We start from the raw sequence: 115343 nt of genomic DNA, 5'->3' as shown, positions 1-115343 counted from the left end.
CTGTTCGCGCCGAAGGCCCGCTGACCCCAGACCAACCGTCCACGCCCCGCGCGCGGAGCAGATTCACGAGGAACTTCCAGTGGCGAAACGTATCGACGTCTCCGGACTCCACGTCTACTACGGCGACTTCCTGGCCGTGGCGGACGTGTCGATGACCATCGAGCCTCGGTCGGTGACGGCGTTCATCGGATCGTCCGGCTGCGGCAAGTCCACCTTCCTGCGGGCCCTCAACCGGATGCACGAGGTGACCCCGGGCGCCCGCGCCGAGGGCAAGGTCCTCCTGGACGACCTGGACATCTACGGGCCCGGCGTGGACCCGGTCATGGTGCGTACCGAGGTCGGCATGGTCTTCCAGAAGGCCAACCCGTTCCCGACGATGTCCATCTACGACAACGTCATCGCCGGTGCGCGGCTCAACAACAGGCGGATGAGCAAGTCCGAGGCGGACGACCTGGTGGAGGGGTCGCTGCGCGGCGCGAACCTGTGGGAGGAGGTCAAGGACCGGCTGAACAAGCCCGGTGCCGGCCTCTCGGGCGGCCAGCAGCAGCGGCTGTGCATCGCCCGCGCCACGGCGGTGAAGCCCTCGGTACTGCTCATGGACGAGCCCTGCTCGGCTCTGGACCCGATCTCGACCCTGGCGATCGAGGACCTCATCCACGAGCTGAAGGAGGACTACACGATCGTCATCGTCACGCACAACATGCAGCAGGCGGCCCGTGTGTCCGACCGGACGGCCTTCTTCAACCTGTCGGCTCCGGGCAAGCCCGGCGAGCTCATCGAGATGGGCGAGACGAACCAGATGTTCACGCGGCCGGAGAAGAAGGAGACCGAGAACTATATCACCGGCCGCTTCGGCTGATCCGTCACCTGTACCTCCCCGAGGGAGTGGCCGGTGATGGAGTGGCCGCTTCGGCTGATCCGCTACGTCCTCACCTCCCACTACAGAGTGGCCGGTGATGGGGTGGCCGCTTCGGCTGATCCGTCACCCGTACCTCCCCGAGGGAGTGGCCGGTGATGGAGTGGCCGCTTCGGCTGATCCGTCACCCGTACCTCCCCGAGGGAGTGGCCGGTGATCGGGTGACCGCTTCGGCTGATCCGTCTCATCCGTCCGCCCACCGCCCCGACCAGGAACGACCGATGATGAGATGGCCACGGCGGCCAAGAGGAGAGAAGGCGTGACCACTCCGCTGGTGATCGACACCGACACCGCGCAGGACGACTGCGTGGCACTCCTCGTGGGGCTGCTGGACCCGGGGGCCGACCTGCGCGCCATCACCATGGTGGCCGGGAACGTGGGCTTCGGACAGCAGGTGCGCAACGCCTTCCTCACCCTCAGCGTGGCCGGGCGCCTCGGCGAGGTGCCCGTGCACCTGGGCGCCCGCCGCCCGCTCGTCCGGCCGTGGGTGAGCGCGGAGAACGTGCACGGTGACGGATCCGGCGGCCTGTCCATGGACTGCTCGGAGCTGGAGCCCGAGCCGGAGCACGCGGTGGACGCCCTGGTCCGGCTGGCCGCCGAGAGCCCCGGTGAGCTCTCGATCGTGGCGATCGGGCCGCTGACCAACATCGCGATGGCCGTGGCCAAGGACCCGGACTTCGTCCGCAACGTCGGCGCCCTGTACGTTATGGGCGGGTCCAACAACGGCCGCGGCAACATCACCGCCGCCGCGGAGTTCAACTTCTACGTCGATCCGGAGGCCGCGAAGGCCGTGTTCGCGGCAGGCTTCGAGATCACCGTGGTTCCGTGGGACCCGCTGACCCTGGACCACGCGGTGTTCGACCAGGAGCGGCTCGACGTCATCGCCGCCATCGGCACCCCCCTCGCGGACTTCTTCGGCCGCATATGCGCGGCGACGCTGGAGTTCGACCGCAGGGTGGGCATCGACGGCACAACGCATCCGGACTCGCTGACCGCCGCGGTGCTGCTGCACCCGGAACTGGTGCGCCGCTCCGGGCGGTACCACGTGGACGTGGAGACCGCCGGAGAGCTGACCCGCGGATACGCGGCCATGTCCTGGGGCGTCCACGGGTTGGAGGCGAACGCGACGGTGGTCGAGGAGATCGACGCCGACGGGTTCTTCGCCCACCTCGTGGAGGTGCTGTCCCGACGGACGGTCCCCACCCGCGAGGTCAACGGCCTGTAGCTCCCGGCCGTCTCCTCGTGCGAGGGGCCGGTCGGCGGCGCACCGAAGCGGCTCCGCCGGACGTCCGGCGAACCCTGGGGCCCGGCGGGCGGTGGGGCACGGCTTCCGCCCGCCGCTGGTCCTCACGGGGACAGGGGGAGGACCGGTCGGGGGATCCGGGGTCCAGGGGTGTTCGGTGTCCTCAGCCGTTCTTGACGACGATGGTCTCCACCGTGTTCGCGACGTGCTCGAACGCGTCCGCGGCTGTCTCCAGCTCCTCGATGACGTCCTTGAGCTTGAGGACGGTCAGGGCGTCGTACTCCCCGCTGAACAGGCGGGCGAGGAGCTTGCGGTAGATGCGGTCGGCCTGGTTCTCCAGCTGGTTGATCTCGATCCAGTACCGGTTCAGGTCCTCCAGTGCGCGGAGCCGGGGCATCGCCTCGGCGGTCAGCTCGGCGGCGCGCTCCAGCACCTCGATCTGGTCGATGATCCCCTTGGGGAGGCGTTCCAGACCGTAGAGGCCGATCAGGTCGACGGCGGCCTCCATGGAGTCCATGACGTCGTCCAGGTTCGAGGCCAGCCGGTAGATGTCCTCACGGTGAATGGGTGTCGCCGAACTCTTGTTGAGGCGACGCATGATCGCGTGGGTGGCGTCATCACCCGCGTGCTCACAGGCGCGCATCTTCTCGGTGATGGCCTCGCGGTCAGCCCCGTCACTCATCAGCTCCACCAGCAGGCGGGCCGCGATGACCAGGTTGTTCGCCGAGTCGGTGAACATCTCGTAGTAACTGTCATCACGCGGGCGCAAGCGCAGGCGCACGTCGTTCTCCCGATGGTGCGGTGGTGTTCCTTGTGGATGGTAGACGCGTGGGCCGTCTGGTCCGCGCGGCGGGGCAGGACGGTACGGGTCCGGCGCCGTGGGAACGGGCAGACACGGACCTGGTCACCCCTTGTTCATCTCTGTCGGTGCAGCCGTATGGAACGCCCTGGGGGTAGGGGGTCCATCGCAATCCTCTCAATCTCGACAACACCGGGACGGTTCGGGACGCTACCGTGTCACGCTCCTACTGACCAGCGGCGCGCTGAGACAGGAATCACCCAATTGAGTGGAGACCGGCGGACAGTTCCGCCGGTGTTCTTCGATGTCCACCTTCGGGCCATTCGGCCGTAATGACAAGCGCCCCTCCCGTTCACCCGCACGATGGCTCCGCTCCCGTCGGCCCGGCCCGTAGTCTTTCGTCCATGCCTTCCGCTCTGAGCCCGAGCGCCGTGCGGCGCCTGCGCGGGTCCCTGGACGAACAGCTCTCCGCGCTGGGAGAGGCCCCCTTCGAGGGTGGTGACGAGGCCGCCGTCGCCGCCTGCGCCGAGGCGGTGCTGCGCGCCGACGAGCCGCTGCGCACGGCCGTCAAGGCCGCCGTACGGGGCAGTCTGGCGGTACTCGCGGACCGCGCCCCCGGGCACAGCCTGGAGGTGCGCGTGCCACCGTACGGAGCCGTCCAGGCGGTCGAGGGACCGCGTCACACCCGGGGCACCCCTCCGGGCGTCGTGGAGACCGATCCCCTCACCTGGCTCCGGGTGGCCACCGGACGCCTCTCCTGGGAACAGGCCGTCTCCGGGCACCTGGTGCGGGCGAGCGGGGCCCGCTCCGACCTGTCCGGGCGCCTGCCCCTGTGGCCGGTACCTCCCCCGGGTGGTGCCGGGCGGGCCGCCAGGCACTAAGCTGTGGGTGTGTCGTACTCCGACGGCCGGCTTTCCATGGACCTCGATCCGCTCGAACGCGGCCCGCAGGACGCCTGCGGCGTTTTCGGGGTCTGGGCACCCGGCGAAGAAGTCAGCAAGCTCACCTACTTCGGTCTCTACGCCCTGCAGCACCGCGGACAGGAGTCCGCGGGCATCGCGCTGAGCGATGGGGAAAGGATCCTCGTCTACAAGGACATGGGCCTCGTCTCCCAGGTCTTCAACGAGGCGACCCTGGACTCTCTGCGCGGCCACCTCGCGATCGGTCACTGCCGCTACTCCACCACCGGTTCGCCGGTGTGGGAGAACGCCCAGCCGACCTTCTACACGGCGCGTGAGGGGGGTCTGGCGCTCGGCCACAACGGCAACCTGATCAACACCCCGGAACTGGCGGCGATGCTGCCGGACACCCGCCGGGGGGCCACCACGGACACCGAGGTCCTCACGAACCTGTTGGCCGACCGGGCCAGGAACGGCAGTTCGGTGGAGGACGCGGCGGCCGAGATCCTCCCGAAGGTCAGGGGCGCCTTCTCCCTGGTGTTCATGGACGAGAACACCCTGTACGCGGCGCGCGATCCCCAGGGCATCCGTCCGTTCGTACTGGGCCGCATGGGCGAGACCTCCGGCGCGGGCGGCTGGGTGGTCGCCAGCGAGACCGCCGCCCTGGACATCGTGGGCGCCACCATGGTCCGCGAGATCGAGCCCGGCGAGCTCCTCACCATCGACGAGCGCGGGGTCCGGTCACGCCGCTTCGCTCCCGCCAGCCGCAAGGGCTGCCTGTTCGAGTACGTCTACCTCGCCCGCCCCGACACCACCATCGCGGGCCGCAACGTCAACTCCACCCGTGTGGAGACGGGCCGCCGCCTGGCCAGGGAGCACCCGGTGGAGGCCGACCTGGTCATCCCGGTGCCCGAGTCCGGCACACCCGCCGCTGTCGGCTACGCCGAGGCCAGCGGCATCCCCTTCGCCCAGGGCCTGGTGAAGAACTCCTACGTGGGCCGCACCTTCATCCAGCCGAGCCAGACCCTGCGCCAGCTGGGCATCCGGCTCAAGCTCAACCCACTGCGCGAGGTCATCGAGGGCCGCCGCCTGGTGGTCGTGGACGACTCGATCGTGCGCGGCAACACCCAGCGGGCCCTGGTCCGGATGCTGCGCGACGCGGGCGCCGCCGAGGTCCACGTGCGCATCTCCAGCCCGCCCGTGCTGTGGCCCTGCTACTACGGCATCGACTTCGCCACCCGCGCCGAGCTCATCGCCGCGAACCTGACCGTGGAGGAGATCGCCGCGTCGGTGAACGCCGACTCCCTGGCCTATGTGGACCTCGACGAGCTCATCGCCGCGTCGGAGGTGCCCAAGGACAACCTGTGCCGGGCCTGCTTCGACGGCGTGTACCCGATCGAGGTGGACGCCGACTCCCAGGGCAAGTACCTGTTGGAGAAGGCCTGCGGCACGCCCGAGGGCTCGACACTGGCCACCAGCGACAAGTAACCGCCGCCGGACCCGACCCAGCGCGGCGGCTCCGCCGTGCCCCGGGAACCGCACCACCAACGCAACGCAACACAGCACGAGGAGAACTCGCGTGGCAGCCGACAGCACAGGGACGACGGGCGCGTACGCGGCCGCGGGCGTCGACATCGCCGCCGGTGAGCGCGCCGTCGACCTGATGAAGCGCCACGTGGCGCGCACCCGTCGGCCCGAGCAGGTGACCGACGCCAGCGGCTTCGCGGGTCTGTTCCGGCTCGACACGAGCAGGTACGAGGACCCGGTCCTGGCCACCTCCACCGACGGCGTGGGCACCAAGGTCCTTCTCGCCCAGCAGATGGACAAGCACGACACGATCGGCATCGACCTGGTGGCGATGGTCGTCGACGACCTCGTGGTCAGTGGCGCCGAGCCCCTGTTCATGACCGACTACGTTGCCTGTGGCGCGGTGGTCCCCGAGCGCATCGCCGAGATCGTCGGCGGCATCGCGGAGGGCTGCCACCAGGCGGGCTGCGCGCTGATCGGCGGGGAGACCGCCGAGCACCCGGGCTCCATGGAGCCCCACGAGTACGACCTCGCCGGTGCGGGAACGGGCGTGGTGGAGGGCGACGCGATCCTCGGCCAGGACAGGGTCCGCGAGGGCGACGCGGTGATCGCGATGGGCTCCTCGGGGCCGCACTCCAACGGTTACTCGCTCATCCGGCACATCGTGGACCGGGCGGACCTGGACCTGTTCGCGCGCGTTCCCGAACTGGACGGGGTGCTGGGCGAGGTCCTGCTCACACCGACCCGCGTGTACGCCAAGGACTGCGTCGCGCTGACCGGTGCGGTGGGGGTGCACGCCTACGCACACGTCACGGGCGGCGGCCTGGCGGCCAACCTCTCCCGCTCCCTGCCCGACCACCTGGACGCCGAACTGGACCGCGCCACCTGGTCGCCCGCTCCCGTGTTCGGCTACCTCGCCGACCGGGGCGGGGTGGGCCGGGAGGACATGGAGGCCACGTTCAACATGGGTGTGGGCATGGTGGCGATCGTCGCGGCGGAGGACGCCGGACGCGCACTGGAGGTACTGGCCGACCGCGGTGTCCCCGCCTGGCGGCTGGGCACGGTGACCGCCGGTTCCGGGCAGGCGGCCCTGACCGGCGAGTACGCGTGAGAAACGGACGCGAACATAGCCGGTGCGAACCACCAGGGTGGTTCGCACCGGCTATATCCACCTGTCCGCCACGGCTTCCGGGCGGAAAGCCGTAACCGCCACAGGTCAGCGGTTGTTGTCCGAGCGACCTGAAAGCCTCGCCCGACCAGGTACTACCTGTCGGAGTCCGAGTACTTGTCGGCAAGATCCGCGTAACGGTCGACCAGGTCATCCTGAGGATCCTCGTAGGCACCGTCCGGACCCAACGGCCCGGAGGTAGACCCCTCGTCCTCAGCGACACCCAGCTCCGACCGCAGCCGCTCGAGGTCGGTCCCGCCGGAGCTGTACTTGAGCTTCCGGGCGACCTTCTGCTGCTTGGCCTTGGCTCGGCCGCGCCCCATTGGCTCGACCCCCTCAACGATTGGGTTCCGACGAACCCCAGATCACTTACTAACCCGCACTATCGGGCTGACGGCCGTCAAACGCGACTGACGACAGGCGCCAGCTTACGTACACACACAACCGTACCTGGTCGTCCCCCGTCGTGCCTACGCCACCCGGGTGTGACGGATATGGTGCACACACCGGATCGGCGGCCTACCAGGGGATCAGCGCGGTGAGTGCCACGCGCAACGATATGTGCCACGATGCGTTCGTGCTGCCCTACACCGCCTACCTCCGCGTCTACCAGCCGATCCACGCGTTCTCCCCGTGCGACCGCAGCTACTGGGAGGAGTACGCGGCCTCGCCCGACCGGCCGCGGCGGATCAACGCGCTGGCGGCGGAGCACGCCGAGAGCCTGAGGCGGTTGGTCACGACGCCTCCGGTGGTGGCGCCGGCGGAGGAGAGCCGCAACGCCTACCTCCGGCGGGTGAACGAGCGCCTGTACGTCTGCCCGTGGCAGACGAGGCTGCGTTCGTGGCGGGCCTTCACCGAGTTCACCGAAACGACGCCGGTGGCGGTGAGCGGGGCGTTCGTGCCCGGCCCGGAGGCCGAGCGCACCGAGAGCCGCTACCAGGAGTGGCGGGACTCGGGCGCGCTGGTACGGCCGGGCATCCTGTCGAGCAACTGGACCATTCCGGTTCCCTGGTTCGTGCCGTTCCAGTCCCAGGAGCGGTGCCTGGTGCTGTCGTCGAACTCCACCCGGACACTGCTGTACCTGACGCGGACCTCACTGGCCATGCACCGGCTCGAACACACGCTGGCGGTGCTGCGGGAGCACATCGGGCAGCGGGGGGTGTCGGCCTCGACCGAGAACCTGGCGGACTGGCTGTCCCTGACGGCTCACCCCGACTCGCTGCTGGAGCTGGACTACGGGGGCCTGCCGCACCTGCTCAATGACGACCACCTGAGCGAGGACCACTCGGTGGCCGAGGTCTCGGGTGCGGTGGAAGCCCTGGTGACAGGGGAGGTCGAGCGCGTACTGGAGTTGCGGGAGAGGCTCACGCGGCGCTGGAGGTCGGTACGCGCCCTGGAGCACGCCAACTGAGAGTTACGGTATCCCCACTTTTTCGTGGACACACGTATGCCCTCTGTCGTCTCCACATGGCCCGGGCACGCACGCGCCACGCCGGTGTCCAACCTGGTACACCAGGTTTCTCGGCCTCCCCCGGAGATCTTTTCGCACGTGGCAACGGTGCGAGCCCGGACGTCGTCCACGCACGACATCAAGCGTCGTGAAACTGGGCATAACGCCCGATAGGGATCAGCGTAGACTGTAACCAGCCGATCACTGAGTGCACTCTGAGTAACCACGGAACCCTTGCCACGCGGGCGATCCGCACATCACGACCCACCAGCCGAAGCACACGCAGCCCCGCCCCACCGGTCCACCCCACGTCCTTCCGCGCGGCGGCCGACCAGGGCGACGCCCTCCCCTCCCCGGAACGTGACACCGGGTTTCGGTCAGGTCTCCGTAGCACTTCGGGAACTCCGGATCGAGAAAAACGAGGCCGGAGAACGAAGTTTTGACCGAATACGCCACATGCCACTAAACGTGTCGCTAGAATCACTTAGCGTGACGCGGCCACGGGCGGCTTTCTTGGCCTCCCACGTGCAAAGTTGCTTGGAGTGGTCGTACAATCACCTCGGGTGATGCCAATATAGACCTAGAGGGAATATTGGACATCCGGGCCAAGTGCCAGGATTAAGGCTCAAGGATCGGCACACAGATCCAGGAGGAGAGGCCGTACACATGTCAACTCGCACGCCCGAGGCGGAGCCCCTGTTGACCCCCGCCGAGGTTGCCACCATGTTCCGCGTGGATCCCAAGACCGTGACACGCTGGGCCAAGGCGGGCAAGCTGACCTCGATCCGCACCTTGGGCGGACATCGCCGCTACCGCGAGACTGAGGTCCGCGCCCTGCTGGCCGGAATCCCCAGCCAGCGTACGGAGTGATCTCCCGGTCTGTGCCGGTTCCGGGGGGAACGGTCGGACGGGCTCCGGCTGCTGACAAAGCCGAGCAAGGCTGACAATGGTCGAGGGCGGGTCTTCCGACAAGGAGACCCGCCTTCCGTGTGTCCGGACCCGGGGCGGAGGCGGTTCGGCGCGGCCCCGGTCCTCGGCCGAGCAGCCGGCTAGTCGATCCGGTCGTCCATGGCGGTGGTGCGCTTGCGGGCCAGGAAGGTCGCGGTCGCGCCACCGCCGACCGCCACCACCGCGGCGGTGATCAGCGCGGCGAGCGAGCCGCCCGTGGTCGCCAGGCGGCCGTCGCCACCGGACGCCTCCTCGGTCTCCGCGTCGCCCTTGTCCCCGGGGACCGGTGACGTGCTCTCCGCGCGGACGGAGCCGAGGACCCACGAGTCGGCGAAGTCCATCGCGAACCCCTTCTCCTCCTCGGGTTCGCCCACCTGCACCCACACGGTCATCCAGCTGCGGCTCCCCCGGCCCTCCCAGTCGGGGTCCTCGTCCCCGAAGGCCGTCTCTCCGGCCACGAAGCGGACGCTGACGGGCACCTGCAGGGCCACGTCGCCGTCCTCGTCGAACACCTCCAGGAGGTCCCGCGCCAAGACCCCGTCCCCACCCGCCTGCAGCGGCCCCAGGGACGTGCCGAACGCGCTCAGGTCACCGTGCGCGAACGTCGTCCCGGTCTCGCCCCCGTACGCGGCGGTGGCCGTGGTGGTCACGTCGGCGAGGGTGAACTCCACCGCGTTGCCGTCGGCGGAGACCGTCTCGGAGCCGGTCTCGTCGAGGACCAACACGTCGTCCTCGCCCGGGGAGGCGCTGGGGGACGGGGTGGCCTCCAGCGGTTCGCGGAAGGGGGTCTCGGACGGCGCCTCCCCCGCCTCGGGCTCCTCCTGGTCGCCGGGAGCGGCGGTGGTGCTCCCCCCGGCCCCGCTCTCCTCACCACCGCGCACGGGCTCCTTGTCGCCCGGAACGGGTTCTTCCCGGAACGGGGTGGGCTCCTCCTCCGAGGGCCCGGCCTCCGAGGAGGGGATGGCGGAGGGTGAGGGGACGGGGGACGGCGAGGGGACGGAGGACGGTGGGGAGTCGGGAAGCGCAGCGTCCGGCGGTACGTCGATCATCCCGTGGACGGCGAGGTCGGCGGCGCTCATCCGGAAGGTCGCGGTCCGCACGGTGGAGGCGGCGCGCGCACCCGCGTCGTCGACCACGGTGTGGCTCTCGCCGTCGATCTCCAGGTAGTTCGCCATCGGACCGAAGACGTCCCCGGCCGTGGCGCTGCCCTCGGTCGTGCCACCGAAGCCGGTGGCGGTCGAGTAGCCGGTGACGGCGTCGCCGTCGGACACCCAGGCCTGGGCGTTCCCCCAGACGAGCTGGTCAGCGGAGGCCGGGAGCGCGGTCACGGCACCGATCGCGCCGAGTGCGGTGAACAGGGCGCCGACGCTGGCGAGGCGGCGTGCGGTCGACTTGGCGGGAGACACCACAACACTCCTGATGTATCTGGGGGATGTCCGACCCGGGGGTCGGCCCGTGCCCGCCGCGGACGACGAACAGGGTTGCCGGGCCGGCCTGGAAGGGTCGGCCACAGGGTGCGGGGCGGATGCGCACCGGAGTCCTCCCGCCCCGGAAGGGGGCTCCGGTGTACGGCGCGTGGGGGAGCCGCTACGGCGAGCCTAACCCCTGGATCACAAAACGGAAACCATCTCTCGTACGGCGATCGGCAGACATATGTGCACCAACCACCAGACAACGGAGGCAATTGGCAAGAAGTTCCGAGGTTTCCGGCGGAGGTCCGGCAGAAGTTCCAGAGGACCGGGTCCGGAAGGTCAGAAGGCCGGAGGGTCGTGAGGGCCCGGAACAAGCGGGCCCGGAACAACAGGAAGGCCCCGGGGAGCGCGTCCCCGGGGCCGAGCCGGCTCAGCCGACCGCCGAACTGAGGGCTTAGTCCTCGCTGGTCTCCGTGGCGGAGTCATCGGCGTTCTTCCTGCGGCGGGCGAAGTACGCGGCCGCACCACCACCGGTGGCGACCGCGGCACCGGCCGCGATCAGGCCGACCACCGGGCTACCGGTCCGGGCCAGGGACTCCGTGTTCTCCAGCTTCTTGGAGTCGTCCTTCTCGCCGCCCTTGTCCTCGGGGTGGGTCGGGGCGGGCTTGTCGTCGCCCTTGTCGTCGCCACCGCCACCGCCACCGTCACCGTCGCCGGCGTCGATCTCGGCCGTGCCCACGTTGGCCGAGCTCGCGGCCAGTTTCACGTGGTAGAACGGGGCCTCGGCGCCGTCGACGGTGAAGGTCACCGCATAGCCGGTGTACGCGTCCTTCCAGGCGACGCTGTACTCCTCGTGCTCGTCGACGAACTCGTCGGTCCCCTCGTAGGACTCGATGTCGATCCAGACGGTGACCTCCTGGCCGTCGTCGAGGGTGACGATGTCCGGGTAGGAGATGTCGGCGATGTCAGCGCTGCGGGAGACTTCACCGTCCCAGCTCTGAGTCGTCGTGGTCGTCACACCCGAGAGGGTGGCATCGAGGACGATCTCGTCCGAGCCGCTGCTCAGCTCGGTGTTCTCCTCGTTCAGGATGAGGGGCTCGGTCTCCTCCGAGGGGACCGGCCCGGTGGTGGCCTCACCGGACTCGTCGACCTCGGGAACCTCGGTCTCCTCGGGTACCTCCGGAGCCTGGGTCTCCTCGGGGGCCTCGGTGGGAGCCTCGGGGACCTCGGACTCCACGGGGGCCTCGCTGGGAGTCTCAGTCTCTTCGGGCTCCTCGCCAGGGACCTCACTGGGCGCCTCGCTGGGAGCCTCAGTCTCTTCGGGCTCCTCGCTGGGCGCCTCGCTGGGGGCCTCGGACTCCTCGGGGACCTCGTCGGTCTCCTCGCCCTCGGTCTCCCCGTCGAGGTTCTCCTCGATGATCTGCTCCACATCGGAGACGGCGATCTGGACCTTGGCGGTGTCCACGGTGGCCGTGGAGGTGACGCCGTCGGCGTCCACGGTGGCGCGGCTGGTGCCGGAGAAGGTCAGCCAGTCGCCGACGGAACCGGAGTAGCTGTTGCTGGTGGTACCGCTGTAGATCTGAGAGACGCCCTGATAGTCACCAACGTGGGCGTAGGCCCAGCCGTAGTACTCGGTCTCGGCGGCGGCGGGAAGGGCGGTGGCAATGCTGAGCGCACCCAGGGCGGCGAAAGCGGCACTACCCTGCAGAATGCGGCGCGCGGTAACGCGAGTGTTCTTCAAGTCAATCCTCTTCGGATCGCCACAGCCCGAACTCGTCGGGCTGGCCTGGATACGCGTACCACCGCAGGCTGTGGGGAAGCCCGGGGGCGCTGAACGCGGACCAGGGTCGGATGGGGGATGGCAGGGATACACAGAAGCCCTTGACCAGCGGAAACGAGGAGGCGCGGTCGCGGCCATCAGGATGGAGAGGCCAGACGGAACCGGGTCGTACTCATTCCCTATTTCCTGCACAGGAGCCTACATCTAACCGGGGACAAAACTCAACTAATGGCGTAACAAAAGGATCACACCAGATGCCCATGTCGCCCTGGTCGACGTCGCCATTAATTTCGGAAAAATATTTGTGAACCCTGTAAACCCAGCACCGAATCAAGCGTCTTACTAGTAACCGTGTCGCACCGGAATGCACCTGGAATGGCTTCCCGCGCTTTCCGTGTTTCGAGGATCCCCCGGCGTGATCGGCCGTGTGGCCGGCGGCACTCCCCGCTCGCCCGACCGGCCCCGTGCCCCCGGTGTCGGCCGCGGCCCCGGCGCACGCGCCCTTCGCGGGGGCTTCCCGGGGGTACGTTCCGGGCAACGCGAACGGCTAGGTTGTGGGCATGCCCGTCTCCGTACCGCCAGGGCCCCGGAGCCGCGCCACTCGCGCCCTGTCCCTCGCCTCCTCGGTCCTGTTCCTCACCGCCGCCTGCGCGGCTTCGCCCGGGACGCCGTCCGGCTCCGACCCCACCGCGGCACCGCCGCTTCCCGGCCCCGAGGACGGCGCCGGCTCACCCGGCGGCGGCGCCCCAGGCGGAGACGACGGCGGATCCGGCGGCGTCGGCCCCCTCGACACCCGGGTCGTGGTCATCGACCCCGGCCACAACGGCGGCAACGCCTCCGCCGCCGACGAGATCAACGAGATGGTCCCCGCCGGGCCGAACCAGAAGGCCTGTGACACCGTCGGTACCGAGACCGCGAGCGGTTACGCCGAGCACGAGTTCAACTGGTCCCTGTCCGTCCTGGTCCGGGAGAGGCTGGAGGCCGACGGCGCCACCGTCATCCTCACCCGCGAGGACAACGAGGGCGTCGGTCCGTGCATCGACGAGCGCGCGGGCATCGGCAACGAGGCGGAGGCGGACGCCGCCGTGTCCCTCCACGCCGACGGCGGCCCCGAGTCCGGGCGCGGATTCCACGTGATCATGCCGGGCGAGGTCAGCGGTTTCACCGACGACATCGTGGAGCCCTCCCGGCTGCTCGCCGAGGATGTCCACAGTGCGTACCTGGAGGGAAGCGGCGTCCCCCGCGCCGACTACCTCGCCGACGAGGGCATGGACGAACGCACCGACCTGGGCGGGCTGAACATGTCCGACGTGCCCAAGGTGTTCCTGGAAACGGGCAACATGCGCAACACCGAGGACGCCGCGCTCATGGAGGACCCCGAGTGGCGGGAGCGGGCCGCCGACGCCATCGCCCACGGGCTGGCCGTCTACCTCATGCGCCAGTGAGGCGGTGCGGGCGTCCGCACCCGGCCACAAACGGCCGCGGAGTGTGGCGGAGGCCACCCCCGACAGGCATAATGCGTCCATGACGTCCCCTGCTCCCCAACCCCTCCCCGCATTCGACGTGATTCTGCGGGGCTTCCACCGCCGCCAGGTGGAGGATCTTCTCGACCGCGTCAACTTCACCCTGGCCACGCTCACCGGCACCCCGGCCTTCACCGACGCGGCGATACCGGTCGCCGGTCTGCCCCCCGAGCAGAACCCGGCTCCCATCACCGCCCAGGAGTTGCGGGCGGCCACCCTGGACCTGGTCCTGCGCGGGTACGACCGCGACCAGGTCTCGTACGTCCTGTCCGACCTCGTGGAACGGCTCGCCGACGCCGAGTCGCGCACGTCCCGGGGATAACCGACCGGGGAACCTCGGAACTGCACAATGGGGACCATGCCTCTGACACCGGCGGACATCCGCGAAAAGAAGTTCCACACGGTGCGTCTGCGCCCGGGTTACAACGAGGAGGACGTCGACGAACTCCTCGACCGGGTCGAGGCGACGCTCGTCGCCCTGGAGGGCGGGCCGCGCACCGGCCCCCTCATCACGGCCGACGAGGTGCGCAACGCGCGGTTCCGCACCACGAGGCTGAGCCCGGGGTACCGCGAGGACGAGGTCGACGACTTCCTCGACATCGTGGTCGCCGACCTGGCCGGACGCGGGCTCGGGCGCTCCAACGGCCGGCAACAGTCGCCGCCCCTGCCGCCCAGGTCCGCGGGCGGTCCGGGCGGTCCCGGTGGCCGGGGCGCCCTCCCGCGGGCACACGGCCGCCAGCCGGACGAACCACAGCAGCGTCACGCGACGGGGCTGCCCGACCAGCCGTCCCGGCCGCCACGGCGTTCCGGGATGACGCCCGAGGACATCCGGGAGCAGCAGTTCGCCACGACCCGGCTGACCACGGGTTACAACGAGCAGGAGGTCGACGACTTCCTGGACCGCGCCGAGTTCACGCTGGCCATGCTCCAGCAGGGGCGTCCGGATCGGGCGACCCTCACCGCCGCCGAGGTGGAGCGGGTCCAGTTCGCCACCACGCGGGCGCGGCCGGGGTACGACCCGGCACAGGTGGACCGCTTTCTGGACGTGCTCGCCGAGGAGATGCACCAGTACGAGCAGCCGCGCTGACTGTCGCCACGGCCGCCTTGGTCACCCTGTGCGGCTGATGGGGCCAGAGGGTCCTCGGCACCGGGAGCGCTCTGCTGGTGACGGCGCACCGGATCCCGCCTGGTGGACGGGACCGGGTTTCGGACACGCCGTCGCGCGCCAACCCCATCCCCGGGAAAGCGGAAAGTAATATTCGGACACAGAAAGTAGTCATCCCCCGCCGTCCCGCAGACCGCAGCGACCCGAGGGGAGGCAGGATGTCCCATGTGACGCCGCCGGAGGGGCGTGCCACCGCCGGTTCGATCCACGATGCGCCCGGCTGTCCCGCGGCATCCGGCCCGGGAGCGGGCCATCGTCACCTTCCGCCCGGTTACTCCGGGGAACTGTACGCGCTCGACGCCGACGAGGAGGTCGTCCCGGCGCCCGCGCACCCGTGGGAGGCGCCGCTGCTGGCCGTGTGCGTGGGCGTGACCCTGCTGATGGCCGCCGGGCTGGTCCACACGGTGTGGTCCGCGACGGGGTCGTGGGTGTGGGCGGCCGCCGCCCCGGCCGCGGTGACCGCCGCGCACTGGAAGGCGCGGGGGCTGTCGTACGCGCGGCGAAGGGCGGAGTCGGTGAAGATCTCGCCCACCCAGTTCCCCGAGGTGTACCGGACCGTGGTGTCACTGGCCGCCGGCATGGGGCTGTCCCGGACCCCGGAGGTGTACGTGCGGGTGGGAGGCCGGTACCGGGAGGCGGACGCCGCCGGGCACGGGTTGCGCCGGTACCTGGTGCTGTCGGACGAGTTGTTCGGTCCGGACGGCAGGATCCGCGATCCCCGGGCGCTGGCCTTCCTGGTCGCGCACCAGCTGGGGCACGTGGCCGCCGGGCACACCGGCTTCTGGCGAAGGACCGCGGCCCTGGGAGCGGACCTGGTCCCCGGCCTGGGAGCGGCACTGTCGCGGGCCATGGAGTACACGGCCGACAACCACGCCTACGCGCACGTCCCCGAGGGGGCGCACGCCGCGCGGATCACCGCCGGGGGCGGCCACCTGTACACGCGGGTCAACATGGGCGAGATGGCGGACCGGGCGCGCACCGACCGGGGCTTCTCGCTGCTGCTGTACCACCTGCTGGCCCGGCGCCCCGGCAACACCCGCCGGATGGCCGCCCTGCGCGACCGCACCCGGCGCGGCAGGATCTTCCTCTAGCGGCCGGCTCCCAACAGCGATGATCTTGCCCCTACTGGCGGTGTCGACGGTCGAGAACGCCAGTAGGGGCAAGATCATCCGGAGAGGCACGGCTAGTTCCACTGGCGGCGCATGGTCCAGCGGTCGGCCCCGGCGTCGCGGGAGATGTCGACGATGCTGGGCTCACCGGCGTCGGACTCGGCCGAGACGCGGAGCATGCGGACCCGGTTGGCGGAGGTACCGGGCGCCTCGGGGCGCGCGGGCCAGTCGCCGATGATCCTGCGCACCCGGAAGGTGCGGCCGCGCCAGGTGAACCGCACGGGACTCCCGCCCTCGGTGGAGCGGACGTCGATCTGTTCGTTCAGAAGACTCACGCGGGCAGCCTATCGAACTCGTGTTCGAGAAAGTCAAAGGTCACGGAAGGCCGGGTTCCTACGGTTCCGGCGGTCGCGGAACACCCTAGGGGCAGGCGGCGCGGCGGGTGGTGGACCCTCGGCCGGCGTGTCGGCCGGGACCGGGTCAGGTCACGTAGAAGGGGCCGGGACGGTCCTCACGGGCGTACCCGATCCGGTCGAGGATGCGCTGGTGCATGTCCGGCAGTGCGTCCGGGGGGAACCAGCGCACCTCCAGGGACTCGTCGCCGCTGGTGTCGGGGGCACCGCCCACGGGGCGGCAGCGGAAGGCCAGGTCGAGGAACTGCGCCCGGTCGCCGTTGGGGTAGGTGAAGGGAGCCTGGGCGAGCACGCTGACGAGCCGCTCCACCTCGACCTCCACGCCGGTCTCCTCACGGACCTCCCGGACCACGGCCCGGGCGGGTTCCTCCTCCGGCTCCAGGATGCCGCCGGGTGTGGACCAGCGGCCGTCGTCGGCGCGCCGGTGCAGCAGGACCTCTCCCTCCTCCCCGATCACCACCGCCGTCACGCCCACGAGGGGCAGGAGTCCGTGTCCGACGTGGCGGCGCAGTGCGAGGAGGAAGTCAGGAACGGGCATGGGCCCGAGACTAACCGCTGTGCGGCCGACGGGCCGGGAACCCGCTACCGGTTCCGGGCGGCGCGCAGTTCGGCGTACTCCAGGACCAGGTCGGTGGCCTCGGTGCCGTAGCCCCTCGAGTCGGACCCTCGTCCCGGTGAGGACGGGCTGGTCGCGGAAGACGTCGTGGGGCACCATGCTCCGGATCCCACCAGAGGGCCCGGGGAGGGCACAACCGCTTTTCGGAACGTGCCCGGGCACCCTTGTACGATCCGGACACAGTGTGCCGCGTCGGGCAGGACGAGGGGGACCAGGTGACGGTCGGTTCGGGAACGGTGAGTTTCCAGAGGGTTCGCGAGACGAACCTGGGGGTCGTGCTGCGCACGGTCCGCGAACTGTCCCCCTGCTCGCGGTCGGCGGTCGCCTCGGCCACGGGGTTGAACAAGACCACGGTGTCCAGCCTGGTCGCCGACCTCATGGCGCGCGGGCTGGTCCGGGAGACGGGACGCAACTCCCAGCAGCGGGTGGGCCGCCCCGGGGTGCTGCTGGCCCTGGACGACTCCTCGATCGCGGCGGTCGGCCTGGAGGTCAACGTGGACTACCTGTCGGTGGTCGCCGTGGACCTGCTCCAGCGCGAGCTGGTCAGCCGCCACGTCCCCTTCGACGCCCGTTCGGCCGGGGCCGGAGAGTGCGCGCGGCACATCGCGCACACCCTGAGCACGATGGCGGCGGACCCGGGGCTGAGCGGGCGCACCGTGGTGGGTGTGAGCGTGGCCGTCCCGGCGCTGATCGACGACGGGACGGTGACCCACGCGCCCAACCTGGGCTGGCGCGACGTACCGCTGCGCGCACTGCTGTCGGAGCTGCTGGGCGAGGCCGGGATGGAGGGCGTCCCGGTGCGTGTGGACAACGACGCGAACCTGGGCGCGGTGGCCGAGTACAGGGTGGGCTCGTTCGCGGGTACGGCCGACCTGGTGTACCTGACCGGCGAGGTGGGCATCGGCGGCGGACTGCTGGTCGGCGGAGAGCCGCTGCGCGGCTCCAGCGGGTTCGCGGGCGAGGTGGGCCACCTGTCGCTGGCCCCGGACGGGCCGGAGTGCGCGTGCGGGCGGCGGGGGTGCATGGAGGCACTGGCCGGGATCGGGGCGATCCTGCGCGGGGCCGTCCCCGACCGGGTCCCGGACCGCCCGCTCTCGGGCGACGACATCGCCCGGCTGGTGGAGGCGGCGGTGGAGCGCGCCCGCGGCGGCGACGAGACGGCCGTGGGCGCGCTGGAACGGGCGGGCACATGGCTGGGCCGGGGCCTGGCCATGCTCGTCAACGTCACCAACCCGGGCCTGGTGGTGCTGGGCGGCTACTTCGTGCCCATGGGTCCGTGGCTGCTGCCGAACTGCCGGGCGGAGGCGGTGGCGAGCTCCTTCGCCCCGGAGGCGGGCGGCTGCCGGGTGGAGCTGTCGTCCCTGGGGCTGAGCGCGGCGGCCCGGGGCGGGGCCACCGCGATGATCCACTCGCTCGACGCGGGGCTGCTGCCCCTGCCCGAGCCCCGGACCACGGCCGTCCCCACCGCCCCGGACCCCGCCTGAACCCCCCGTCAGCCGCGGGTGAACCCCAGGCTCGCGACGGCCGCGCCCGGCCGGTCGAAGACCAGGTAGAGGTCGCGGACCCCCCGGGCGCCGGTGACGGCCGCACCGACCTCGGTGAAGTCGTAGCCGTCCTTGCCCGCCGGAACGTCGACGACGGCGGCGGTCGGCCCGTCCTCGGGGTCGTCCAGGCGCAGCCGGAGCACGCAGGCGTGCTCGGCGTTCACCTCCAGACGGCATCCGGTGACCCCGTCGCCGAGGTCGACGCCGTGGAAGGCCGCCCACGCGCCCTCCCCGCGTGAGCGCACGGCGTCGCCCCGCTCCGGGGTGAGCGGGCACAGCGAGGTGTCCCGGGCGCCGTCGTAGCCCGCCGCCGACCACGGGGTGAGCGCGTCGCGGGGCGGAATGACCTCGCCGGGCACCTCCAGGGCGGCGGTGGCGCGGATGTCGGTCGCCGAGCGCCCGACGAGCACCTCGCGCGGCGCCTCCTCCACCACGAAGCGGTCCCGTGTGGTGTCCCACAGGGCGAGCCGGTCCACGTCGAACGACACCGTGGCCACGGCGCTGCCCCCCGGCTCCACGCGCACCCGGGCGAACCCGCGCAGCGCCCGCAGCGGGGTCCGCACCCGCGAGGCCAGCTGGCGGGTGTACACCTGCACCACCTCCTCGGCGGGCCGCGTCCCGGTGTTGGCGACCATGACCGTGACGGTGACCCGTCCGCCCTCCACCACGACCGCCGGCGCCGCGTACTCGACCCGCGTGTAACCGAGGCCGTGCCCGAACGGGTAGAGCGGCTCCCCCTCGAAGTACAGGTAGGTGCCGCGCGCGCCGATGATGTCGTAGTCGAGCATCCCGGGCAGGTCGTCGGCGGACCGGTACCAGGTCTGGGTGAGCCGTCCGGCGGGCTCCGCGTCGCCGAACAGCACGTCGGCGAGCGCGTGCCCGTACTCCTGGCCGCCGTGCGCCGACCACAGGATGGCCGGAACGTGTTCGTCGGCCCACGTGATCCCGAACGGGTAGCCGCTGCTGAGCACCAGGACGGTGGCCGGGTTGGCCCCGCGCACGGCGCGCAGCACACGCTCCTGGGCGGCGGGCAGGTCCAGGTCGGTCCGGTCCTCGGTCTCGCGCCCGTTGACCATGGGGTGGTCGCCCAGGACGACCACCGCGGCGTCGGCGGTGGCGGCCACCCGCGCGGCCTCGTCGGCGCCGGTGCCCAGGCCCCGGATCGCGAAGGGCACGGCGTGGTCGGCTCCCTCGGCCAGCACGAGGGTGGTGCCGTCGCCGCCGACGCGGACGTGGCGCCCGGTGTGGATCTGCGCCAGGGCGAACCGCTCCGGCTCCACCTCCTCCAGGCGGAAGGTCTGGCGCACCTCCCAGGTACCGGGACCGGGGGCGGTGCAGACCAGGGTGCCGTCCGGGCCCTCGTCCAGGTACCTGCCCGTCCTCGCCGAACGCAGCACGAGTGCCCCGCCTCCCCAGTCCAGGAGGTCGAACGCGCTTCCCCCGGCGTCGTGGAGCGTGCCCTCCAGCCGCAGCGGCTCTCCCTCTCCCGGTTCGACGACCACGCTCCGGCCGGACGAGCTCAGGTGTACGCGGTCGGCCCCCTCGCAGAACACGGTCTCGACGCGTTCGGCGATCCCGGCCCGCGCGGTGACGGAGTAGGGCAGTGTGCCGCTGTACCAGTCCTCCAGCACGGTGTCGCCGAGCTGGCCGATGACGGCGACCCGGCGCACGCCGCGCAGCGGCAGCGTCCCCTCGTCGCGCAGCAGCACGAGGGAGCGGGTGGCCGCCTCACGGGCCAGCGCCCGGTGCTCGGGGGTGTCGAGGGCTCCCCCGTCCGTGGTGGTCCCGGCCGAGCCGTCACCGGCCAACAGGTCCCCGCCTCCGGTCCCGGGGTCGAACTCGCCCAGGCGGAGGCGGATCGACAGAGCGCGGCGCGCGGCGCGGTCGATGTCGGCCTCGGTGAGCAGTCCCCGCCGCAGCGCCTCGCCCACGTGCCCGAGGGTGGCCTCTGTACGGTCGTCGTCCTGGGTGAAGCTGTCGAGCCCGGCCCGGACGGCGTGCGCGTAGGCGGTGGGCAGGTCGGGGTGGAAGCGCTGCGTCTCGGTGAGGTTGGCGGGGGCGTAGGCGTCGCTGACCACCAGGATGTGGTCGGGTGCGGCTCGGCGCAGCACGTCGTCGATCAGCGGGCTCAGGTGCGCGGGCCGCCCGTTGACCAGGTTGTAGGAGGGCATGACGGCCACGGCCGCCCCGTCGGCCAGGGCGGGCAGGAAGGCCTCCAGCTCGTACTCGCGCAGGACGCGCGGCGGCAGGTCGCTGGAGGTGGTGCAGCGGTCCTCCTCGTTGTTGTAGGCGAGGAAGTGCTTGAGGGTGGGCGCGGTGCGCAGGCGCGGGCCCTCACCCGCCAGCCCGCGGGCGTGGGCGGTGGCCAGGAGGCCGGTCAACCAGGGGTCCTCGGAGTAGCCCTCCTCGTTGCGGCCCCACCGGGGATCGCGCAGCGGGTTGACCACGGGAGCCCAGACGTTGCGTCCGGCGCCCGCGTCCAGCCGGGCGAGTACCTCGTCGGCGGTGGCCCGGCCGACGCGGCGGACCAGGTCCGGGTCCCAGGTACTGGCCAGGCCGACGGCCTGCGGGTAGACGGTGGCCGGTCCGAGCCAGGCCAGTCCGTGCAGGGCCTCGGTCCCGGTGCGGAAGGGCCCGAGGCCGAGGCGTTCGACGGGGGCCTGGTGCTGGTGGAGCAGGCCGATCTTCTCCTCGGTGGTGAGGCTCCCGAGCAGGTCGTCCAGGCGGTGCTCGTCCGGCAGGTCGGGGTTCCGGTAGGGCGGTACCGGCGTCTGGCTGGTCATGGGGGGTGTTCGCCTCTCGTCCGCGGGGGGTATTGTCCTTGAAAATCGAACCGCTTCGACTTCGATACCGGAGGGCCTTGTGTGCTACTTCACAGTGGAGTAATTTGTTTGTCCAAACGGCCAACTAATTCATAGCAAAATGGCCCTTCGTTTCCTACCCCCCTGGGCTGCGGCCTGGCCTACCGAAGGAACGACGCTATGCCTTCCCACCCCCTGCGCCCGGCGATACGCCGGCGCCGCTTCCTCGGCCTGGTGGGTGCCTCCACCACCGCCGCGATCACCGCGGGCGCCCTCTCCGGCTGCGGGCCGGGGTCGGGCGACGGCGGCGGTGGCGGATCCGCCTCCGACGCCAGCTCGCTGGACGACCTGATCCCCACCCGCATCCCGTTCGAGGGGGTCACCCCCGACATCAAGGGACAGCACGGCGCCCCGGACGGGTTCACCGCCTACCCCGAGAACTTCATCCGGGCCATGTCCGAACCTCCCGGCAGGGGCGGGCGGTACACGGCGATGACGCCCCTGTGGGGCCCGATCCCGCCCGGCCTGGGCGACAACTCCTTCTTCGACCACGTCAACGGACGCCTCGGCGCCACGGTCGAGTTCAACTTCCAGGACGGCAACACGGTCATCGACAAGATGAACGCGGTGATCGCCGGACGCGACGTCGCCGACATCACGATGATCCCCGACTGGGTCATCAACCTGATCCCGCAGTTCAACCGGGCCGTCGGCGAGCTCTTCGAGGACCTGACCCCCCACCTGGCCGGTGACGCGGCGCGGGCCTACCCCCTGCTCGCCAACCTGGACAGCGACGCCTGGCGGTGGAACGTCTTCAACCAGCGGCTCCACGGCGTGCCCTGGCCCTCCGAGCCCTTCGGCAACTGGGTCCTGTACCGGCGCGACCTCCTGGAGGAGTACGGCATCGAGCCGCCCGCCAGCCCCGACGACCTCTTCGCGATCGGCGAGGAGGTCAACGACCCCGACAACAACCGCTGGGCGTTCGGCGACTTCAACCTCAGCATGCGCCAGGTCTTCGGCGCGCCCAAGCAGTGGCGCTACGAGGGCGGCGAGCTCATCCACATGTTCGAGACCGACGAGTGGAGGGCCAGCATCGAGTACATGCGCAAGGTGTTCGACGCCGGACTGGTCCACCCCGACATCGTCGCCCACGGCGACAACGCCAAGGAGCTACTCAACTCCGGACAGATCGTCTTCAACCAGGACGGTATCGGTGCCTGGCACGAGGCCTACATGCAGATGCTCGGCGAGAACCCCGACTTCCGCCTGGACCTGATGCCGGTCTTCGGCGACGGCGGCAACGACCCCGTCATGCACCGCAGCGACCCCTCCGGCCAGTCCGTGTTCGTGCGCAAGGGCATGGAGCCGGAACAGGTCGAGGAGATCCTCGGCATCCTCGACTTCTGCGCCGCGCCGTTCGGGACGCAGGAGTACATGGACTACCGCTACGGCGAGGAGGGCGTCCACCACGAGCGCGACGACAACGGCGCCCCCCAGCTCACCGACACGGGCAACGCCGAGGTCAACGACGGCTACTACTTCCTGAGCGGGCGCCCCCAGGCGGTCACCGAGAGCCAGTACCCGGACTTCGTGCGGTGGAAGTGCGACTGGTACAACCACGCCGCGCGGTTCACCGAGGAGGACCCGTTCGCGGGCATCCGCATCCAGCGCCCCGAACGCTTCTCCGCGGCCGAGACCCCCATGACCGACAAGGTGGAGGACATCATCCGGGGCCGCGAGGGCCTCGGGGCACTGGACGAGGCCATCGCCAACTGGCGCCGCGACGGCGGCGACGAGGGCCGGGAGTTCTACATGGAGGTCCTCCAGGAGCACGGACGTGACTGAACGGACCGCGACCCCGAGCAAGACGCCGCCCCCGTCCCCCGCGTCCCGTGGGCGCGGTGGCCGGGGGCGGCCCCCGGTCGTCCCCGATCACCGGGGCGGACGCGCCCCGGTGCGCTCCAGGCCCCCGCTCCCGGCCAGGCTGCGCCGTGACTGGCAGCTGCTGCTGATGACGCTCCCGGCGATCGGGCTGCTGGCGGTGTTCCACTACACGCCGACCCTCGGCAACATCATCGCCTTCCAGAACTACAACCCCTGGGACGGCGTGCTGGGGAGCCCGTGGGTGGGACTGACCCAGTTCGAGCGGCTGTTCACCGACCCCCGCTTCTGGAGCGCGGTCGGCAACACCCTGATGATCGCCGCCGTCCAGCTGGTGTTCTTCTTCCCCATCCCCATCGCCCTGGCCATCCTGCTGGACAGCGTCCTCTCCCCGAGGCTGCGGCTGGTGCTCCAGAGCATCGTGTACATGCCGCACTTCTTCTCGTGGGTCCTGGTCGTCACCCTCTTCCAGCAGATCCTGGGCGGCGCCGGACTGTTCTCGCAGATGCTGCGGCAGAACGGGCACGCGCCGCTGGAGATCATGACCGACCCGGACGCGTTCCTGTTCGTGGTCACCTCCCAGATGATCTGGAAGGACGCCGGGTGGGGGACGATCATCTTCCTCGCGGCGCTGGCGGCCGTGAACCAGAACCTCTACGAGTCCGCCGCCGTGGACGGTGCCGGGCGGTGGCGGCGGATGTGGCACATCACCCTGCCGGGCCTGCGGCCGGTGATCATCCTGCTGCTCATCCTCAAGCTCGGTGACATCCTCAACGTCGGGTTCGAGCAGTTCTACCTGCAGCGGGACGCGTTCGGCTCGAACGTGTCGGAGGTCCTGGACACCTTCATCTACCACCAGACCCTGGTGACGGGGAACTTCAGCGCGGGGGCGGTCGCGGGCCTGGTCAAGGGCGTGGTCGGACTGGTCCTCATCCTGCTGGCCAACAAGCTGGCCCACAAGATGGGCGAACACGGAATCTACCGACGAGCATGAGCACACTGTTCAAGGACCGCCCCGTCTGGGCGGAGCGCCCGAGCCTTCCCGCGTACGCGGCGAAGAGCACCACGCTGGCCGCCATCGCGGTCGTCATCGTCTTCCCCCTCTACGTCGTGATCCTGACCAGCCTGTCCCCCGCCTCGGCGGTGAACAGCGCGGGCGGCCTGGTGCTGATCCCGCAGGGGATCTCCTTCCAGGCCTACGCCGACCTGTTCAGCGGAGGCGTGGTGACCCGGGCCGTCCTGGTCAGCCTGGGGGTCACCGCGGTGGGAACGCTGGTCAGCCTGGTGGCGACCATCCTGGCCGCGTACGGGCTGTCCCAGCCGGGATCGCTGTGGCACCGGCCCCTGCTGTTCGCGGTGCTGCTGACCTTCCTGTTCGCCCCGGGGATGATCCCGCTGTACCTGCTGGTCAGCGACCTCGGGATGATCGACAGCTACTGGTCGCTGATCCTGCCGACGGCGGTGAACGCGTTCAACCTGGTGGTGATGCGGGCGTTCTTCATGAACCTGCCCCAGGAGATCGGCGACAGCGCCCGCGTGGACGGGGCGAACGAGTGGACCATCCTGACCCGGCTGGTCCTGCCCATGTCCAAGGGCGTCACCGCGGTCGTCGGCCTGTTCTACGCGGTGGGCTACTGGAACGCCTTCTTCAACGCCATCCTCTACATCAACGACAACGCCAAGTGGCCGCTGCAACTGGTGCTGCGCCAGTACGTGCAGCAGGGCCAGCAGCTCAGTTCGAGTTCGGTGATCGGCAACGCGGTGCAGGGAGGGACCGCGTCGGCGCCCAACCTGGCCATCCAGATGGCCATCGTGGTGGTGGCGCTGGTACCGGTCACGTTCATCTACCCGCTGGTGCAGAAGCACTTCACCAAGGGCGTCATCATCGGCGCCGTGAAGGGCTGACCGCCTGTTCCCACTGCGCGGAGCCGCCCTCCCGGCCTGTGCCCGGGAGGGCGGCTCCGTGCGTGCGGTCCCAGGGCGCCCGGGGGGCGGGACCGGTCGCGGATCCTGTCCGCAGATGTCCCCGCGGTCTCCGACGGTGACCGCCCGGGCCGCGTGCCCGCCCGTTCAGGACGGGTCCGGCCGGGGGTCCGCACCGTTCGAGCGCAGTGCGCGCGCGAGATCGTCGACCAGGTCCGCGGCGTCCGCGATCCGGTCCCGCCGCCGTCCCCCGGCCACGGCTGCCAGCCGCCGCGACCACATCACGCCCAGGCGGCGAATGTTCTCGTCCGCCCGGTCCGTGAGGTGGAGCCGACTCACGCGGGCGTCCTCGGAATCGGCCTCGCGGCGGACCAGACCCTCCTTCTGGAGTACGCGCAGCGCCGCGCTCAGATTGCTGCGCTGGAGGCCGAGGGCCTCGGCGACGGCCGCGGGCCGGGCCCCGGGGTGGCTGTCCAGGTAGCGCAGCACCGTCACCTGCGTGCCAGTGAGCGGGGTGATGCCGGACTCGTCGCCGCGTTTGAGCTCCCGCGCCAGGTCCTGGACGGCGTGGGCGAGGTCGGCCAGCAGCTCGTCGTGATCGTCGTGATCGTCGTCATGTGGTGTCACCCGCCCAGTGTAACTATGATGAAGCGATAATTATCTTTCAATAATCACTAGGACGAGGCAACGACCCACCATGCACGACACCGCACGGAGCCACCCCCGCGAGGCGCCACCCGACATCGGCGGCACCGGCCGGATCGGTACCGGCCTGCTCCTGGTCCTCGGCCTGCTCTCGGCCGTGGCCCCGCTGGCCATGGACCTGTACCTGCCCGCCTTCCCCGCCATGACGGAGGACCTGTCCGCGAGTTCCACCGCGATCCAGGCGACCCTGACCACCTTCCTCGTCGGACTGACCGCCGGGCACCTGGTCTTCGGCCCGCTGTCGGACCGCTTCGGGCGGCGGTGGCCGCTCATCGCGGGCGCGGTGCTGTGCGTGGTGGCGGGCGCGGTGGCGGCCCTCGCCCCGACCGCCGGAGTGCTGGTCGCGGCCCGGCTGGTCCAGGGAGTGGGCGGCGCCGCCGGGATGGTGATCGGCCGTGCGATCGTCTCCGACCTCGCGCGGGGGAAGACCGCCGCACGCGCCTTCAGCCTCATGATGATCGTGCTCGGCGTGGCCCCGGTCGTGGGGCCCGTGCTCGGCGGGCTCCTGCTGGGTCCGCTGGGTTGGCGGGGACTGCTGGGCATCGTGCTCGCCCTCTCCGTGGCGATGCTGGCCGCGGTGCTCCTGGCCGTACCCGAATCCCGTCCGGTGGCGGCGCGGTCCAAGGCACGGGAGCGGTCGGCGGGGCCCGACCGGTCGGCGACGCGGCACTCGGCGCCCTCCGGGCTGGGTTCCCGCACCTTCCTGGCGTACGCGCTCACCTTCGGCTTCGCGTTCGCGGTGATGATGTCCTACATCTCGGCCTCACCGTTCGTGTACCAGGCCATGATGGGGCTGGACGCGGCGATGTACGGCGCGGCGTTCGGGGCCAACGCCCTGGCTCTGTCGGCCGTGAGCGCCCTGTCGGCCCGTCTGGCGGCCACCCGCTCGGTGCGCGGCCTCCTGGGCGCCGGACTGGTGCTGTCCATGGTCGGCTGTGTCGGCACCGGGCTGCTCGTCGCCACCGGAGCACCCGTCGGGTGGCTGGCGCTGTCCATGCTCGTGTCGGTGGCGAGCATCGGCCTGGTCATGGGCAACGCCACGGCGCTGGCCATGGCGGCCGTCCCCCGCGCGGGCGGCAGTGCGTCGGCGCTGATGGGCGCCCTCCAGTTCGGCCTTGCCGCCGCCGTCACCCCGCTGGTGGGTCTGGGCGGAGAGCACACCGCCGCCCCGATGGCCGTGGTCATGCTGGCCGCGGGTGCCCTCGCGATCGGCGCGTTCCTCCTGGCGGCGCGGCCGTCCGGGGGCGCACGCGGACGTGGCTGAGGGCCGGGAACCGCGCGGTTCCCGGCCCTCGCCCCCGTCAGGGCCTCAGTCGCAGGCCTGACCGTTCAGGGTGAGTCCGGTCGGGTCCGCGGGCTCGCCGTCGACGACGCCGTTGAAGCCGATCCGCACCGAGTCGCCGGGGGCGATCCGGGCGTTCCACCCGGAGTCGGTGACCCGCACGGAGGCGCCGTCCTGCGTGTGGGAGCCGTTCCAGAGGCTGGTGACCTCCTCGCCGGCCGTGAACTCCCAGCCGACCTCCCAGCCGTCCAGGTCCTCCGTGCCGGTGTTGGTGACCGTCACCCCGGCCTGGAATCCGCCGGTCCACGTGTTGTCGACGCCGTACTCGACCCCGCAGTCATCCGGTCCGGGCTCCGGGTCCGGGGAGGGCGAGGGGTCGGGGTCCCCGCTCGGGTCCTCCGTCGGGTCCGGTGACGGGTCGGGGTCGGTCCCGCCCACCAGGTCGCCGTGGACGATGCCGCGCCCGTTGGTACCGACGTAGACCCGGCCGTAGACGTTCGGGTCGCCGGTGACGACCGATCCCGTCCAGCCCCACTGGTGCTGGTCGTCGTTGAGCCGCACCCAGCTCTGGCCCGCGTCGTCGGAGCGGAAGATCCCGCGCACGCCGTCGATCCTCGAACTGGTGTAGACCGCCGGGTAGTCGGCGCCCGGCGCGGGCGCGCCGAAGCCGACCGCGTCGCCCTCGTCCACGGACTTGATCCGCTGGAAGGTGGCTCCGGCGTCCGTGGACCGCCACATGCCGTAGTGGTCCCCGGTGCCCCCGGCGACCCACACGTCACCGGTGTGGCCGGGCACCGCGCCGAAACGGATGTTGCCCTCGGCCGGAAGCCCGTCGAAGCGCGCCGCGAAGGTGGCCCCGCCGTCGGTGCTGGTGTAGAACGTGCCACCGGAGACCGCGTAGAACACGTCCGGGTCCACCCGGTCGGCCTCCACCCGCGCGCCGTCGGGGACGCCGGTGGAGGCGGTCCACGAGGAGCCCGTGGTGGTGGAGACGTGGACGCCGGTGCCGTCGGGGCTCCACACGACGGCCGAGCCGTCGGCGCCCACCGCGACCGTTCCGCCGTCGGTCACCCCGGCGGGCTCCTGCCCGGCCCACCAGCTGTCACCGCCGTCGGTGGACAGGCCGATGGCGGCCTCCTCGTCGCTGCCGCCGACCCGTGCGATGGTCGCGGGCGCCAGCTCGGCGAAGTCCAGGCTGGTCCCGTGGCCCCAGTAGGGCTGCTGGTACATCTGGTCGGGGGCGGTGTCCAGGTCCTGGTGGGTGAAGCCGCCGACGTCGAGCAGCGCCGAGTGCAGGGGAGCGCCCTCGGGAGGACTGATCAGGTCGTTGACGGCCGTCTCCTCCAGGCCCCGCACCTTGACCTCGATGTCGAAGGTGGTGTCGGCGTCCCAGTTGGTGAGGTTGTCGCTGCCGTAGACGGTGGCGCCCGTGCCGTACATGAAGCGGTCGGAGTCGAACGGGTCGATCGCCATCGCCTGCGTCATCCAGCCGAGCTTGGGCTGGGTCTCGGGGGGCGTCCCGCCGCCGCCGAAGTCCAGCCAGGGCGCGGCGGAGATGTCCATCTCGTAGCGCTTGTCGCGTTCGGGGTAGGAGCTGTACTCCCACGCCTGGGTCCAGGTCTCACCGCGGTCGGTACTGCGGTAGATCTGGATGTCGGGCCACCAGGAGATCTGGGTGGCGACCATCAGGGTGTCCGGGTCCTGCCGGTCGATGGTCAGGCCGCCGTAGCCGAAGTAGTTGTCCTCGGAGCTGGAGGGGACGGGGCTGACGTTGGTCCACTCCCCCGTCGCCAGGTCCATGCGCCACACGTCTCCGGAGTCGCCGTCGTAGGGCCCCGGGGTGCTGGTGGTGGCCATGTAGAGCTGGCCGCCCTCGTGGTCCACGACCGAGTGCGCGGGCAGGTGGCCGGTGGGCGCGCCGGGGACGGACTCCCAGGTCCGCCCGCCGTCCTGGCTGCGGTGGACCGGGTCCTCCAGGTCGGCGACGCCGACGTAGACGTCCTGCGTGACCGAACCGTCCCCACCGCTGCGGGGATCGAAGTCCACCCAGGTCACGCCGGTGACGTCGGACATCATGCCCGTCTCGTCACTCGGGTCCTGGACGTAGTCGCCGGGGTTGGGGAACGCCTCCACCTCGGCCCAGGTGGCGCCGTGGTCGGTGCTGCGCCACAGGCCGTGGCCGCCGCGCGCGCCGAAGTAGACGACGCTGTTGTCGTTGGGGTCCACGGCCAGGCGCTCGCCGAGGCCGCGGCCGGGCATGTTGCCGCCGAGCTTGAAGGGCAGCTCGGTGACGTCCCAGGTCTCGCCCCGGTCTTCGGAGCGCAGGATGGCCCCGTTCTCGGGGTCCCAGTCGTTGGTGTAGGTGCCCACGGCCGCGTACACGCGGTCGGGGTCGACGGGGTCGGTGGCGATGCTGACGACGCCCGTGTAGCCCCAGTCGTCCCAGCCGACCCAGTCGAGCAGCGGGATCCAGCGTTCTGTGTCGGGGTTCCAGCGGTAGGCGCCGCCGATGTCGGTGCGGGCGTAGGCGAGTCCGGGCTCGGTCTCGCTGAAGACGATGCCGGGGACGAAGCCGCCACCGTTGATCCGGACGTTGTCCCACTCGTAGGCGCTCTGCGCGGTCGACGGCTCCGCGGGTGCCGCACCGGCCGTGGAGGTGAGCGCGACGGTGGAGGCGGCCAGCGCCGTGGCCGCCGCGAGGGCGAGCGCGGACGCTCCCCACCCACGTCTGGGGCGCCGTTGTCGTTCGGGAGGCATGTGCGGGCTCCTTGGGAAATCGGGGGGGTACGTCCGCCCCGGGAAATCCGGGCTCCCGGGGCGGACGCGAATTCCTCATTAGTCTGAGTAGCCGACTAACGGCGCGGCAAGGGGTGTTGTGCGAGAAATTTCGAAGCGCTTCGACTACTGAACGGTAACCAGTCGGAATCGCAGGAACACCGCCCGGTCCGGCACCAGGGACACCCGCCGCCGGGTTCCGTCGGGCAGACCGACCAGCGTCCGGCGGGGCTCCACCGACCTCAGCCGCGCCGACGCCCGGCCGCCGGACCACTCCAGGTGCTCCACGACGACCCCGCCGCGCGCCCGCAGCCCCTCCACACGGCCGGAGGGCCACTCCCGGGGCAGGGCGGGCAGCAGGTCCAGGCGTCCCTCGCCGGATCCGGCCAGCATCGCCGCCACGACCGCCGGGAATCCGCCGCCGATGTCCACGTTGAACAGGCTGCCCCGGTTGTGGGTGGGTACCAGGGTGGGCCGCCAGTAGCGGGTGGCCAGCAGCGCCAGGATCTCGTGCGCCTCGGCGGCCAGGCCGAGGTTGGCCGCCGCCAGGCCCAGCTGGACCAGGCCGAAGGCCATCTCGTCGGACTCCTGGCCGCGCCACCAGTCCAGGCGGGCGCGTACGGCGGCGACCGCCGCCGCGCGCGGCCGGGGCGAGGCGAACGCGGGGTCGGCCTCGTACCAGAGCGGATAGAGGTGGGAGGCGTGCCGGTGGCCGTGCCGCTCGGTCTGCCCGACCGGTCCGGCCGGGCCCGCCCATTCGGCGAGTTCGCCGTTCTCGGCGATCCGGTAGCCGGGCAGCCGCGCCCCCAGCCGGGTCCAGCGGCGGGCGCCGGGCTCGCCCAGGACGTGGTGCGCCCGCACCAGGTTGCGGACCAGGTCGCGCACGGCGGCCACGTCCATGGTGGCGTTGACGGCGGCCTGCCCGTCGCCGTCGCCCGGGGTGTTCTCGGGTGAGTAGGAGGGGGAGAAGCCCTCGTCGGTGAGGAAGTCCTCATGGAACTCGGCGGCGGCGGTGAGGAAGGGCAGTGCGCGCTCGCGCAGGAACGCGCGGTCGCGGGTGTAGGAGTAGTGGTCCCAGTACAGGCGGGACATCCACGCCGCACCGGCGGTCCAGCAGGTCAGGCACCACTCGGGGCCGAAGTGGTTGTGCCGTCCGGAGGTGGAGGCGTGCGGGGGCAGCAGGGCGCCCCGGCAGCCGTAGAGCCTCCGTGCGTTCTCGGCGAGGTCTCCGGCCATGCCGTCGAGCAGGTCGAACAGGCCGCCCATCAGCTCGGGCGTGCCGGTGGCGTGCAGCGCCGCGACGGCGGAGGGCAGGTTGCCGTCGAAGGTGTACCCCGACCGCCACGGGGGGTCGTACGTGCCGCTCCACACCCCCTGGAGGGTGGGCGGCAGGTCGCCGCAGCTGGAGACGATCGCGTACCGTCCGGCGTCGACCAGCCGGGCGACCAGGCCGGGGGTGGATCCGGCCGCCAGGAGGTCCTCGCCCAGGACGCCGTGGGCGGATCCGGGGCCTCCGTCCAGTTCCAGCCGGAACCGGGACATGAGTTCGCCGTGTACCGCCCGGTGGCGGCCGAGCATTCCGTCGAAGGCGGCCACGGAACCGCTTCCGTCGGAGGGCGTTTCCTGCGCGGGGCCGTCCACCGCCCTCGGGGCGCCCACCCGTACGCGGGCCACGATCCGGAGCCTGCTGACCCCCCGGAGCTCCAGTCCGGCGCCGTCGGCTCGCACCCGCCCTCCCTCCGCGGTGACGGCGCAGGTCACCGTGTACCCGGGCAGGGTGCCGGGCGGACGGTCGGGGAAACCGACCCGCAGGATGAGCAGGCCGGGGCCGGCCCCGGAGTCCACCGCGAGCGGGACCGGCGGGCGCTCCTCCAGGAGGGTGAGCCGCAACCGCCCGTCCAGGCCGGTCGGTGAGGCGATCTCGGCGACCACCGCGTCGTCGGCACGGGAGGCGAAGACCCGGTGCGCGGTCCCGTCCGGCAGGTCCTCGGTGACCAGTCCCGAGTCCAGGTCGCAGGTGCGCGTGACCGGCCCCCCTCGGGGGTCGAGCGGTGCGAAGGAGAGCACGGCGGCCCCCACCAGGGGATCGATCCACCGGGTGTCGGCGTAGCCCGGGTGCTCCTCGGCGGCCGCCTCCACGATCCGCTCGGCCGCGGCCCGGGAGCGGCCCCGGCGCAGGAGCCCTCTCAGCTCGGGCAGGAGGTGCGCGGTCCCGGGTGCGGGCAGCGACTCGGCGACGGGAAGGAAGAGTCTCTCGTGGCTGAGGGTGACTCGGAGCCTGTCGGCCGTCCCGTGCACGAGCGCCCCCTGGCGCCCGTTGCCGGTGACCAGCGCGTCCTCCCAGTCCCCGACGGGGTGACGGGTGCGGACCTGTCGTGCTTCGGGCATGTGCGCTCCTCGCATGGGGGGTGTTGCCGAAAGGGTTTTCGCCCTACTTTGTTGGCGCACACATCAAACTAGAAGGAGTCTCCATGCCCTCTCCGCTCTGGTTCGGCGGCGACTACAACCCGGAGCAGTGGCCGGAGGATGTCCAGGCGGAGGACGTGGAGCTGATGCGCCGCGCCGGGGTCAACCTCGTGACGGTCGGCGTCTTCTCCTGGTCCCTCCTCGAACCGGGGGAGGGCGAGTACCGGTTCGACTGGCTGGACCGTGTGATGGACCGGCTGGGTGAGAACGGGATCGGGGTCGCGCTGGCCACCCCGACCGCCTCTCCTCCGCCGTGGTTCGGCCTCGCCCACCCCGACGCGATGCCGGTGACCGCCGACGGCACCCGGCTCACCCACGGCAGCCGCGACACCTACGACGTGTGCGCTCCGGCCTACCGGAAGGCCTCCGTCCGGATCGCCCGGGCCCTGGCCGAGCGGTACGCCTCCCACCCGGCGCTGCGGATGTGGCACGTGCACAACGAGTACGGGACGTGGTCCCACTCCGAGCACACCGCCCGTGCCTTCCGCGACTGGCTGCGCGGGCGCCACGGCGACCTGGACCGGCTCAACACGGCGTGGACGACGGCGTTCTGGAGCCAGTACTACTCGGAGTGGGAGCAGGTCCAGCCGCCGCGCGCCACCCAGTACCTGCCCAATCCGGCGCACGTGTTGGACTTTCGCCGGTTCCTGTCCGACGCGATGCTCGACCACTTCCTGTCCCAGCGCGACGTGTTGCGCGCCGTGCGCCCGGACGTTCCGGTCACGACCAACCTGGCGTTCGGCGACTGGGTCCCGGTGGACCCGTGGCGGTGGGCCGAGCACGTGGACCTGGTCGCCGTGGACGACTACCCGGACCGCACGGGCGCGGACGGGGCCGAGCAGACCGCCTTCTCGGCCGACCTGGCGCGCTCGTGGGCGGAGCGGGTGCCCGGCCCGGGGCGGCCGTGGGTGCTGATGGAGCAGGCGGCCGGGGTGACCTACACCGGCGAGGCCACCCGGCCCAAGGCCCCGGGCGAGACCGTGCGGCACAGCCTGGCGCACGTGGCCCGGGGCTCACGGGGGGCGATGTTCTTCCAGTGGCGGGCCTCGCGGGGCGGGGCCGAGCAGTGGCACTCGGGGATGGTGCCGCACGCCGGGCCGGACTCGCGGGTGTTCCGCGAGGTGTGCGAACTGGGGCGCCTGCTGCCCCGGGTGTCGGAGGTGCGCGACGCCGACGTGGTCGCCGACGCGGCCCTCACCTGGGACCCGGAGTGCTGGTGGGCGCTGGGCAGCCCGTCGCTGCCCTCGCGGGGCGTGGACTACCTGGAGGCGACGCGCCAGGCGCACCGGGTCCTGTGGCGGTCGGGGCGCACGGTGGACATGGTGCGCCCCGACCGGGACCTGCCCCGGGTGCCGCTGCTGGTGGTGCCCGCGCTGTACCTGCTGTCGGACGGGGCGGCCGAGCGGCTGGCCCGCTACACCGAGGACGGCGGGACCCTGGTGGTGACCTTCCTGAGCGGGGTCGCCGACCCGGACGGGACCGTGCGCACCGGTGGTTACCCGGGTGCGCTGAGGGACCTGCTGGGGGTGCGGGTGGAGGAGGTGTACCCGCTGCCGCACGGTGAGTCGGTGGGCATGGACCTGGGGTCGGTGCGGGAGGAGGTGACGCTGTGGAGCGAGCACGTCCACCTGGCGGGGGCCGAGGCGGTGGCGCACTACGCGGGCGGGCCGCTGGACGGACTCCCGGCGGCGACCCGGCGGCGCCACGGCGCGGGCGAGGCCTGGTACCTGTCGGCGCGGCTGACGGACCGGGGACTGGCCCGGCTGCTGGCGGAGGCGGCGGGGACGGGTCCTTTCCCCGAGCCGGGGCTGGACGTGGTGCGGCGCGTGGACCGGGACGGGGCGTGGGTGTTCGTCACCAACCACGACAACCGGCCGCGGCGGATCGACCCGACGCGGTTCGGGCTGGACTCGGGGGCGCGTGACCTGGTGTCGGGTGCCTCCGCGGAGGGGATGGCCCTGCCCGGAGGCGGGGTCGCGGTCCTGCGCGGCCACCCCGTTGACAATTAGTTGGGGAACTAGACAAACTAATGCGGAGTCCCGCGCCTACCTCAGGAGACACGATCATGAACGACTACCGGCCCGTACCCGCGGACAGGTTCACCTTCGGCCTGTGGACCGTGGGGTGGCGCGGGGTGAACACCTTCGGCGAGCCCGTGCGGCCCCCGCTCGACGGAGCGGACGCGGTGCGCCGCCTGGCCGACCTCGGCGCGTCCGGCGTCACCTTCCACGACGACGACCTCATCCCGCCCGGTAGCTCGGACACCGACCGCGAGGCCATCCTCAAGCGGTTCCGCGCGGCCCTGGAGGAGACCGGCCTCACGGTGCCGATGGCGACCACCAACCTGTTCTCGCACCCGGTGTTCCGCGACGGCGGGTTCACCTCCAACAGCCGCGACGTGCGCCGTTACGCCATCCGCAAGGTCATCCGCAACATCGACCTGGCGGTGTCGATGGGCGCGAGGACGTACGTGTGCTGGGGCGGCCAGGACGGCGCCGAGACCGAGGCGGGCAAGAACGACGCCGCCGCCCTGGACCGGCTGCGCGAGGCCTTCGACATCCTGTGCGGCTACGTGCGCGAGCAGGGCTACGACCTGCGGTTCGCCATCGAGCCCAAGCCCAACGAGCCGCGCGGCGACATCCTGCTGCCCACGGTCGGGCACGCCCTGGCCTTCATCAACGAGCTGGAGCACCCCGAGATGGTCGGGGTCAACCCGGAGGTCGGCCACGAACAGATGGCCGGGCTGAACTTCGCGCACGGCGTCGCCCAGGCGCTGTGGGCGGGCAAGCTCTTCCACATCGACCTCAACGGGCAGCGCGGGATCAAGTACGACCAGGACCTGCGCTTCGGCGCCGGTGACGTCAAGGAGGCGTTCTTCCTGGTCGACCTGCTGGAGAGCGCGGGCTACGACGGCCCCCGCCACTTCGACTTCAAGACGCCCCGGTCCGAGGACATGAGCGGCGTGTGGGAGTCGGCTTCGGCCTGCATGCGCAACTACCTCATCCTGAGGGAGAAGGCGAAGGCCTTCCGCGCCGACCCCGAGGTGGCGGAGGCGCTCGCCGCGTCGCGCGTGCCCGAGCTGTCCGAGTCCACGCTGGGCCGGGGCGAGTCCCTGTCCGACCTGCTGGCCGAGGAGATCGACCTGGCCGAGGTCGGCGAGCGCGGCTACCACTTCGAGCGCCTGGACCAGCTCGCCCTGGACCACCTCTTCGGCGTGCGCTGACGCCGGGTCCCACCACTCCGGGCGGGGCCGGCCGGCGGGCGGTCCCGCACCGTGTCCCGGGCACCTCGCGAGGCCCGGGACACGGTGCGGACCAAGTCCAGGTCAAGGAAGCGGGAGCCGGGCGGGGCGACGTCTGAACACCGGGCCGGTGGGTAGTGGCGGTGATCGCCAGTGCCACTACCGACTCGGAGGCGAACATGGCCGACGACGCCATCACTCTGATCACCCAGGACCACCGCAGGATGGAGGAGCTGTTCGACCGGCTCCAGTCCGAGCCCGACCAGCGGCCGCGCCTGCTGGACGAGATCGAGGCCATGCTCACCGCGCACAGCCGTGCCGAGGAGGACGAGGTCTACCCGGCCACGGCCGAGGCGTCCGGTGAGAGGGCGCAGGTCCAGCACAGCACGGAGGAGCACCACGAGGCCGAGGAGCTGCTGCGGCGGCTGAAGGACTGCGACCCGAACAGCGGGGAGTTCGACGAGCGGTGCCGTGAGTTCGTCGACGCGGTCAAGCACCACGTCGACGAGGAGGAGAGCGAGGTCCTGCCCGCTCTCAGGGACGCCGTCAGCGAGAAGCGCGTGCAGGAGCTGGGCAGGGCCTTCTCCGAGCGGCGCGAGCAGGAGATGCGGCGCTTCGGGGTCGGCCCGGGTCAGATCCCCAAGCAGCGGGAGCTCTACGAGGAGGCCGAGCGGCTGGACATCAGGGACCGCTCCAAGATGGACAAGGACGAGCTCGCCGAGGCCGTGCAGAAGGCCAGGCGCGGCTGACCGGCGGCCCCGGCCCGCGGGCTCCCGCGTCCCCGGGGGCGCGGGCGGCGCAGGTCACGGACGTACGGCGACGGCTTCCGGGACGATGGCCTGGACCTGGCCGGCGGTGCCCGCTCGGTCGCGTTCGGAGACCTCGTCGGTGATGACTTCCCCGTCGGCCGTACCGAACCGCGGGACCGGCGTGTGCACGTGCCCCGCGGGCCTGCCGCGGCCGGTGGTGTCGCGCAGCGGGGCGTTGCGGTAGGCGGTCCCGTCGGACAGGTGGTCACCGCCGCCTCGGTCCGGGCCGCGGTGCCGTCGGGCGCGGGCGCCCCGGTGAGGGGTCCGGCCCCGACCACGCGCCCCGGGAGCCCCCCGGTTTCTGGCGGGTGTGCCCACAGCGGGTTCTCCTCCGCCGTTGCGGAGACGGTGGGGCCGCCGGGCCGGAGCACGGGCTCTGGTCGGCCGCCTCGCCCGTCCTCGGGGTTCGCGGGCACCGGACGTGAAACGGCCCCGTCGGGCAGCTGCCCGACGGGGCCGTCACGTACACCAGAAGGGTGCGGCGGTCGCCTCACGGCGCGGTGCACAACACGGCTCCTGCCGCCCTTGCGGGCGCGGTATTCCGTGAAGGCTTTGAGTGGAGCCCGGGGGACACTTTCTACCGCACCTTCCGGCACCGCGTACAACGGGAGGGGCGGGGCTGGTATTCCGCGGCGGAGGGATCGTTTCGACGGTTTTCCCGCCGCCCCGGAGGAGGCGTCCGCCTCCGTGCGGCCGGGGGTGCCCCTGCGGTTCCCCGGACGGCCCCGCCGCTACCGGGCCGCCAGGGCGCGGAAGTAGTCCCGTACGCCGGTGAGGTCGGTGCCGTCGGCCCGGTGGGCGACGTACTTGTCCGGTCGGACGAGGTACAGGCTGGGTCGGCGCACCCCGTACCGGTTGTGGGCCTCGCTGCGCACGTCCGCCATGGCCCCGTCGACGGGTTCCGCGGGCAGGTGGCCGCGTGTGACGACGTGGACCTGTCCGTACCCGTCCACGGCCTCGCGGCCGGCGGCCGCCCAGGACGCCAGGGCGGCGGGGTCGGCCACGTCGGCGGCGAACAGCACCAGGTGGTGGCCCGGATCCCGGTAGACGTGCCGGAGCGCCCTGGTGCCCGCGCGGGTTTCGAGGTAGGCGTCCCGGACCACCTCTCCGGCCCTGGGGCCGGCGCCGGAGCCGTCGCTCCACGCCGGGGGCCTGGACCCGTCCCACCGCTCGGAGACGAGCGCGCTGTCGCGGTAGTGGACCAGGTGCTCTCCCAGGGTGTTCGACAGGCGGCGCTGGGCGGGGTTGGACCTCCCCAGCAGGCGCAGTGCGTGCTGCCGCGCCCGGCGGAGGACGAGGGTGTGCGCCGTGGCGACACGGGTGGCGGTGGAGGTGGCCTCGACCACGGCCCGGGCCACGGGCCGCCGTTCCCCCTCGAAGCTGTCCAGCAGGGACGGGACGGCGCGGCCGGCGGCCACCAGCGCGAGTTTCCAGCCCAGGTTGTAGGCGTCCTGCATCCCCGTGTTCATGCCCTGGCCCCCGACCGGGCTGTGGCTGTGCGCCGCGTCGCCCGCGAGCAGCACCCGGCCGCGCCTGAACCGGTCGGCGAGCCCCTCACGCACCACGAACGACGAACTCCACCGCAGGTCGCGAAGGCGCGGATCCAGCGGGGTGCGCCGACCGACGTAGGTGGCGTAGTCGTCCAGACCGGGGTCCGCGGGCGGGTTGTCGTCGGGTGTGTTGGCCAGAATGCGCCAGTGGCCGCCGACCATCGGGAAGAGGGCCACGATGCCGCCCGGGCCGAAGAACGCGTGGAAGCGGTCCCTCGCCAGGTCCCAGTCGGCCGACACGTCGCCGAGGATGAAGCCCCGGCGCAGGTCGGCGGTCTCCCAGCCGAAACCCGCCGTGCGGCGCACGGTGCTGTGCGCTCCGTCGCACCCGACCAGCCACCGCGCCGTGTGGTGCTCGACGCGCCCGTCCCCGTGGACGAGTTCCGCGGTGACGCCGTCCCCGTCGTCCTGGTGGGAGGCCAGGCGCGTGCCCCATTCGACGGCCACACCCAGTTCCTCGGCCCGCTCCCGCAGCAGCCCGGCGGTTCGCCACTGCGGGATGCACAGGTCCATCGGGAAGGGGGAGTCCAGGGCCGACAGGTCCAGGTCGGCCAGGGTGGTGGTCCCCTGGTGGAAGGACAGGCGGCGCAGGGGCAGGCCCCGCTCGACGGCGGCCTCGGCCACGCCGATGTCGTCCAGCATCTCCAGTGACCGCGCCACGACCGCCACGGCCCTGCTCTCGCGCGTGTCCGGGGATCCCGCGTCGACGACCCGGGGGATCACTCCGCGCCGGGCCAGCTCGATGGCCAGGACCAGTCCCGTGGGTCCCGCCCCCGCGATGAGGACGTCGTTGTCGGTACTCAAGGCAACCTCCAGGAACGAACGTTCGTTCTCTGAATAGGAGCACGAATGCGCCCCCTACGCAAGAGCGAACGTTCGTTCTCTCAGGTTCGCCGGTGGTGGGACGCTCCCATCAGGGCCCGCAGCCCGTCCCGGAACGCCTCCGGGTCGGCGTCGCCGTAGACCGCGCGCCGGACCACGAAACCGTCGACGAGGGCGATCAGCGCGTCGGCAACCCTCTCCGGCGGAACGTCGGAGGAGAGCCGCCCCTGTTCCTGGTGCCGGGCCACCATGCCGCTGATCAGGACGCGGACCTCGTCCACGACCTCCTGCAGCCGTGCGGCCAGGGAGGGCGACCGCAGGGCCTCCGCCCAGATCTGGACCAGAAGTCCGGCCGATTCCCGTGACGCGGCCAGCGAGGGCCCCTCGCCCCGTAGGACGAGGTCGACGATGTCGTCCAGACCCGGGGGGCGCTCGCCGTCCCGCTCCGCGAACGCCTCCGCGACCTCGGCGAGGGCCTCGGAGGCGATCGCCCCGATGATGGCCTCCTTGCCGCTGAAGTAGCGGTAGACCGCGCCCGCCGACAGTCGGGCCTCCGCCAGGAGATCCTGCATGGAGGTGGCGTGGAAGCCGTTGCGGACGAAGCAGCGCCGCGCCGCGTCCAGAATCTGCCGACGGCGTGCGTCCATGTGCTCCTGCGACATTCGAACCATGGCACCAACGTAGAACGAGCGTTCCTTCCGCGCCAAGGCGAGGCCACTGGCACACGGAGGGAACCCGCTCGGGTCCGCGGGTTCCGAGGCCGGCGTCAGGCCGGGGAGGCGGTGCTCTCCCGGGAGGTCAGCCTCGGCTCCAGCAGGGTGACCCCGGGGTGCGCGGGGCCGTCGATCTTGTCCATGAGCAGGCCGACCGCACGGGCCCCGACCTCCTCGGCCGGCAGGTCCACCGAGGTCAGCGGCGGCCCTCCGGGAGGAACGGGGCCGATGGCGGCCACGGACAGCTCGGGGGGAGTGCGACCGTACTCGGCGAAGGCGTCGAGCAGCGGGCCGACCGAGGGTTCGTTGTGCACGATGAGGCCGGTGAGGCCGGGACGCTCGCGCAGCAGCTCCTCCGCGACGCCGCGCGCGGTGTCGGGTGAGCAGGGGCGCAGGGTGGCGCGGACGCCGCGCTCGGCGGCGGCGAGCTCGAAGCCGGTGACGGTGCGCTCGGCGAAACCGGTGCGCCGCTCGTAGACCGAGGGCGGCTGGCCGACGAGGGCGATGTCGGTGTGGCCGAGGTCGGCGAGGTGGTGCACGCAGGCCGCGCCCGCGGCCGCGAAGTCCAGGTCCACGCAGGTCAGGTCCTCGGTGTCCTCGGGGACGCCGATGAGGACCGAGGGCAGGTCCAGGGCGCGCAGGACGGGCACGCGCGCGTCGTCGGCCTCCACGTCCATGACGATGACGCCGTCCACCATGGCGCCTCCCGCGACCCTGCGCAGGCCGTCGGGCCCCTCGCCCTGGGTGAGCAGGAGGACGTCGTGGTCGTGCGCGCGGGCGGCGGTGACGACGGAGACGGCGAAGCGCATGGCGACGGGGACGTGCACGTCCTCGCGCAGCGGGATGACCAGGGCGATCACGTTGCTGCGGCGGCTGGCCAGGGAGCGCGCGCCCGCGTGCGGCTGGTAGCCGAGGGCCTCGATGCTCTCGCGCACCCGGCGCCTGGTGGACTCGGAGATCGACCGCTTGCCGCTGAGGACGTAGGAGACCGTGCTCGGCGACACACCAGCGTGCCGGGCCACATCGGAGATCCGCACCGTGCCGTCCCGTCCGTCGTCGAACCGATTCGATGAGATGTTACGCACCCCACCACCCCGGCGCAACGCCGCGGGCACCACCAGAGGATACGGCACGGCGTGGTCAGGGCTCCGCTACGGCCTGGTCGTAGAGCTCGCGGAACCGACGGACCCCGCGCTGTCGGCGCGCCGTGAGGGGGACGACCGCCGCGACCATGGCCGCCAGCACACACAGCAGGAACACGGTGAAGAGCGACAGCGGGGACCCGTCGTGGTGAAGCACGGCGTTGGGGAGCTGGACCAGTATGAGGAGGGCGCCGAGCGCCAGCGTGAGCTTCGGGGACCTGGAGGTGTCGCTCTGGTCGGCCAGGATGCGCCCGAGCCGGTTGACCTCGGAGTCGTCGTGCAGGGCGCCCCTCGTGATCTGCCAGTGGGCGGTCCAGACCCGGGCCGGGTCGGCGTCCGGCGGTACGGGCCTGCCCCTGGCCATGCGGCGCACCATCCACGCGCTGAAGAGGCCTCCGGGTGCGCTGAGGACCAGGGCGCCGGCCAGGGCGCCGCCCGCGGTGATGAGGAGGGTCCTGTCGAGTCCCTCGGCCACCAGGGGAGGAACGAACAGCAGGGCGCAGACCAGGACGGCGAAGGCGGCGCTCAGGAGGGCGACGCGCAGGCCGAACCCGCGCGGGTGGTTCTGGGAGTAGACGGTGATCCGTCCCATGGTGGTGCTGAAAAGCCCGCGTCTGAGGGGGATGCGGCGGTTCTCGTCCATGTGCCGAACGTACCCGCCGGTTTCCCGGCGGACTCGGGCACTACGTCCCGAAGCGCCCTACCGGCCGCTCGGGCACCCGGCACCACGCGGTGCTGTGGTGGCCGGGTCGGCCCCACGGCGGCGTCCAGCCGCAGGCCCCCGCGCCCGGACGCCCGCCCGCGTCGCCGCCCGGGTACGGGCAGCCGGGGAACCCGGCTTAGGTCGTGGCTTTTGCCTCGTTTCGGGCTCGTGTCCACCAGCCCGCCTCTCGCTACGCCTCCGCGCTCGTGAAGCACGACCAGGCTGGACTCCGCACACCGTCTTGCGAGGGGTCGCCTGACGACCGCTCACTGACCCGAAAGCCTTCCAAAGACACTTCCTAGCCCTCCGGGTCCTCCAGATCCTCCTCCATCTCCGCCTCCGCCTCCGCCTCCGCCTCCGCCTCCGCCTCCGGGTGGATCGTTCCCGCGCCGCCGTCGATGGTGACCATCTGGCCGTCGCGCAGCAGCTCGGTCACGCCCGGCACGCAGATCACGGCGGGAATGCCGTACTCCCGGGCGACAGTGGGCCCGTGCGCCATGGTCGATCCCGTCTCCACCACCAACCCTCCGGCGGTCATGAACAGGGGCGTCCACCCGGGATCCGTGGTCTGCGCGACCAGGATCTCCCCCGGCTCCAGCGAGGCCCCCGCCGGATCGTGGACCACCCTGGCCCTGCCGGTCGCGGTCCCCGACGAGGCGGGCACACCGGCGAGCACCCCGTCCGCCCCCGCGGGGAGGGCGGGCAGCGCGGTCTCCACGTCGGTGCCGTCGGACAGCAGGAGCGGGGGCACCCGGCGCCGGTGCCGCTCACGCAGGTACTCGGCCCTGCGCTCGGCGACCAGCGCGCGCTGGTCCGTCCCGCCCGCCAGGGCGCGCGCCTCCGCGACCCTGAGGAACATGATGTCGTCGGGCCGGTCCAGCCGCCCCTCCCCGGCCATCTGCTCCCCGACCAGGAGGAGCTGGCGTCGCGTCTCGGCGATCGAGTACAGCCAGGCGAACTTGGGGTACTCCCGCAGCCCTGCCAGGGCGCGTGCCCGCCCGAAGAAGAAGTCCGACAGGCGCGCGCGGACCGGGCGGGTGGCGAGTGCCCGGCGGACGAGTGCCCTCCGCATGTGCTCGGCCTCGGCGGCGGCACGGGCGAACCTGCGGTCCGGCGCCTGTTCGGGGTCGGTCACCCGCAGGTAGTTGGCGATCACCGTGAACAGGGGTGCGGGGTCCTCCGACCAGCGGGGCACGCCGACGTCGATCTCCGCGGCGCCCCGGTGCCCGTACCTCTCCAGGAAACCGCCGAGACCGATGTCGGGGAGCGTTCCCGCGCGGTACCGGTCCGCCAGCTCCTCCGGCGGGGTGTCCCGGAGCAGTTCCCGGTGCTCGCGCGCCCCGGCCGCCAGCCGCCACAGCGCGAGGTCCATCTCCGTGGTGACGTTGTGCGGCATCCCGCCGAGGACGGCGGCGACCTCGCCCGGTTCCGCGATCCCCCTGAGCAGCAGCTCGGGCATCCTGGCGGAGAGGAGGCCGACGTACAGGGGGCCCGTCATCCGGGTCAGGCCCTCCGTCAGCGCGTGGCTCTGGACGTCCGTCGCGTACTCCAGCCGGTCCCGGGCCGTGACCACGTGCTCCGGGGTGCGGGAGGTCCGCTGACGCATCGACTCGCCCGCACGCAGCATGCGGCGCCTGGCGTCGTCGGGGTCGGCGAGCGCGGCCATGCCCTGGGCGAGGAGGAACCGGGTGAGCGGCAGTGCCCGCGCGGCGGTCCGGGCCGCCCCGCGCGGGTCGATCCGCCCGCCCGGGCGCGGTGCGAACCGGGGGTCCTCCAGGAGGTGGCGGACGGCCGCCGAGACCCGGGGGCCGTAGAGGGCCATGGCGTCCGGCAGGGAGTTCCGGATCCAGCGGTTGCGGAGGAAGGGGGTGAGGTCGAGGTAGAACCTGTCGCCCACCGCGGTCATCATCCCGTCTTCCGGATCGCTGCCGACGCCCAGGGCGCGAAACCACGCGGCGGCGGTGGCCTTCAGCGTGGACAGGCCCATCGGGGTGAAGGGGCGGAGCATGCCCTGCATGTGCCCGCCCTCGAGGTAGGCGCGGGGCCCGTCGTCGTGATGGGGAGGCAGGGGGAAGAGGGTGGTGATCGCGCGGGACTGGAGGATCCAGGGGGTCCCGTCGTGGTCGATGGCCCACTCGACGTCCTGCGGCGAACCGAGACGGCCCTGAAGCCGTTCCCCCGCCGCGCGCAGCTCCTCCACCTCCTGCGGGGACAGGCACCCGCCGTCCGGGCCCTGGGAGGTGCCGTCCGCGGCCACGACGTGGTGGTCGGGCCGGACCGTGCCGTCGACCACGGCGGTGCCGAGGCCGGGAACGGCGTCCACGACGGTCTCCCCCCGGGTGCCGGTGACCGGGTTGGCGGTGAACAGCACGCCCGCGGTCCGGGGCTCGACCATGCGCTGCACGACGACGGCCATGTGCGCCGCGTCGTCGTCGATGCCCCGGTCGCGCCGGTAGGCGACGGCGCGGTCGGTCCACAGGGAGTCCCAGCACCGCCGGACGGCCGTGAGGAGGTCGTCGGCGCCCTCGACGTCGAGGTAGGTGTCCTGCTGGCCGGCGAAGGAGGCGTCCGGCAGGTCCTCGGCGGTGGCGCTGGACCGCACGGCCACCCGGCCCCCGCCGAGGGCCTCGTAGGCGGCGGCCACCTCGGCGGTCGGCAGCGTCCCGGAGCGGTGGGCCTCGGTGGTCACGCAGAAACCCGGTGGGACGCGTTCCCCGGCGGCGATCGCCCCGCCCAGCCCGACGGCCTTGCCGCCGACCAGGTCGATCATGCCCTCCGTGATCCGGTCCAGCCCCACCACGAGCACGGCGTCACCTCCGAGTGTCCTGCCGTCCCCCCATGCTCCCCGCCGGAGCGACGGTTTTCCATGAGAAAGGGCGCGTTGTGGAAAACTCCCGCGGCGGATGCGCCGTCCTAAGGCGCACAGACGGACGGCCGGTGGTCGGTACACGTGTCGACGCGGAGAGAGGCCGACGCCAGAGTCCGGCCTGCTCCGTCACCCCCAGGAAAGGAACCGGATGTCCGATCCCTCACCGATGTTCGCCCTCTTCTCCGTCTCCTCCTTCGTCTCCCTGTTCTTCGGGGGCCTCCACCTGTTGTTCGGCGTCATCGTTCTGGCCCTGACCGGAGCGGTGGCCGCCGACCGCAGGGGCCTCGTCGCGACGAGCGGCGTCCTGCTCGTCATCGGCGCGCTCGGCGACCTGACGGTTCAGATCTGGAGCTTCTACACCTCGTACATGGGCGCGGCCTCCCCGGCATCCCCCACGACCGCGCTGCTGCACCTGGTGTTCACGGTCGTGTTCGCCGGAGGCCTGCTCACCCTGGTGCTGGCCGCGGCCAGGCGCGTCGCGGGCCAGGCCGTACCTCTCCCGTCACCCAGTCCCCAGCCCGGCCCGCGCCCCTCCCCGACCCGCTGACACGAGGAGCCCTCCGATGACCTTCCTCTCCGCCCTCGGCATCCTCGGCACGCTCTTCCTCCTCGCGGTGGGGATCGTCGCCCTCGTCCGCGCGAAGGGATCGCCCTCTCCCGGCGCCCTCCGGACCACCGGGGTCCTCATGATCGTGGCTGTACTCGCCCAGGTGGCGAGTACCGTGTCCTACACCGTCGTCAGTCCCATGGGCCTGGACGTCGAAGCGTTCCTCCTGTTCAGCTCCATGACGAACATGCTGGTGGAGTCCGTGTACGGGCTCATGGTCACCGGGGCGCTGATCGCGCTCGTCGTCGCGCTGATGCGATCGAGGTCCGCCGCCACCCGTGCCGCGGGTCCCGCGCCCGGCCATGCTCCCCCGCCTGGTCAGCCGTACGCGTTCGGGCGGGCCCGCCAGGTACCGCCCGGCCACGGTCACCGGGGACACCCCGGTCCGCGCGCCGGGAACGCGTATCCGGGAGGAGCCGGCTCCTACGGCGGTGACGCCGGAGACGGCACCGACTGGAACCCCGGGGACGGCGGTGGCTTCTTCGGCGGCGGCCTCTTCGGCGGTGGGGACTCCGGAGGAGGCGGCGGAGGCGACGGCGGTGGCGGCGGCGCCGGCTGACCGCGCCGCGAAGACCGTGAGTGACCCGAAGGCCTGACCCCGCGCGGGGCCAGGCCGGACGTGTGCAGAGGAGCGAGTAGCGCCAGAACAGCAGCCGCCTCAACCGGGCGCCGGGGGCGAGGGCGGCGGCCATCCGTTCGAGCGAGGGCCCGAACGGCATGTGGTGGATGCTGGAGACCGCGCTCACGAACCCGTACCCCGCCGGGGCCGGGTCCGCCTCCTCCAGGGAGGCCACGCGGTACTCGACCGGCAGCCGCGACGGTGTCCACTCGCGGGCTGTGGAGATGATCCGCGGCTCCGGATCGACGGCGTCGACGGCGATGCCGCGCGAGGCCAGGACCCGGGCGAACCGGCCGCCGCCGCACCCGACGTCGAGCGCTCGGGTGCAGTGCGGGGGCACGTGTTGGAGAAGGTGGCCGTGGTAGTGGCTGTTGTGGTCCCAGGAGACGTCGGGGGAGCCCGGAGGGAGGAGTCGGCTCACGCGCGGAGCCTATCCGGCCTGGCGCTTGGCCTCCAGAGCCTCCATCGCGGTCACCGCGGTGGCCACGGTCTGGTGGACCGGAACCTGTCGGTGCAGGCCGACCAGGCGGACGACCTTGGTGACGCGTTCGTTCAGTGCGGCCAACGCCAGCGACCCGCCCAGCTCACGGACGGTCCTGTAGGCGTTGATGATGACGTTCAGACCGCTCGAGTCCATGAAGTCCAGACCCGCCAGGTCCAGGATCAGCCAAGGACCGTGGTCGTTGATCGCGGACTGGATGTGCTCCTGGAGGTCGGCGGCGGTCGCGATGTCGAGTTCTCCCTCGATCGCGACGATGACGCTGCGGCTCTCCACCCGCGTGCTCAGCCCAAGCCTGTGCACGTTCACTCCTCCCGGCCCCACGTTGAGATGGTGAGGGGTCCCTTCGTCTAACCATACGCAGATCCGCGAACCACGCCCGCCCTTCCCGGCACCACTCCCACAGAACCGGACCAACGAGGGGAGAACGCTGACACGTCCGCGAACCTGGTAAGTCTTTGGACACACACGGTATAAGCGAACCGCCCGTTCGGGAATGGCATACCGGAAGAAATTTTCGCCTCCTGGGCACGAACCCCACCAAGAGCATCCGGTATGACATGTTCACCGTGGGTTATTTCACGACATGGAACGCACCCGGGGCACGTGTTCATCTCGCGTTGACCCCGTCAACGGCAACACGGTTACTATGCGTTCATTCAGCTGAGGGGCGTTCACGCTGGGTGAAGGAGTCCAGTAGCGCGCCCGCGGCCAGAGTCGCCGTGCTCCTTCCCGAGCGCACCTCGTCCTCCATGCGCGGAAGGAGTTCCGCCACCCTCGGGTCGCGCAGGAAGGTGTCCATCAACCGGTCCCGGACCTGGTCCCACATCCAGCTGACCCCCTGACGGCTGCGGCGCTCGGCGAGAGCGCCGTCGCGTTCCAGCACAGCACGGTGCTCCACCACGGTGTCCCACACCCCGTCCAGCCCGTCACCGCTCATCCCGCTGCAGGTCAGCACCGGCGGACGCCAGTCCGGATGGACCGGCTGGAGCAGCCGCAGCGCCCGCGACAGCTCGCGGGCCGCCTTGCGCGCGTCGTCGGCGTGCGGGCCGTCGGCCTTGTTGACCGCGACCACGTCCACCAGTTCCAGCACGCCCTTCTTGATGCCCTGGAGCTGGTCGCCCGTACGGGCCAGCGTGAGGAGGAGGAAGCAGTCCACCATGGCGGCCACCGCGACCTCGGACTGACCGACGCCCACGGTTTCCACGAGCACCACGTCGAACCCGGCCGCCTCCATGAGTAGCATGGTCTCCCGGGTGGCCCGGGCGACCCCGCCCAGGGTCCCCGCCGTGGGCGAGGGGCGGACGAACGCGCCCGGGTCCACGGCCAGGCGCGCCATCCGGGTCTTGTCGCCCAGGATGCTGCCGCCGGTGCGCGTGGAGGAGGGGTCCACGGCGAGTACCGCCACCCGGTGCCCGGCCCCGGTCAGCCTGGTGCCCAGCGCGTCGATGAACGTGGACTTGCCGACGCCGGGGACTCCGGTGATCCCGACCCGGTGGGCCTCGCCGGTGTGCGGCAGGAGCCGGACGAGCAGCTCCTGCGCCGCACGGACGTGGTCCGGGCGGCGGGACTCCACGAGCGTGATCGCGCGCGCCAGCGTGGGACGATGCCCGGCCAGGACCCCCTCGGCGAGGGCGTCCACGTCCACGGGGCGGCGCCGCCCCGAACCACGCGTTCCCCGCGCACCACCCCGGTCGTCCACGCTTCTCCCTCCGGCCCTCGGGCCACGTACGGTCACTCCCTGGTGCGGTGACCGCCACGGTCGGCACCCTCGGCGACGTGCCTGACAGCGATGACCTTGCTCCCAGCGGCGTTCTCGGCGTTCGGGAGTGCCACCAGGAGCAGGATCACCCGGTTTCCGGACACGGACTAGTCCAACCGCTCCTCCAGCTGGTCGAGCAGGTCGACGGCGGCCTCGGCGATGACCGTCCCGGGCGGGAAGATCGCCGACGCGCCCGCCTCCCTCAGCGACGCGAAGTCCGCCTGGGGGATGACCCCGCCGACCACGATCATGATGTCCTCGCGGTCGAGTTCGGCCAACTCCTCACGCAGGGCGGGAACCAGTGTGAGGTGCCCGGCCGCGAGCGAGGACACCCCGACCACGTGCACGTCGGACTCCACCGCCTGGGCGGCGACCTCGGCCGGGGTCTGGAAGAGCGGGCCGACGTCCACGTCGAAGCCCAGGTCGGCGAAGGCGGTCGCGATCACCTTCTGGCCGCGGTCGTGCCCGTCCTGGCCCATCTTCGCGACCAGGATGCGGGGACGGCGGCCCTCCGCCTCGGTGAACTCGTCCACCCGTCGGGCCACGCGCTCCATGAGCCCGGCCGTGTCGGCGCTTTCCGCCGCCTCTTCCCTGTACACACCCTGGATCGTACGGATCTGGCCGGAGTGGCGGGCGAAGACCCTCTCCATGGCGTCGGAGATCTCGCCGACGGTGGCCTTGGCCCGGGCCGCGTCGACCGCCGCCGCCAGAAGGTTGTTGCTCAGGCTCTCGTCCGCCCTCGACTCGCGCCCGGCGGCCTCGGTGAGCGCGTCGAGCGCGGCGCGCACCTCGGCCCCGTCCCGCTCCTCGCGCAGGCGGCGCAGCTTCTCCAGCTGCTGGACGCGCACCCGGGAGTTGTCGACCCTGAGGACCTCGATCTCGTCCTCGGTGTCGGGACGGTACTTGTTGACGCCGATCACCGGCTGGCGGCCGGAGTCGATGCGGGCCTGGGTGCGGGCCGCGGCCTCCTCGATGCGCATCTTGGGCAGTCCCGCGTCGATGGCGGCGGCCATGCCCCCGGCCTTCTCGACCTCCTGGATGTGCGCCCACGCCTTGGCCGCCAGCTCCTGGGTGAGCCGCTCCACGTAGTAGCTGCCTCCCCAGGGATCCACCACCCGGGTGGTGCCGGACTCCTGCTGGAGCAGCAGCTGGGTGTTGCGGGCGATGCGCGCGGAGAAGTCGGTGGGCAGGGCCAGCGCCTCGTCCAGGGCGTTGGTGTGCAGCGACTGGGTGTGGCCCTGGGTGGCGGCCATCGCCTCCACGCAGGTGCGGGCCACGTTGTTGAACACGTCCTGGGCGGTGAGCGACCAGCCCGAGGTCTGGGAGTGGGTGCGCAGGCTCAGCGACTTGTCCCTGGCCGCGCCCAGGTCCTTGACCAGGCGTGCCCACAGCAGGCGGGCGGCGCGGAGCTTGGCGACCTCCATGAAGAAGTTCATGCCGATCGCCCAGAAGAACGACAGGCGCGGCGCGAACGCGTCCACGTCCAGCCCGGAGCGCTGGCCCGCGCGGATGTACTCCACGCCGTCGGCCAGGGTGTAGGCCAGCTCCAGGTCGGCCGTGGCCCCGGCCTCCTGCATGTGGTAACCGGAGATGGAGATGGAGTTGAAGCGCGGCATCCGCTGCGAGGTGTAGGCGAAGATGTCGGAGATGATCCGCATCGACGGCTGCGGCGGGTAGATGTAGGTGTTGCGGACCATGAACTCCTTGAGGATGTCGTTCTGGATGGTCCCGGAGAGCTTCTCCGGAGGCACACCCTGCTCCTCGGCGGCCACGATGTACAGCGCCAGAACCGGCAGCACCGCGCCGTTCATGGTCATGGACACGCTCATCCTGTCCAACGGGATGCCGTCGAACAGCTGGCGCATGTCGTAGATGGAGTCGATGGCCACGCCCGCCATGCCGACGTCGCCCGCCACGCGGGGGTGGTCGGAGTCGTAGCCGCGGTGGGTGGCCAGGTCGAAGGCGACCGACAGCCCCTTCTGCCCGGCGGCCAGGTTGCGCCGGTAGAAGGCGTTGGACTCCTCGGCGGTGGAGAACCCGGCGTACTGGCGGATCGTCCAGGGCTGGTTGACGTACATGGTCGGGTAGGGACCGCGCAGGTAGGGCGGGACGCCCGGCAGCCCGTCCACGAAGTCCAGGCCCTCGCGGTCGGCGGGCGTGTACAGCGGTTTGACGCCGATGCCCTCGGGGGTCTCCCACTCCAGGGCGTCGGCGGCCTTGCCGGTGCCGGCCTCCAGGGCGCTCTGCCAGGCGGCCGAGCCGTGGTCCGGTGCGGTGCCCTCGGAGAACTCTGGGAGTTCCGGGGCGACGGTGGAGAAGTCGGGGATCATGTGCGCGCCCCCTGGGCTGTGGCGGACGGTTCCGGTGGATCGGCGAGCAGGACCTCGACCAGGTCGGCGAGGAGGGCGACGGCGTCGCACCCCCGGTGGGCGAAGGCGTCCACCCCGGCCTCGCGGTAGGCGTCGCCGGGCGCGCCGGCGAGCAGGACCCGGCGGGCTCCCGCGCCCTTGAGCGATCGCGCGACGGCCTCGGCGCTCTCCGCGTACACCGCGTCGGAGGAGCAGATGACGGCGACACGGCTGCCGGAGGCCGCGAAGGCGTCCGTGGCGGCGGCGACGCCGTCGAGCGGGCCGGGGTCCTCGACCGCGATACCGCCCGCCGCGAGCAGGTTGGTCGCGAAGGAGGCGCGGGCGGTGTGCGCGGCGACCGGGCCCAGCGTGGCCAGGAAGGCGGTGGGACGGTGACCGGTGTCGTCCACCCGCGCGTCGCTGCGGTCGCGCAGAGTCTCGTAGTCGTCGGCGTAGCGGCGCACCGGGAAACCGCCGCCGGAGGCCGGCGGGACGGGCGCGGCGGGATCCGCGGGCCGGACCAGCGGGGTCTCGTCCGCGTTGGGGAACTCGCTGACGCCGGTGAGCGGGGCGCGGCGGTGGGCCAGGTCGAGGCGGCGGCGATCCCACACCGCGTCCACCCGCTCGCGCAGCAGGCCGTGCCCGACGGCCTCGGCGGCCCCGCCCGCGGCCTCCACCTCCTGGAAGAGGGCCCAGCCCGCCCGGTACAGGTCGCGGGTGAGCGACTCGACGTAGAAGGAGCCCCCGGCGGGGTCGATGACCTGCGCCAGGTGCGACTCCTCGATGAGGAGGGACTGGGTGTTGCGGGCGATGCGCCGGGCGAAGTCGTCGGACATGCCCAGGGCGGAGTCGAAGGGCGCGGCCGTGACCGCGTCGGCGCCGCCCACGCCGGCGGCGAAGCAGGCCACGGTGGTGCGCAGCATGTTCACGTGCGGATCGCGGCGGGTCATCATCGCCTCGGAGGTGGCGGCGTGCAGGCGCATGGCGCGCTGGCCGGCGGGTACGCCGCTGGCGGCCAGCACCTGGTTCCACATGGCGCGGACGGCACGCAGCTTGGCGATCACCGAGAACTGGTCGGCGTTGGCGGACAGGCGGAACTCGACGCGCCGGGCGGCGTCGGGCAGGTCCAGTCCGGCGGCGTGCAGGGCACGCAGGTAGGCGGTACCGGCGGCGACGGCGAAGCCGGTCTCCTGCCCCTCGGAGCCACCCGCGTTGTGCACGAGGGTGCCGTCGGCCACGACCAGTCCCAGGCCGGGACGCCCCTGGGCGCGGTCCACGGCGAAGCGGACGGGGTCCATGACGTCGGGGCGCTCACCGGCCAGGGCCGCGGTGGTGAGGGGGTCCACGCCCAGGTGGGAGGTGATCCGGCCGTCGGGCACACCGGCGTCGGCGTGGGCGTCGAGCAGCGCGTCGGCGGCGTCCGCGTGGTCGGCGCCGGGGGCCAGGACCACGGGCGCGAGGTCGAGGTGGACGTCGGTGAGGGCCTCACCGAGCGCGGACGCGGGCAGACCGGTGCCGCCGACGGCGATCCACAGGGAGCTGACGCCGTTCATGAGGTCGTTGTGCAGGCGGCGCCGCAGGACGGCCGGGTCGGCGTCGGTGTGGCGGGCGCGGATGTCCCAGCCCTGGGGGACTCCCCCGCCGGGCCGGTAGCCACGGGTGAAGGGGGGCAGTCCGGGGAAGCCGGGGTCGGCGGCCGGGGGATCGGAGGTGTGGAGGGGTTCGATGTCGAACCCGTCGTAGGTGTGCGTGGCGAGTACCGACTCGGGTGCGTCGGCGAGCCGTTCCTCGGGAACGCCGCTCTTGCGCAGCACCCCCGCGACGAGTCCACGCCACCGCTCGTGTGTGGCGGCCGGGAATCCCTCGGCCAGGTTGGGGGCGCCGGATCCGGCGGCTCCGCTCTCAGGGACGTCCATATACCGGATGGTAGAGAACCACGTTCGGTCCCGGGGCCCCGGGGTGTGGTGCGTGGCACGCGGAGCGGCGTGGCCGTACCGCTTCGGAAGCACACAGTGATATGGGACACACCAGCGGCGTGGTGTGGGACCGGCGCGGCCCCGGCGTGCGCGCTCCGTGCCTGTTCACCACGGAGCCGGGCTCGCACGGGGGGGCCGTCGACCCCTTTCGGGGACCGGGTTTCACAAAACGACACCATGTACTTTCTTTCAGTGAGGCGGGACATACCCCGGGTACCCGGCGAGCAGACACAAAGTGAGGAGAGTCGGACACACGGGCCACCTCACGCGCTTCACGACCTGCGGCACCTCCCCCCCTTCGCTCCCCACCAAGGATGAAAAGGACAGAAATGCCCTTCTTCCCCCGTGACAGCCGCCTCCCCATCACTCCGGTGGTTTCCCTCGCGCTCGCGCTCTCCCTGTCCGCCTGCGGCGGCGGGGAGGGACCCGTCCAGGCATCGGCCTCCTCGAAAGAGTCCGCCGAGGACACCGCCGCGGAGGACGGACCCGCGGACCAACTGTCCCAGGAGGAACTCGCGGGGCTCCTCGTCGAGAAGTCCGTCCCCTCCTCCAGGCCCCAGCTGGACGAGTCCGCCCTACCGCCCGAGCCCGAAGGCTCCGCGCCCCTGCCCGAACGGGTGGCCTGGCTCCTGCTGGCGGAGGTGTCCCGCAAGGCCTCCCACGTCGCCCCGGGCAGCGCCGCCATGTGCCCTGAGCGGATGGAGGAGGTCGCCGGGCGGAGCTACACCTGCACCCTCACCTACGGCGGCCTGGACATGCGGTTCCCGGCCCTGGCCGAGGACAGCGGCGGAGGCGTCACCTTCCGGTTCGAGTATCCGGAACTGCCCACCGTGCGCGGAGTCGTCGAGGACACCATCCGCTTCGACCACGGCGTCGAGGCGGTGTACTGCGACATGGACGACATCGTGGCCGTCACGCCGGGAGCGGACCGGGCACCCTACCTCTGCTACGCCGCGGACGGTGGCGGCGCGTCGGCGGAGGACCCCGCGAACACGGCGATCACCCCCTACGAGGTCTATGTGCTCATCGGGGGCACCTGGGCCACCTACCCGTACCTGAGCGAGGAGTAGGGGCCGGGCGAACCGGGAGGAGCGGAGGACGAGGCGCCCTTCACCCCAGCCGCGCCGCAGCGATCAGCTGGCGTCGGCGTCGGGTGAGCCGGCGGCCTCCTCGTCCGTGGGCTCCCCGGACTCCTCCTCGTCCTCCGGGGGCGGCCCGTAGACGAAGCGCTGCCGGTCCTGGACGAGGACGGCGTGCCCGCTCTCGGTGACCGCCTCCACGTACGCGGGTATCTCGTCCTCGACCACGTCCATGGTGACCGCGTCGAACACCAGCTGTCGGTCCCCGCCCGTGCTGGCACGGGAGTCCCCGTAGACGAGGCCGTCGAAGGCGAAGGCCGGGGAGATCGACCCGGCGTCCTCCTCCAGGCCCCACAGGACCTCTCCGGCGGCCAGACCGATCGCGACCACGGGGGCCTCACCACTGGCCTGGGGAAGCAGGAGGGTGCCGGTGGCGGCGTCGTACAGGCTGCCCGCGACCCCGGCCGGTTCGAACGCTCCGGCGACCGGGTTCGCGCCCGGCTCCTCCAGGGTCCACAGCAGGTCCCCGGTCCCGGGATCGTGCGCGGAGAGCGTGGAGGGCGTCTCGGACTGGGCCCAGCGCAGCAGCAGGACCTCCTCGGCCTCCTCCGTTCCGGTCTCCTCGTCCCCGCTGGTCTCCTCATCCTCGCCGGGCTCCTCCGACCCGCTGGACTCCTCCGACCCGCTCTCGGAGCCGGGCAGCGGATAGAAGCCGATCACCTGCGGCGCGGGGACGGGCGCGGAGGTCGGCAGGCCCAGGTCCGCGTCCTCGCCGTCGACCGTCCAGAGCTCCTCGCCCCCGGCGTCGGCGTCGTCCCCGGCGCCGGTGTCGGCGCCGGGACCGGCGGAGTACGCGTGCAGGGTGGGGCCGCCGGAGGCGAGCAGGACCAGTCCGTCCCGGGCGGCCACGGGCACGCCCAGGCCAGGCTCCTCCCCGGCCCCTCCCCCGGTCTCCTCCGGAGCGTCCTCGGCGGTCTCCGCGTCCTCGGACCCCTCCCCGGGCCCGGGACCGGTCGGGGCCTCGAAGTCGTAGGACCACAGCTCCTCGCCCCCGGCGTCCAGCAGCGAGAAGGCGCCGTGGGGCTCCTTCTCGCTCCATCCGCCGGGGTGGCGCACGGCGAGGCCGTCGAGGTAGGTGTCGCCCTTCTCGGCGGGCTCCCACAGCCGCTCGCCACGGGCGTCCAGGACGAACGGGGTTCCGTCGGCGTCCGCCATGAGCAGGACCCGCCCGCCGCCGCGGTCGGTGTCGAACCCGCGGAAGCGCGCCTCGCCCTCCCACAGGGCCTCGCCGGTTGCGGCGTCGTGCAGCAGGTGTCGGTCCTCGCCGCCGGAGCTGATGAGGAAGGCGTCTCCGACGGGGCTGATCCGCACACCGAGGGGATCGTCGAGGATCTCGTGGGCGTTCGCGGTGTCACCGTGCAGATACCGCAGCACCTCGCCCTCGATCCCGGGCGGCGCCTCCCCCTCGAAGGCGGTGGGAACCGGGCTCGGCTCCCCCTCCGGCCGGGGCTCGGGGGGTTCCGGTTCGCCTGTGCACGCGGCGGCCAGCAGCACCGCGAGGCCACAGGTCAGGGCCTGGGGCACCCGTGAGCTGCGCATGGACGGTTTCTCCCCACGAACGATGACGTTTACGGCAAAATCCTAAGCCGCGCCAGGATATGCCGACACCCGAGGACCTTCACTCGTTACAGCTGTGGAACGTCGTGTGCGGGGGATCAGGGTTCCACCTCCACGACCGTGGTGCCCCTCACCTCGGACTCCGCCCCGCCTCCGGTCAGCTCGGCCAGGCGGAGCTCGAAGCCGGGGAGTTCGTCCTCGGGCAGTGCCACCTCGATGCGGACCCGGTCGGCGTAGGCGACGTCGCGCACGGTCAGGGAGGAGTCGCGCAGGTCGCTCTCCAGGCGTCCGCCGAGCACGTAGTCGGCGAACACGTCCACGACGAGGAGCCGGCGGCGTTCCAGGACCCCGGCCTCGTCCACGGCGGCGGACACCGCGCTGCCGTAGGCCCGGATCAGCCCGCCCGCGCCGAGCTTGACCCCGCCGAAGTAGCGGGTGACCACGGCGACGGTGTCGGTGAGCCGCCGGTGCCGCAGCACCTCCAGCATGGGCACCCCGGCGGTCCCGCCGGGCTCGCCGTCGTCGCTGGAACGCTGCACGCCGCCCTGGTCGCCGAGTACGTAGGCGGTGCAGTTGTGGCTGGCGCTCCAGTGCTCCTTGCGGCGTTCGGCGATGAAGGCACGCGCGGCCTCCTCACCGTCCACCCTGGCCAGCGCGCAGATGAAGCGGGATCTCCTGATCTCCAGCTCGTGCTCGCCGCCGCGTCTGATCGTTCGCATGTCGCCTGTTCGGCAGGGGTCGTGGTCGCCCACCAGTGTCCCATCCCGGTGACAGGCGCCGGTCGCCCGGCGCGGACCACCCGAGGGGTCCGCGCGCGGACAATGGGGGCATGGACGACTCCTCGATCGACGCCGCGCAGGCCCTGGCCGACCCCGTGCGCCGCAGGCTGTACGAGTACGTGGCGGCGAGCGGCGAGGTCAGCCGCGTGCAGGCCGCCGACGCGCTCGGCATCCAGCGCACCCTGGCCGCGCACCACCTGGACCGGCTGGCGGACGCGGGGCTGCTGGAGGTGTCCCGGCGCAAGGTGAGCGGCCGGGAGGGGCCGGGTTCGGGCCGTCCGGCCAAGCTGTACCGACGCTCCGGCAGAGAACTGTCCCTGCACCTGCCCCCGAGGGACTACGAGCTGGCCGCGCACGTGCTGGCGGAGGCGGTGGAGCGGCACGGCGCCGAGGAGGCCCTGTACGCGGCCGCACGCGAGGAGGGCCGCCGGATCGGGGCCGAGCACCGGGACGAACCGCTCGCCGAGCTGCTGCGCGCGCGGGGTTACGAGCCCGGGGAGGGGCCGGGGGACGACACCGGGGACGGTGGTGTGCGGCTGCGCAACTGCCCCTTCCACACCCTGGCGCGCACCTTCCCGCCCCTGGCCTGCGGGCTGAACCTGGAACTGCTGCGCGGCGTGCTGGAGGGGCGCGGCGAGGACCGCGGACGGGCCCGGATGGACGCCCGCCCGGACCGCTGCTGTGTGGTGATTTCCAAAAACAATGAACATTGACATAGAAGATCGGGCCGTGGTGTGCTGTGCCACATGAATGCGACCCCCTCCTCCCGCCACCACCTGGCCCAGATCAACGTCGGCGTCCTGAAGGCACCCCTCAGCGCCCCCTCCATGGCGGGGTTCGCCTCCCGGATCGAGCCCGTCAACGCCCTGGCCGACAAGGCACCCGGGTTCGTGTGGCGGCTGGTCGAGGAGGGTGAGGGGGACGCCACCGGCCTGCGGCCCTTCGGCGACGCGCTCCTGATCAACTACTCCGTCTGGGAGGACGTGGAGTCACTGTGGAACTTCACGTACCGGAGCGAGCACCTGGAACTGCTGCGCGACCGCAGGGAGTGGTTCGACCGCGTCAAGGAGGCGCACCTGGCCCTGTGGTGGGTTCCCAGCGGTACGATCCCCACAGTCGAGGAGGCCGGAAGGCGCCTGGATCTGTTGCGCGAGCACGGCCCCACCCCGGGGGCCTTCACCCTCAGGACGTCCTTCCCGCCCCCGGCAGATCACGCTCCGCACGCCTAGTCATCATGTTGACACCTTGGGTAGTCTTGCGGGCGACAGCCGAGAACACACCGGGAGTCCCGTCATGCGCACGACACCACTCGCTGTCGGCCTGGCCCTGACAGCGATCCTCGTCTCCGGATGCGCGCAGTCCGAGCCCGCCTCCAGCGACGGCTCCACCGACCCCGAGGCCACCTCCGGGGCCCAGCCCACCGCCTCCCCCACGGTGACCGCCTCCACCTTCCTGCCGCCCGGCGAGGGCACGGGCGCCATCACCTACGACGAGACCGCCGTGCCCCCGGGCGCCACCTCCGACGTGCAGGTGCGCGAACAGGAGGGCGGGACCTACGTGCAGTTCACCGGCACCGGGCTGGAGCCCGACCGCGAGTTCGGCGCCCACGTGCACACCCGGCCCTGCGGCGAGGAGCCCGGGGACGCGGGCCCCCACTACCAGAACGAGGCCGATCCGGCCGCCACCGAGGACGAGCCGTCCTCCGATCCCGAGTACGCCAACCCCGAGAACGAGGTCTGGCTGGACTTCGTCACCGACGAGAGCGGCAACGCCTACTCCACCGCCACGGTGGACTGGGAGTTCCGTGAGGGCGAGGCCCGCTCCCTGGTGCTGCACGAGCACCACACCAGCACCGAACCCGGCGAGGCGGGCACCGCGGGAGACCGCCTGGCCTGCGTCAGCATCGACTTCTGACGCCGACGGCCCCTCCCCGGGCGCGAGGTCCGCAAGGGTCCGGAGAACGGGCCGGAGCCGCCGCGTCCCCGCTCAGTCGGGGAGGATCCGGCGCAGGAGGAGCCGCTCACCCAGTGCCCAGGCGCCGGAGGCCAGCAGGTACAGGCCTCCGGCCAGCGGCACGAAGGCGGCCACCACCACGGTCACGAACTGCACGTAGCTCAGGAAGCCCGGTTGCGGCTGGTTCGGGTTGACGGCCGCGGCCGCCCGCATGGTGGGCAGCATGAGGTAGCGGCGGTTCGCCCAGGCCACCAGGGCGATCAGGGCGATGACGACGGCGAACACGGGCGCCACGAACGGGCCGTCGGCGCTGGCCGCCATGGTCGCGCCCAACTCGACACCGCCGAAGACATGGTCGAGCAGCGGCTCCTCGACGCCCCCGGCCCCGATGAAGACGCCGTAGAGCGCGACCATGACGGGCATCTGCGCCAGGGAGGGCAGGCAGCCCGCCAGCGGAGAGGTACCCGCCTCGGTGTAGACCCTGCGCTGTTCGGCGACGAGCCTCTCGGGGTTCTTGCCGTGCTCGGCGCTGATCTCGGCCAGTCGGGGGGCCAGGCGCGCGCGGGCCTTCTCCGCGCGGACCTGCATCACACCGAGGGGGACGAGCAGCAGGCGCACGAGCACGGTCAGGACCACGACGGCGAGTCCGGCCGCCAGGCCCGCGGTGAGTGGCGTGAGCAGCGAGGTGAGGGTGGCGAGGGTTGTCGAGAGCAGGGTCATGGCGGCCGCGATCGGCCCGAAGCTGTACAAGGTCGGATGGCCCTTCGTCCGGTACGGGGAGAACAGACGTCGGGCCGCTCGGGAACGCGTCACCGTCAGAGCCGCGGGAGTGCCCGGGGTGGTCGGCGCCCCCGAGGGCTCACCGGCGCGGGGGCGTCGGAGAGCACGCGGGCACGCGCGCGCCGGCGCATGCGGAAGGTTACGGAAGCGGTCAGCGAGCGGCCGGAAGGGCCGCGCCCGGTGCTCTCGGACGGGGCCGTCCGGGCGCGTCGGGGTCACGGAGGGTGGGCACGGGCAGGCGCGCCGACTTGCGGCGCATCGCGTGCGCCGCACCCGTGGCCGTGTCGCCCGCGGGCCACGGGCCCGCGCCGCACAGGACGTACCAGGCGACGGCCGCGCCGACGGTGACCAGCAGCAGGGTCAGGGTGTCGGGGGCCGGGAGGAGCTCGGCCGGGACGACGCCCAGCATGAGGAGCTCGAAGAACGCGAGGAGAAGGCTCATGGCGCCCTCCCTCCTCGCTCGTGGCAGGACCGCATCCTATCCGCCCGGTTCCGTGTCCGACAACGCGCTTCCGGGTCCGGATCGGCACGACCTGGAGAAATCCGCCGACACTCCGCCTGAGCTCCGCTCGGTTCGCGTGATCCTGTAGCTAAATGACACAGAGTAGCCAACTCCGCACTCGCCAGGAGCCGTCGTGCCCGTGCGGGCCCGGCAGAGAAGGGGAACCACGTGCCGATCCGCCCTGCGAACCTCGCCACCATGTCCGCCACCATCGCCGGAGCGATCGCCGGACTGTCGAGCAGAGAAGAGGACCAGGCTCCCCCGGTCCGGGTCACCTTCGAGTCCGGTTACGAGCAGACCCTGGAGAACGGGGGGTGCCGCACCCTCAAGACCGGGCAGGGCGGCGTCACCGGGATCGCCACGGAGAGCAAGGTCAAGTTCGCGCTCTTCGCCGGCACGAGCTGTCAGGGCAGTCGTGCCCTGGCCTCCGGGCACGGCTCGGTGAGCTTCGGCGACCCGGTCCTCGCGGGCGCCATCGTCATCGGCTGACCGCCGCCGAGCCGCCGGAGCCGGACGGCACGGCGCCGGGACGCGGACGTCCAGGACCGGAGCGTCACCGCTCCGCGTGTCCGCGGATCTCGGCGACACCCTCGGGCAGGGCCTCCAGGGTGTCCCCGGGTGAGCACAGCACCGCACCGGCGACCGCGTGGCCGAGAGCCAGCCGCCGCCTCGTGGGCAGGCCGTCCAGCAGCCCGGACAGGAACCCGGCGGCGAACGCGTCACCCGCGCCGACCGCCTCGACCACGTCCACCGGAGGGGACGGCGCGAACACCGCGCCGTCCGCGTCGAAGCAGGTCGCTCCGTGCTCGGCGTCCTTGACCACCAGCACCGGGACCTCGGGCAGCACCGCGCGCACGTCCTCGGCGGCCGGGGTGCCCCACAGCCGTTCGGCTTCGTCCCGGCCCACGAACACCACGTCCGCGCGACGGGCGAGGTCGAGCAGCACCGGCGCGGCGGTCTCCGGCGACCACAGGGCGGGCCGGTGGTTGACGTCGAAGGAGCGCAACGCGCCGCCCCCGGCGCCGTCGCGGTCCAGCAGGTACTCCACGAGCGCGGCGGCCCGCGCGGACAGCGCCGGGGTGATGCCGGACAGGTGGACGGCGCGTGCGCCCCGCGACCACACCCTGTCGGCGTCGGCGGCCGACAGCGCGGACGCGGCCGATCCGGCGCGGTAGTACAGCACCCCCGCGCCGCCCGGAGCGGTGTCCTTGACGTACAGGCCGGTGGGGCGCCCGGGGTCCACCTCCACGCCGCGCACGTCCACACCCCACTCGGCGACGGACTCGGTGACGATCCTGCCGAAGGGGTCGTCGCCGACCCGGCTGACCCAGGCGGCGGTGTGTCCCAGGCGGGCCAGGGCGACCGCGACGTTGGACTCGGCTCCGCCTGTGCCCACGATGAGCTTCGTTCCGGCGTTGAGGGCCTCGGAGGAGGCGAGTACGGCCATGGTCTCGCCGACGCAGACGACGTCGACCCCCTCGGCCGGCCCGCCCACGCCGTCGCTCCGGTGTCCGGTCATCAGCGGTTCCTCCGAACGGATCGGCCGGGCAGGCGGTCGGTGCGCCGACCGTCCCGGACGGTGAAGTCCCCGGACACCAGGACGTGGTGGACGCCCTGGGGGGCGAGGCGTGGCTCGTCGTAGGTGGCGCGTGCGGCCACGGTGTCGGGATCGAAGACCACCAGGTCGGCGACCGCCCCCGTCTGGACGACGCCCCGGTCGGTGAGGCCGAGCCTGCGGGCGGGCCGCGAGGTGAGGTGTCGGACGCACTCCTCCAGGGTGAGCACACCGAGTTCGCGCACGTAGTGGCCGAGGTAGCGGGGGAAGGTGCCCCAACCGCGCGGGTGCGGCTTGGCGCCGACGAGGATACCGTCGCTTCCGGCGGTGTGGGAGCTGTGCCGCATGATGGTGCGGATGTTCTCCTCGTTGCCGACCTGGAGCAGGCAGCCGCCGCGCAGCTCGTCGGCCACGAGCAGGTCCGCGTAGAGGTCGGCGGGCTCCTCGCCGCGCTTCTTGGCGAGGTCGGCGACGGAGGAGCCGACGGCCCAGGACAGGGCGGGGTCGCCGACACCGGTGACGACGATGGCCGACCAGTCCATGGGGACGCCGTGGTTGCCGTCGGTGCCCTCGACCTCGATCTCGCGCAGGATGCGCGCTCGGGTGGGAGCGTCACGCAGGCGTTCCAGGGTGGCGGCGGTACCGCCGGCCTGGGCCCAGCCGGGCAGCGGGGCGCCGAGGTGGGTGGCGCTGGCCCGGTAGGGGTAACTGTCCAGGGTGACGTCGAGCCCGTAGCGGACGGTGGCCTCGTCGATGGCGTCGAGGACCTCGGGGGCGCGGCCCCGGTTCTGGGGGAAGTTGACGTGGCAGTGCGCGAGGTGCAGGGCCACCTGGGCGCGGCGGGCGATCTCCAGGCACTCCCGGTAGGACTCCACCACCCGGGATCCGTAGTTGCGGTGGTGGGGGCAGTAGTAGCCGCCCGCGGCCTGGACGGGGCCGAGCAGGGCGGTGATCTCGTCGTCGGTGGCGTACATGCCGGGGGTGTAGGTCAGCCCGGTGGAGAGGCCGTGCGCTCCGTCGTCCATGCCCTGGGCGACGATCCGGCGCATGCGGTCGAGTTCGCCGGGGGTGGGCGGGCGGTCCTCACCGCCGACGACCGCCATGCGGACGTTTCCCTGGGGGACGAGGCAGGCGACGTTGACCGGGGAGCCCGCGTCGATCCGGTCCAGGTACCCGCCGACGGTGCGCCAGGAGTGGTCGAGGCGGGGGCGGCCGTTCCATCCGGCGAGCTGGGCGCGGAGTTCCTCGACGGTGTCGTCGGTGACGGGGGCGTAGCCGAGGCCGTCCTGGCCCAGGACCTCCAGGGTGACGCCCTGGAGCGTCTTGGCCTCGTGTGCGGGGTCGGCGAGGACGGCCAGGTCCGAGTGGGAGTGCATGTCGATGAAGCCGGGGGCGACCACCAGCCCGTCCACGTCGACGACGGTGCCGGTGGTACGCGCGTTGCCGGGCGGGAGGACGCGGCTGATGCGGCCGTGGCGGAGGACGAGGTCGGCGCGGCGGGAGGGCCCGCCGGTGCCGTCGACCACCCGGCCGCCGGTGAGTACGGTCTCGGACTGCACTGTTCCTCCGATCGAAGTGCCGATCGCCGCCGGTGACGGCGCGCCGCCGCCGGCGTGTCGGTGTGGCCCAAGATACGCTGTCGGAAAGGCAATTGATAACTTTGTTGCCAATAGATGCGCCCGCGACCGCCTCACACAGGCGTGGGCACCGGCGCGTGCACATGCACGCGACACCCTACGAGACCACGCCCCCAGCGAAGGAGTCCACGGATGTCCAAGAAGGCGATCCGCACCGACAACGCCCCCGCCCCGGCCGGAGCGTACAGCCAGGGAGTCGTCGCGGGCGGGTTCCTGTACACCGCGGGCTTCGGTCCGCAGGATCCCGGAACCGGCCGGGTGGCACCGACCGTGGGCGAGCAGACCGCCCAGGTGCTGGCCAACGTCTCCGCCGTGCTCGCCGAGCACGGCCTGACCCTGGACGACGTCGTGAAGGCGACCGTCCACCTGGAGAACCTCAAGGCGGACTTCCCCGAGTTCAACGCCGTGTACGAGGAGTACTTCACGGCCCCCTACCCCGTGCGCACCACCGTGGGATCGGACCTGGCGAACATCCTGGTGGAGATCGACGTGGTGGCCAAGCTCCGCGACTGACGCCCCCGCCCGGGCGGGGGCGGCCGGAAGGCCGACCGTCCCCGCGGGTGCGGTCAGGCGTGCCGGCGGGCGCGGACCACCAGGTCGTGCACGGTGTGGGTCTCCCCGTCCATGGTGGCCGTTCCGGGGCGCGCTTCGTCGACCAGCACGGTCCACTCCCCCTCCGGCAGGGCCGCCACCACCTCGTCGCCCGTGTAGAACATCTCGGGGATCGGCGGGCGCGGCACGCCCTCCTCCAGGTCCCGGGGGTGGTGCGCGACGACCAGGAGCTCGCCCCCGGGCGCGACCGCCGAGGCCAGCGCCGGGAAGAGCCGCGCGCGCTCCCCCGGCCCCAGATGCATGAACTGCGACGTCACCAGGTCGAACTCGCCCTCGGGCGGGGTCCACGCGGTCACGTCCGCCCGCGTCCACGTGATCCGCCCGGCCACGTCCTCGCCGCGTTCGCGTGCGTGGGCCCCGCCCTTCTCCAGCGCCACGGCCGAGATGTCGACCGCGGTCACCCGCCAGCCGCGCTCGGCCAGCCAGATCGCGTCGGCGCCCTCGCCGCCGCCCACGTCCAGCGCCCGGCCGGGCGCCAGGTCCGCGGCCTCGGCCACCAGATGGCGGTTGGGGTTCGCGCTCCAGATCCGCTTCTCCGAGCGGTAGCGCTCGTTCCAGAAGTCCTCGCCCATGTCCTCGAGCGAGGGGTTCGTCGGGTGTTCCCGGGTCATGTCCACCACCTCCGCGCCCCACTCTCCCCGCGGGCCACACGGTGCGCGAGGTCCTTTGCCGTAGTGGCAAGGGCGTGTCCGCGCGCTCCCGGCGGAGGCCCGCCGCTTCTTCCGTCGGCGGCGCACGGTGAGCCGCGCGGAAACCACGGGCAACACGAGACCCGGGAAACGGTCACGGGTCTCAGCTTTTCCCGGGCCCGTTCGCATCCCGCGGCTCCCCTGGTTCCTCCGACGCGCCGAAGTCCTCCAGGCACAGGTCGAGCAGGGCCTGGAGCCGGTTCGTGAGCAGCTCACGGTCCAGGGCGCGCAGCGCCGTCGCCCCCTCGACCAGCCGCACCCGGGTCAGTCCCAGTATCACCGCGGCCATCAGGGACGCGTGCGCCCGTGCGCTGTCCGCGCCCAGGTAGACCGTCAGGGGGTCGATCATCGCGCTGGTGATCCGCCCCTGGTAGACCGCCTGCAGGTCGGGGTCGCCCGCGGAGTCGTCCAGGGCGCGCTGGAGCGCGGTGCCCTCGCCGTGCAGGCGGCTCACCGCGTGCTCGGCCAGGCGCCGCGTGAGGGTGGCGGGATCACCCTCGATCAGCCCGGGGAAGACGCCGTCCTCCCGGAGGAGTTCGGTGAGCAGTCCGCGCTTGGCCCCGAAGTAGCGGTTGATCAGCGCGACGTTGACCCCCGCGTGCGAGGCGATCATCCTCGACGACACCGAGCCGTACCCCTCGTTGGTGAACAGCTCCTTGGCGCTGGCGAGGATGCGGGCCCTCGTGGCCTCCCGACCCCGCGTCGGCCCGGCGCCACCTCCGGTTTCCTCCGGATGGTCCATCTACACACCCCTCGGCGGCTACGATCTGGCTTGCGGTCCTCCAGGTTGGCACCTTCGAAGACCTCGCGCATACCAAAACGTGGGGAGAGATATCGATTTGACAGGTCAACAGCGTTTACTTGCGCTCGGGTGTGACCGCGTTCACGTGGTGCCGGAGGCCCGGAACCGGGGTCCGGTCAGAGGTAGCGGCGAAAGCCCTCGGCGGACCTGTCGAAGCCCAGCGAGGCGTAGAACCGGTGGGCGCCGTCCCTGCTCTCGTGCGGCAGGAGTTCCACCTTGTAGCACCCGACCTGCGTCGCGCGGTCCAGCGCGTCCTCCATCAGGGCCCGGCCGACGCCCCGGCCCCGGGTCAGGGGGTCGACCACGAGGTTGTCCACCACCGCCCAGGGCTTGGCGTCGTGGGTCAGGTTGGCCACCACCAGAAGGCCCAGGGTGCCGATGATCTGCCCGCGCTGCTCGGCGACGAGGATCGTGCGGTCCGGGTCGTTCTCCATCCTCGTCCAGGCGCGCACGGCCGCGGAGGACATGCGGACGTGAGCGCTCTGCGCGTGGGTGGCGTCGCCGAGTTCCCTGAGCAGACGCAGAATCGCACCGAGGTCGGACCTGATGGCCGCGCGGATAATCATGGCTGACGGCATCGTAGCCGACAGCCTGCGACAAGGCGGACGCCGCCCTACAACCGACCACAAAACACCAGGGGGCGGGGACGACGTCCCCACCCCCGGAGAACCGTTCCGCGCGGGGGCCGGCGTACCGGTTCCCCGCCGTCGCGGAGCACGGCACATGGGCGGCGCGGGTCGGGTCAGGCTCTCCCTACGGCTTGCGGATGATCCGCACGCCCTCGTCGCTCTTGGGGGGCTGGTTCGGACCGGACCGCTGGTTCTGCCCGGACTGCTGACCCGAACCGGACTGCTGGTTCTGCCCGGACTCCGGATGCCGGTAGACACCGGTGATGCCCGGGTCGCCCCCGGGAGCCTGCGGGCCCGAGTGGCTCTGCTGCGGACCGGCCTGCCCCTGCCGCGGTCCCTGGGAGCCCTCCGGCGAGGGAGCGTTGAAGCGGGCCCCCTGCGGAGGACGGGGCTCGGCCTGAGCACCCTGCTTGTCCTCCCCGGACGGGGTCCGCCCGGCCTTCGGGGAGTCCTGTCCGTCCTGCTCCTGCTTGGCCACCGGCTTGATGCGCACGGTCGCCTCGTCCGACTCCTGCTGGAGCGGAGGCAGCTTGGTGGTCGCCTCGTCCGACTCCCCCTTGCGCTCCTGCTCCGGCTTGGCCGCCTGAGCGGGCTTGGCCGCCTCGGGGTGGGCCGAGTCCGCTCGACCGGACTCGGGACGTGAGCCCTCGGTGCCGCGCTCCTGGGCCTTCGCCCCGGTCTCCTCCGGCTTTCCGGAAACGGGCCGGGCCGCCTGGGCGGGCTTGTTCTGGGCCGGCTTGCCCTGGTCGGACCTCGCCGGGCCGCCCTGCTTGCCCTCCTGAGCCGGCTCGGAGGCCGATCCCTCGCGGGTGAGGCCGGCTTCCAGCACGCCCGCCTCGTCCTCGGCCGCGACCAGGTCGGCCAGGGTCGAGTGCATGTCCTTGAGACGGCGCAGCGCCTCGGAGTGCGTGGCGGTGAGCGTGGCGAGCCTGCGGTCCGCCGTGTCGTGGATCTTCTTCGCGCGCGCCTCGGCCTCGCTCAGACGGCGCTCGCCCTCCTGCTTGGCCTGGCCTCGGAGCTGGTCGGCCTCCTTCTTGGCGCTGTCGACCAGCTCGTTGGCCTCCGAGCGAGCGGAGGAGATGACCCGCTCCGCGTGCTGCTCGGCGTCCCTGCGGTGCTTGGCGATCTCCTCCTGGGCCTTCTTCTCGATCTCCTTCACCTCGGACTCGACCCTGGAGCGGCGCTCCTTGGCCTCCTCCTCGGCGATCCGCAGGATCTCGGCCATGCGCTCGCTGATCTGTTCGTGCTCAGGCTTGACCTGGGCCTTCTCGCGGGCGATGGCGAGATCGCGCTTGTACTGCTCCAGCTCGTCGTCCAACCGCTGCAGACGCTCGCGGAGGCTCTTGAACTGGTTGTCCATCCGTACGTAGTAATCGTCGACGTGCGCCTTGTCGTAGCCGCCCTTGCGCACCGTCGGAAACCTGTCTTGCTGCAGTCCGCCGCCCGGCAACATATCGCTCATGTGCCTTTCATGTTCCTTACACCGTTTGACTGCGCGTCGCAGAAGGTGAGAGTTGACCCGTACCCATTGTCACAAGGACACCTATCGGGTCCTGTTAGCGACATCCGCCCGATAGTGTCCTTTTTCCGCGCCGGCTCGGCCGCATGGGGATCCGGTCGAGGGCGGAGCGTCACGTCGTGGACACCGTCCAGACGACCAAGGTAGACACGCGCGGCGCGGCCGCGTCAAGATTCCCGACCGGTACACCGCCGTGCGGACCCTGGTCACGTTCTTACTAAGGTATGCGCGATCATCCCCGTACGGGGGCAGAGCGGTCAACTTCCCGCTGATCCGGCCCCTCACGGGGGAGAACGGACACGGCGGCACGAGACGCAGGGAGGACCACGGGATGGGCAGTGCGAAGGAGACGGGGAGCGGGGCCGCGGGGCCGCGTGTGGGCGGCGCCGGCTTCGGGCGGCCGGAGGTCCACCCCACCGCGTGGATCGCGCCCGGCGCGGTCGTGGTCGGCCGGGTGCGCCTGGGCGCCCGGAGCAGCGTCTGGTACGGGTCGGTGCTGCGCGCCGACACCGAGGACGTCGTCGTCGGGGACAGGGTCAACATCCAGGACCAGTGCGGTCTGCACTCCGACCCCGGGGAGCCCGCCGTCCTGCACGACGACGTGAGCCTGGGCCACAAGGCGATGGTGCACGGCGCGGTCGTGGAGGAGGGCGCGCTCATCGGCATCGGCGCGATCGTCCTGGGCGGTGCCCGCGTGGGCCGGGGCGCGCTGGTCGCGGCGGGCTCCCTCGTCCCGCCCGGCAAGACCGTCCCGCCGGACACCCTGTGGGCGGGCGTGCCCGGCAAGGTGATCCGCGAGTTGAACGACGACGACCGGCTCGTGCTGCAGCACACGCCGACCCACTACGCGGCGCTCGCCGTCCAGCACCAGGACGTCGACTGGGAGGAGTAGGGGCGACACCGTGGCCCGAAAGCACCGCACCGGACGCTTCTGGCTAACACGGGTGACTCCTCCTCTGGTCCTCACGGGTCATGCGCGGGTCCCACGCGCACGCGTAGCCTGAGGATCCATGCCGTGTGGGACCGGTTTCGTCGCGCCCGGGACCCACGTCAGCCCCGTCCGGGGCTACCGGCGCACCCTTTCCGCGGCACCGTCGTCGCCGGGAGGTGAGCACACGTGGGACACGGCACGGAACCGCGTCCGTGCAACCAGGCCACCCTCCACGACCACGTCGCGCTGGACGAGATCGAGCTGTACGCCGAGGTGCTCATCGCCGTGGCCGACGCCGACCACCGGCTCACCCCCACCGAGATCGACCGTGTACTCGGGGTCTCGGCCCCGGATGGCGGAGCCGGAAGCGCCGACGCGGTACCGGTCCCCCGGACGGGCGCGGCGGGACCGACCGGGCCTCCTCCGCGCGTCCGGGACCGGAGTCCGGTCACACGGCCGCCCGAGCCGTGCGAGGAGGAGCCCGAGGCGCGCGTGCTCCCCGCCACCGGGCAGCTGTTCCCGGAGACGCGTGTCCTGCCGGAGGCGACACCGTTCACCGACATGCTCCCGCTGCCGTTCGACGGGCCCCTCACGGTGTGGGCCCCGTCCGGCCTCCCCCTCGCCCCCTGGCCGTCCTGACCGGAGGCCTCAGAGGGGGACCACGGCCCGGAGCAGGAAACCGCCGTCCCCGGTGTGCGCCGCCGACAGGGTGCCTCCGCTCATCGAGACGCGCTCGGACAATCCCGCCAGTCCGTTCCCGGAGGACTCCTCCGGGGCCCCGTCCCCGCGCGCCTGGTCGTTGGACACCTCCACCACCAGGACCCGGCCCACCGCGGTGTCCCTGGCCGGCGTGAAGACGATCTGGCACTCGGTGGCGTCACTGTGCCGCAGCACGTTGGTCACGCCCTCCCGGACCACCCACGCGGCCAGCGACGCCCGTTCCGGGGACAGCGCCAGGCCGTCCAGTCCGGTGACGGAGACCCGGGTGCCGTTGGCGGCCAGGACGGAGCCCACCGCGTCCACCTCGCCCGCGAGGTCGACCTCCCGGTAGCCGCTCACCGCCGTGCGCACCTGCTGGAGCGCCTTGCGGGCGAGTTCGTGCACCTCGGTCATCTCCGCGGCGGCCCGGTCCGGCGCGCGTTCGGCCAGCCTGCCCGCCAGCTCGGCCTTGACCGCCAGGGCCGACAGGCTGTGGCCGAGCAGGTCGTGCATGTCCCGGGCGAAGCGCAGGCGCTCCTCGGTGACCGCGAGCTGGGCGCGTGCCGCCTGGCCCCGGACCGCGTCGTTGGTGATGTCCCACAGCCAGAGTGAGGCGAGGGAGCCCGCGGCCAGGATGAGCGACCAGACGATCGCGGTGGTCCACACCGCCAGATAGGCGAGGGGATTGATGTCCATGGGGCTGAACGGAATGAACAGCCAGGGCGCCACCAGCAGCCCCAGGGTGACCGCGGCTCCGATCCTGCGGGGCGCCATGAAGACCCCGAGCCCCCACCAGGCGGCCAGGAAGAACATGGAGGTGAGGGGGTTCTGGAGGGCGGCGGCACCGATGACGGCCAGCACGACCGAACCCCAGTAGAGCCAGGGGTCGGGGTTCCGCCGTCCGTCGATCCTGCTCCGCATGAGCAGCACGAGCGCGACGCTGAGCGGGATCGCGACGGCTTCGGCGACGAGGGGGCGCCACAGGGAGAAGCCCTCCTCGCCCATGGTCGCTTCCATCAGCGGGAGGAGGAGCAGCACGACGAGCAGGAACGATAGCGATCCCAGGATGATGAGCCTGGCGACACGGAGCTTGCGGTCGTTCCGGACGTCCTCGGCCAGCGGTGGCCCGTGCTCTGTCAACGCGGTGTCTCCTCGTGGGCGGGGGACGGTTCCTGACCGGGCCGGTGCGATCGGCCCCCCGGGCCGGCCCCCTCCCGGCCCTCGTGTCCACGCCTGTGGACGGACCCAGTGTGCCGTGCCGGGGAGGCCGTCCGTCCCCGGCCTCCCCGGCGCCCCGGTACCGCCATCCCTCAGGGCTGGCGGGGGTCCCACCTGAAGTACCGGCGCACCAGCAGCCCCAGCACGGCGATCCAGGCGAGCATGATCCCGACGGAGGGCAGGGCCGCGGTCCACAGGCCGAGGTAGCCGGGCTCCTCGGCGTCGGCGTAGCCGCCGAACACGTCGTACCCGCTGTAGGCGGCCTGCGCCATGTCACTGCTCGGTGTGGCCGGGAGCAGCTGCACCACCTGGCGCGCGGTGTCCGGCAGGAGGTCCATCGGCAGGAACACGCCGCTCGCGAACAGCAGGATCATCATCGGCACCATCGCCGCCATCTGCGCGGCCTCGGCGTTGCGCACGGTCGGCGTGATCAGCAGTCCGACCAGCGTCATCGACAGCGCGCTCAGCACCACGGCCACCAACAGCATCAGCGGATCCCGGGGCAGCACGCCGGAGACCGCGAGGATCAGGGCGGCCATCAGCGCGGCGACCAGCACCGAGAACAGCACCACGACCCCGGTGAGGGCACCGAAGATGGCCACCTGGGGTACGCCGCTCACCCTCAACCGCTTGAGCACCAGCGACTCCCGCCGTGCGGTGAACACGTTCGACGCGTGCCCGATGCCCACGATCACACCGATGCTGCCCAGCGTCGCGGCCATCGACAGCGTGCTGCCGCTGACCCCGGGGAAGACGTCCTCGGAGGGCAGGCCCATCGCGATGACCAGCAGGAAGAGCGGCAGGGCCAGGAACATCCAGGCGGTCTTGTACCGCACGAACAGGGTGAACTCGGTCCGGGTCAGGCGCAGGGTCTGCCTCGGCCAGCCGATGGAGGGTCGGGAGCGCCGCGGGGCGGCGGTGGTCGTGCTCATGTGTGCTCCTGGAGTCTGTGGGGAACGGCGGGAGGCCGGGGCGGGGTCGCTCAGTCCGTGACGAGGTCCGAAGCGCCGTCCGCGACCCGGAGGAAGACGTCCTCCAGGGAGGCGCCGCGCACCTGGAGGTGCTTGAGCGTGGTCCCGTGTTCGGCGGCCCAGGCGATGAGTGCCGCGACCGTGTGGTGCGCCCGGTCGGCCACGTCCTCGCCCATGGCCGTGTAGGTGGCCCACAGGGCGTGGTCACGGGTCTCCACGGCCAGTTCGGTGCCGGGCGGTTCGGGCAGGTCGCTGGTACGTACGTTCTCGGGGAGCATGAAGCCCACCCGGTCACCCCAGCCCGCCAGCACGCCGGCCAGGGTGCCCTCGACCCTCACCTCGCCGCGGTGCATGATCGCCAGCCGGTCGGCGAGCCGCTCGGCCTCCTCCAGGTAGTGGGTGGTGAGCAGGATCGCCACCCCGTCCCCCTTCAGCTCGGAGATGACCCGCCACGTCTCGATCCGCGCCTCGGGGTCCATACCGGTGGTGGGCTCGTCCAGGTACAGCACCTCGGGCCGGGTCACCAGGGCCAGGGCCAGGTCCAGGCGGCGCTTCTGCCCCCCGGAGAGCTGGCGGACCGCGACCTCGCGCTTGTCGGCCAGGTTCACCATGTCCAGGACCTCCGCGGTGTCGCGGGGGCCGGCGGCGAGGTCGTGGGCGAGGTCCATGGTCTCTTCGACGCTCAGGTCCTCCAGCAGACCGCTGCCCTGGAGGACGGCGTTGGTGCGCTCACGGACCCCGACGGGCTGGCCGTGGGGGTCGAGGCCGAAGACCCGGACGGTGCCCGAGCTGGGGCGGCGGAAGCCCTCCAGGGTCTCGATGGTGGTGGTCTTGCCCGCGCCGTTGGTGCCGAGGAGGGCGAAGAGCTCGCCGGGGTGGATCTCGAAGGAGACCCCCTTGACCGCCTCGAAGTCGCCGTAGTGCTGTCGGAGGTCGCGGACGACCACCGCCGGGCCGGTGGTGTCCCGGTGACCGGGGCCGGCCGCCGCGGTGTTCGCTGTCGTCGTCATGCGTCCAGACTCCCGTGGGCCGGGGGCCGCCGGACAGACGCCGTTGTCACAGGCTGCCCGTGTGGAACCTCCCGGCGGGCGCACTGACAAATGTCATCCGCGGTGCGCCTCCCGCCCTCCCCCGACGGTGACGGCGGCGACGGCCGCCTCCGCGGCCGCGCGCTGGGCGTCCGACGAGCGCCCGGAGGCGGACACCGGACGGCCTCCGTCCACCGGTGTCGCCGGAGCGGCGCGGAGGCGCCGCCCCGGAACGCGCGAGGGGCCGGGCGCCGACTCGCGGTCGGCGTCCGGCCCCTCGGAGGAGCTCGGGTCGGAGGGCCGGGGCCCTCGGACGTCAGCTCTGGGCGTCGGCGGTCTCGGGCTTCTCCCCGGGAGCCTCCCGGACCGAGCGCAGCAGCAGCTGGGAGACGTCCACGACCTCCAGCGACTCCTTCGCCTCGCCCTGCGACTTCTTCTCGTTGATCGCGTCACCGAGCATGACCTGGCAGAACGGGCAGGCGGTGGAGACGGTGTCGGGGTTGGTGGTCAGCGCCTCGTCCACACGCTCGGTGTTGATGCGCTTGCCGATCCGCTCCTCCATCCACATGCGCGCGCCGCCGGCGCCGCAGCAGAAGCCCCGCTCCTTGTGACGGTGCATCTCCTGCGTCTTGACCCCGGGAACCTGCGCCATGATGTCGCGCGGCGGCGTGTACACCTTGTTGTGGCGGCCCAGGAAGCAGGGGTCGTGGTAGGTGATGTTCTCGTCCACGGAGTTGACCGGCGTGATCCTGCCCTCCTCCACGAGCTTGGCCAGCAGCTGGCTGTGGTGGACGACCTCGTAGGTGCCGCCGAGCTGCGGGTACTCGTTGGCGAGGGTGTTGAAGCAGTGCGGGCAGCTGGCCACGATCTTCGTGACACCGGCCTCGTTCAGCGTCTCCACGTTCTGCTGGGCGAGCATCTGGAAGACGTACTCCATGCCCAGGCGGCGCGCCGGGTCGCCGGTGCAGGCCTCCATGCCGCCCAGGACGGCGAACTTGACGCCCGACATGTCCAGCAGCTCGGCGATGGCCTTGGTGGTCTTCTTGGCGCGGTCCTCCAGGGCACCGGCGCAGCCGACCCAGAACAGGTACTCGGTCTCGGGCGAGAGCTTGTCGTCGACGACCTCGACCTCGACCGGGTTCTCCTGCTCGGCGAGCTCCTGGATCCAGTCCATGCGCCGGTCCTCGGCCATGCCCCACGGGTTGGCCTTGTTCTCCAGGTTCTTCAGGAGCGTGTTGGCCTCGGACGGGAAGTTGGACTCGACCATCACCTGGTAGCGGCGCATGTCGATGATGTGGTCGATGTGCTCGATGTCGACCGGGCACTGCTCGACGCAGGCACCGCAGTTGGTGCAGGCCCACAGCTCGTCGGGGTGGATGACGCCACCCTCCTCCTCGGTGCCGACCAGCGGCCGGTTGAGGAGGGCGAGCACGTCCACGCCCGCGTGGCTCTCGTCGGGCTTCTCGGAGAGGGTCTCCTCGGTGATGCCCTGGAGCATGTACGGGGCCTTCTCGTAGGCGTGCGCCTGCAGGTCGAGGATGACCTTCTTGGGCGAGAGCGGCTTGCCGGTGTTCCAGGCCGGGCACTGGGACTGGCAGCGTCCGCACTCGGTGCAGGTGCTGAAGTCCAGCAGGCCCTTCCAGGTGAAGTCCTCCAGCTTGCCCGCGCCGAACGGGTCCTCGTCGGGGTCGGCCTCCTCGAAGTCGAGGGGCTTGGTCCCGGACTTGTCCATCATCTGCTTGGCGGCGCCCAGGGACGGGGATCCGTCGGCGTTGCGCTTGAAGAAGATGTTGAACGGCGCGAGGAAGCGGTGCCAGCCGATGCCCATGGTGAGCACGCGGGCGATGACGATGAAGAACAGGTAGCTGATGACCAGCTTGAACGCGGCGACCAGGGCGATGGCGGGCTCGGCGATCGCGGGGTCACCGGGCAGGACCGTGCCGAGGGCGGTGGAGATCGGCGTGGCCCAGGCCGGGAAGGGGAAGTCGCCCATGGCGGACTTGAAGCCGCGGATCACGAAGATCGAGATCAGCAGGGCCCACAGGTAGGCCTCGACGTAGTACGCGGTCCAGTGCCGGGAGTTGGTGAACCGGGACTGGCGGCCGATGCGCTTGGGGCCGTTGAGCAGCCGGTAGACCGTCAGTCCGACGATGCCCGCGAGGCTGGCCGCGGCGATGACCTCGATGACCAGGCCGTAGAGGGCCCAGTCGTGGATGATCGGCAAGTGGAAGTGCGGGTCGAAGACCTCGCCCTGGGCCTCCACGACCGTGAAGACCAGCAGCGGGAACGAGACCATCACGAACCAGTGGGCGACGCCGACCCAGGGCCGCTTGAGCATCCGCCCGTGTCCGAGGATCTCGATGAGCGTCATGGTGAGCCGCTGACCGAGCGGTCCCTTGCGCTCCGGCTCCGCCGTACGGCCCACACCCACGGTTCGCACGATCTGGCGGATGCCCAGAGCGAACATGGTGAACGCGACCACGGCGAAGACCGAGGTGATGATGCCCAGTGTCAGGTACAGCATCGTCCGTGGCCTCCCATCCTGCTTCGTCGTCCGGTGCGCCACACACCGGCGGTCCAAGTCTATGTTACTTACGAGTAATAGCGCGGCCGCCACGGGAGGGCTCGACCGCCCCACACGTCCTATGTCTAGCGGACGGCGGTCACCGGACGACGCGACGGGGGTATCGGTGACTTCACCGTTCCTCCTGGCTCCTCCCGATTTCTCCCAATACAAGGTTGCGACACGCGCGGAAGTGGAACGGCCACCGCCCCCCCGGAACCGGGGACGCCGGCCCCGCCGCACCACCCCGGGCACCCCCTCGGACATCCCTGAGAGTCCCTGGTCTCCAGGTCAAGGATCTCCCCCAGTTGTCCCGGGATTCGCCCACACCTCCGCCCAAGAGCGCCCAGGCCGGGAACATCCAGGCCGGGTCAGCCGTTGTCAGGGCGTAGGATTCGACTTGAGTCGGGGCGGCTCAACTGATTTGACAACCGCCACTCGACGAAGCAAACTTACGTCCAAACGACTCAATCTTGACGGAGGAAGCAACCATGGCACGTGCGGTCGGAATCGACCTCGGTACGACGAACTCCTGTGTCGCCGTCCTGGAGGGCGGCGAGCCAACGGTCATCGCCAACGCCGAGGGTTCCCGCACCACCCCGTCCGTCGTCGCCTTCGCCAAGAACGGCGAGGTGCTCGTCGGCGAGGTGGCCAAGCGGCAGGCCGTCACCAACGTCGACCGCACCATCCGCTCGGTCAAGCGCCACATCGGCACCGACTGGTCGGTGGAGATCGACGACAAGACCTTCAACCCCCAGCAGATCAGCGCCTTCGTGCTCCAGAAGCTCAAGCGCGACGCCGAGGCCTACCTGGGCGAGGACGTGACCGACGCGGTCATCACCGTCCCGGCCTACTTCAGCGACTCCCAGCGCCAGGCCACCAAGGAGGCCGGCACCATCGCGGGCCTCAACGTCCTGCGCATCATCAACGAGCCGACCTCGGCCGCGCTGGCCTACCACCTGGAGAAGGAGGGCGAGGCGACGATCCTCGTCTACGACCTCGGTGGCGGCACCTTCGACGTCTCCCTCCTGGAGGTCGGCGACGGCGTCGTGGAGGTCAAGGCGACCAACGGCGACAACCACCTGGGCGGCGACGACTGGGACCAGGCCATCGTCGACTGGCTGGTCGAGCGCTTCAAGAACTCCAACGGCGTGGACCTGTCCAAGGACAAGATGGCCCTCCAGCGCCTGCGCGAGGCCGCGGAGAAGACCAAGATCGAGCTCTCCAGCTCCAGCGAGTCGGCGATCAACCTGCCCTACATCACGGCCTCGGCCGAGGGCCCGCTGCACCTGGACGAGAAGCTCAGCCGCGCCGAGTTCCAGCGCCTGACCTCCGACCTGGTCGAGCGGACCAAGACCCCGTTCCAGCAGGTCATCAAGGACGCCGGGATCCAGCTCAGCGACATCAACCACGTGGTCCTCGTCGGTGGCTCGACCCGTATGCCCGCCATCGTCGAGCTGGTCAAGGAGATGACCGGCGGCAAGGAGCCCAACAAGGGCGTCAACCCGGACGAGGTCGTGGCCATCGGTGCCTCGCTGCAGGCCGGTGTGCTCAAGGGCGAGGTCAAGGACGTCCTGCTGCTGGACGTCACCCCGCTGTCGCTGGGCATCGAGACCAAGGGCGGCGTGTTCACCAAGCTCATCGAGCGCAACACGACCATCCCGACCAAGCGCTCGGAGATCTTCACGACGGCCGAGGACAACCAGCCGTCCGTGCAGATCCAGGTGTACCAGGGCGAGCGCGACATCGCCCAGTACAACAAGAAGCTGGGTGTCTTCGACCTGACCGGCCTGCCCCCGGCGCCGCGCGGCGTCCCGCAGATCGAGGTCGCCTTCGACATCGACGCCAACGGCATCGTCAGCGTCACCGCGAAGGACCTGGGCACCGGCAAGGAGCAGTCCGTCACCATCTCCGGCGGCTCGGCGATGTCCAAGGAGGACATCGACAAGATGGTCCGCGAGGCCGAGCAGTACGCGGAGGAGGACCGCAAGCGCCGCGAGGAGGCCGAGGTCCGCAACAACGCCGAGTCCCTCGTCTACCAGACCGAGAAGGTCATCAAGGACAACGAGGACAAGGTCCCGGCCGACGTGCGCTCCGAGACCGAGTCGGCCATCGCGGAGCTGAAGACCGCGATGGAGGGCACCGACGTGGAGGCCATCCGCTCCGCCAGCGAGAAGGTCGCGCTGGCCAGCCAGAAGATCGGTTCGGCGATCTACAGCCAGGGCGAGCAGGGCGGCGCCGAGGGCGACGCGGGCCAGGGCGCCTCGGACTCCACCGACGACAGCGACGTCGTGGACGCCGAGATCGTCGACGAGGAAAACGACAAGGGCAACCAGTCCTGATCCGAGGTCGAGCCGAGGAAGGAGACACGTCGCAGATGACTCCGTCGGAGAACACGAACGGCACCGGTGACGGCGATGAGCGCCGGGGACCGGTGATCCGCGACAACCGCCGGATCGACCCCGAGACCGGTGAGGTCAGGGATCCCGAGACCGAGGGCGACGACACCGAGGAGATCCCGGAGGTCGCCGAGGAGGAGGTCGTCGAGGCCGACCTGGAGGACGACGCGCCCGAGGTTCCGGACACTCCGGAGTCGGTGGTGACGGACGCGATCAACGCCGATGAGCGGGTCGTCGAACTCACCAACGACCTCAAGCGGGTACAGGCGGAGTACGCCAACTACCGCAAGCGCGTCGACCGCGACCGCGTGACCGTCCGCGAGATGGCCACCGCCCAGGTCGTCAGCGAACTCCTGCCGATCCTGGACGACATCGGACGCGCCCGCGAGCACGACGAGCTCAACGGCGGGTTCAGGGCGGTGGGCGAGGCCCTGGAGGCCACGGTCACCAAGCTGGGCCTGGAGCGGTACGCGGAGCAGGGCGACGAGTTCGACCCCAACCTCCACGAGGCGCTCACCCTGGTCCCGGTTCCGGGCATCTCCACCCAGAACGTGATCGAGGTGTTCCAGCCCGGGTACCGCATCGGTGAGAGGGTCCTCCGTCCGGCCCGCGTGGTCGTCGGGGACCCGGTGGAGGACGGCGGCGAGGCTTCGGCCGAGTCGTCCGGCACCGACGCGGACAGCGGGGAAGACGACAAGTAACGGGTCCGCCCGTGATCCTCCGGCCGCGGGGGGGGGGGGGGGGGGGGGGGCGGGGGGGGGGGGGGGCCCGCCCCCCCCCCCCCGCGCCCCCGCGCCCCCCCCCCCCCCCCCCCCCCCCCCCCCCGCCCCCGCGGCCGGAGACGGACCCCGGACCGACGCGGCCCGGGGTCACGTGGAAGCATCGGACGCAACCGGCACCAGCGGGAGAAGGCACCAGTCGATGAGCACCAAGGACTACCTGGAGAAGGACTACTACAAGGTCCTCGGAGTCTCAAAGACCGCCTCGAAGGACGAGATCAAGCAGTCCTACCGCAAGCTGGCCCGGGAGAACCACCCCGACGCGAACACCGACGACCCGAACGCGGCGGACCGCTTCAAGGAGATCTCCGAGGCGTACAACGTCCTGTCGGACGACAAGCGCCGCAAGGAGTACGACGAGGCGCGCTCGCTGTTCGGCGGGTCCTACCGGCCCGGCGGCGGCACCGGCCCCGGCGGGTTCGACATGGGCGACCTGTTCGGACAGGGGCCCGGTACCGGTGGGGCTCCCGGCGGTGAGCGTCTGAGCGACCTCTTCGGCGGGCTGTTCGGCGGCCGCGGGCGCGGCGGCGCCGGAGCCCGCAGCAGGCGCGGCGCCGACGTCGAGACCGAGACGACACTGACCTTCCGCGAGGCGGCCGAGGGGGCCACGCGCTCCTTCAAGCTGTCCAGCGAAGCACCGTGCCCCACCTGCAGGGGCACCGGGGCCAAGTCGGGGACCGCCCCGCGGATGTGCCCGAAGTGCTCCGGCACCGGGCACGAGAACACCAACCTGGGCGGCTTCTCGCTGTCCGAGCCGTGCAGCGAGTGCAGGGGCCGCGGGCTGGTCGTGGACGATCCCTGCCCCACCTGCAGCGGCAGCGGGCGCGGCAAGAGCACCCGTACCATCCAGACCCGCATCCCCGGCGGCGTGTCCGACGGGCAGCGGATCCGTATCAGGGGCAAGGGGGCGCCGGGTGAGAACGGCGGGCCGGCGGGCGACCTCTACGTCGTCGTCCACGTGAAGGAGCACCCGGTGTTCGGCAGGAGCGGCGACAACGTGACGATCACCGTGCCCGTGACCTTCCCCGAGGCCGCGCTGGGCGCCGAGGTGCGCATCCCGACCCTCCAGGGGTTCCCGGTGACGGTGAAGATCCCGCCGGGCACACAGAACGGACACAAGCTCCGGGTACGCGGCAAGGGCGCGACCCGCAAGGACGGCACCTCGGGTGACATGCTCGTCACGATCGAGGTGGCTGTGCCGAGAACACTCAACGGTGACGCGCGCGAGGCACTGGAGAAGTTCCGCGCCGCGACCTCCGACTACGACCCGCGCGACGGCCTTGAGGCGCGGGCGAAGGGTGTGTGAATGAAGTGAACGACTCCTTCGGCGCTGACGCTCCGGTCTACGTGATCTCGGTGGCCGCCGAGCTGGCGGGGATGCACCCCCAGACCCTGCGGCAGTACGACCGACTGGGGATCGTCTCGCCCGGCCGCGCGTCCGGCCGCGGGCGCCGCTACTCCATGCGCGACGTGCAGACGCTGCGCCAGGTGCAGCGGCTGTCCCAGGAGGAGGGCGTCAACCTCGCCGGGATCAAGCGGATCCTGGAACTGGAACACGAGGTGGAACAGCTGCGCGAGCAGGTGTTCCACCTGGCCAACGAACTTGAGGCGGCGCGGCGGGCCGTGACCCGGCGGGGCCGCCCGGCGCGGCCCGAGGGCGGTGCGGGGGTACGGGGCGAACTGGTGCGCCGCACCCGCGTGACGATCTTCAACACCGCCGATCCGGGAAACACCGACGAGTCCCGCGACGGGCGTCCCAGGGCGGACGGCTCCGGAACGGACGGTCCGGGAATGGGCGGCCCCGGCCGTACCGAGGACGAGCAGGACTGACGGAGCTCCGCCACGGCGGCACGGGGGCGTGGACGGCCACGGATCATCACTCCCCGTGACACTACTTGCGAAAGGGGTCACCGGGCATGAACTACAAACTCACCCAGAAGAGCCAGGAAGCCCTGTCTGTGGCGATCCGGCGGGCCACCACCGACGGAAGCCCTCAGACGGAGCCCGTACACCTGCTGTCGGCGCTGCTGGACCAGGCGGGGGGCATCACCCGGCCCCTGCTCAAGGAGGTCGGCGCCAACCCGGACGCGCTCAGGGACAAGGTCGAGGCGGCCGTCGGGGCGCTGCCCAAGGTGGCGGGCTCCACGGTCAGCTCGCCGAGCTCATCGCGCCAGCTGATCGTCTCCATCAACACGGCGGCGCAGCGCGCCCAGCAGATGGAGGACGAGTACGTCTCCACCGAGCACCTGCTGGTGGGGCTGGCCGCCGACGGCGGTGAGGCGGCCCGGCTGCTCACCGAGGCCGGGGCGGCCCCGGAGGCGCTCCTGGAGGGGTTCGAGCGGGTACGCGGCTCGGGCCGGGTCACCTCCGAGAACCCCGAGGACACCTACCAGGCCCTGGAGAAGTACGGGGTGGACCTCACCGAGCGGGCCCGCGAGGGCAAGGTGGACCCCGTGATCGGCCGCGACGGCGAGATCCGGCGGGTCATCCAGGTACTCAGCCGCCGGACCAAGAACAACCCCGTGCTCATCGGCGAGCCGGGCGTGGGCAAGACCGCGGTCGTGGAGGGCCTGGCCCAGCGGATCGTGGCCGGCGACGTGCCGCAGTCGCTGCTGGGCAAGCGCCTGGTGAGCCTGGACCTGTCCGCGATGGTGGCGGGCGCCAAGTACCGGGGCGAGTTCGAGGAGCGGCTCAAGGCGGTGCTCTCGGAGATCAAGGAGTCCGAGGGCCAGGTCATCACGTTCATCGACGAGCTGCACACCATGGTGGGCGCCGGTGCCGCCGAGGGCGCCATGGACGCGGGCAACATGCTCAAGCCCATGCTGGCGCGCGGCGAGCTGCGCATGGTGGGCGCGACCACGATGGACGAGTACCGGGAGCGGATCGAGAGGGACGCCGCCCTGGAGCGCCGGTTCCAGCAGGTCATGGTGGGCGAGCCGTCGGCCGCGGACACGGTCGCGATCCTGCGCGGGCTCAAGGGGCGCTACGAGGCGCACCACAAGGTGCAGATCGCCGACTCGGCGCTGGTGGCCGCCGCGACCCTGTCCGACCGGTACATCACCGCGCGGTTCCTGCCGGACAAGGCGATCGACCTCATCGACGAGGCTGCCTCCCGGCTGCGCATGGAGATCGACTCCAGCCCGGTGGAGATCGACGAGCTGCAGCGCATCGTCGACCGCCTGAAGATGGAGGAGATGGCGCTCGACAAGGAGTCGGACCCGGCCAGCCGCCAGAGGCTGGAGCGGTTGCGCGCGGACCTGGCCGACCGCCAGGAGCAGCTCACCGGGCTCGTGGCCCGGTGGGAGCAGGAGAAGGCCGGGCTCAACCGGGTCGGTGAGCTCAAGGGGCAGCTGGACGACCTGCGCACGCGGGCGGAGCTGGCCCAGCGCGAGGGCGACTTCGGCGAGGCGTCCCGGCTGATGTACGGGGACATCCCGCAGCTGGAGAAGCAGATCGAGGAGGCTTCCAAGGCCGAGGAGAACGCCGCCGACCAGGGCGGCGACACCATGGTCAAGGACGAGGTGGGCGCCGACGAGGTCGCGGACGTGGTCTCGTCGTGGACCGGCATCCCGGTGGGGCGGCTGATGGAGGGCGAGACCTCCAAGCTGCTGCGCATGGAGGACGAGCTGGGCAGGCGGCTCATCGGCCAGAAGGACGCCGTGGCGGCGGTGTCGGACGCGGTGCGGCGGGCCCGTGCGGGTATCTCCGATCCGGACCGGCCCACGGGTTCGTTCCTCTTCCTGGGTCCCACGGGCGTGGGCAAGACCGAGCTGGCCAAGGCGCTGGCGGAGTTCCTGTTCGACGACGAGCGCGCGATCGTGCGCGTCGACATGAGCGAGTACTCCGAGAAGCACTCGGTGTCGCGCCTGGTCGGTGCGCCCCCCGGCTACGTGGGGTACGAGGAGGGCGGCCAGCTGACCGAGGCGGTGCGCCGCCGCCCGTACACGGTGGTGCTGCTGGACGAGGTGGAGAAGGCGCACCTGGAGGTGTTCGACACCCTGCTGCAGGTGCTGGACGACGGTCGGCTGACCGACGGCCAGGGCCGCCAGGTGGACTTTCGCAACACCATCCTCATCCTCACCTCCAACCTGGGATCGCCGTTCCTGGTGGACCAGTCCCTGGAGGAGTCGGTACGCCGGGACCGCGTGATGGACGTGGTGCGCGCGACGTTCAAGCCGGAGTTCCTCAACCGGCTGGACGACGTGATCATGTTCGACACGCTGTCCACCGAGGACCTGACGCGGATCGTGGACCTGCAGATCGACAAGCTGTCCGGGCGCCTGGCGGACCGGCAGCTGGGTCTGGAGGTGACGCTGGGCGCCCGCGAGTGGCTGGCGCTGACGGGCTACGACCCGAGCTACGGCGCGCGTCCGCTGCGCCGCCTGGTGCAGTCCGCGATCGGCGACCCGCTGGCCCGCGAGCTGCTGGCGGGAGAGCTCTCCGAGGGCGACACCGTGGTGGTGGACGTGGACGACGCCGCGGACAAGCTCCGGGTGACCAAGCGGGAGGCGAGCGCACCGGCGCTCTGACCCGGACACCCCGGAGCCTGGAGCGGACACGGGCGCGAGGGGCCGCCCCCGAGGGTGCGGCCCCTCTCCGTGTTCGGGGCCGGTGTGACGGGAGGGTCCCGGACCCCGGTGGTCTCGCACTGCTCGCGGGGTTCGACGCCTCGGGGTCACGTGTCCGTCGCGACAGACACGAGGAACCACCCGCTCCACATGAGCCATGAGTACAAGATGACGGCGCGGGGAGCGGGCCGGGTCAGGCGCCGAGCAGGCGGGACTCCGCCTCCGGTGACAGACCGACCCGGGGGCGGTCGGGGCGCCGGGGCGCGCCGCCCTCCAGGGTCTTCAGCCACGCCCAGGTGTCGGCGACGGTCTCGGCCACGGGACGGCAGCGCAGCCCGGTGGCGAGCGCCCTGGAGACGTCCCCCTGGTGCAGGGTCTCGTGCGCTTCGCCCGGCGGCAGCCAGATCGGCAGCTCGGTCCACGGCTGGATCCCCGCGTCGAGGATGGTCCGGGGGTCGGTCCAGCGCAGTTCGGCCTCGGAACCGGTGGCCGCCACGCAGGCCTCCAGCAGCTCTCCGGTGGTGGTGTGTCCGGGCGGACTCACCAGGTTGAAGGGGCCGCCCAGCCCCTTCCCGGCCGCGTCGAGGGTCCAGGCGGCCAGGTCGCGCGCGTCCACGTACTGCAACGGCAGGTCGCGCGGGCCGGGCGCCAGGACCGGACCGCCCCGGGCGACGCGCTCCAGCCACCAGGGCAGGCGGCCGATGTTCTCGTACGGGCCGAGGATGAGACCGGCACGCACGAACAGCGCACGGTCGCCGAAGGCGGACCCGGCGGCCAGCTCGCCGCCCCGCTTGGCCCGCGCGTAGTCGGTGCCGTCGTCCTCGGGAGAGGCGTCCACGACCGGTCCGTCCTCGTCCAGCCCCGCCCTGGCGGGGGATGTGTGGACGGACCGGCTGGAGACGTAGGCGTAGTGCCCGACCCGGTCGGCGAGCAGCCGCGCGGTGTCGGCCACCGCCGACGGGGCGCCCGACCAGGTGTCGACGACGGCGTCCCACCGACCCGACGCCAGGGCGCCGAGCCCGCCCTCCTCGGTGCGGTCCCCGTGGAGCACGGTGGCGCCGGGGGGCGGGGCGTGCCTGCCGCGGTGGAAGACGGTGACGTCCCAGTCCCTGGCGAGCGCGTCCTCCACGACGGCTCGTCCCACGAACTCGGTGCCGCCCAGAACCAGGATTCTCATGGCGGGCAGTCTGCCGTCCCGCGGACCGGCGCGCCAGGGTTTCCTGCTCAGGGCAGAACCGCGCGGAGGGCGGGGCGCGCGGCCCTCAGACCACGTCGCGGCGGAGCGTGGTGATCGAGGCCAGCGCGATCGCCACGGCGGCGTAGCCCACCAGGACCAGTGCGGCGCCCCACACCGGGAGCAGGTCCGCGACGCCGAAGCCGTAGTCGATCCCCGTGTCGTAGAGCGCGGAGACCGCGCCGCCGGGCATCCACTTGCCGATGTCCTGGAGCTGGGGGATGACGACCAGGATCGGCTCCAGCATGAACACCCACAGGACGCTGACCACCAGCGCGGCGACCTGGTTGCGGATCAGGGCGCCGAGCCCCACGCCGATCATGGCGTAGACGACGTAGGCGGCCACGGAGCCGACGAGGATGCGCGGCACCTGGTTGTCGACCAGGTTCAGCGCTCCTCCCCCGCTCAGGATGGAGGCGCCCGCGGCGAGGGCGGACGCCCCGACGACGACCAGGCCGAACACCAGGCTGACCAGGGCAGCGGCCACGACCTTGCCGAGGACCACGGGCAGGCGCCGGGGGCTGACCAGGAAGGTGACGTTGATCGTGCGGTGCTGGTACTCCGACGTCACCATCATGATGCCGATGACCATGGCGAACAGGGTTCCGGAGGCCCCCATGGGCCAGACGGACCCGGCGTACTCGGTGCTGTCGCGGCTGAGAGCGCCCTCCATCCCCGAGGCGAAGACCACGATGCCCAGCGACAGGGCCACCCAGGCCAGCGAGGCCAGGAGCAGGATCCACCACAGCCGGGTGGTGAGGACCTTGCGGAGTTCGGACTTGACGAGCGCGATCACTTGGAGTCTCCAACCGGGTGGGAGGCCGTCCCCGCGGAGGTGAGGCGGAGGAAGGCGTCGTGCAGGCTCTCACCGTCGCCGGTGACCTCGCTGAGGGTTCCCTGGTGGACCAGCCGTCCCTTGGCGATGATGACGACGTTGTCGACGGTCTGCTCGACCTCGGCCAGGACGTGGCTGGACACGAGGACCGCCACGCCCTTCTCGTGAGCCTGGCGGCGCAGGAACCTGCGCAGCCACTCGATGCCCTCCGGGTCCAGTCCGTTGGCGGGCTCGTCCAGGATCAGCACCCCGGGGTCGCCCAGGAGCGCCCCGGCCAGGGACAGGCGCTGGCGCATGCCCATCGAGTAGCCGCCGACCCGCTTGTCCCCCGCCTCGGCGATCCCGACCTCGGCGAGCACCTCCTCGGCCCGGGAGCCCGGCAGGCCCGCGGCGTCGCACATGACGCGCAGGTGGTTGCGGCCGCTGCGGCCCGGGTGCAGGTTGGTGGCCTCCAGCACCGCGCCGACCTCGGTCAGCGGATTGGGCAGGCTCGTGTAGGAGCGGCCGTTGACCAGCCCCTCACCGCTGTCCGGCCGGACCAGACCGAGCAGGCACCGCAGGGTGGTGGTCTTACCCGCGCCGTTGGGGCCCAGGAAACCGGTGACCGTGCCCGGCTCCACCGTGAAGGAGACCCGGTCGACCGCCTGGTGGCCGCGGAACGCCTTCGATACGTCCCTTATCTCGATCGCTGACATTGCCTACGCTTTCCTAGGGGAATAACAGGGCGAACCGCCGGACGGGAACGTCCGTTTCCTCGAACGGCCCTTCCGTCTCCGACGCCCGAAAGGAGGCTAACAAGGATGCGGCGGCGCCCCCGGCGCCCGGAGGGCCGGGACCCGACCGTCGGCACACATGACTTTCGTTGGTTGCGGACCGCCGCGTTCAGCGGTTATGCCACCAGTTCGCGCAGGTGCGGGGCCCACCGTTCGGCGGCGCCGCCGAACGGGAAAGGGCCCGTATCGTGACCGGCACATCCTTCGGAACATCGGCACACGTCTTTCGATGTGCCGCCCCGGGGGGAGGTCCGCGGCGAATCCCGTGAAAGGCGTCGGGAAAAGCCACCCGCCCCTCGGAAAATGACCACATGCGGCCAGATCACGTGTCGGTGCCGCAGTCGCGCGCACGACCGTCGGGCAGGGAGCGCCCGACACCGCCACGGCCCGGTTCAGCCCCGCCACCGGCGGCCCCGTGTCCCTCGCCGGTGACGGGTAAGGCCCGGCGAGCACCCTGCCCAGGCGCATGGCCTCCCCGCGCAGCTCCGGACGCATCCAGCCGGCGCCCGACGTGGCCGTGCACCCCTCGTTGAGCACCAGGTAGACGGCCTCCAGGACCGCGTCGAACCATGGCCGGAATCCGGAGCCACAATCCGCACACGAATTATCCTCCTGCACGCGGAGTCCATCTGGGAGAGAACGGTGGTGGGGCCCGCCGACCGCGCGTGGCGCCGGTGCGGCCCGCGGCCTGGTCAGAGCACCGCGGGCCGCACCGGCGCGGGCACGGTCAGCTCCCGTGCGCGTACCCCTCGGCGCGCAGCTCGCGCTCGCGCTCCTTCAGGTGCTCGGGCATCTCGTCGCCGAAGTCCTCGGTGCCGAGGATGCGCCGCAGCACCAGGTTCGTCTCGGTGTCGTGCGGACAGCGCTTGGCCCACTCCACGGCCTCCTCGTGCGAGGACACCTGGAGGACCCAGTACCCGGCGATGAACTCCTTGGCCTCCGGGAAGGGGCCGTCGGTCACGCTCGCCCTGCCGTTGCCGAAGGTGACCCGGGTCGCCTCGGAGGAGGGGGCCAGGCCGTCCCCCGCGAGCAGGACCCCGGCCTCGACCATCGCCTCGTTGTAGGCCGCCATCGCATCGAAGACCTCCGGCCCGGGCTCGTAGCCGGCCGCCTCGGCCTCCGAAGTGGACATGATCGACATCAGGTAGCGCATGACGTGTCTCCTCTCGTACGGTGTTGGAGGCTTCCCTCCCCCGCTCTCACCTACCCGGCGAACGGCCCCGCGCCGGATCGCCACCTCCTTTTCCCGGGTTTTTCCCTCCGGGCCGCCACCACGCCTCCGGAAGAGGCGCTGACCAGCGGACACGTGAACCAGAGAGTCCGGGGGTGACGGGCCGGGCCCGTCACTGGCCGCAAACGGCCAGAGGGACTTCCGGCCGTATCGCGGACCGGGGAGTTCGGTAGAGTTTCGGCACGGTCGAGGAAGAGGGGTGACGGGTGGGGCTTTTCCTGAGTACGGCCTTCGGGTTCCCCACGGTGCTGTTCACCCCGCTGCTGGTCGTCACCGTCGTCTACTGGCTGTTCGTCGTGGCCGGGGCGGCCGACTCCGAGATGCTCGACAGCGTGGACGACTCCGGCGACGCCGTGGGCCTGAGCGCCATGATGGGACGTGCGGGACTCGATCGGGTCCCGGCCACGGTGGCGCTGAGCATGCTGGTCTGCGTCGCCTGGTTCGTGAGCATGATGGGGAGCATCGTGACCAGCTTTCTGGGGACCACCTCCACCCCCCTGCTGATCGCCCTGGGCGCCGTGGTCCTGCTGATCGCGCTCGTGGCCGCGTGGGCGGTCACCAGCGGCCTGGTCATGTCGGTGCAGCGGTTCCTGCCCAGGCGCCGCGGCGACTCCAAGCACGAACTGGTCGGGCGCACCTGCACGATCCGCATCGGCGAGGCGAGCGGGGGCTTCGGCCAGGCCGAGATCACCACCGCGGGCGGCGCGTCGATCTCCATCCCGGTGCGCACCACGGGCGGCGAGGTCCTGCCCGTCGGCAGCACCGCCCTGATCTTCGAGCACAGCACCGAGGACGACCTCTTCCTCGTGACCCACTTCGACGCGGCGCTGGACCCCGGCCAGAGCTGACGCCCCGCGCCCGCCCACGCCCCGCCTCGCCCACGCGCTCCGCGGCGCGGTACCCGGAACCGTTCCCGCGCGTACCGCGTCCCACTTTCCGAGCGCCCCTCCCGCGACGCTCTTCCCCCTCTTACGCACGCCACTCGCAGAAAGAGACCCCCACGTGTTGCTGAGTGCCACCACGAACGGTCAGGAGGCGGCGGACGCGGCCCTCCTGACGGTGGGCGTCGCCATCGCCGTCGGCGTCGTCGTCCTCATCGCCCTCCTCCTGATGATCACCCGGCTCTTCCGCAAGGTCGAACAGGGCAAGGCGCTGATCATCTCCAAGGTCCGCGACGTCCACGTCACCTTCACCGGCTCGATCGTCCTCCCGGTCCTGCACAAGGCCGAGGTCATGGACATCTCGCTCAAGAGCCTGACGCTCGAACGCGGCGGCCGTGACGGACTGACCTGCAAGGACAACATCCGCGCGGACATCAAGGTGTACTTCTACGTCCGGGTCAACGAGACCGCCGAGGACGTCAAGAAGGTCGCCAAGGCGATCGGCACCGAGCGGGCCAGCGACCAGGACACCCTCCAGGAGCTGTTCAACTCCAAGTTCTCCGAGGCGCTCAAGACCGTCGGCAAGCAGTTCGACTTCGAGGAGCTGTTCACCCAGCGCGAGGAGTTCCGTCAGGCGATCATCTCCCTGATCGGCACCGACCTCAACGGCTACGTCCTGGAGGACGTGGCCATCGACGAGCTGGAGCAGACCCCGCTGCACCAGCACGACGCCAACAACATCCTCGACGCGCAGGGCATCTCGAAGATCACGGAGCGCACCGCCAAGGAGCACAAGCGCACCAACGAGTTCGAGAACGACCGCAAGAAGGAACTCGACCGGCAGAACACCGAGACCGCCGAGACCCTCGCCGAGCTGGAGAAGCGCCGCGAGGAGGCCGCCGCCAAGGCCAAGCGCGAGATCGAGATCATCCGCGCCCGCGAGGAGGCCGAGACCGCCCGCGTGCAGGCCGAGGAGCGCCTCAAGGCCGAGACCGCCAACATCCGCACCTCCGAGGCGCTGGGCGTCCAGCACCAGAACCAGCAGCGCGAGGTCGCGGTCGCCGAGAAGAACCGCGAGCGCGTCATCGCCATCGAGAGCGAGCGCATCGAGAAGGACCGCCTCCTGGAGGTCATCGGGCGCGAGCGCGAGACCGAGCTGAGCCGCATCGCCAAGGACAAGGAGGTCGAGGCCGAGAAGCGCGAGGTCGCCGACGTCGTCCGCGAGCGGATCGCCGTCGACCGCACGGTGGCCGAGCAGGAGGAGGCCATCAAGAGGCTGCGCGCGGTCGAGGAGGCCGAGCGCCAGCGCCAGGCCGTCATCATCCACGCCGAGGCCGAGGCCCAGGAGAACCTGGTCAAGGACATCAAGGCCGCCGAGGCCGCCGAGGCCGCCGCCAAGCACCGGGCCGCCGAGGAGCTCACCCTGGCCGAGGCCCGCCAGCAGGCCGCCGAGCTGGACACCCGCGCCAAGATCCGCCTGGCCGAGGGCGTCCAGGCCGAGGCCGCGGCCGCCGGCCTGGCCGAGGTCCAGGTCCGCGAGCAGGACGCCGACGCCATCGAGAAGGTCGGCCGCGCCGAGGCCGCCGTGTCCCGCGAGAAGGCCCAGGCCGAGGCCGAGGCCATCGAGCAGAAGCTGCGCGCCGAGGCCGCCGGCCTCACCGACAAGGCCGAGGCCATGTCCGCCCTGGACCAGGTCAGCCGCGAGCACGAGGAGTACCGCCTGCGTCTGGAGGCCGACAAGGAGGTCCGCCTGGCCGGGATCGACGTGCAGCGCCAGGTCGCCGAGGCCCAGGCCACCGTGCTGGCCACGGGGCTGGAGAGCGCCGACATCAACATCGTCGGCGGCGACGGCGCCTTCTTCGACCGCATGGTCAACTCCATCGGCCTGGGCAAGGCCGTGGACGGCTTCGTCGGCAGCTCCCAGACCGTGCGGGCGATGGGCGGCGGCTGGCTCAACGGCGAGGGCGACTTCGCCGGGGACATGCGCCGGGTGCTGGCGTCGGTGGACACCGACGACGTCAAGAACCTCACCGTCTCCGCGCTGCTGCTCAAGCTCATCGGCGCGGGCGGCCCGCAGGCCGACAAGCTGGACGGCCTGCTCGGCACCGCACGTTCCCTGGGCGTGGACCAGCTGCCCGCGACCGCCCTCGCCCACGCGAAGCAGTGAGGTGGTCCTTCCGTGACCGAGGCCCAGTCCCAGGAGACCGAAGGCACCGGGCCAGGCGCCGATGACGCGCGGTCGCTGGACGCGGGCACCTACGAGGTGCTCCGCGCCCGGCTGCGCGAGCAGACCGGCGAACTGGCCCGGCGGACCGAGGAACTGAACGCGCGCCGCCTGGAGGTGTTCGGCGGCACCGAGCTGTCCCTGCTCGGCACCGAACGCGTCCGTACCGAGCACAACTGTGTCCCCCGGGACATCGTGAGCGTGGGACGCTCCGTCGGAACCGGCGCCGGCGGCGCGATGATCCTGTTCGGTTACAACGTCTTCATCGGCATGCAGCGCGAGACCCACGTCCCCGACGTGTTCTCGCTGCACCGGTACGAGTACGACGGTGAGGGCTTCTCCTTCACCGACGCCCCCGGAGGGGCCGTCCCCGGGCTGCTCTCCGACGAGCGGTTCCAACAGGATTTCGGCCAGCTCTACCGCTACTACCGCGACGCGCACCTGCTCCAGCTGCGCCGGGTCGAGGACCGGCTGCTGGCCGTGTTCCAGACCGGTCCGAACACCGAGGACGTGCGGGTGCTGCGGTGGTCGGTCCCGCCCTCCGGCGAGATCGCCTACCTCGACGCCCGCGGCGAACGCGACCACGTCTTCCCCCCGTCCCACGACTTCACGTGGGTGGAGACCACCCGCGAGGACCACGTGGCGGGCCGCCATCCGCACATCTCGGTCCTCGACGAACTGTTCGTGGAGACGCTCAACGGCGACCTCACCATCAAGGTCGAGAACAACACCGAGGTCGGCGAGGGCGTCTACAGCGAGTCCGTGGACGAGCCGCTGCAGAGCCTGGCCGACGCGTCGGTGCACTACGCGCGGGTGGGCGCGCTCGTCCTGCTGCGCGTGCGGCCCTACAACGAGACCGCGTGGCGGCACCTGGTCTTCAACACGCGCACCAAGGAGGTCGAGCGCCTCGACGGCGTCGGCCAGTCCTGCCAGCGCCTGCCCGACGACCAGGGGCTGATCTTCCCCGGCGGCTACTACCTGGCCACCGGGGCGGCGCGGACGTTCGACACCGACGTCACCGACCTGGAGTTCGAGCGCGTGGTGCGCTCGCCCAACGGCGAGGACGTGCTGTACGTCTTCCACTCCCGCGCGGACGGCCGCAGCCTGCTGCTGCCCTACAACACCATCCGCAAGGAGGTCGCCACCCCGATCGTCTGCCACGGGTACTCGCTGTTCGACGACGGCACCATGACGGTGTTCCGGGACAACGCGGGCGAGCCGACCCGGGTGCACCCGATGCAGGTGTGGCGGACCCCGTACGTGTCGGACGTGTACGCGGCGGCGCAGCCGGTGGGGACCGGTCCCCTGGAGCGGGTCGGCAACGCCGAGCTGGTGCGGGGTGTCTCCGAGTGCCTGTCGGTGGTGCGGATGGCCGAGGACATGCGGCCGTCCACCGAGGTGTTCGAGGCGGTCATCTCCGCCTGCCGCCGGGTCTCCGACCGGTTCCACTGGCTGGGCGACGAGGAGATGGGCGACCTGGCGGCGCCCCTGTCGGAGGCGCGGGCCACCGCCACGCGGGTCCTGGAGGAGTTCGAGACCGTCCAGACCCTGACCCGGCAGGCCGCCGACACCCTGGCGGAGACCGAGAAGAGGGTGGTCGCGCTCATCCGGACGGCCCGCGGGGAGACGCCGCGGTCGGCGGAGGGCTGGGTGGCGCGGCTGACCGGGCTGCGCCGCGCCCAGGGGCAGGCGGCCACGCTGCGCGAGACGCGCTACGTGGACACCGAGCGCCTGGACGACCTGGACGGCAGGCTCTCGGAGGAGATCGCCGCGACCGGCCGCCGCACGGTGGCCTTCCTGGAACAGGACGAGGCCTTCAGCGGGTACCACGAAGAGGTGGACCGGCTCGTCGCGGACGCCGAGGGCATCGAGGCGGTCAGCGCCGCGACGGCCGTCGGCGAGCGCGTCGCCGAACAGACCGAGGGCCTGCAGGTGGTCACCGAGGTCGTCGGGTCCCTGGACATCGGCGACGCCCAGGTCCGCACGCGCATCCTGGAGCGGGTCAGCGAGGTGCTGGCCGGGATCAACCGGGCGCGCGCCACGCTGGAGGCGCGGCGCGGGGAGCTGCTGGCCCTGGAGGGCCGGGCGGAGTTCGCGGCCGAGTTCGCGCTGCTGGGACAGGCGATCACGGGCGCGCTGGCCGCCGCCGACACCCCGGACCGGTGCGACGAGCAGCTGGGACGCGTCATGCTCCAGCTGGAGAACCTGGAGTCGCGGTTCGCCGAGTTCGACGACTTCCTCGGGGAGCTGGCGGACAAGCGCGAGGACGTGTACGAGGCGTTCTCCACGCGCAAGCAGGCACTGGTGGACGAGCGGGCGCGGCGGACCGACCGCCTGGCGTCGTCGGCCGCCCGCGTTCTGGAGGGCGTGCACCGGCGGGTCGCGAAACTGGACACGCTGGAGGACGTCAACACCTACTTCGCGTCGGACGCGATGGTGGCGCGGCTGCGCCGCACCGCGGAGGAGATGCGCGGACTCGGCGACACCGTGCGCGCCGAGGAGCTGGACGGTCAGGTCCTGGCCGCACGGCAGGAGGCGGGGCGGGCCCTGCGGGACCGCGCCGACCTGTTCGAGGGCGGCGCGGGCGGCGAGACGATCCGGCTGGGCCGGCACCGGTTCGCGGTGAACACCCAGCCGATCGACCTGACGCTCACCCCGCACGGCGGAGAGATGTCGGTGGCGATCACCGGCACCGACTTCCGGGCTCCGGTCACCGACGAGGAGTTCGGGCGGACCCGGCACCTGTGGGACCGGACGCTGGTGTCGGAGAGCCCGGAGGTGTACCGCGCCGAGTACCTGGCCGCGTCGATCCTGGCCGCGGCCGAGGAGGGCGCGGACGGACTGTCGCTGGAGCGGCTGCGCGAGGCCGAGGTGCACGCCGAGAACGGTTCGTCGCTGCCGGCCCTCGTACGCGACGCCGCCGCGGCCCGGTACGACGAGGGGTACGAGCGGGGCGTGCACGACCACGACGCCGCGCGGATCCTGTCGGCGCTGCTGCGGCTGCGCACCGGTGCCGGACTGCTGCGGTACCCGGGCGCGGCGCGTGCGGCGGCGCAGCTGTTCTGGGCGTTCGGCGCCACAGGGGAGCGGCGTTCGGCGTGGCGTATCCGGGCGGGTTCGCTGGCCCGGGCCCGCGAGGTGTTCGGGGTGCGCAGGTCGGCGGCGGTCGACGGACTGCGCGCGGAGCTGGCGGCCGGTGTGGACGGCTTCCTGACCGAGACCGGCCTGTGCCGGTACGCCGACCTGGACCTGGTGGGCGAGTACCTGTTCGAGGAGATCGCCTCGGACGCTCCCGGCGAACGGGGGTTCGTGTCCGGCGCGGGCGCCCGCCTGCTGCTGGACCGCTTCCACCGGGCTCTGGGCAGTGCGCGGGAGACCACGCGCAAGGCATTCGAGGAGGACCTGCGCGAGCTCGACGGCGACCTGGCGGCGCGGCACCAGCTGGTGACGGCGTGGCTGGAGGCGTTCGCGTCCACCCAGGAGGAGGTGGCCCCGGGCGACCTGCCCGAGGCCGCCGCGATCGAGCTGGCCACCGTGGACCGGTACGAGTCGTCGGCGTCCGTGCACGAGCGCGTGGACGGGCTGCTGGGCTCGCACCCGCACGTGCGCGAGCGCTCCCTGGAGGTGCGCCTGGACGAGTTCCTGCCGCGCACCCGCCGGTTCCGGCTGGAGGAGGTGCCCGCCTACCGGGACTTCCAGCGGCGCCGCAACGAGCTGGTGGCGGCCGAGCGCGAGCGCCTGCGGCTGGAGGAGTACCGGCCGAAGGTGATGAGCGGGTTCGTCCGCAACAAGCTGCTGGACGAGTCGTACCTGCCCCTGATCGGCGACAACCTGGCCAAGCAGCTGGGGGCGGCCGGGGACGACAAGCGCACCGACCAGAGCGGCCTGCTGCTGCTCATCTCCCCGCCCGGATACGGCAAGACCACGCTCATGGAGTACGTGGCCAGCCGCCTGGGGCTGGTGTTCGTGAAGGTCAACGGGCCCGCGCTGGGGCACGCGGTGACCTCGCTGGACCCGGACGAGGCTCCGGACGCCACCTCCCGCCAGGAGGTCGAGAAGATCTCCTTCGCGCTGGAAGCGGGCAGCAACACGATGCTGTACCTGGACGACATCCAGCACACGAACCCCGAGCTGCTGCAGAAGTTCATCTCGCTGTGCGACGGTCAGCGCCGCATGGAGGGCGTGTGGAACGGGCGGACCCGGACCTACGACCTGCGGGGCAAGCGGTTCGCGGTGTGCATGGCCGGCAACCCCTACACCGAGCAGGGCAAGCGGTTCCGGATCCCGGACATGCTGGCCAACCGCGCCGACGTGTACAACCTGGGCGACGTGCTGTCGGGCAGGGAGGAGCTGTTCGCGCTGAGCTACGTCGAGAACGCGCTCACCTCGAACCCGATCCTGGCGCCGCTGTCCACCCGGGACCGGGAGGACGTGTACCGGTTCGTGCGGATGGCGCGGGGCGACGACTCGGTGGGCGCGGACCAGCTCGGCCACCCGTACTCGGCGGCCGAGGTGGACCGGATCGTGTCGGTGGTGCGCAAGCTGCTGCGGGTGCAGGAGGTGGTGCTGGCCAACAACCAGGCCTACATCGCCTCGGCCGCGCAGTCGGAGGACGCGCGCACCGAGCCGCCGTTCCAGCTCCAGGGCTCGTACCGGAACATGAACCGGCTGGCGGAGAGAATCGTGCCGGTCATGAACGGCGCCGAGGTGGAGGCCGCGATCGACGACCACTACATGGGCGAGGCGCAGACCCTGACGTCGGGCGCGGAGGCGAACCTGCTCAAGCTCGCGGAGCTGCGCGGGGTGATGACGCCCGAGCAGGAGGCCCGCTGGACGGAGGTCAAGGAGGCCTTCCGCCGGGGCCGGGCGCTGGGCGGCGCCGACGACGACCCGATGACCAGGGCCATCGGCGCGGTGGGCCTGCTCGCCGACCGGGTGGGCGAGATCGGCACCGCGATCGGCCGGGGCTCCGGGCGGTAGCCGGACGGATCGGCCGAGGGACGCACGGGCCGCCACCCCTCGCGGGTGGCGGCCCGGCGGCGTTCAGAGGGTTCGTTTCCCCATCAGAGCATGGGACCACGCTTCCCCTATGGTTGGTGAGGCATATTGGAGCCAAGCCCAGGGGGCTGCGCACGAACCGGGGAGACGAGAACATGCTGCTGAGTTTTCGAGTGGAGAACCATCGTTCCCTACGTGACGAGCAGGAACTTCTGCTTACCTCCGTAGAGCAGGGCCAGGAAGGTTTCCCTCCCCCGTCCGAGATATCTCCTCTCAAAGTCACTGGCGTTTTTGGGGCAAACGCCTCAGGCAAGACATCCGTCGTGAAAGCACTCCGATTCATGGCGGACATGGTCATTCAAGGTCCGATCTCACGCGTGCCGAAGCAGCGGAGCCTTTTCTCCTTGGAGGACGACGAGGAGGAGCGCATCCCCAGAGAACCGTTTCAACTTGACACGGATTCTCAGGCAAAAACATCCGGCTATTCGGTGGAACTCCTCCTGGACGCTCATCGATACACCTACGGATTCGTCGTGGACGATACCGAGGTCCTGGAGGAATGGCTCTACCTCTATGCCGATGACGGCACCGATCGCATCGTCTTCGAACGTGAACGACTATCCTTCACCTATGGTTCTGCCGATCCCGACTCTCCTGAGCTCACTGACGTCCTCAGCGTCGAGCCGAACGCGCTGCTGATTTCGGTGCTCGCGAACGCCCATCCCACCACGTTCCATTCCGACGCGGTTTCCGCCCTGGGCAGTGTGCGTCGCTGGTTCCGCTCCTCACTTCAGATCTGGCAGGGAGAAATGGGGCTGGCCGGAAGGCAGAAGCTGCCTTCTAATGATCACGATCTCCTTGGTCGCCTGGCAACACTGGCTCGTGCCGCCGACACTGGGATCAGCGACTACAGCGTTGAACGAAACTTCCTCTCGGGTGAGGAGCGGGCCGAGATCGAAGAGCTGGTGGGGAAGAAACGTGCTCACTCGATGATCCTCGCCCGTGAACGCGGACGGGTTTCCTTCCACCACCAGGGCTCCTCCGGTGAATATCCCTTGGATTTCCTCGACGAGTCGTCAGGAACACGGTCTATACTCTCCTTGGGAATACTCATCATGCGGGTCCTCGAAAGGGGAGGAACCTTGGTCGTAGACGAGATCGACACGAGCCTGCACAGCGTTCTCTCCGGGAGCCTGATTTCACTGTTCAAGGACCGCGACAACAACCCGCTCGGAGCCCAGCTCATCTTCACCAGTCACGACACGAGTCTCCTGGGAAGAGTCCGTGGTCGAGAAGTCCTCTCTGAGGACGAGATCTGGCTTACGGAGAAGAGGAATGATGGTTCCACCTCCCTCTACCCGATGTCCAGCTACGAAAGCTCCGGGGAGGAGAACCGGGACAGACGCTATCTGGTGGGACGCTACGGCGCCGTTCCGTTCGTCGATGAGAGCCTTCTTGTCCAAGCCCTGCGGCCGCGTCTGCCCGAGGGGAAAAACCAGGAGTCCGGGGGGAGTTCTCCTGATGAAGAAGCACCGTAGCCCTGGAACACGTCCAGGCCCCAGGCAGGAGAACCGGAAAGTTCTTGTCCTCTGCGAGGGGGAGACCGAGGAAGCATACTTCAACGGGCTCAAGAAGCACCTCAGAGAACTCCGGCCGAGTCAGCCGGGGCAGGGGCGTCGACCGGATCCGGTGGACGTCGAACGGGCCCATCGCACTGCGGCCCGGCTCATCGTTCGGGAGGCCCTCAGTCGACGGGCCGAGGGGCACTCCGAGATCTGGGCGGTTTTCGACACCGAAGGCCAGAACGTTACAACTCTGCGTCAACAGGTCCGGAACGCTCCCTCTTCGCCCTCCGAGGCCGATGTGCACACCGCGGTCTCCCACCCCGCCTTCGAGGTCTGGCTCCTACTCCACCATCTGGGACATGGAAGACTGAACGGCTGTCACAGTTCCAACGACTCCGAAAAGCTCCTCAAGGAGACCGTGCCCGACTGGGCCAAGGGCAAGCACAGGCGTGGCAAGGCAGGCACCGACTTCTCCGATTTCGAGGACGGGCTGGACCAGGCCTGCGACCGGGCGGAGCGTACCCGGACGGACTGTTACGAGGACTATCCGTGGACCGACGTCCATAGGGTCGTCCACGTGGTCAAGGGACATTTCCGCACCGGGGACCCCTGAACCCCGTCGGTACGGGGTCAGATCCGGACGGGCTCCCTGCCCGGGTCGGTGAGCAGCTTCGGGTCACGGTCCTTCAGGAGCGCGACGAGCGGGGCGGCGGTCCGCGCCTCCTGGACGTCGGCGCCCTCCCCGGACGTCAGGCCGACGATCTGGTGGAAGAGGACGATCCCGTTGGGGGTGTCCATGACGCGGACCTCGACGTCGGGGACGATGACGAGGGAGGTCATGTCGCCGTTGGCGGGCTCGCCGCCGAGCGGGGACGGGGTGATGACCCAGTGGCCGACGTCCAGTTCGCTGCCGGAGAGGAAGCGGTCGGCCAGGGCGTGGAGGACGCGCAGGATCCAGCCGGGGACGGTCTCGTCCCCGTCCTCGCGCGGGATCCGGCAGGTGAACTCGAAGCCCGCGCCGGAGACCCGGGGTTCCTCGCTGGTCTTCTCGCCGAGCTCGGTCAGTCCGAAGGTCACCAGCAGCCAGTGGCCGTCGAGGGGATAGGCGAGTACCCCGTCGAGGCCGTCGCCCTGCTTCCCGTCCGCCGCGAACTGGACCGTCAGCGGCTGCACGTCGGGATACCGCTCCGCCCACTCCTCGTAGATCCGGACGAGTCCGGGCAGCATCTCCAGCATCGCGTCGTCGCTCTCCAGGCCGGCGGCCTTCGTCGGTGGTCGTTCGCCTTCCGAGGATACGAGTGCGTCAGGGGCGCCCGGCCCGGTGACGGCCGGACCGGCGCCCCTCGGAGGGTCCGGCGGAGGGGTTCGGTGGGCTCCGTCCTGATCATCGCGTAACACTCGGAGCCCGGGGCGACATGAGGAAGCGACGACGAGCAGGCGGCACCGCCCGGGGCGGACACCGCCGACACGGTGGTGCGCCGGGAGAGCGCCTTGAGCGCCCTGGCCGCCCTGGCCGCGCTCGATCCGGCCGAACGGGAACTGGTGATGCTCGTGACCTGGGAGGGCCTGGAGTCGCACCCCCTAATGGACTGGCCGAAACCGTTGTGGGTGTGAACCAGGGCGTTCACCGCACTAATACTGCGGTCAGTCTTCTGGTGTGAGTCACCGTGATCTTCGTGCACGGGGACCCGGAGAACGTGCGGGGTACACAGCCACGGGAACGCAGAGCGTGGGCCGGCGGCCCGGCACGGATCTCGGCGAACCCGCGCCGCGGAGAGAACCGGCCGCCCTGACGAACGCAGGATATTCGGTTCGCGACCCGTATTTCCGACTTTCCCAGGGGGTAATCCCGGGTTTTCCCTTCCGTTCGGTACGGGGGCCCGAAAACCGACAGAGGCTTCCCTGTTACGGGGGGTATAACTTTCGAACACACCTCAGAAAAGGTTCAATACAACCTCTGTCGACCTCGTTCGTCACATGTTATTTTCTTTCAGCCCGGGGGATCAGGCACAAACGAACCAACGAAGAGGCACCTATGCCCCATTCGACAGCACCCGACATCGATCTGCCGGAGCTGGACTTCGACAACATGGAGGTCATGAGCGTCCGCGAGGCCGTCGCGGTCCCCGAGACGGGCGCCACCAGCGGCTCCAGCAGCTGTACCTCCACCTCGTGCTGCGGCTCCAGTAGCTGCTGCTCGGGTGGTTCCTGCGGCTGAGCCAATTTGGCTTCATTCCCAGTACCGACGTCCCCCAAACCCCCGATTCGACAATTCACGCCACGGCATCTGTTCAAAGCGTGAACCATTTCGGCGTGCCTGCTCCAAGGCACGTACATCCCCTGAACCCAGCCTCAGAAGAAGGTGCTTGATGGCGATGCAGGACTCCCCCGTGATCGACCTGCCCGACCTGGACTTCGACAGCATGGAGGTCATGAGCGTCCGCGAGGCCGTCGCGGTCCCTGAAACGGGTGCCACCAGCGGCTCCAGCAGCTGCACCTCCACCTCATGCTGCGGCTCCAGCAGCTGCTGCTCCTCGGGGTCGTGCGGCTAGCGGTGCTCCCTCGGGGCTTCCGCCCCGGATCCGAACAGCACCGCCCAGGGCGGCCTCCTCTCCGGTCCGGGGGCCGCCCCCTCAGCTTCACCCCGACGAACCACGAGGGCCGCACGTGCACGCCATCCAAGCCACCGACATCACCAAGGACTACGGGAAGGGGAAGGTGCTCCACGGCATCTCCTACCAGGTGCCCACCGGCCAGATCGCCGCGCTGCTCGGCCCCAACGGAGCGGGCAAGACGACGCTGATCGAGATCCTGGAGGGCCACCGGGGACGCACCTCGGGCCGGCTGTCCGTGCTGGGGCTCGACCCGGGCAGCCGCCGCGACTTCGCCCGGCTCCGCAGGCGCATGAGCGTCGTCCTCCAGCAGACCATGCTGGAACCCGGCATGTCGGTGCGCGACATCCTGCGCCGCCACGCCTCCTACTACCCCGATCCGCTCGGCATCGACGAGGTCCTCGACCAGGTCGACCTCGTGGAGAAGCGCTCCGCCCTGGTCAAGTCCCTCTCCGACGGCATGCGCCGCCGCCTGGACCTCGCCCTGGCCCTCACCGGCCGTCCCGAGCTGCTCTTCCTGGACGAGCCCACCACCGGCCTGGACCCGGTGTCGCGCCGCCGCATCCGCGGCCTCGTCTCCGGGTTGCGCGACAGCGGCACCACCGTGGTCCTGACCTCGCACGACCTCACCGAGGTCCAGGAGCTCGCCGACCGGGTGGACGTCATCCGCGACGGCGAGTTCATCGCGTCGGGCAGCCCCGAGGACCTGGTCCGCGGTTCCTCGGCCTTCACGGTGGTGGAGTTCGCCGACCCCGGCGTCGCCGCCGAACGCCTGCCGGAGGGCGCCGCGCTCGTCAACGGGCGGGTGCGCATCCGGACCGACGACCAGGACGCCGTCGTGCGCGAGGTCCAGGAGTGGGCCACGCGGGAGAGGACCGAGATCAGCGGGCTGACGATCGTTCCGCCCAGCCTCGACGACGCCTACATCGCGATGCTGGAGACGGGAAGGACCGAATGAGCACCACCGAGACCGTGCGCACCGGGCGCCGGCCCAGCAGCTTCCTCCTGCACGTGGACGGGGAACTGAAGGAGTTCTGGCGCTCCCCCATCACCCTGGCGTTCATCGTCCTGATGCCGGTCATGTTCTACGTCGGCTTCGGACTCGCGTTCCGCTCCCAGGCCGAGGCGGTCCGCGTGGTCGGCGAGCACGAGATCACCCAGGCCAACCTGAGCTACGGCGGCATCCTCGGCTTCGCGCTGATGTCGGTGGCCTTCGCCAACGTGGCCATCGGCCTGGCCATCCGCCGCCACCACGGCCTGTTCAAGCGCTTCCGCACCACCCCGGTCAGCCCGGCGACGGTGATGGGCGCCTACCTGGTCAACACCCTGCTCACGGCGGTGATCGTGCTGGCCGTCGTCACCGCGATCGGCCTGCTCGGCATGGGCGTGACCGTCGATCCGGCGCGTGTGCCGCAACTGCTCGTCGCGCTGCTGCTCGGCTTCGTGTGCATGGCTCCGCTCGGCGCGGCCGCGTCGCTGCTGCCGCCCAACGCCGACGCCGCCGTGCCGATGGTCAACGGCATCTTCTTCCCCGCGGCCTTCCTGGCGGGCGGGTTCGTCATCCTGCCGCTGGGCGACACCGTCGGAGCGGTCGTGGACCTGCTGCCCGGCCGTCCCCTGACCGTCCTCATCCAGGGCTCCCTGGCCGAGTCCGGTCCCGTCTGGGACTGGTCGGCGGTGGGGCTGCTGCTCGCCTGGTCCCTGCTGGGCACGGTGGCGGCGCTGCGCTGGTTCCGGTGGGCCTCCGAGCGCGAGCCGCGCGGGTTCGGGTCGGCCAAGCGCAAGGGATCGGGGGGCGAGGGTTGATCCTGCCCCAGTTCGACTGCGTGGAGGGCCCCTACCTGGTCTCCCGCGTGAACCTGTATCCCTACCTGCCGCTGCGCGGCGCGGCCGTGGACACGGACCGCGAACGGGTGCGCGCCCTCGCCGAGGAGGAGGAGCACCGGGAACGGATCCGCGAACGGCTGCTCGACACCCTGCACGCGGCCGCCCCCGGTATCGGGGACGAGGAGCACCGAAGGACGGCGCTGGCCGCCAAGCGCGACGTGTACAACCGGCGACCGCCCCGGGCGTCGCTGGCCGGCCATCCGGTCACGCGGCGGATCGGCGCGCTCGGCGAGTGGGTCCGCAGCTGGGAGCGCACGCGTGCCGCGGCCGAGGACCTCGACGCCGCGCACGGGACCGCCCTGGCCGCCGAGCGCGCCGTGCTCGCGGCGTGGGCACGCGATCCGCTCACCGACCGGGGCACGGCGATGTCCAGTCCGGACCTGCACCGCGCGGTGGCGGCTCGTGCGGCCACCGCCGGACCGCCCGACAAACGGATGCGCAAGGCCGAGCCGTCCCTGGTGCGCTACCACTCGCGCTCCACGGTGAAGGTCAGCCCGTACTCGCTCTACACGGGCGTGTACTTCGACGACCTGGAACAGCCGTCGTCGGCCACCCGCGACGGCGAGCCGCTGAGGTTCACCACCGACGCCGACCTGCGCCGCCTGCTGGTCCGGCAGGCGGGACGCGTGCTGGCCGCCGACCCGGAGGCCCGTCTGGGGATGGAGTGGGTGTTCACCGGCGGGGCCCGCCGCGAGGGCGACCGGCTGCTGGTGCGCCGCCGCCGGTGGGTGCCGCCCGCTCCCGGGCTGCGCGCGGAGGCGTTCGGCGAGGAGGAGGTGCGCATCCCGCTCTCGGGGGCGTGGAAGCACCTGGTGGCGGCGCTCGAACGCCGTGCCGCACGGCCGGTGCGCCTGTCCGAGCTGCGCGACGGCCTGGCCGCCGACCTGGGGCAGGAGTCCTCCGCGGCCCTGGCCGTGCTGGACAGGCTGATCGGGGCGGGCGTGCTGGTGCCGTGGGCGCCTGCCGCCGAGCAGTCCCCGCACTTCGTCCGGCACTGGCACGAGCTGGCCCGGGAGCTTCCGGGCGCGACCGCCGTACGGGTGGCGGCGGCCTTCGAGGCCACCCGGGACGTGCTCGGGGACTTCGCGGAGGCGACGGGCGCGGAACGGGCGCGTTCCGTGCTGTACCTGCAGCGCCTGTGGTCGGCGGCGATGGAACCGGCGGACTCCGGGGCCCGGGGCGACCGCGGGGACGGGAGGGATCCCGAGGGCCGGGAGGCCTCCGAGGACCAGGGTTCCCGGACACCCCAGGAGCCCGCAGAACACCAGGAGCCCGCGGAACCTCGGCCGACACAACAGGGCACCAGTGACACGGCCTCCTCTCCCCTGGTGGAGGACTGCCACGTCTCGCGCGGCGCACCGGTTCCACGCGAGTGGACCCGCACGTGGTCCGCCGACCTGCGCGGGCTCATGCCGCTGCTGTTCGCCCTGGACGACCAGCGGGTGCTGGCGGGTGCGCTGGAGAGCGTGTTCGTGGACCGCTACGGCCGGGGCGGCCGGTGCACCGACCTGGACGAGTTCGCCGGGCACGCCCGCGCGGCCTTCCCCATGACCCAGCGCCTGATGGCGGGCGGGACCGGAGAGGCGGGCGAGGACCTGTCCCGGCTGCTGGCCGCCCGGCGGCGTGCGGTCGACCACCTCAACGACCTGGCCCGGCAGGACGCCGAGGCGGTCGAGGTGGACCCGGCCGTGGTGGACGAGGTCGCCGCGCTCCTGCCCGAGCGGGAGTTCACCGCGCGGCGCTCCTTCGCCGTGTTCGGGCACCCGGACCGGGGAAGGCTCGTCCTCAACCACCTGTACGGCGGGCGTGCGCGCTACTTCAGCCGGTTCCTGTCCGCGCTGCCCGGCGACGTGCGCGATCGGGTGGCGACGCACGTGCGCCGCCTGGGTCCGCCGGACGCGGACACCGTGCACATGCGGTCCGCACTGGGGTTCAACGCCAACCTGTCGCCGCTGCTCGCCCCCGAGGAACTGGCGCTGCGCGACGAGCCGGTCCTGGCCGACGGACCCTCCACCGCCGAACTCCACCTCGTGCACACCCCGCACGGGCTGAGGCTGGTGCGCGGTTCCCGGGAGGTCGATCCGGTCTACACCGGCTTCCTGGTGCCGCACGCGCTGCCCTACGACGAGATGCTCGTGGCGATGCTCGCCGACTCGCCGTTCTTCTCGTTCAGCGACACCGTCATCGACCTGCACGATCGCTGGGAGAGGGGCCGTGCCGACCGCCGGACGCCGGGCGGTACCCCGCGGATCTCCTTCGGCGACGTGCTGCTGTTCCGCCGCCGTTGGGCCCTGGACGCCGACCTGCTGGCCGCCCGCCCCGGGGAGGGGCCGGAGTCGCTGCACCGGCGGGTCAACGTCGAGCGGACCCTGCGGGGCATGCCCGACCAGGTGTTCGTCCGACCGCTCCAGGGCGCGCGGATGGGCCCGATGGAGCGGGCGATGGCGCCCAAACCCCAGCACGTGGACTTCCTGAGCAGGCTGCACACGGCGACCGCCGCGAAGCGGCTGGCCCACCTGGGCCCGGCCCTGTTCGCGGAGGAACTCCTGCCGTGCCCGTCGGAGGGCGGCCTGAGCGGTCCGCGCGGCCGGCACGCCACGGAGGTGTTCCTCGAACTGTCCACCGTGCCCTCCCCCGTCCCTCCGATGCCCGTTCCCCCAGGCGAAGTGAGGCTGGTCCCTTGACCGCCGGAATCCGAGTGACCTACTACGACGACGACAAGGGCGCGCTACTGGGCGAGTGCCTGGTCCCGACGGCCCTGGAGACCGCACGGAGGAAGGGGGTCACCGCCGCCTGGCTCCACCTGCACTGGCGGCTGGGCCCGCACTGCGTGCTCTACGTGGACGGCGGCGCCGAGGCGGTGGACACCGCGCTGCGCGACGCGGACGTCCGCGTACGGGACTTCCTGGACCGCGAGCCGTCCGCGTACACGATCGACCCCGGCCAGTACGCGGACTTCTCCGCGAGGATGGGTCGTATGGAGCTGGTGGAGCCGCCCTACGCGCCGCTGGAACCGGACAACTCGGTCCGATGGTTGGAGGGCGCCCCGGTGGACACGTTCCTGCGCGGGCGCGAGGCGGTCGAGCTCAAGGGCCGGGTGCTGACCGACGGGCTCTCCCGGGTGGCCGACCGGGTGGACGGCCGGATCAGCGGAGGGAGCGCGGCCTCCCACGTGTTCGCGGGGATGGGCGCGATCGCCTCCCAGTACCCCGAGTGGGGGCTGCGTTCCGGCTACCAGGCGTTCCTGTCGCACTGGAAGGAGTACTTCCACTGGTCGGACCCCGACGGGAGGGCGCAGGCGCGGCTCGCCGAGTCCTACCGGACACAGCGGGAGAACCTGGTGGGAGCACTGCGCGCGCTCCACGAGGGCACCACGGAGGACCGGTCCGCGCTGTCCTGGCTGGAGTGGACGCGGCGGTGGCTGCCCGAGGCGGTGGCGCTGGCACGCGAGGAGCACATCCTGCCGTTCCCGCACCCCGACCGGCTGGACACGGCGACCCGCTTCGGCGAGGACACGCGGGTCCGGTGGAGCGGATCGGACGAGCGCTCCTACAGCGACTTCCACCAGGAGTTCCGCAAGCTGGACTTCACCCGGCTGGGCGACGGATACGGGTTCGCGGCGTTCCGTTTCGTCATCAACTGCTTCTTCGACCTGCTGCCGCTGATGGGGGTGTCGCCGATCCAGCGGTACTCGATCGCGTACCTGTTCACCGAGGCCGCCCAGGAGGTGGTGGGCGAGACCTGGGAGGAGACCGTGCGCCGGGTGGTCGACCACCAGAGCGGCGACCCGGAGCTGAAGCCGACCCTGCCGTGGGTGGGCGATGCCTGAACACACCGCCCTGCTCCGACTGAAGAGCGCGGTCCGTGCCCGTTCCCTCGCCGAGGAGGGGGTCGCCCTGAGTATGGGGGCGACCGCCGTCGTGGTGCGGGGTACCCGGGCCGACACCGTGTGGCGCGCCCTGGAGCCCGCGCTGCGCGCCGGGTTCGACCGGCAGGCCCTGACCGAGCGGTTCCCGGCCGGGGGCCGGCCGTTCCTGGAGGGCGTCCTGGACCAACTGGAGGAACACGGGTTCCTGCGGGAGGCGGAGGAGGAGCACGGACTGTCGGAGTCCGAACTGGCCGCCTACCCGCACATGGAGTCGCTGACCGCGCGGCCGTACGCGGCGCTGCGCGCGCTCGCGGAGAGCACCGTCCGGATCCGGTCCTCCTGCCCGCTGCTCGAAGCGGAGGCGCGCCGGGCCCTGGGACGCGCCGGTTTCCGCGAGGTGCGCGCCTACACCGGCCCCGGCCCCGACACGCTGCTGACCACCCGGCTCTCCGTGCCCGGGCGGGAGGAGGCGCTGCACCTGGTCGCCGCCGACCGCGGGGTGTGGGTGTCGGGGCCGCGCAACGCGCCCGGCAGCCCCGAGCTGGTGGAGCGCGTGCGGGCCTGGTTCGAGGGTTCCGGCGCCCCCGGGGCCTCCGGTGCGGACGGGGCCTCCGGTACGGACGGGGCCGAGGAGAGCCCCGGGCTGGCGATCACACGTTCCCTGGTGGCCGCCCAGCTGGCACTGGCCCTGGTCGCGCAGGTGGCCCGGAGCGTGGACGGGACGGAGGCCCCGGGCGATCCGGAGCTCATGGTGACCACGGACGAACTGGTCAGCGAGCCGCACCCGTTCGTCGCCCCGCCCGCCCTGGACCCCCGCGTCGAGGCGCCCCTTCCCACGGGAGCCGCGCCCCCGGAGGAGGTGCCCGACCAGCTGGACGCGGTGGCTCACCTGTGGGACCGGGTGTTCGGCCCGGTCGGCGAGCCCCGGCCGGGCGACCTGGAGCAGCTGCCCGTGGGGTTGGCCCGCGTGGACCGCTCCCCCTTCCTCGGCACGGGTACCACCACCGCGTCGGCCCGGCTGGACGCGCTGATCACCGCGCTGCACGCCGTCGCCTGGCCCGGGAGGGACGGTCGCGGGGTGGGAACCGGTGATCATGGCCGAGACGACGGTCACCGCGGCCTCGGTATCGGGCTGACCCCGTCGGCGGCGGTCGGCGAGGCCGTCGGCGACCTGGTGGTGCGCGCCCACGACCGCTGGCAGGACGTGGACCAGCCGGAGCCGATGTCGGCGCCCGCCCGCAGGCTGTGGGCCGCGCTGACGCTGCGCTTCGGGGTCGGGGCGCGGCTGCGCCGCCAGGAACTGGACGGCACCGGCCTGTGGCGGGTCGCCGTTCTCGGCCCCGGCGATGAGCCCCTGGGTGTCAGCGCCGCCGCCGGGGCCGACGCCGCCGCCCAGGAGGCCCTGCTCCGCGCCGTCGCCCGCGTCCAGTTCGAGCGGAGGCGCCGGGAGGGCGACTCGGCCCGCGACGCGGGCGGGAACGCGGAGCCGCCGGCGGTCACCGCGACGAGGACCGGGGCGGTGACCGCGTCCCTGGCGCGGTGGGCGCACGAAACCGGCCTGGTGCGGGTGTACGCGCCCGGCGGGGCCGACGCCTGGGCGGAGCGCGGTGTGTACACGGCGGTGGCCTCATGGACCTGACCGCACAGAACCGGCAGGACCGGCAGGACCGGCGGGACGGGCGCGAGGGGCGGGACGGGGGCGTCCGTCCCCGGATCCCGTCCCCCGTGGGGGCGACACTGGCCGAGCCCCGCACCCTCCGCGTGGGCGGGGGCGTGCTGCACGTGGCGATGAGCGGCGCGCTCGCGGTCGTCGGCCCGTGGACCCCCGACGCGTCCACGGGCTGTGCGCGGTGCGCCGGGCTCTGGCGCCGGGACGTGGAGGGCGACACCGCCCCCGACCGGCCCGTACCCGGCCTCTTCCCCCTGTGGGCGGACGTCTTCACCGGTCTGGCCGACGCCGCCGCACACGGCCCCGAGGAGCTGCGGCTGGCGCTGGTCGCCCTGGACTGCCGCACCGGCGAGGTCACCCGGCACCGCCTCGTCCCGCACCCGGACTGCTCGCACTGCTTTCCCGGGGGCGCCGGGCTCGCCGTGCCCGGCGGCCTGGACCTGCGGACCCCGAGGCCGGTCGTCGGCGACGCCCTGCGCACACGCTCCATGGACCGCGCCGATCTGCGGGCGCGGCTCCTGGACTTCCGGTTCGGGCCCGCCGCCCACATCTACCGGGACGAGGAGTCACCGCTGTCCCTCGTGACCTGCGAGACCGTCGCTCCCGGCCACACCAGGCGCGAGGGCGGCTACGGGCGCTCCACCCGGTTCTCCGACAGCGAGGTCCCCGCCTTCCTCGAAGGCGTCGAACGCGTCACCGGCGGCCACCGGCACACCGGCGCGCCCACGGTCTCCGGCAGCTACGCCGACCTCGCCGACGAGGCCCTCGACCCCGAACGGCTCGGCCTGCACGAACCCGAGTGGTACGGGCACCCGGCCTTCGACCTGGTCCCCTACTCCCCCGACGTCCCCACCTCCTGGGTCTGGGGCTGGTCCACCCTGGAGCGCCGCCGGATCCTGGTGCCCGAGCACGTCGCGTACTGGCACGCGGGCACCGAGGGCACCCGCTTCCTGTACGAGTCGTCCAACGGCTGCGCGGTCGGCGGGACCCTGGAGGAGGCCGTCCTCTACGGACTGTTCGAGGTGGTGGAGCGCGACGCGTTCCTGCTCGCCTGGTACTCGCGCACACGGCTGCGCGAGATCGCGACGGGCACGGACCCCGACCTCGCCCACCTGACCGACCTGCTGGACGAGCGCGGCCTGCGCCTGCGGCTGCTCGACCTCACCTCCGACCTGGGGATCCCCACGGCGCTGGCGGTGGTCACCGCCCCCGAGGAGGCGGTGCGCTCGGGGCTGGCGCCCGCGCTGAGCCTGGCCACCGGCACCCACCTCGACCCCCGGCGCGCGGTCATGGCGGCGGTGGAGGAGACCGCCACCAACGCGCTCATGTACCCCAAGTGGGTGCGGATGCGCGCGTCGGTCGACGTGGAGCGCTGCCGCCCCATGCTGGAGGACTTCACCCTGGTCAGAACACTGGAGGACCACACCGGGATGCACGGGCTGTGGGAGTCGCGCCGGCACTGGGAGTTCCTGGTGTCCCCCACCGCCACCGTCCCGGTGGAGGGGTTCGCCGCGGGCCGCCCCTCCTCCTTCGCCGGGGCCGACCTCACCGCCCTGCTCCGCGAACGCCTCGACGCCGTGCACGCGCTCGGGCTGGACGTGGTCGTGGTGGACCAGAGCAGCGCCCCGTACACGGACGCCGCCGGGGTCCGCTCGGTGAAGGTGGTCGTCCCCGGAGCCCTGCCGATGACCTTCGGCCACACCCACCGCCGTACCCGCTCCCTGGAGCGGCTGACCCGCGCTTCCACGCTGTTCGAGGGAGGAGTCCCATGGGAACGACACGGCCAGGTCCACCCGGTACCGCACCCCTTCCCGTGACCGGCTCCCGGGCCCGGGTCCTGGCCGAATTCCACGACCAGTCGCACGACAAGGACGTCTCCCCGGTGGAGACCCTGTTCTTCGGGCCGGACCTGTCCAACGGTCTGGCCCGGCCCGTGCCCGGGCAGACGCGCCCGCGCCCGCCCGCCCTGGACCCGCTGCGGGGCACGGACGCCGCCGGACCCCCGCTCGGCGGCCCCTGGTCACGCGCGCAGCGGCTGCTCGCCGCGTGCGTGGAGGCGGTACGGGTGCGCCGGGTCTCGGCCGCCGACCGCTATCCGGTGCACCGCGCCTATCCGTCCCCGCGCGGGCTCTTCGGCGCCGACCTGTTCGTGGTCTCCGGCGGTCCCGTGCCCCGGTGCCTGCGCGTGGATCCGCAGTCGCACGCGCTCCAGCCCCGGGACGGCCTGCCCGCGCCGGAGGCTCTGGAGGACCTAGCCGGCGCACGCCTGGTGGTGGCGGTGGACCACCGCCGCTACCCGCCCGAGTACGGGCGGCTGCGCCCCTCGCTCGCCCTCCTGGAGGGCGGTCACCTGCTGGCGACGCTCGGCCTGGTCCTGGAACGCGCCGGGCTGCGCCCCCGCACGCGCTTCGGCCCCACCGACGCCCCGCTGCCCAGCGGTTTCGCGCCCTGCGGCACCGTCACCCCGGAACCGGACGGAATCCCGGAACCGGACGGGGCCGGTACGGGCACCGCGCCGGAGGTGTCGGCCGAGGCGCTGTCCCGGGTGGCCGCCGCCTCCGCGCCGCCGGGCGCCCCGCTGCGCCGCTGGCTCGACGACCGCACCAGCGGGGTGTCCACCGCCAACCTGGTCACCAGCGCCCACGTCTCCCCCGAGGAGGGCGCGGGTGTCACCGCCGCCCTCGTGGCCGCCCTCGGCGCCGCCCGGGGGGCCCTCCCCGCCCCCGACGCGCTCCGCCTGTACCGGAAGGTCCTCGTGGCGGACCGGGTGGACGACCGCGCCGCCCGCGAGCTCACACCCGACGGCGCCGAACTCCCCTCCCGTCCCGTGGCGCGCACCGGGGAGACCAACTTCTCCTCCTCCCTCGGCTACACGCTCGCCGTGGACTTCCACCCGTGGGCGCGCGCCCACGGCGACCACGCCCAGACCGTCCTGCACACCCTTCTCGGCTGGACCGCCCAGTGGGGCTGCCTCGGCGCCGCCGCCACCGGGCTGTGCGTTCGCCCCATGCGCAACTACCAGGAGGCCGACTGGGCGGCCGTGCTCGGGCTCGGCCCCGACCAGACCCCCGCCTACCAGTTGTGGGTGCGCGCCGAACGCGGTTCCTACATGGACCTTCCCGTCGACGCCTCCCCCTGACCCCCGCCGTCCCGATCCCGCCCCGGACGCGGGCGGGAAGGCCCCCGACGCCAAGGAAGAGTCCCCCCATGACCCGTACCTGGTCGGCCGTGTACGTCCACCTCCACCGCGACCGCGAGCGCATCGACGCCTTCCTGCTGGACCACCTGGCTCCGCGCGCGGAGGAACTGGTGGCGCGGGGCCGCGCCAAGGCGTGGTTCTTCCTGCGCTACTGGGACGGCGGGCCCCACCTGCGGGTGCGCTTCCTGGACGCGGACGCCGACGCCGTCGAAGCGTTCTCCGAGCACATGCGCGCCGCCGCCGCGGAGACCGCCGACGACGCGGTCGCCCTGGACAGCGCGGCCTACTACGCGAACCTGCCGCAGGCCGACCCCGGCCGCTGGCACGGTGACGGCGACGTGGTCGGGGCCGTCTACGAGCCCGAGACCGGGCGTTACGGCGGTCCCGGGGCGCTGGAGGTGTGCGAGGACTTCTTCTGCGTCAGCTCCGCCATCGCGCTCGCCGTCCTGCGCTCCGCGCCGCGGCCGCACCAGCGCCAGGCGGTGGCCGCCGACCTGACGTCGCTGGCCTTCTCCGTGCTCGGGTTCTCCGACGTGGAGGCGGTCCGCCAGGCCCGCGGCTACCACGCCGCCTGGGACTACTCCGCCGAGGTCGCCCGGGGGGACGACCGCGCCCGCGAGGAGGCCGAGCACCTGTTCCACTCCTCGCCCTCACGCTGGCTCCAGCGCCGCACGCAGCTGGAGCGCCTGGTCTCCGCCGACGGCTCCTCCACCCACCACCTGTGGCACCGTGCGCTCGGCGAGACCGTGGCGAAGCTGCGCCGCCTGCACTCGGAGCAGCCGCTCACCAACGACCTCACCCGCATCGTGTGGTCCCTGCTGCACATGCACCACAACCGCATCGGCCTGGACATCGACGACGAGCGACGCATCGCCTGGCTCCTGTCGCTGTCCTATCCGCGGTGGGAGCCCGCCGGGGACTTCTTCGCCCCCGGGGTGGCCTCACCCGACCGTGCCTACGCGGAGGCGAGCAAGTACCGGACGGCGACCATCGGAGGCGAGCACCTGCCCCGCCCGGTACCGCACGAGGAGGGGCTCTCCCCGGCCCCGGGCCCCTCCCGTCCGGGCCTTCCCGTGGTGGACCTGCCCGTTCCCGGTCCGCTGACCTCCCCGGTCGGCGACGTACTGGCCCGTCGGTACAGCGCGCACGGCGAGTACGGCTCCCGCCTGTCCCTGGCGGACCTGTCGTCCCTCCTGGGGCACGCCGCCGGAATCAGCGGCGCCCGCTCCGACGAGCCCGACCGCGACCGGCCGCCGCGCAACCACCCGAGCCCGGGTGCGGCCTACGCCACGCAGGTGTGGATGGTCGCCCGGCACGTGGAGGGCCTGGACCGGGGCACCTACCGCTACCGTGCCGGGGAGCACGCCCTGGTCCGGGCGGACGGCGCCGCGGCCGCCGACCGGCTGGCGGAGCTGTCCCCGTTCCTGCGGACCTCGGCGGACGGCCGGCCGGGAGCCGTGGCGGACACGGTGGGAGCGCTGCTGGTGCTGGTCGGAGACCTGGGAAGGCTGCGCGAGGGGTACGGTCAGCGCGCCCTGCGCCTGCTCCTGCAGGAGGCCGGGCACGTGGCGCAGAACCTGTCCCTGTGCGCGACGGCGCTGGGACTGCGGAGCCTGGTGGTGTCGGGGTTCGCCGACGACGCGGTGAACGCCCGGCTGCATCTGGACGGCGTGGACCGGATGGCTCTGACGCTGCTGCCGGTGGGCTCGGAGCCCGACCCGGCGTAGGTATCCGGAACACGGTCTGTCCGGGGCCGTGATCCCGCCGTGGCGCCCGGGAGGCCGGATCGGCGTCTCCGCCGCTTCGGTTCCCTTGCCTGCCCACCATGGCATCGTGCCCGCAGGACAAGCGGGAAGACAGGACGGCAGCACCCCGGACATGGCTGACCCGGGGACGCGGCGAAGAGGAGGCTTACTGGAGGGGGCCTGCCTTGAGGTCACGAAGGAAGGAGGTCCACTCTGCGGGCGAATACTCGATGTGGCCCAGCTTGCGGTTCTCCGTGTCGCGCACTAGGACTGATTCTCCCTCAGCGACCTCGACACAGCTTCCGTTAGCCGTGCTGTAGCTGCTCTTGTGCCACTCAGGCTTACGCTGTGTTCTCATCGAGCTCTTCCTTGACCTTCCTGATGAAGTCTGCGCTCTGCCTTGGGGGCATCGCTTCCGCCTGGACGGCGCTGAAGACCGCCAGGCAACGTTGCACTTTGCCGGTGTCATCCATCAGAATCTCACCCTGCTGGTATTCGGCCGACGCGACCATGGGTTTGTCCGGGAACGAGTACACCCGGAACGGGCCGGAGGCCCCTGGATGGCAGCCTGGGTTCGATGGTACGACCTGTGCTCTTATTACCCCGCTCCCCGTCAGCGACAGCACCCGTTCTAGCTGGTCAGAGAGAATCTTGCGGCTGCCGATCACCCTCGTCAGAGCGTTCGCTTCCAGCACCATGTAGATCAGCGGTGGATCCTTCTCCAAGATCACCTGTCGTCTCATCCGTGACTTGACCATCTCGTCTAGTTCAGCGGAGGAGATTCCCGGGGAAGTATCCCGGTTGGCAGCCCTCGCGTACTCCTTCGTCTGGATGAGCCCAGGGACCACCTGGCTTTGGTACTCACGCAACTCCGACATCATCTGCTCTAGCTGCTCAACCTCTTCGTAGCATTCCGGCACAGCCGTCGGGGTGTTCGCCGTCTTCCACGCCCGCAGGACAACACCAGAGCTGCCGAGTTCTTGGTCGATTTTTCGCGCGCTCTCTTCCTGCAATCCCCGCGTTCCGCACTCCCAAGCGGAGATCGTGGAGGGAACGACCTGCATCTGCTTAGCTAGCTGACCTTGTGTTATGCCTGCGCCCTTGCGGGTCTTCCGGAGCACAACACCGAGTCGTTCCCATGCTGGATTCAGGGGGCGGTCCATGCACACTCCATGTTCACCAGGGGATCCACCAACGACACTGATCCAACGCGGTATCTCTACCAAGCTCCACCCACACGACCGGATCGTGACCCTTCGGTGATCTCCCTAGCGCGGAGCGTTCGTAAACATTCATGGTGGTGCTCACGGACACACCTTCGTAACAGGCCGTACCCGACCGAATCACTGCCACGGGTTGACGGCTACACCAAAACCGCCGCTAGTTACTCAAAGCGACGATCCGGAAAGGACGGGTGATGACGTGGGAGAAGTGATCGAAGTAGACACGGGCAGGTTCCGTAACAGCGGAGACCAACCGCACGAACGGCTCCCCCGTCGTCTCGGCGACTCGCGCTCGAATGCGCCCCTGACCTTCGATGAGGGCCGCCCTCACCTGGGTGCCGCACTCGTACTCCCTGGAGAGCCGGACCAGGTCGCCGTCATGCGGCGCCGCATCCGCTCGCGCACCAATGGCCGCAGCCCCGAGACTGACGCCGTGGTGCTCCTGGCGAGTGAGTTGTTCACCAACTCTCTGCGTCATTCCCGCAGTGGTGGCCCCGGGGGAGAGGTGACCGTGGCGGTGTTCAAGCTCCCCGGCCGCTATCAGGTACGCGTCACAGACCAGGGACCGCGAGAGAGCGAGGAAGGTGACTCCTTTCCCCACCTCCGCACCTTGGACCCGCTCAGCGAAGGCGGGTTCGGTCTGCGCCTTGTCGCGAACGAAGCCAGCCGCTGGGGCACGATCCACGAGGACGGCCGGACCACGGTGTGGTTCGAGCTCGACCGCGTCCCTCCCACCCTCGACTCGTGAGGCCGTCATGGGGTGGACACCCGCAGACGACCAACCTGCCTACGACGCCGCCCGAGAACTCCAGCACCACGTCGGCCCTCGATGGCTCGTGTTCTGGGGACCTGCGTCGCGAAACTTCTGGGCCTTCCTGCGCGGTGGCCCCCGCCCCCTGATACTGAGCGCCCCCACACCACGGGGCCTCGTGGACAAGATCCAACGACACCGACGATGAACGAGAGAGCGAGCGGATGGTTCTCCTGTGCGGGCACTGCGGCAACCCACGCGAGAGCGGAGCGCCGACCTACCGCTGCGCCTGCATCCCCGCCCACGTGTGGGAAGAGCCCGACCTTGCCCAGTCCGTACGCACCCTGGACCTGTCCGAGGTCATCCGATGCCTGCGCCACCACCCCGACACACGACACCTGTCGCAAGTAGCTCTGGCCACCTTGTGCGGGTTGTCGCAGGCGATGGTCTCGCGCCTGGAGAACGGCGTGAACGTCGCCAGCATCGACCGCGCCGTCGCCGCCTTGGCGGGCCTTGGAGCACCCGGGGTCGCGGACGGGACGCGATGGCGACTGCCCGACGACGGCGAGCCTCTGCCCCCGGCCAAACCTCAGGCCACCCCAGAAGTGCCGTGTGTGGTCATCACCAGCCCCGTCCCCATCTACGTGCAGGTGAAGGACCCACCCGACCCCTCCGCCACAGGAACCAACCGTCACAGCGATGTCGCCTTCGTCGCCGACCCGGACGGTCCGCGCCTGATCGTCAACCGAGGCATCCCCTGGGGTGTGACCAGCGCCCCTGGTGGAGCTACCGCATGGTTCGCCCTCACCGACCGCGAACAGCACATCACGACCGCTCACGAGTTGAAAGCCCGACCATGACTCCTTTCAACATCGGCTTGCCCGTGGTTTTTCTGCATCTTGGCCGCGAAGTTCTCTCCTGACGCGACACCCACGCGAGCGCCCTGTCCACAGACCGGCTCGGCGATGCGGTTGACCGCGCGGAGTCAGCGCCACAGGGCCTCCGCCCCGGCCCTGTGCGAGTCCTGCATCGCCGAGCCCACCAGAGCCTCATCGAGCGCTACGTGCGAGAGGAGAACAGGCACACCTACACAGGTGCATTCAAATACCCCAGCACGAAAGGAATCTGCTTATGACCCCTCAGAAGGCCGCACTTCTCGAATCGCCCGACGGTGAGTCCCGCGCCAACATCGCCCGCCTGGGCGATGCCTTCCCGCTGGACCCGTCCGCGAGCATCTTCGGTGCCAGCGCTGAGCCCCGATCCCAGGTCCGCCCATGGGGTCTGCGCTTCGCAGTGACCCCCCAGGCCCGCGCCGAGGTCTTCGGAACGGCGGATCGCTTCGTGTACGACCCGGTGAAGCAGATGAGTGTGGACCGCCTCACCGGCCAGCCCTGCGGCAAGCGCGGCGGCGGCACCAAGGAGACCACGGGCAACACGGACAACCAGGGTCCGTCGGGCGAGGAAACCTCCACCGACTGATGACTGGTCACGCAGCACGGAAGGCGGTGCTCGTCCTCACCAACACCGAGGATGGCACCGCCGACCCCGTGATTCACCACCTTCAGGAGAGGGAGGTCCCTGTGGTCCGTATGGACCCCGGGGACTTCCCCGCCACCATGAAGATCGAAGCGTCCTTGGGCAGCGAGGCGTGGACTGGCTCGATCCACGACACCTTTCGTGGCGTTGATCTTGCATCGGTGCGCAGCGTCTACTATCGAAGGCCCTCCCAGTTCACCTTGACCGATGGCATGTCCGGCCCCGAACAGCGCTGGGCCTACCGAGAGGCCCGGATGGGTTTCGGCGGAGTGCTGCTCGCGCTGGACCGCCCGTGGATCAACCGACCGGCCGCAATGAGCGCGGCCGAGTACAAACCCGTTCAGCTCACCACAGCTGTCCGATCTGGGCTCGCCGTCCCCCGAACACTCATTACGAACGTGCCCGAGAACGCCGTCGACTGGGCCACGGCTCAGCCCGGACCGGTGATCTACAAACCCCTGGGCGGCGCTTTCCACGTCGAGGAGAGCAAGACACATATCGTCTACGCCAACCAGATCGAGGACCTGGAAACCCTGCGTGACCCATCCCTGTCACTGACAGCACACTGCTTCCAGCAGTGGGTGGACAAGGATCACGAAGCGCGCGTCATCATCGTTGGAAGCGACGTGTTCGCCGTCGCGATCCGCACCGCATCCGAAGCCGCGTACATCGACTGGCGGAGCGACTACGCCTCGCACGAGTACGAAGTCGTGGAACCTCCCCCCGAGGTCCGCGAAGGACTGCGACGCTACATGGACGACTTCGGGTTGACCTATGGCGCCGCTGACTTCGTCATCTCACCTGATGGCACATGGACCTTCTTGGAGGTCAATCCCAACGGCGAATGGGGATGGCTCGCTGAGGACTGTGACCTGCCCATCGGTGAGTCCATCGCCGCGCTCCTGGAGAAAGGATCCCGTTGAACGGATACCGACAGGCGTTGTCGAACCTCGTCGACGAACTACTCAGGGACGGAGAACTCGAAGCAGGAACCCTCCTCGCCGAGGCGTTCCGCACTGTCGACAGGGGTGTGTTCGTCCCCGCGTTCGCGCTACACGATCTGACCGAGCAGGGAGTGCGCTACCGGTTGGTGGACGGCCGCCTGCCCGAACAACGCGACGAATGGGCGAGGCATGTCTACTCCAATGAGACTCTCATCATCGAGGTCAACGGTGAACCCGTGGCCCGGGTCCTCCCGGGGGGAACCGGAACCGGCCGGTGGACGAGTTCGTCCACGATGCCGAGCCTGATGGCGCGTCATCTGCGGGAACTCGACCTGGAGGCGGGCCCACGTGTGCTGGAGATCGGGGTCGGTTCGGGGTACAACTCCGCGATCATGTGTGAGGTTCTGGGCGACCAACACGTGACGAGCATCGACATCTCTCCGCAGCTCGTCCACGACGCGAGCCGGAACCTGGCCTCACAGGGTTACCACCCGAGCGTCGCCGCCCGCGACGGTCATCAGGGATACCCCGACCGGGCTCCGTATGACCGGATCACTTCCACGACGGCGTTCACCCACGTGCCCCCCGGGTGGATCGGGCAGGTCGCCCCCGAAGGGATGATCCTAGTCAACATCGCCGGTGGAACCGGTGGAGCGGTAGTCAAACTCCGTGTAGAAGATGGCGTTGCCGAAGGAAGGTTCTTGCGGCAGTGGGCGGGGTTCATGCCTGCGCGCAGCCACCGACTCCGCGAGCGGGTATCGGTGGACGACACGGGAGACCAGGGCCGGACGAAGCTGGACCCGAAGGGCATGGCCGAGAATCATCGGGTCGAGGCGTTCATCGCGCAGCTCGCC

General features: G+C 71.5%; 97 protein-coding genes and 2 pseudogenes (2 of these 99 only partly in view). 56 read left to right on the top strand and 43 right to left on the bottom strand.

What is annotated here, in order from left to right; all coding sequences use genetic code 11:
* From pstA to FYX01_RS11740, 3 genes are all read left to right on the top strand, one after another.
* Positions 1–24: the final stretch of a phosphate ABC transporter permease PstA gene (pstA, locus tag FYX01_RS11750; RefSeq protein ID WP_150240508.1), read on the top strand. The gene continues 1062 nt to the left of window position 1, outside the view; the window shows 24 of its 1086 coding nt (coding positions 1063–1086); the start codon falls outside the window, past its left edge; its stop codon occupies positions 22–24.
* 55 nt (positions 25–79) lie between these two features.
* Entirely contained in the window at positions 80–859 is a 780-nt protein-coding gene (gene pstB / locus FYX01_RS11745; RefSeq protein ID WP_150240506.1) for a phosphate ABC transporter ATP-binding protein PstB, read from the top strand.
* Between the two features lie 316 nt (positions 860–1175).
* Positions 1176–2141, top strand: a complete 966-nt coding sequence (locus FYX01_RS11740) for a nucleoside hydrolase (RefSeq protein ID WP_150240504.1) — start codon at positions 1176–1178, stop codon at positions 2139–2141.
* 181 nt (positions 2142–2322) lie between these two features.
* Here the strand turns inward: FYX01_RS11740 and FYX01_RS11735 are convergent, their stop codons facing one another.
* On the bottom strand, positions 2323–2940 hold the full coding sequence (locus FYX01_RS11735) for a DUF47 domain-containing protein (protein WP_073704808.1): 618 nt from the start codon (positions 2938–2940) through the stop codon (positions 2323–2325).
* A gap of 422 nt (positions 2941–3362) precedes the next feature.
* Here FYX01_RS11735 and FYX01_RS11730 point away from each other — a divergent pair, with 422 nt between their 5' ends.
* The 3 genes from FYX01_RS11730 (at position 3363) to purM (ending at position 6495) form a co-directional block, all read left to right on the top strand.
* Entirely contained in the window at positions 3363–3839 is a 477-nt protein-coding gene (locus tag FYX01_RS11730) for a sterol carrier family protein (protein ID WP_150240502.1), read from the top strand.
* Positions 3840–3848: 9 nt separating this feature from the next.
* Complete coding sequence (gene purF / locus FYX01_RS11725; protein ID WP_150240500.1) at positions 3849–5345, top strand: amidophosphoribosyltransferase; 1497 nt, start codon at positions 3849–3851, stop codon at positions 5343–5345.
* Between the two features lie 91 nt (positions 5346–5436).
* Positions 5437–6495, top strand: a complete 1059-nt coding sequence (gene purM / locus FYX01_RS11720) for a phosphoribosylformylglycinamidine cyclo-ligase (RefSeq protein ID WP_150240498.1) — start codon at positions 5437–5439, stop codon at positions 6493–6495.
* Between the two features lie 152 nt (positions 6496–6647).
* On the opposite strand, the gene FYX01_RS11715 is transcribed toward purM, so the two are convergent.
* Positions 6648–6875, bottom strand: a complete 228-nt coding sequence (locus FYX01_RS11715) for a DUF3073 domain-containing protein (protein ID WP_150240496.1) — start codon at positions 6873–6875, stop codon at positions 6648–6650.
* A gap of 236 nt (positions 6876–7111) precedes the next feature.
* On the opposite strand from FYX01_RS11715, the gene FYX01_RS11710 reads away from it, so the two are divergent.
* Positions 7112–7963, top strand: a complete 852-nt coding sequence (locus tag FYX01_RS11710; RefSeq protein WP_150240755.1) for a DUF8083 family protein — start codon at positions 7112–7114, stop codon at positions 7961–7963.
* Positions 7964–8668: 705 nt separating this feature from the next.
* On the top strand, positions 8669–8872 hold the full coding sequence (gene bldC, locus FYX01_RS11705; protein WP_013155387.1) for a developmental transcriptional regulator BldC: 204 nt from the start codon (positions 8669–8671) through the stop codon (positions 8870–8872).
* A gap of 179 nt (positions 8873–9051) precedes the next feature.
* Here the strand turns inward: bldC and FYX01_RS11700 are convergent, their stop codons facing one another.
* Together FYX01_RS11700 and FYX01_RS11695 are read right to left on the bottom strand one after the other, a co-directional pair.
* The gene (locus FYX01_RS11700) at positions 9052–10356 is read right to left on the bottom strand and encodes a hypothetical protein (protein ID WP_223830412.1); all 1305 of its coding nucleotides are present in this window, start codon (positions 10354–10356) and stop codon (positions 9052–9054) included.
* Positions 10357–10816: 460 nt separating this feature from the next.
* A complete protein-coding gene (locus FYX01_RS11695) occupies positions 10817–12103 on the bottom strand; it encodes a cell wall protein (RefSeq protein ID WP_150240492.1) in 1287 nt (428 codons plus the stop codon).
* A gap of 599 nt (positions 12104–12702) precedes the next feature.
* Here FYX01_RS11695 and FYX01_RS11690 point away from each other — a divergent pair.
* The 4 genes from FYX01_RS11690 (at position 12703) to FYX01_RS11675 (ending at position 15921) form a co-directional block, all read left to right on the top strand.
* A complete protein-coding gene (locus tag FYX01_RS11690) occupies positions 12703–13587 on the top strand; it encodes an N-acetylmuramoyl-L-alanine amidase (RefSeq protein ID WP_150240491.1) in 885 nt (294 codons plus the stop codon).
* A gap of 79 nt (positions 13588–13666) precedes the next feature.
* Complete coding sequence (locus FYX01_RS11685) at positions 13667–13987, top strand: hypothetical protein (protein WP_150240489.1); 321 nt, start codon at positions 13667–13669, stop codon at positions 13985–13987.
* Positions 13988–14014: 27 nt separating this feature from the next.
* On the top strand, positions 14015–14752 hold the full coding sequence (locus FYX01_RS11680) for a DivIVA domain-containing protein (RefSeq protein ID WP_150240488.1): 738 nt from the start codon (positions 14015–14017) through the stop codon (positions 14750–14752).
* A gap of 236 nt (positions 14753–14988) precedes the next feature.
* Entirely contained in the window at positions 14989–15921 is a 933-nt protein-coding gene (locus FYX01_RS11675) for a M48 family metallopeptidase (protein ID WP_150240486.1), read from the top strand.
* 92 nt (positions 15922–16013) lie between these two features.
* Here the strand turns inward: FYX01_RS11675 and FYX01_RS11670 are convergent, their stop codons facing one another.
* Together FYX01_RS11670 and FYX01_RS11665 are read right to left on the bottom strand one after the other, a co-directional pair.
* Positions 16014–16274, bottom strand: a complete 261-nt coding sequence (locus FYX01_RS11670) for a DUF6504 family protein (RefSeq protein ID WP_150240484.1) — start codon at positions 16272–16274, stop codon at positions 16014–16016.
* Positions 16275–16419: 145 nt separating this feature from the next.
* Entirely contained in the window at positions 16420–16890 is a 471-nt protein-coding gene (locus FYX01_RS11665) for an NUDIX hydrolase (protein ID WP_150240482.1), read from the bottom strand.
* Positions 16891–17183: 293 nt separating this feature from the next.
* Here FYX01_RS11665 and FYX01_RS11660 point away from each other — a divergent pair, with 293 nt between their 5' ends.
* Positions 17184–18452, top strand: coding sequence for an ROK family transcriptional regulator (locus tag FYX01_RS11660; protein WP_150240480.1), 1269 nt, complete (start codon positions 17184–17186; stop codon positions 18450–18452).
* 8 nt (positions 18453–18460) lie between these two features.
* Here FYX01_RS11660 and FYX01_RS11655 read toward each other — a convergent pair whose 3' ends face one another.
* Positions 18461–21295 (bottom strand): glycoside hydrolase family 3 protein, encoded by a 2835-nt coding sequence (locus tag FYX01_RS11655; RefSeq protein ID WP_150240478.1) that lies wholly within the window; start codon positions 21293–21295, stop codon positions 18461–18463.
* A gap of 198 nt (positions 21296–21493) precedes the next feature.
* Between FYX01_RS11655 and FYX01_RS11650 the strand changes: the two genes are divergently transcribed.
* From FYX01_RS11650 to FYX01_RS11640, 3 genes are read left to right on the top strand one after another with little or no spacing between them, the layout of a single operon-like run.
* Positions 21494–23158, top strand: coding sequence for an extracellular solute-binding protein (locus tag FYX01_RS11650; RefSeq protein ID WP_150240476.1), 1665 nt, complete (start codon positions 21494–21496; stop codon positions 23156–23158).
* Entirely contained in the window at positions 23151–24188 is a 1038-nt protein-coding gene (locus FYX01_RS11645; RefSeq protein WP_150240474.1) for an ABC transporter permease, read from the top strand. The genes FYX01_RS11650 and FYX01_RS11645 overlap by 8 nt, the downstream gene beginning before the upstream one ends.
* Entirely contained in the window at positions 24185–25099 is a 915-nt protein-coding gene (locus FYX01_RS11640; protein WP_150240472.1) for a carbohydrate ABC transporter permease, read from the top strand. The genes FYX01_RS11645 and FYX01_RS11640 overlap by 4 nt, the downstream gene beginning before the upstream one ends.
* Before the next feature lie 165 nt (positions 25100–25264).
* Here FYX01_RS11640 and FYX01_RS11635 read toward each other — a convergent pair whose 3' ends face one another.
* Complete coding sequence (locus FYX01_RS11635) at positions 25265–25744, bottom strand: MarR family winged helix-turn-helix transcriptional regulator (RefSeq protein WP_150240469.1); 480 nt, start codon at positions 25742–25744, stop codon at positions 25265–25267.
* Positions 25745–25814: 70 nt separating this feature from the next.
* On the opposite strand from FYX01_RS11635, the gene FYX01_RS11630 reads away from it, so the two are divergent.
* Entirely contained in the window at positions 25815–27086 is a 1272-nt protein-coding gene (locus tag FYX01_RS11630) for a Bcr/CflA family efflux MFS transporter (protein WP_150240467.1), read from the top strand.
* Between the two features lie 45 nt (positions 27087–27131).
* On the opposite strand, the gene FYX01_RS11625 is transcribed toward FYX01_RS11630, so the two are convergent.
* Together FYX01_RS11625 and FYX01_RS11620 are read right to left on the bottom strand one after the other, a co-directional pair.
* On the bottom strand, positions 27132–29861 hold the full coding sequence (locus FYX01_RS11625; protein ID WP_150240465.1) for a cellulose binding domain-containing protein: 2730 nt from the start codon (positions 29859–29861) through the stop codon (positions 27132–27134).
* Positions 29862–30005: 144 nt separating this feature from the next.
* Complete coding sequence (locus FYX01_RS11620) at positions 30006–32267, bottom strand: glycosyl hydrolase family 95 catalytic domain-containing protein (protein WP_150240463.1); 2262 nt, start codon at positions 32265–32267, stop codon at positions 30006–30008.
* Positions 32268–32350: 83 nt separating this feature from the next.
* Between FYX01_RS11620 and FYX01_RS11615 the strand changes: the two genes are divergently transcribed.
* The 3 genes from FYX01_RS11615 (at position 32351) to FYX01_RS11605 (ending at position 36335) form a co-directional block, all read left to right on the top strand.
* Complete coding sequence (locus FYX01_RS11615) at positions 32351–34354, top strand: beta-galactosidase (RefSeq protein WP_150240460.1); 2004 nt, start codon at positions 32351–32353, stop codon at positions 34352–34354.
* Between the two features lie 56 nt (positions 34355–34410).
* Positions 34411–35568: a xylose isomerase gene (gene xylA / locus FYX01_RS11610; RefSeq protein ID WP_150240458.1), complete on the top strand. Its 1158-nt coding sequence runs from the start codon at positions 34411–34413 to the stop codon at positions 35566–35568.
* Between the two features lie 197 nt (positions 35569–35765).
* Complete coding sequence (locus tag FYX01_RS11605) at positions 35766–36335, top strand: hemerythrin domain-containing protein (protein ID WP_190394278.1); 570 nt, start codon at positions 35766–35768, stop codon at positions 36333–36335.
* Between the two features lie 54 nt (positions 36336–36389).
* Here the strand turns inward: FYX01_RS11605 and FYX01_RS11600 are convergent, their stop codons facing one another.
* The 6 genes from FYX01_RS11600 to FYX01_RS11570 all read right to left on the bottom strand — a co-directional run bounded on the left by FYX01_RS11600 (position 36390) and on the right by FYX01_RS11570 (position 44131).
* Complete coding sequence (locus tag FYX01_RS11600) at positions 36390–36713, bottom strand: hypothetical protein (protein WP_190394277.1); 324 nt, start codon at positions 36711–36713, stop codon at positions 36390–36392.
* A gap of 413 nt (positions 36714–37126) precedes the next feature.
* Positions 37127–38749, bottom strand: a complete 1623-nt coding sequence (locus FYX01_RS11595; RefSeq protein WP_150240454.1) for an FAD-dependent monooxygenase — start codon at positions 38747–38749, stop codon at positions 37127–37129.
* Between the two features lie 80 nt (positions 38750–38829).
* Complete coding sequence (locus FYX01_RS11590) at positions 38830–39429, bottom strand: TetR/AcrR family transcriptional regulator (protein WP_223830411.1); 600 nt, start codon at positions 39427–39429, stop codon at positions 38830–38832.
* A 104-nt stretch (positions 39430–39533) separates the two neighbouring features.
* On the bottom strand, positions 39534–40517 hold the full coding sequence (locus FYX01_RS11585; protein ID WP_150240753.1) for a LacI family DNA-binding transcriptional regulator: 984 nt from the start codon (positions 40515–40517) through the stop codon (positions 39534–39536).
* A 103-nt stretch (positions 40518–40620) separates the two neighbouring features.
* Positions 40621–41265, bottom strand: coding sequence for a hypothetical protein (locus FYX01_RS11580; protein WP_150240450.1), 645 nt, complete (start codon positions 41263–41265; stop codon positions 40621–40623).
* A gap of 358 nt (positions 41266–41623) precedes the next feature.
* Positions 41624–44131 carry a PEP/pyruvate-binding domain-containing protein gene (locus FYX01_RS11570; RefSeq protein ID WP_150240448.1) on the bottom strand — a complete coding sequence of 836 codons (2508 nt, stop codon included), beginning with the start codon at positions 44129–44131 and terminating at the stop codon, positions 41624–41626.
* Positions 44132–44342: 211 nt separating this feature from the next.
* On the opposite strand from FYX01_RS11570, the gene FYX01_RS11565 reads away from it, so the two are divergent.
* On the top strand, positions 44343–44741 hold the full coding sequence (locus FYX01_RS11565; protein WP_223830410.1) for a hypothetical protein: 399 nt from the start codon (positions 44343–44345) through the stop codon (positions 44739–44741).
* 16 nt (positions 44742–44757) lie between these two features.
* Positions 44758–45360, top strand: coding sequence for a hypothetical protein (locus FYX01_RS26110; RefSeq protein WP_190394292.1), 603 nt, complete (start codon positions 44758–44760; stop codon positions 45358–45360).
* Positions 45361–45520: 160 nt separating this feature from the next.
* On the opposite strand, the pseudogene FYX01_RS11560 reads toward FYX01_RS26110, so the two are convergent.
* From FYX01_RS11560 to FYX01_RS11540, 5 genes and pseudogenes are all read right to left on the bottom strand, one after another.
* Positions 45521–45760, bottom strand: a pseudogene (locus tag FYX01_RS11560) (class I SAM-dependent methyltransferase); the annotation flags it as partial.
* A 90-nt stretch (positions 45761–45850) separates the two neighbouring features.
* Positions 45851–46222: an STAS domain-containing protein gene (locus FYX01_RS11555; RefSeq protein ID WP_150240446.1), complete on the bottom strand. Its 372-nt coding sequence runs from the start codon at positions 46220–46222 to the stop codon at positions 45851–45853.
* A gap of 352 nt (positions 46223–46574) precedes the next feature.
* Entirely contained in the window at positions 46575–47621 is a 1047-nt protein-coding gene (meaB, locus tag FYX01_RS11550) for a methylmalonyl Co-A mutase-associated GTPase MeaB (protein ID WP_150240444.1), read from the bottom strand.
* Between the two features lie 167 nt (positions 47622–47788).
* Positions 47789–50011, bottom strand: a complete 2223-nt coding sequence (gene scpA, locus FYX01_RS11545; protein ID WP_150240442.1) for a methylmalonyl-CoA mutase — start codon at positions 50009–50011, stop codon at positions 47789–47791.
* On the bottom strand, positions 50008–51945 hold the full coding sequence (locus FYX01_RS11540; protein WP_150240440.1) for a methylmalonyl-CoA mutase family protein: 1938 nt from the start codon (positions 51943–51945) through the stop codon (positions 50008–50010). Before FYX01_RS11540 ends, scpA begins: the two co-directional genes overlap by 4 nt.
* Before the next feature lie 389 nt (positions 51946–52334).
* On the opposite strand from FYX01_RS11540, the gene FYX01_RS11535 reads away from it, so the two are divergent.
* Positions 52335–53075: a hypothetical protein gene (locus tag FYX01_RS11535; protein ID WP_150240437.1), complete on the top strand. Its 741-nt coding sequence runs from the start codon at positions 52335–52337 to the stop codon at positions 53073–53075.
* A 63-nt stretch (positions 53076–53138) separates the two neighbouring features.
* Here FYX01_RS11535 and FYX01_RS11530 read toward each other — a convergent pair whose 3' ends face one another.
* Both FYX01_RS11530 and FYX01_RS11525 read right to left on the bottom strand, forming a co-directional pair.
* Positions 53139–54683 carry a hypothetical protein gene (locus FYX01_RS11530; protein ID WP_150240435.1) on the bottom strand — a complete coding sequence of 515 codons (1545 nt, stop codon included), beginning with the start codon at positions 54681–54683 and terminating at the stop codon, positions 53139–53141.
* Positions 54684–54799: 116 nt separating this feature from the next.
* Positions 54800–55420 (bottom strand): YigZ family protein, encoded by a 621-nt coding sequence (locus FYX01_RS11525; protein ID WP_150240432.1) that lies wholly within the window; start codon positions 55418–55420, stop codon positions 54800–54802.
* A gap of 110 nt (positions 55421–55530) precedes the next feature.
* On the opposite strand from FYX01_RS11525, the gene FYX01_RS11520 reads away from it, so the two are divergent.
* The 3 genes from FYX01_RS11520 to FYX01_RS11510 all read left to right on the top strand — a co-directional run bounded on the left by FYX01_RS11520 (position 55531) and on the right by FYX01_RS11510 (position 57394).
* On the top strand, positions 55531–56193 hold the full coding sequence (locus FYX01_RS11520) for a helix-turn-helix transcriptional regulator (RefSeq protein ID WP_150240430.1): 663 nt from the start codon (positions 55531–55533) through the stop codon (positions 56191–56193).
* A 33-nt stretch (positions 56194–56226) separates the two neighbouring features.
* A complete protein-coding gene (locus tag FYX01_RS11515) occupies positions 56227–56709 on the top strand; it encodes a DUF3291 domain-containing protein (protein ID WP_394350455.1) in 483 nt (160 codons plus the stop codon).
* Between the two features lie 64 nt (positions 56710–56773).
* Positions 56774–57394 (top strand): superoxide dismutase family protein, encoded by a 621-nt coding sequence (locus FYX01_RS11510; protein ID WP_150240425.1) that lies wholly within the window; start codon positions 56774–56776, stop codon positions 57392–57394.
* 72 nt (positions 57395–57466) lie between these two features.
* Here FYX01_RS11510 and yidC read toward each other — a convergent pair whose 3' ends face one another.
* Positions 57467–58183 (bottom strand): membrane protein insertase YidC, encoded by a 717-nt coding sequence (gene yidC / locus FYX01_RS11505; protein ID WP_150240424.1) that lies wholly within the window; start codon positions 58181–58183, stop codon positions 57467–57469.
* 181 nt (positions 58184–58364) lie between these two features.
* Positions 58365–58655, bottom strand: coding sequence for a DUF6412 domain-containing protein (locus FYX01_RS11500; RefSeq protein ID WP_150240422.1), 291 nt, complete (start codon positions 58653–58655; stop codon positions 58365–58367).
* Between the two features lie 228 nt (positions 58656–58883).
* Here FYX01_RS11500 and FYX01_RS11495 point away from each other — a divergent pair, with 228 nt between their 5' ends.
* On the top strand, positions 58884–59204 hold the full coding sequence (locus FYX01_RS11495) for a hypothetical protein (RefSeq protein ID WP_077692292.1): 321 nt from the start codon (positions 58884–58886) through the stop codon (positions 59202–59204).
* A 64-nt stretch (positions 59205–59268) separates the two neighbouring features.
* Here the strand turns inward: FYX01_RS11495 and FYX01_RS11490 are convergent, their stop codons facing one another.
* Positions 59269–60234 (bottom strand): sugar kinase, encoded by a 966-nt coding sequence (locus FYX01_RS11490; protein ID WP_150240420.1) that lies wholly within the window; start codon positions 60232–60234, stop codon positions 59269–59271.
* Positions 60234–61829, bottom strand: a complete 1596-nt coding sequence (locus FYX01_RS11485) for an N-acyl-D-amino-acid deacylase family protein (RefSeq protein ID WP_150240417.1) — start codon at positions 61827–61829, stop codon at positions 60234–60236. Before FYX01_RS11485 ends, FYX01_RS11490 begins: the two co-directional genes overlap by 1 nt.
* Positions 61830–62039: 210 nt before the next feature.
* On the opposite strand from FYX01_RS11485, the gene FYX01_RS11480 reads away from it, so the two are divergent.
* Positions 62040–62420: a RidA family protein gene (locus tag FYX01_RS11480; protein ID WP_150240415.1), complete on the top strand. Its 381-nt coding sequence runs from the start codon at positions 62040–62042 to the stop codon at positions 62418–62420.
* A gap of 53 nt (positions 62421–62473) precedes the next feature.
* Here FYX01_RS11480 and FYX01_RS11475 read toward each other — a convergent pair whose 3' ends face one another.
* The 4 genes from FYX01_RS11475 to FYX01_RS11460 all read right to left on the bottom strand — a co-directional run bounded on the left by FYX01_RS11475 (position 62474) and on the right by FYX01_RS11460 (position 66092).
* Positions 62474–63130 (bottom strand): SAM-dependent methyltransferase, encoded by a 657-nt coding sequence (locus FYX01_RS11475; protein ID WP_150240413.1) that lies wholly within the window; start codon positions 63128–63130, stop codon positions 62474–62476.
* A 181-nt stretch (positions 63131–63311) separates the two neighbouring features.
* Positions 63312–63950 carry a TetR/AcrR family transcriptional regulator gene (locus FYX01_RS11470; RefSeq protein ID WP_150240411.1) on the bottom strand — a complete coding sequence of 213 codons (639 nt, stop codon included), beginning with the start codon at positions 63948–63950 and terminating at the stop codon, positions 63312–63314.
* Between the two features lie 176 nt (positions 63951–64126).
* Positions 64127–64576, bottom strand: a complete 450-nt coding sequence (locus tag FYX01_RS11465; RefSeq protein WP_150240409.1) for a GNAT family N-acetyltransferase — start codon at positions 64574–64576, stop codon at positions 64127–64129.
* A 187-nt stretch (positions 64577–64763) separates the two neighbouring features.
* Complete coding sequence (locus tag FYX01_RS11460) at positions 64764–66092, bottom strand: ATP synthase F0 subunit B (protein WP_150240749.1); 1329 nt, start codon at positions 66090–66092, stop codon at positions 64764–64766.
* 397 nt (positions 66093–66489) lie between these two features.
* Here FYX01_RS11460 and FYX01_RS11455 point away from each other — a divergent pair, with 397 nt between their 5' ends.
* Both FYX01_RS11455 and FYX01_RS11450 read left to right on the top strand, forming a co-directional pair.
* On the top strand, positions 66490–67050 hold the full coding sequence (locus tag FYX01_RS11455; protein WP_150240406.1) for a gamma carbonic anhydrase family protein: 561 nt from the start codon (positions 66490–66492) through the stop codon (positions 67048–67050).
* Between the two features lie 225 nt (positions 67051–67275).
* A complete protein-coding gene (locus FYX01_RS11450) occupies positions 67276–67728 on the top strand; it encodes a hypothetical protein (protein ID WP_150240404.1) in 453 nt (150 codons plus the stop codon).
* 9 nt (positions 67729–67737) lie between these two features.
* Here FYX01_RS11450 and FYX01_RS11445 read toward each other — a convergent pair whose 3' ends face one another.
* The 4 genes from FYX01_RS11445 to FYX01_RS11430 form a co-directional block, all read right to left on the bottom strand.
* Positions 67738–68928 (bottom strand): sensor histidine kinase, encoded by a 1191-nt coding sequence (locus FYX01_RS11445; protein WP_150240402.1) that lies wholly within the window; start codon positions 68926–68928, stop codon positions 67738–67740.
* 170 nt (positions 68929–69098) lie between these two features.
* Positions 69099–69938 carry an ABC transporter permease gene (locus FYX01_RS11440; protein ID WP_150240400.1) on the bottom strand — a complete coding sequence of 280 codons (840 nt, stop codon included), beginning with the start codon at positions 69936–69938 and terminating at the stop codon, positions 69099–69101.
* A gap of 50 nt (positions 69939–69988) precedes the next feature.
* Complete coding sequence (locus FYX01_RS11435) at positions 69989–70987, bottom strand: ABC transporter ATP-binding protein (RefSeq protein ID WP_150240399.1); 999 nt, start codon at positions 70985–70987, stop codon at positions 69989–69991.
* 334 nt (positions 70988–71321) lie between these two features.
* A complete protein-coding gene (locus FYX01_RS11430) occupies positions 71322–73529 on the bottom strand; it encodes a (Fe-S)-binding protein (protein WP_150240397.1) in 2208 nt (735 codons plus the stop codon).
* A 530-nt stretch (positions 73530–74059) separates the two neighbouring features.
* Here FYX01_RS11430 and dnaK point away from each other — a divergent pair.
* The 5 genes from dnaK (at position 74060) to clpB (ending at position 81275) form a co-directional block, all read left to right on the top strand.
* Complete coding sequence (gene dnaK, locus FYX01_RS11425) at positions 74060–75910, top strand: molecular chaperone DnaK (RefSeq protein WP_150240395.1); 1851 nt, start codon at positions 74060–74062, stop codon at positions 75908–75910.
* 35 nt (positions 75911–75945) lie between these two features.
* Positions 75946–76668: a nucleotide exchange factor GrpE gene (grpE, locus tag FYX01_RS11420; RefSeq protein WP_150240393.1), complete on the top strand. Its 723-nt coding sequence runs from the start codon at positions 75946–75948 to the stop codon at positions 76666–76668.
* 220 nt (positions 76669–76888) lie between these two features.
* On the top strand, positions 76889–78052 hold the full coding sequence (gene dnaJ / locus FYX01_RS11410) for a molecular chaperone DnaJ (protein WP_150240391.1): 1164 nt from the start codon (positions 76889–76891) through the stop codon (positions 78050–78052).
* A complete protein-coding gene (locus FYX01_RS11405) occupies positions 78049–78576 on the top strand; it encodes a heat shock protein transcriptional repressor HspR (RefSeq protein ID WP_150240389.1) in 528 nt (175 codons plus the stop codon). Before dnaJ ends, FYX01_RS11405 begins: the two co-directional genes overlap by 4 nt.
* Positions 78577–78662: 86 nt before the next feature.
* Positions 78663–81275: an ATP-dependent chaperone ClpB gene (clpB, locus tag FYX01_RS11400; RefSeq protein ID WP_150240386.1), complete on the top strand. Its 2613-nt coding sequence runs from the start codon at positions 78663–78665 to the stop codon at positions 81273–81275.
* A 232-nt stretch (positions 81276–81507) separates the two neighbouring features.
* Here clpB and FYX01_RS11395 read toward each other — a convergent pair whose 3' ends face one another.
* The 5 genes from FYX01_RS11395 to FYX01_RS11375 all read right to left on the bottom strand — a co-directional run bounded on the left by FYX01_RS11395 (position 81508) and on the right by FYX01_RS11375 (position 85309).
* The gene (locus FYX01_RS11395; RefSeq protein ID WP_150240384.1) at positions 81508–82491 is read right to left on the bottom strand and encodes an NAD-dependent epimerase/dehydratase family protein; all 984 of its coding nucleotides are present in this window, start codon (positions 82489–82491) and stop codon (positions 81508–81510) included.
* Between the two features lie 85 nt (positions 82492–82576).
* Positions 82577–83344, bottom strand: a complete 768-nt coding sequence (locus FYX01_RS11390; protein ID WP_150240382.1) for an ABC transporter permease — start codon at positions 83342–83344, stop codon at positions 82577–82579.
* Positions 83341–84078: an ABC transporter ATP-binding protein gene (locus FYX01_RS11385; RefSeq protein WP_150240380.1), complete on the bottom strand. Its 738-nt coding sequence runs from the start codon at positions 84076–84078 to the stop codon at positions 83341–83343. Before FYX01_RS11385 ends, FYX01_RS11390 begins: the two co-directional genes overlap by 4 nt.
* A gap of 96 nt (positions 84079–84174) precedes the next feature.
* Positions 84175–84693, bottom strand: coding sequence for a hypothetical protein (locus FYX01_RS27240; protein WP_449406781.1), 519 nt, complete (start codon positions 84691–84693; stop codon positions 84175–84177).
* A gap of 190 nt (positions 84694–84883) precedes the next feature.
* On the bottom strand, positions 84884–85309 hold the full coding sequence (locus FYX01_RS11375) for a YciI family protein (RefSeq protein WP_150240378.1): 426 nt from the start codon (positions 85307–85309) through the stop codon (positions 84884–84886).
* Between the two features lie 284 nt (positions 85310–85593).
* Here FYX01_RS11375 and FYX01_RS11370 point away from each other — a divergent pair, with 284 nt between their 5' ends.
* From FYX01_RS11370 to FYX01_RS11350, 5 genes are all read left to right on the top strand, one after another.
* Positions 85594–86235: an OB-fold-containig protein gene (locus FYX01_RS11370; protein ID WP_150240376.1), complete on the top strand. Its 642-nt coding sequence runs from the start codon at positions 85594–85596 to the stop codon at positions 86233–86235.
* Between the two features lie 154 nt (positions 86236–86389).
* Positions 86390–88435, top strand: coding sequence for a flotillin family protein (locus tag FYX01_RS11365; RefSeq protein ID WP_150240374.1), 2046 nt, complete (start codon positions 86390–86392; stop codon positions 88433–88435).
* A gap of 12 nt (positions 88436–88447) precedes the next feature.
* A complete protein-coding gene (locus tag FYX01_RS11360) occupies positions 88448–93472 on the top strand; it encodes a DNA repair ATPase (RefSeq protein WP_150240372.1) in 5025 nt (1674 codons plus the stop codon).
* A 173-nt stretch (positions 93473–93645) separates the two neighbouring features.
* Complete coding sequence (locus tag FYX01_RS11355) at positions 93646–95028, top strand: AAA family ATPase (RefSeq protein ID WP_150240369.1); 1383 nt, start codon at positions 93646–93648, stop codon at positions 95026–95028.
* Entirely contained in the window at positions 95012–95668 is a 657-nt protein-coding gene (locus tag FYX01_RS11350; protein ID WP_190394276.1) for an RloB family protein, read from the top strand. Before FYX01_RS11355 ends, FYX01_RS11350 begins: the two co-directional genes overlap by 17 nt.
* A gap of 17 nt (positions 95669–95685) precedes the next feature.
* Here the strand turns inward: FYX01_RS11350 and FYX01_RS11345 are convergent, their stop codons facing one another.
* Entirely contained in the window at positions 95686–96291 is a 606-nt protein-coding gene (locus FYX01_RS11345) for a suppressor of fused domain protein (protein ID WP_150240365.1), read from the bottom strand.
* 219 nt (positions 96292–96510) lie between these two features.
* Between FYX01_RS11345 and FYX01_RS11340 the strand changes: the two are divergent.
* The 11 genes and pseudogenes from FYX01_RS11340 to FYX01_RS11290 form a co-directional block, all read left to right on the top strand.
* Positions 96511–96630 (top strand): annotated as a pseudogene (locus tag FYX01_RS11340) (RNA polymerase sigma factor); the annotation flags it as partial.
* 460 nt (positions 96631–97090) lie between these two features.
* Positions 97091–97273, top strand: coding sequence for a thiazolylpeptide-type bacteriocin (locus FYX01_RS11335; protein WP_073704890.1), 183 nt, complete (start codon positions 97091–97093; stop codon positions 97271–97273).
* Between the two features lie 151 nt (positions 97274–97424).
* A complete protein-coding gene (locus FYX01_RS11330; protein ID WP_077692328.1) occupies positions 97425–97607 on the top strand; it encodes a thiazolylpeptide-type bacteriocin in 183 nt (60 codons plus the stop codon).
* 115 nt (positions 97608–97722) lie between these two features.
* Entirely contained in the window at positions 97723–98625 is a 903-nt protein-coding gene (locus FYX01_RS11325) for an ABC transporter ATP-binding protein (RefSeq protein ID WP_150240363.1), read from the top strand.
* The gene (locus FYX01_RS11320) at positions 98622–99473 is read left to right on the top strand and encodes an ABC transporter permease (protein ID WP_150240361.1); all 852 of its coding nucleotides are present in this window, start codon (positions 98622–98624) and stop codon (positions 99471–99473) included. Before FYX01_RS11325 ends, FYX01_RS11320 begins: the two co-directional genes overlap by 4 nt.
* Entirely contained in the window at positions 99470–102238 is a 2769-nt protein-coding gene (locus FYX01_RS11315; protein ID WP_150240359.1) for a lantibiotic dehydratase, read from the top strand. The genes FYX01_RS11320 and FYX01_RS11315 overlap by 4 nt, the downstream gene beginning before the upstream one ends.
* Positions 102235–103383: a lantibiotic dehydratase C-terminal domain-containing protein gene (locus tag FYX01_RS11310; RefSeq protein ID WP_150240357.1), complete on the top strand. Its 1149-nt coding sequence runs from the start codon at positions 102235–102237 to the stop codon at positions 103381–103383. Before FYX01_RS11315 ends, FYX01_RS11310 begins: the two co-directional genes overlap by 4 nt.
* On the top strand, positions 103376–105061 hold the full coding sequence (locus FYX01_RS11305) for a hypothetical protein (RefSeq protein WP_150240355.1): 1686 nt from the start codon (positions 103376–103378) through the stop codon (positions 105059–105061). Before FYX01_RS11310 ends, FYX01_RS11305 begins: the two co-directional genes overlap by 8 nt.
* Positions 105052–106908, top strand: coding sequence for a TOMM precursor leader peptide-binding protein (locus FYX01_RS11300; protein WP_150240353.1), 1857 nt, complete (start codon positions 105052–105054; stop codon positions 106906–106908). The genes FYX01_RS11305 and FYX01_RS11300 overlap by 10 nt, the downstream gene beginning before the upstream one ends.
* Complete coding sequence (locus FYX01_RS11295) at positions 106860–108230, top strand: nitroreductase family protein (protein ID WP_150240351.1); 1371 nt, start codon at positions 106860–106862, stop codon at positions 108228–108230. Before FYX01_RS11300 ends, FYX01_RS11295 begins: the two co-directional genes overlap by 49 nt.
* 68 nt (positions 108231–108298) lie before the next feature.
* The gene (locus tag FYX01_RS11290) at positions 108299–110017 is read left to right on the top strand and encodes a thiopeptide-type bacteriocin biosynthesis protein (RefSeq protein ID WP_150240349.1); all 1719 of its coding nucleotides are present in this window, start codon (positions 108299–108301) and stop codon (positions 110015–110017) included.
* Between the two features lie 184 nt (positions 110018–110201).
* Here the strand turns inward: FYX01_RS11290 and FYX01_RS11285 are convergent, their stop codons facing one another.
* Positions 110202–110393 carry a DUF397 domain-containing protein gene (locus FYX01_RS11285; RefSeq protein ID WP_150240347.1) on the bottom strand — a complete coding sequence of 64 codons (192 nt, stop codon included), beginning with the start codon at positions 110391–110393 and terminating at the stop codon, positions 110202–110204.
* Positions 110377–111198, bottom strand: a complete 822-nt coding sequence (locus tag FYX01_RS11280; RefSeq protein WP_150240345.1) for a helix-turn-helix domain-containing protein — start codon at positions 111196–111198, stop codon at positions 110377–110379. The genes FYX01_RS11285 and FYX01_RS11280 overlap by 17 nt, the downstream gene beginning before the upstream one ends.
* 268 nt (positions 111199–111466) lie before the next feature.
* Between FYX01_RS11280 and FYX01_RS11275 the strand changes: the two genes are divergently transcribed.
* From FYX01_RS11275 to tgmC, 5 genes are all read left to right on the top strand, one after another.
* Positions 111467–112006 carry an ATP-binding protein gene (locus FYX01_RS11275; protein WP_223830409.1) on the top strand — a complete coding sequence of 180 codons (540 nt, stop codon included), beginning with the start codon at positions 111467–111469 and terminating at the stop codon, positions 112004–112006.
* A gap of 227 nt (positions 112007–112233) precedes the next feature.
* Positions 112234–112869: a helix-turn-helix domain-containing protein gene (locus tag FYX01_RS11265; protein WP_150240339.1), complete on the top strand. Its 636-nt coding sequence runs from the start codon at positions 112234–112236 to the stop codon at positions 112867–112869.
* Between the two features lie 271 nt (positions 112870–113140).
* The gene (tgmA, locus tag FYX01_RS11260; protein WP_150240337.1) at positions 113141–113488 is read left to right on the top strand and encodes a putative ATP-grasp-modified RiPP; all 348 of its coding nucleotides are present in this window, start codon (positions 113141–113143) and stop codon (positions 113486–113488) included.
* Positions 113488–114468, top strand: coding sequence for an ATP-grasp ribosomal peptide maturase (gene tgmB, locus FYX01_RS11255; protein WP_150240335.1), 981 nt, complete (start codon positions 113488–113490; stop codon positions 114466–114468). Before tgmA ends, tgmB begins: the two co-directional genes overlap by 1 nt.
* 17 nt (positions 114469–114485) lie before the next feature.
* Positions 114486–115343: the 5' portion of an ATP-grasp peptide maturase system methyltransferase gene (gene tgmC, locus FYX01_RS11250; RefSeq protein WP_223830408.1), read on the top strand. The gene runs 312 nt beyond the window's last position; only the first 858 of its 1170 coding nucleotides appear in the window; the start codon lies at positions 114486–114488; the stop codon falls past the right edge of the window.

Origin of the sequence: Nocardiopsis quinghaiensis (assembly GCF_008638365.1) — a bacterium.
Taxonomy (GTDB): Bacteria; Actinomycetota; Actinomycetes; order Streptosporangiales; family Streptosporangiaceae; genus Nocardiopsis; species Nocardiopsis quinghaiensis.
The sequence above is the reverse complement of the archived record's forward strand: the minus strand, read 5'-3'. Positions and strand labels throughout refer to the sequence as shown.

What these genes read in the sequence shown, in the direction of transcription:
- FYX01_RS11440 (WP_150240400.1), bottom strand. Translation starts at nt 69,938, where the DNA reads ATGAGCACGACCACCGCCGCCCCGCGGCGCTCCCGACCCTCCATCGGC.
- FYX01_RS11475 (WP_150240413.1), bottom strand. Translation starts at nt 63,130, where the DNA reads ATGACCCGGGAACACCCGACGAACCCCTCGCTCGAGGACATGGGCGAG.
- FYX01_RS11710 (WP_150240755.1), top strand. Translation starts at nt 7,112, where the DNA reads ATGTGCCACGATGCGTTCGTGCTGCCCTACACCGCCTACCTCCGCGTC.
- FYX01_RS11525 (WP_150240432.1), bottom strand. Translation starts at nt 55,420, where the DNA reads ATGCGAACGATCAGACGCGGCGGCGAGCACGAGCTGGAGATCAGGAGA.
- FYX01_RS11605 (WP_190394278.1), top strand. Translation starts at nt 35,766, where the DNA reads ATGGCCGACGACGCCATCACTCTGATCACCCAGGACCACCGCAGGATG.
- FYX01_RS11675 (WP_150240486.1), top strand. Translation starts at nt 14,989, where the DNA reads ATGTCCCATGTGACGCCGCCGGAGGGGCGTGCCACCGCCGGTTCGATC.
- FYX01_RS11465 (WP_150240409.1), bottom strand. Translation starts at nt 64,576, where the DNA reads ATGATTATCCGCGCGGCCATCAGGTCCGACCTCGGTGCGATTCTGCGT.
- FYX01_RS11290 (WP_150240349.1), top strand. Translation starts at nt 108,299, where the DNA reads ATGACCCGTACCTGGTCGGCCGTGTACGTCCACCTCCACCGCGACCGC.
- FYX01_RS11685 (WP_150240489.1), top strand. Translation starts at nt 13,667, where the DNA reads ATGACGTCCCCTGCTCCCCAACCCCTCCCCGCATTCGACGTGATTCTG.
- FYX01_RS11500 (WP_150240422.1), bottom strand. Translation starts at nt 58,655, where the DNA reads ATGAGCCTTCTCCTCGCGTTCTTCGAGCTCCTCATGCTGGGCGTCGTC.
- FYX01_RS11280 (WP_150240345.1), bottom strand. Translation starts at nt 111,198, where the DNA reads ATGGACCGCCCCCTGAATCCAGCATGGGAACGACTCGGTGTTGTGCTC.
- FYX01_RS11330 (WP_077692328.1), top strand. Translation starts at nt 97,425, where the DNA reads ATGGCGATGCAGGACTCCCCCGTGATCGACCTGCCCGACCTGGACTTC.
- FYX01_RS11590 (WP_223830411.1), bottom strand. Translation starts at nt 39,429, where the DNA reads ATGTCGCAGGAGCACATGGACGCACGCCGTCGGCAGATTCTGGACGCG.
- FYX01_RS11430 (WP_150240397.1), bottom strand. Translation starts at nt 73,529, where the DNA reads ATGCTGTACCTGACACTGGGCATCATCACCTCGGTCTTCGCCGTGGTC.
- FYX01_RS11295 (WP_150240351.1), top strand. Translation starts at nt 106,860, where the DNA reads ATGGGAACGACACGGCCAGGTCCACCCGGTACCGCACCCCTTCCCGTG.
- FYX01_RS11470 (WP_150240411.1), bottom strand. Translation starts at nt 63,950, where the DNA reads ATGGACCATCCGGAGGAAACCGGAGGTGGCGCCGGGCCGACGCGGGGT.
- FYX01_RS11540 (WP_150240440.1), bottom strand. Translation starts at nt 51,945, where the DNA reads ATGGACGTCCCTGAGAGCGGAGCCGCCGGATCCGGCGCCCCCAACCTG.
- FYX01_RS11630 (WP_150240467.1), top strand. Translation starts at nt 25,815, where the DNA reads ATGCACGACACCGCACGGAGCCACCCCCGCGAGGCGCCACCCGACATC.
- FYX01_RS11535 (WP_150240437.1), top strand. Translation starts at nt 52,335, where the DNA reads ATGCCCTTCTTCCCCCGTGACAGCCGCCTCCCCATCACTCCGGTGGTT.
- xylA (WP_150240458.1), top strand. Translation starts at nt 34,411, where the DNA reads ATGAACGACTACCGGCCCGTACCCGCGGACAGGTTCACCTTCGGCCTG.
- FYX01_RS11265 (WP_150240339.1), top strand. Translation starts at nt 112,234, where the DNA reads ATGGTTCTCCTGTGCGGGCACTGCGGCAACCCACGCGAGAGCGGAGCG.
- FYX01_RS11395 (WP_150240384.1), bottom strand. Translation starts at nt 82,491, where the DNA reads ATGAGAATCCTGGTTCTGGGCGGCACCGAGTTCGTGGGACGAGCCGTC.
- FYX01_RS11510 (WP_150240425.1), top strand. Translation starts at nt 56,774, where the DNA reads ATGCGCACGACACCACTCGCTGTCGGCCTGGCCCTGACAGCGATCCTC.
- FYX01_RS11335 (WP_073704890.1), top strand. Translation starts at nt 97,091, where the DNA reads ATGCCCCATTCGACAGCACCCGACATCGATCTGCCGGAGCTGGACTTC.
- FYX01_RS11515 (WP_394350455.1), top strand. Translation starts at nt 56,227, where the DNA reads ATGAATGCGACCCCCTCCTCCCGCCACCACCTGGCCCAGATCAACGTC.
- FYX01_RS11490 (WP_150240420.1), bottom strand. Translation starts at nt 60,234, where the DNA reads ATGACCGGACACCGGAGCGACGGCGTGGGCGGGCCGGCCGAGGGGGTC.
- FYX01_RS11680 (WP_150240488.1), top strand. Translation starts at nt 14,015, where the DNA reads ATGGGGACCATGCCTCTGACACCGGCGGACATCCGCGAAAAGAAGTTC.
- FYX01_RS11350 (WP_190394276.1), top strand. Translation starts at nt 95,012, where the DNA reads ATGAAGAAGCACCGTAGCCCTGGAACACGTCCAGGCCCCAGGCAGGAG.
- tgmA (WP_150240337.1), top strand. Translation starts at nt 113,141, where the DNA reads ATGACCCCTCAGAAGGCCGCACTTCTCGAATCGCCCGACGGTGAGTCC.
- FYX01_RS11520 (WP_150240430.1), top strand. Translation starts at nt 55,531, where the DNA reads ATGGACGACTCCTCGATCGACGCCGCGCAGGCCCTGGCCGACCCCGTG.
- FYX01_RS11480 (WP_150240415.1), top strand. Translation starts at nt 62,040, where the DNA reads ATGTCCAAGAAGGCGATCCGCACCGACAACGCCCCCGCCCCGGCCGGA.
- FYX01_RS11640 (WP_150240472.1), top strand. Translation starts at nt 24,185, where the DNA reads ATGAGCACACTGTTCAAGGACCGCCCCGTCTGGGCGGAGCGCCCGAGC.
- scpA (WP_150240442.1), bottom strand. Translation starts at nt 50,011, where the DNA reads ATGATCCCCGACTTCTCCACCGTCGCCCCGGAACTCCCAGAGTTCTCC.
- FYX01_RS26110 (WP_190394292.1), top strand. Translation starts at nt 44,758, where the DNA reads ATGACCTTCCTCTCCGCCCTCGGCATCCTCGGCACGCTCTTCCTCCTC.
- FYX01_RS11690 (WP_150240491.1), top strand. Translation starts at nt 12,703, where the DNA reads ATGCCCGTCTCCGTACCGCCAGGGCCCCGGAGCCGCGCCACTCGCGCC.
- FYX01_RS11300 (WP_150240353.1), top strand. Translation starts at nt 105,052, where the DNA reads ATGGACCTGACCGCACAGAACCGGCAGGACCGGCAGGACCGGCGGGAC.
- dnaJ (WP_150240391.1), top strand. Translation starts at nt 76,889, where the DNA reads ATGAGCACCAAGGACTACCTGGAGAAGGACTACTACAAGGTCCTCGGA.
- FYX01_RS11580 (WP_150240450.1), bottom strand. Translation starts at nt 41,265, where the DNA reads ATGGACGAGAACCGCCGCATCCCCCTCAGACGCGGGCTTTTCAGCACC.
- FYX01_RS11625 (WP_150240465.1), bottom strand. Translation starts at nt 29,861, where the DNA reads ATGCCTCCCGAACGACAACGGCGCCCCAGACGTGGGTGGGGAGCGTCC.
- FYX01_RS11620 (WP_150240463.1), bottom strand. Translation starts at nt 32,267, where the DNA reads ATGCCCGAAGCACGACAGGTCCGCACCCGTCACCCCGTCGGGGACTGG.
- FYX01_RS11650 (WP_150240476.1), top strand. Translation starts at nt 21,494, where the DNA reads ATGCCTTCCCACCCCCTGCGCCCGGCGATACGCCGGCGCCGCTTCCTC.
- FYX01_RS11615 (WP_150240460.1), top strand. Translation starts at nt 32,351, where the DNA reads ATGCCCTCTCCGCTCTGGTTCGGCGGCGACTACAACCCGGAGCAGTGG.
- dnaK (WP_150240395.1), top strand. Translation starts at nt 74,060, where the DNA reads ATGGCACGTGCGGTCGGAATCGACCTCGGTACGACGAACTCCTGTGTC.
- tgmB (WP_150240335.1), top strand. Translation starts at nt 113,488, where the DNA reads ATGACTGGTCACGCAGCACGGAAGGCGGTGCTCGTCCTCACCAACACC.
- FYX01_RS11285 (WP_150240347.1), bottom strand. Translation starts at nt 110,393, where the DNA reads ATGAGAACACAGCGTAAGCCTGAGTGGCACAAGAGCAGCTACAGCACG.
- FYX01_RS11655 (WP_150240478.1), bottom strand. Translation starts at nt 21,295, where the DNA reads ATGACCAGCCAGACGCCGGTACCGCCCTACCGGAACCCCGACCTGCCG.
- FYX01_RS11385 (WP_150240380.1), bottom strand. Translation starts at nt 84,078, where the DNA reads ATGTCAGCGATCGAGATAAGGGACGTATCGAAGGCGTTCCGCGGCCAC.
- FYX01_RS11435 (WP_150240399.1), bottom strand. Translation starts at nt 70,987, where the DNA reads ATGACGACGACAGCGAACACCGCGGCGGCCGGCCCCGGTCACCGGGAC.
- FYX01_RS11345 (WP_150240365.1), bottom strand. Translation starts at nt 96,291, where the DNA reads ATGCTGGAGATGCTGCCCGGACTCGTCCGGATCTACGAGGAGTGGGCG.
- FYX01_RS11715 (WP_150240496.1), bottom strand. Translation starts at nt 6,875, where the DNA reads ATGGGGCGCGGCCGAGCCAAGGCCAAGCAGCAGAAGGTCGCCCGGAAG.
- clpB (WP_150240386.1), top strand. Translation starts at nt 78,663, where the DNA reads ATGAACTACAAACTCACCCAGAAGAGCCAGGAAGCCCTGTCTGTGGCG.
- FYX01_RS11305 (WP_150240355.1), top strand. Translation starts at nt 103,376, where the DNA reads ATGCCTGAACACACCGCCCTGCTCCGACTGAAGAGCGCGGTCCGTGCC.
- FYX01_RS11665 (WP_150240482.1), bottom strand. Translation starts at nt 16,890, where the DNA reads ATGCCCGTTCCTGACTTCCTCCTCGCACTGCGCCGCCACGTCGGACAC.
- FYX01_RS11530 (WP_150240435.1), bottom strand. Translation starts at nt 54,683, where the DNA reads ATGCGCAGCTCACGGGTGCCCCAGGCCCTGACCTGTGGCCTCGCGGTG.
- grpE (WP_150240393.1), top strand. Translation starts at nt 75,946, where the DNA reads ATGACTCCGTCGGAGAACACGAACGGCACCGGTGACGGCGATGAGCGC.
- bldC (WP_013155387.1), top strand. Translation starts at nt 8,669, where the DNA reads ATGTCAACTCGCACGCCCGAGGCGGAGCCCCTGTTGACCCCCGCCGAG.
- FYX01_RS11375 (WP_150240378.1), bottom strand. Translation starts at nt 85,309, where the DNA reads ATGCGCTACCTGATGTCGATCATGTCCACTTCGGAGGCCGAGGCGGCC.
- FYX01_RS11460 (WP_150240749.1), bottom strand. Translation starts at nt 66,092, where the DNA reads ATGTTGCCGGGCGGCGGACTGCAGCAAGACAGGTTTCCGACGGTGCGC.
- FYX01_RS11355 (WP_150240369.1), top strand. Translation starts at nt 93,646, where the DNA reads ATGCTGCTGAGTTTTCGAGTGGAGAACCATCGTTCCCTACGTGACGAG.
- FYX01_RS11565 (WP_223830410.1), top strand. Translation starts at nt 44,343, where the DNA reads ATGTCCGATCCCTCACCGATGTTCGCCCTCTTCTCCGTCTCCTCCTTC.
- FYX01_RS11320 (WP_150240361.1), top strand. Translation starts at nt 98,622, where the DNA reads ATGAGCACCACCGAGACCGTGCGCACCGGGCGCCGGCCCAGCAGCTTC.
- FYX01_RS11730 (WP_150240502.1), top strand. Translation starts at nt 3,363, where the DNA reads ATGCCTTCCGCTCTGAGCCCGAGCGCCGTGCGGCGCCTGCGCGGGTCC.
- FYX01_RS11455 (WP_150240406.1), top strand. Translation starts at nt 66,490, where the DNA reads ATGGGCAGTGCGAAGGAGACGGGGAGCGGGGCCGCGGGGCCGCGTGTG.